Origin of the sequence: Vibrio fluvialis, assembly GCF_900460245.1 — a bacterium.
In the GTDB taxonomy this organism is placed as follows: domain Bacteria; phylum Pseudomonadota; class Gammaproteobacteria; order Enterobacterales; family Vibrionaceae; genus Vibrio; species Vibrio fluvialis.
Genome location: NZ_UHIP01000001.1, coordinates 2534648 through 2649990, shown reverse-complemented (window position 1 = coordinate 2649990; position 115343 = coordinate 2534648). Strand labels below are relative to the sequence as shown.

Annotated in this window: 104 protein-coding genes, 10 tRNA genes and 1 pseudogene (2 of these 115 running past the window's edge); 60 read left to right on the top strand and 55 right to left on the bottom strand. The window is 49.7% G+C overall.

From position 1 onward, the window contains the following. The 9 genes from mreC to DYA43_RS12400 all read left to right on the top strand — a co-directional run. Nucleotides 1-211: the final stretch of a rod shape-determining protein MreC gene (gene mreC, locus DYA43_RS12440; protein WP_020332233.1), read on the top strand. The gene continues 677 nt to the left of window position 1, outside the view; 211 of the gene's 888 nt are visible here — the last part of the coding sequence; the start codon falls outside the window, past its left edge; it ends in the stop codon at nucleotides 209-211. Further along, a complete protein-coding gene (gene mreD / locus DYA43_RS12435) occupies nucleotides 201-689 on the top strand; it encodes a rod shape-determining protein MreD (protein ID WP_020332234.1) in 489 nt (162 codons plus the stop codon). Before mreC ends, mreD begins: the two co-directional genes overlap by 11 nt. Before the next feature lie 9 nt (nucleotides 690-698). After that, on the top strand, nucleotides 699-1265 hold the full coding sequence (locus DYA43_RS12430) for a Maf family protein (protein WP_020332235.1): 567 nt from the start codon (nucleotides 699-701) through the stop codon (nucleotides 1263-1265). 23 nt (nucleotides 1266-1288) lie between these two features. Beyond that, complete coding sequence (gene rng, locus DYA43_RS12425; protein WP_020332236.1) at nucleotides 1289-2758, top strand: ribonuclease G; 1470 nt, start codon at nucleotides 1289-1291, stop codon at nucleotides 2756-2758. A gap of 11 nt (nucleotides 2759-2769) precedes the next feature. Next, complete coding sequence (locus DYA43_RS12420) at nucleotides 2770-6660, top strand: YhdP family protein (RefSeq protein ID WP_061056927.1); 3891 nt, start codon at nucleotides 2770-2772, stop codon at nucleotides 6658-6660. A gap of 10 nt (nucleotides 6661-6670) precedes the next feature. Continuing rightward, complete coding sequence (locus DYA43_RS12415) at nucleotides 6671-7498, top strand: carbon-nitrogen hydrolase family protein (RefSeq protein ID WP_061056926.1); 828 nt, start codon at nucleotides 6671-6673, stop codon at nucleotides 7496-7498. A 2-nt stretch (nucleotides 7499-7500) separates the two neighbouring features. Further along, nucleotides 7501-8946, top strand: coding sequence for a metalloprotease TldD (tldD, locus tag DYA43_RS12410; RefSeq protein WP_020332239.1), 1446 nt, complete (start codon nucleotides 7501-7503; stop codon nucleotides 8944-8946). A 217-nt stretch (nucleotides 8947-9163) separates the two neighbouring features. After that, nucleotides 9164-9583, top strand: coding sequence for a ribonuclease E inhibitor RraB (gene rraB, locus DYA43_RS12405; RefSeq protein WP_020433210.1), 420 nt, complete (start codon nucleotides 9164-9166; stop codon nucleotides 9581-9583). Nucleotides 9584-9703: 120 nt separating this feature from the next. Further along, on the top strand, nucleotides 9704-10510 hold the full coding sequence (locus DYA43_RS12400) for a glycosyl hydrolase 2 galactose-binding domain-containing protein (RefSeq protein WP_020332669.1): 807 nt from the start codon (nucleotides 9704-9706) through the stop codon (nucleotides 10508-10510). Nucleotides 10511-10559: 49 nt separating this feature from the next. Here DYA43_RS12400 and DYA43_RS12395 read toward each other — a convergent pair whose 3' ends face one another. From DYA43_RS12395 to argR, 5 genes are all read right to left on the bottom strand, one after another. Further along, on the bottom strand, nucleotides 10560-10949 hold the full coding sequence (locus DYA43_RS12395) for a DUF2061 domain-containing protein (protein ID WP_061056925.1): 390 nt from the start codon (nucleotides 10947-10949) through the stop codon (nucleotides 10560-10562). 145 nt (nucleotides 10950-11094) lie between these two features. Further along, the gene (locus tag DYA43_RS12390) at nucleotides 11095-11532 is read right to left on the bottom strand and encodes a universal stress protein (protein ID WP_020332671.1); all 438 of its coding nucleotides are present in this window, start codon (nucleotides 11530-11532) and stop codon (nucleotides 11095-11097) included. 107 nt (nucleotides 11533-11639) lie between these two features. Continuing rightward, entirely contained in the window at nucleotides 11640-14219 is a 2580-nt protein-coding gene (locus tag DYA43_RS12385; protein WP_020332673.1) for a TRAP transporter permease, read from the bottom strand. Nucleotides 14220-14389: 170 nt separating this feature from the next. Further along, nucleotides 14390-15358, bottom strand: coding sequence for a TAXI family TRAP transporter solute-binding subunit (locus DYA43_RS12380; RefSeq protein WP_024373457.1), 969 nt, complete (start codon nucleotides 15356-15358; stop codon nucleotides 14390-14392). A gap of 348 nt (nucleotides 15359-15706) precedes the next feature. After that, complete coding sequence (gene argR / locus DYA43_RS12375) at nucleotides 15707-16177, bottom strand: transcriptional regulator ArgR (protein ID WP_020332675.1); 471 nt, start codon at nucleotides 16175-16177, stop codon at nucleotides 15707-15709. 329 nt (nucleotides 16178-16506) lie between these two features. Here argR and mdh point away from each other — a divergent pair, with 329 nt between their 5' ends. Then, on the top strand, nucleotides 16507-17439 hold the full coding sequence (mdh, locus tag DYA43_RS12370; RefSeq protein WP_020332676.1) for a malate dehydrogenase: 933 nt from the start codon (nucleotides 16507-16509) through the stop codon (nucleotides 17437-17439). A gap of 353 nt (nucleotides 17440-17792) precedes the next feature. Beyond that, on the top strand, nucleotides 17793-19199 hold the full coding sequence (locus DYA43_RS12365) for a basic amino acid/polyamine antiporter (protein WP_061056924.1): 1407 nt from the start codon (nucleotides 17793-17795) through the stop codon (nucleotides 19197-19199). A 70-nt stretch (nucleotides 19200-19269) separates the two neighbouring features. On the opposite strand, the gene ispB is transcribed toward DYA43_RS12365, so the two are convergent. After that, a complete protein-coding gene (gene ispB / locus DYA43_RS12360) occupies nucleotides 19270-20241 on the bottom strand; it encodes an octaprenyl diphosphate synthase (protein ID WP_038130193.1) in 972 nt (323 codons plus the stop codon). Nucleotides 20242-20512: 271 nt separating this feature from the next. On the opposite strand from ispB, the gene rplU reads away from it, so the two are divergent. The 6 genes from rplU to folA all read left to right on the top strand — a co-directional run bounded on the left by rplU (nucleotide 20513) and on the right by folA (nucleotide 24437). Next, nucleotides 20513-20824, top strand: coding sequence for a 50S ribosomal protein L21 (gene rplU, locus DYA43_RS12355; protein WP_020332679.1), 312 nt, complete (start codon nucleotides 20513-20515; stop codon nucleotides 20822-20824). A 20-nt stretch (nucleotides 20825-20844) separates the two neighbouring features. Then, the gene (gene rpmA, locus DYA43_RS12350) at nucleotides 20845-21102 is read left to right on the top strand and encodes a 50S ribosomal protein L27 (RefSeq protein WP_014205843.1); all 258 of its coding nucleotides are present in this window, start codon (nucleotides 20845-20847) and stop codon (nucleotides 21100-21102) included. A 219-nt stretch (nucleotides 21103-21321) separates the two neighbouring features. Then, nucleotides 21322-22497, top strand: coding sequence for an Obg family GTPase CgtA (gene cgtA / locus DYA43_RS12345; protein WP_020332680.1), 1176 nt, complete (start codon nucleotides 21322-21324; stop codon nucleotides 22495-22497). Between the two features lie 169 nt (nucleotides 22498-22666). After that, complete coding sequence (locus DYA43_RS12340) at nucleotides 22667-23428, top strand: threonine/serine exporter family protein (RefSeq protein ID WP_020332683.1); 762 nt, start codon at nucleotides 22667-22669, stop codon at nucleotides 23426-23428. 1 nt (nucleotide 23429) lies between these two features. Beyond that, complete coding sequence (locus tag DYA43_RS12335) at nucleotides 23430-23903, top strand: threonine/serine exporter family protein (RefSeq protein ID WP_024373459.1); 474 nt, start codon at nucleotides 23430-23432, stop codon at nucleotides 23901-23903. A 39-nt stretch (nucleotides 23904-23942) separates the two neighbouring features. Beyond that, on the top strand, nucleotides 23943-24437 hold the full coding sequence (gene folA / locus DYA43_RS12330) for a type 3 dihydrofolate reductase (RefSeq protein WP_061056923.1): 495 nt from the start codon (nucleotides 23943-23945) through the stop codon (nucleotides 24435-24437). A 31-nt stretch (nucleotides 24438-24468) separates the two neighbouring features. On the opposite strand, the gene apaH is transcribed toward folA, so the two are convergent. From apaH to lptD, 6 genes are all read right to left on the bottom strand, one after another. Then, a complete protein-coding gene (apaH, locus tag DYA43_RS12325; RefSeq protein ID WP_061056922.1) occupies nucleotides 24469-25284 on the bottom strand; it encodes a bis(5'-nucleosyl)-tetraphosphatase (symmetrical) ApaH in 816 nt (271 codons plus the stop codon). An 11-nt stretch (nucleotides 25285-25295) separates the two neighbouring features. Further along, complete coding sequence (gene apaG / locus DYA43_RS12320) at nucleotides 25296-25676, bottom strand: Co2+/Mg2+ efflux facilitator ApaG/CorD (RefSeq protein ID WP_020332687.1); 381 nt, start codon at nucleotides 25674-25676, stop codon at nucleotides 25296-25298. Between the two features lie 68 nt (nucleotides 25677-25744). Then, a complete protein-coding gene (gene rsmA, locus DYA43_RS12315) occupies nucleotides 25745-26560 on the bottom strand; it encodes a 16S rRNA (adenine(1518)-N(6)/adenine(1519)-N(6))-dimethyltransferase RsmA (RefSeq protein ID WP_020332688.1) in 816 nt (271 codons plus the stop codon). A 20-nt stretch (nucleotides 26561-26580) separates the two neighbouring features. After that, nucleotides 26581-27582 carry a 4-hydroxythreonine-4-phosphate dehydrogenase PdxA gene (gene pdxA / locus DYA43_RS12310; protein WP_061056921.1) on the bottom strand — a complete coding sequence of 334 codons (1002 nt, stop codon included), beginning with the start codon at nucleotides 27580-27582 and terminating at the stop codon, nucleotides 26581-26583. Next, nucleotides 27572-28867 (bottom strand): peptidylprolyl isomerase SurA, encoded by a 1296-nt coding sequence (surA, locus tag DYA43_RS12305; protein ID WP_061056920.1) that lies wholly within the window; start codon nucleotides 28865-28867, stop codon nucleotides 27572-27574. Before surA ends, pdxA begins: the two co-directional genes overlap by 11 nt. A gap of 61 nt (nucleotides 28868-28928) precedes the next feature. Then, nucleotides 28929-31283 carry an LPS assembly protein LptD gene (gene lptD, locus DYA43_RS12300; RefSeq protein ID WP_061056919.1) on the bottom strand — a complete coding sequence of 785 codons (2355 nt, stop codon included), beginning with the start codon at nucleotides 31281-31283 and terminating at the stop codon, nucleotides 28929-28931. Nucleotides 31284-31432: 149 nt separating this feature from the next. Between lptD and djlA the strand changes: the two genes are divergently transcribed. Continuing rightward, nucleotides 31433-32293, top strand: coding sequence for a co-chaperone DjlA (gene djlA, locus DYA43_RS12295; RefSeq protein WP_061056918.1), 861 nt, complete (start codon nucleotides 31433-31435; stop codon nucleotides 32291-32293). A gap of 149 nt (nucleotides 32294-32442) precedes the next feature. Here djlA and DYA43_RS12290 read toward each other — a convergent pair. From DYA43_RS12290 to mutY, 13 genes are all read right to left on the bottom strand, one after another. Beyond that, nucleotides 32443-32518, bottom strand: a tRNA-Asn gene (locus DYA43_RS12290). A gap of 14 nt (nucleotides 32519-32532) precedes the next feature. Next, nucleotides 32533-32608, bottom strand: a tRNA-Thr gene (locus DYA43_RS12285). Between the two features lie 37 nt (nucleotides 32609-32645). After that, a tRNA-Asn gene (locus DYA43_RS12280) sits at nucleotides 32646-32721 on the bottom strand. Between the two features lie 17 nt (nucleotides 32722-32738). Beyond that, nucleotides 32739-32814: transfer RNA gene (locus tag DYA43_RS12275), tRNA-Thr, on the bottom strand. A 48-nt stretch (nucleotides 32815-32862) separates the two neighbouring features. After that, nucleotides 32863-32938, bottom strand: a tRNA-Phe gene (locus tag DYA43_RS12270). A 234-nt stretch (nucleotides 32939-33172) separates the two neighbouring features. After that, nucleotides 33173-34798, bottom strand: a complete 1626-nt coding sequence (locus tag DYA43_RS12265; protein ID WP_061056917.1) for a methyl-accepting chemotaxis protein — start codon at nucleotides 34796-34798, stop codon at nucleotides 33173-33175. Between the two features lie 346 nt (nucleotides 34799-35144). Next, a tRNA-Asn gene (locus DYA43_RS12260) sits at nucleotides 35145-35220 on the bottom strand. 36 nt (nucleotides 35221-35256) lie between these two features. Next, a tRNA-Phe gene (locus DYA43_RS12255) sits at nucleotides 35257-35332 on the bottom strand. 7 nt (nucleotides 35333-35339) lie between these two features. Next, nucleotides 35340-35415: transfer RNA gene (locus DYA43_RS12250), tRNA-Thr, on the bottom strand. A 55-nt stretch (nucleotides 35416-35470) separates the two neighbouring features. Beyond that, nucleotides 35471-35546, bottom strand: a tRNA-Phe gene (locus tag DYA43_RS12245). A gap of 109 nt (nucleotides 35547-35655) precedes the next feature. Beyond that, nucleotides 35656-36783, bottom strand: a complete 1128-nt coding sequence (gene mltC, locus DYA43_RS12240) for a membrane-bound lytic murein transglycosylase MltC (protein ID WP_061057241.1) — start codon at nucleotides 36781-36783, stop codon at nucleotides 35656-35658. Between the two features lie 104 nt (nucleotides 36784-36887). Then, nucleotides 36888-37160, bottom strand: a complete 273-nt coding sequence (locus DYA43_RS12235) for an oxidative damage protection protein (protein WP_032080478.1) — start codon at nucleotides 37158-37160, stop codon at nucleotides 36888-36890. 13 nt (nucleotides 37161-37173) lie between these two features. After that, nucleotides 37174-38238 (bottom strand): A/G-specific adenine glycosylase, encoded by a 1065-nt coding sequence (gene mutY / locus DYA43_RS12230; protein ID WP_061056916.1) that lies wholly within the window; start codon nucleotides 38236-38238, stop codon nucleotides 37174-37176. Nucleotides 38239-38525: 287 nt separating this feature from the next. Between mutY and trmB the strand changes: the two genes are divergently transcribed. The 3 genes from trmB (at nucleotide 38526) to DYA43_RS12215 (ending at nucleotide 41004) form a co-directional block, all read left to right on the top strand. Then, nucleotides 38526-39245, top strand: a complete 720-nt coding sequence (trmB, locus tag DYA43_RS12225) for a tRNA (guanosine(46)-N7)-methyltransferase TrmB (RefSeq protein WP_061056915.1) — start codon at nucleotides 38526-38528, stop codon at nucleotides 39243-39245. Nucleotides 39246-39417: 172 nt separating this feature from the next. Beyond that, nucleotides 39418-40338 (top strand): glutaminase B, encoded by a 921-nt coding sequence (glsB, locus tag DYA43_RS12220; protein WP_024374554.1) that lies wholly within the window; start codon nucleotides 39418-39420, stop codon nucleotides 40336-40338. A gap of 30 nt (nucleotides 40339-40368) precedes the next feature. Continuing rightward, a complete protein-coding gene (locus DYA43_RS12215) occupies nucleotides 40369-41004 on the top strand; it encodes a DNA-3-methyladenine glycosylase family protein (RefSeq protein WP_061056914.1) in 636 nt (211 codons plus the stop codon). On the opposite strand, the gene hemW is transcribed toward DYA43_RS12215, so the two are convergent. Genes hemW through DYA43_RS12180 form a run of 7 tightly spaced genes read right to left on the bottom strand, consistent with a single transcriptional unit; the run spans nucleotide 41001 to nucleotide 45748 of the window. After that, nucleotides 41001-42173 (bottom strand): radical SAM family heme chaperone HemW, encoded by a 1173-nt coding sequence (gene hemW / locus DYA43_RS12210; RefSeq protein WP_061056913.1) that lies wholly within the window; start codon nucleotides 42171-42173, stop codon nucleotides 41001-41003. The two genes, DYA43_RS12215 and hemW, sit on opposite strands and share 4 nt — an antisense overlap. Beyond that, nucleotides 42173-42772, bottom strand: coding sequence for an XTP/dITP diphosphatase (locus DYA43_RS12205; protein ID WP_024374557.1), 600 nt, complete (start codon nucleotides 42770-42772; stop codon nucleotides 42173-42175). The genes hemW and DYA43_RS12205 overlap by 1 nt, the downstream gene beginning before the upstream one ends. Nucleotides 42773-42795: 23 nt before the next feature. Continuing rightward, the gene (locus DYA43_RS12200; RefSeq protein WP_032080472.1) at nucleotides 42796-43227 is read right to left on the bottom strand and encodes a DUF4426 domain-containing protein; all 432 of its coding nucleotides are present in this window, start codon (nucleotides 43225-43227) and stop codon (nucleotides 42796-42798) included. Nucleotides 43228-43286: 59 nt separating this feature from the next. Then, the gene (yggU, locus tag DYA43_RS12195) at nucleotides 43287-43577 is read right to left on the bottom strand and encodes a DUF167 family protein YggU (protein ID WP_024374559.1); all 291 of its coding nucleotides are present in this window, start codon (nucleotides 43575-43577) and stop codon (nucleotides 43287-43289) included. Next, nucleotides 43577-44134 (bottom strand): YggT family protein, encoded by a 558-nt coding sequence (locus DYA43_RS12190; RefSeq protein WP_024374560.1) that lies wholly within the window; start codon nucleotides 44132-44134, stop codon nucleotides 43577-43579. The genes yggU and DYA43_RS12190 overlap by 1 nt, the downstream gene beginning before the upstream one ends. 51 nt (nucleotides 44135-44185) lie before the next feature. Next, nucleotides 44186-45004 (bottom strand): pyrroline-5-carboxylate reductase, encoded by an 819-nt coding sequence (gene proC, locus DYA43_RS12185; protein ID WP_061056912.1) that lies wholly within the window; start codon nucleotides 45002-45004, stop codon nucleotides 44186-44188. Nucleotides 45005-45040: 36 nt separating this feature from the next. Then, nucleotides 45041-45748, bottom strand: a complete 708-nt coding sequence (locus tag DYA43_RS12180; protein WP_061056911.1) for a YggS family pyridoxal phosphate-dependent enzyme — start codon at nucleotides 45746-45748, stop codon at nucleotides 45041-45043. A 25-nt stretch (nucleotides 45749-45773) separates the two neighbouring features. Here DYA43_RS12180 and DYA43_RS12175 point away from each other — a divergent pair, with 25 nt between their 5' ends. Together DYA43_RS12175 and DYA43_RS12170 are read left to right on the top strand one after the other, a co-directional pair. Then, nucleotides 45774-46811, top strand: coding sequence for a type IV pilus twitching motility protein PilT (locus tag DYA43_RS12175; RefSeq protein ID WP_024374563.1), 1038 nt, complete (start codon nucleotides 45774-45776; stop codon nucleotides 46809-46811). A gap of 11 nt (nucleotides 46812-46822) precedes the next feature. Beyond that, the gene (locus tag DYA43_RS12170) at nucleotides 46823-47929 is read left to right on the top strand and encodes a PilT/PilU family type 4a pilus ATPase (protein ID WP_061056910.1); all 1107 of its coding nucleotides are present in this window, start codon (nucleotides 46823-46825) and stop codon (nucleotides 47927-47929) included. 64 nt (nucleotides 47930-47993) lie between these two features. On the opposite strand, the gene ruvX is transcribed toward DYA43_RS12170, so the two are convergent. The 8 genes from ruvX to metK all read right to left on the bottom strand — a co-directional run bounded on the left by ruvX (nucleotide 47994) and on the right by metK (nucleotide 54497). Then, entirely contained in the window at nucleotides 47994-48419 is a 426-nt protein-coding gene (ruvX, locus tag DYA43_RS12165) for a Holliday junction resolvase RuvX (RefSeq protein WP_044366735.1), read from the bottom strand. A gap of 61 nt (nucleotides 48420-48480) precedes the next feature. Continuing rightward, entirely contained in the window at nucleotides 48481-49044 is a 564-nt protein-coding gene (locus DYA43_RS12160) for a YqgE/AlgH family protein (protein WP_032080468.1), read from the bottom strand. Nucleotides 49045-49083: 39 nt separating this feature from the next. After that, the gene (gshB, locus tag DYA43_RS12155) at nucleotides 49084-50040 is read right to left on the bottom strand and encodes a glutathione synthase (RefSeq protein ID WP_024374566.1); all 957 of its coding nucleotides are present in this window, start codon (nucleotides 50038-50040) and stop codon (nucleotides 49084-49086) included. 12 nt (nucleotides 50041-50052) lie between these two features. Then, nucleotides 50053-50784, bottom strand: a complete 732-nt coding sequence (gene rsmE, locus DYA43_RS12150; RefSeq protein ID WP_024374567.1) for a 16S rRNA (uracil(1498)-N(3))-methyltransferase — start codon at nucleotides 50782-50784, stop codon at nucleotides 50053-50055. Nucleotides 50785-50880: 96 nt separating this feature from the next. Continuing rightward, nucleotides 50881-51582 carry an endonuclease gene (locus DYA43_RS12145; RefSeq protein ID WP_061056909.1) on the bottom strand — a complete coding sequence of 234 codons (702 nt, stop codon included), beginning with the start codon at nucleotides 51580-51582 and terminating at the stop codon, nucleotides 50881-50883. A 118-nt stretch (nucleotides 51583-51700) separates the two neighbouring features. Next, a complete protein-coding gene (locus DYA43_RS12140) occupies nucleotides 51701-52201 on the bottom strand; it encodes a SprT family zinc-dependent metalloprotease (RefSeq protein WP_061056908.1) in 501 nt (166 codons plus the stop codon). Between the two features lie 79 nt (nucleotides 52202-52280). Continuing rightward, nucleotides 52281-53078: a DUF2189 domain-containing protein gene (locus tag DYA43_RS12135; RefSeq protein ID WP_047460058.1), complete on the bottom strand. Its 798-nt coding sequence runs from the start codon at nucleotides 53076-53078 to the stop codon at nucleotides 52281-52283. A 264-nt stretch (nucleotides 53079-53342) separates the two neighbouring features. Beyond that, nucleotides 53343-54497: a methionine adenosyltransferase gene (gene metK / locus DYA43_RS12130; RefSeq protein ID WP_044366730.1), complete on the bottom strand. Its 1155-nt coding sequence runs from the start codon at nucleotides 54495-54497 to the stop codon at nucleotides 53343-53345. Between the two features lie 323 nt (nucleotides 54498-54820). Between metK and tkt the strand changes: the two genes are divergently transcribed. Next, entirely contained in the window at nucleotides 54821-56815 is a 1995-nt protein-coding gene (gene tkt, locus DYA43_RS12125) for a transketolase (RefSeq protein WP_061056907.1), read from the top strand. Between the two features lie 74 nt (nucleotides 56816-56889). Here the strand turns inward: tkt and DYA43_RS12120 are convergent, their stop codons facing one another. Beyond that, nucleotides 56890-57786 carry a LysR family transcriptional regulator gene (locus DYA43_RS12120; protein ID WP_061056906.1) on the bottom strand — a complete coding sequence of 299 codons (897 nt, stop codon included), beginning with the start codon at nucleotides 57784-57786 and terminating at the stop codon, nucleotides 56890-56892. Nucleotides 57787-57930: 144 nt separating this feature from the next. Between DYA43_RS12120 and DYA43_RS12115 the strand changes: the two genes are divergently transcribed. From DYA43_RS12115 to mscS, 5 genes are all read left to right on the top strand, one after another. After that, nucleotides 57931-59868, top strand: coding sequence for a ligand-gated channel protein (locus tag DYA43_RS12115; protein WP_061056905.1), 1938 nt, complete (start codon nucleotides 57931-57933; stop codon nucleotides 59866-59868). Nucleotides 59869-60059: 191 nt separating this feature from the next. Continuing rightward, the gene (gene epd, locus DYA43_RS12110) at nucleotides 60060-61085 is read left to right on the top strand and encodes an erythrose-4-phosphate dehydrogenase (protein WP_061056904.1); all 1026 of its coding nucleotides are present in this window, start codon (nucleotides 60060-60062) and stop codon (nucleotides 61083-61085) included. 151 nt (nucleotides 61086-61236) lie between these two features. Beyond that, nucleotides 61237-62400 carry a phosphoglycerate kinase gene (locus tag DYA43_RS12105; protein WP_020332663.1) on the top strand — a complete coding sequence of 388 codons (1164 nt, stop codon included), beginning with the start codon at nucleotides 61237-61239 and terminating at the stop codon, nucleotides 62398-62400. Nucleotides 62401-62554: 154 nt separating this feature from the next. Next, nucleotides 62555-63631 (top strand): class II fructose-bisphosphate aldolase, encoded by a 1077-nt coding sequence (fbaA, locus tag DYA43_RS12100; protein ID WP_020332662.1) that lies wholly within the window; start codon nucleotides 62555-62557, stop codon nucleotides 63629-63631. Nucleotides 63632-63930: 299 nt separating this feature from the next. Beyond that, the gene (gene mscS / locus DYA43_RS12095; protein WP_020332661.1) at nucleotides 63931-64794 is read left to right on the top strand and encodes a small-conductance mechanosensitive channel MscS; all 864 of its coding nucleotides are present in this window, start codon (nucleotides 63931-63933) and stop codon (nucleotides 64792-64794) included. A 44-nt stretch (nucleotides 64795-64838) separates the two neighbouring features. On the opposite strand, the gene DYA43_RS12090 is transcribed toward mscS, so the two are convergent. Next, nucleotides 64839-65324: a YbaK/EbsC family protein gene (locus DYA43_RS12090; RefSeq protein ID WP_061056903.1), complete on the bottom strand. Its 486-nt coding sequence runs from the start codon at nucleotides 65322-65324 to the stop codon at nucleotides 64839-64841. Between the two features lie 9 nt (nucleotides 65325-65333). Next, nucleotides 65334-65960: a LysE/ArgO family amino acid transporter gene (locus tag DYA43_RS12085; protein WP_061056902.1), complete on the bottom strand. Its 627-nt coding sequence runs from the start codon at nucleotides 65958-65960 to the stop codon at nucleotides 65334-65336. A gap of 113 nt (nucleotides 65961-66073) precedes the next feature. Here DYA43_RS12085 and DYA43_RS12080 point away from each other — a divergent pair, with 113 nt between their 5' ends. From DYA43_RS12080 to DYA43_RS12070, 3 genes are all read left to right on the top strand, one after another. Further along, the gene (locus DYA43_RS12080) at nucleotides 66074-66973 is read left to right on the top strand and encodes a LysR family transcriptional regulator ArgP (RefSeq protein ID WP_061056901.1); all 900 of its coding nucleotides are present in this window, start codon (nucleotides 66074-66076) and stop codon (nucleotides 66971-66973) included. 175 nt (nucleotides 66974-67148) lie between these two features. After that, nucleotides 67149-67847 carry an oxidative stress defense protein gene (locus tag DYA43_RS12075; protein ID WP_020428519.1) on the top strand — a complete coding sequence of 233 codons (699 nt, stop codon included), beginning with the start codon at nucleotides 67149-67151 and terminating at the stop codon, nucleotides 67845-67847. 159 nt (nucleotides 67848-68006) lie between these two features. Next, nucleotides 68007-69881, top strand: a complete 1875-nt coding sequence (locus DYA43_RS12070) for a diguanylate cyclase (protein ID WP_061056900.1) — start codon at nucleotides 68007-68009, stop codon at nucleotides 69879-69881. Between the two features lie 378 nt (nucleotides 69882-70259). Here the strand turns inward: DYA43_RS12070 and pykF are convergent, their stop codons facing one another. Continuing rightward, the gene (gene pykF, locus DYA43_RS12060) at nucleotides 70260-71672 is read right to left on the bottom strand and encodes a pyruvate kinase PykF (RefSeq protein ID WP_020332653.1); all 1413 of its coding nucleotides are present in this window, start codon (nucleotides 71670-71672) and stop codon (nucleotides 70260-70262) included. A gap of 431 nt (nucleotides 71673-72103) precedes the next feature. Between pykF and DYA43_RS12055 the strand changes: the two genes are divergently transcribed. From DYA43_RS12055 to DYA43_RS12005, 11 genes are all read left to right on the top strand, one after another. Beyond that, nucleotides 72104-72865 (top strand): DeoR/GlpR family DNA-binding transcription regulator, encoded by a 762-nt coding sequence (locus DYA43_RS12055; RefSeq protein ID WP_020428521.1) that lies wholly within the window; start codon nucleotides 72104-72106, stop codon nucleotides 72863-72865. A 100-nt stretch (nucleotides 72866-72965) separates the two neighbouring features. Continuing rightward, nucleotides 72966-74798 (top strand): glutamine--fructose-6-phosphate transaminase (isomerizing), encoded by a 1833-nt coding sequence (gene glmS, locus DYA43_RS12050; protein ID WP_020428522.1) that lies wholly within the window; start codon nucleotides 72966-72968, stop codon nucleotides 74796-74798. A gap of 249 nt (nucleotides 74799-75047) precedes the next feature. Then, nucleotides 75048-75887, top strand: a complete 840-nt coding sequence (locus DYA43_RS12045) for a DUF5677 domain-containing protein (RefSeq protein ID WP_061056899.1) — start codon at nucleotides 75048-75050, stop codon at nucleotides 75885-75887. Nucleotides 75888-76083: 196 nt separating this feature from the next. Next, on the top strand, nucleotides 76084-76914 hold the full coding sequence (locus tag DYA43_RS12040) for a heteromeric transposase endonuclease subunit TnsA (protein WP_061056898.1): 831 nt from the start codon (nucleotides 76084-76086) through the stop codon (nucleotides 76912-76914). Next, on the top strand, nucleotides 76898-78979 hold the full coding sequence (locus tag DYA43_RS12035; RefSeq protein WP_061056897.1) for a TnsB C-terminal domain-containing protein: 2082 nt from the start codon (nucleotides 76898-76900) through the stop codon (nucleotides 78977-78979). The genes DYA43_RS12040 and DYA43_RS12035 overlap by 17 nt, the downstream gene beginning before the upstream one ends. Further along, nucleotides 78979-80634, top strand: a complete 1656-nt coding sequence (locus DYA43_RS12030; RefSeq protein WP_061056896.1) for an AAA family ATPase — start codon at nucleotides 78979-78981, stop codon at nucleotides 80632-80634. The genes DYA43_RS12035 and DYA43_RS12030 overlap by 1 nt, the downstream gene beginning before the upstream one ends. Nucleotide 80635: 1 nt before the next feature. Continuing rightward, the gene (locus DYA43_RS12025; RefSeq protein WP_061056895.1) at nucleotides 80636-82144 is read left to right on the top strand and encodes a TnsD family Tn7-like transposition protein; all 1509 of its coding nucleotides are present in this window, start codon (nucleotides 80636-80638) and stop codon (nucleotides 82142-82144) included. Next, nucleotides 82141-83748 carry a Tn7-like element transposition protein TnsE gene (locus tag DYA43_RS12020; protein ID WP_061056894.1) on the top strand — a complete coding sequence of 536 codons (1608 nt, stop codon included), beginning with the start codon at nucleotides 82141-82143 and terminating at the stop codon, nucleotides 83746-83748. The genes DYA43_RS12025 and DYA43_RS12020 overlap by 4 nt, the downstream gene beginning before the upstream one ends. Nucleotides 83749-83798: 50 nt before the next feature. After that, nucleotides 83799-84926 carry a sigma-70 family RNA polymerase sigma factor gene (locus tag DYA43_RS12015; RefSeq protein ID WP_061056893.1) on the top strand — a complete coding sequence of 376 codons (1128 nt, stop codon included), beginning with the start codon at nucleotides 83799-83801 and terminating at the stop codon, nucleotides 84924-84926. A 16-nt stretch (nucleotides 84927-84942) separates the two neighbouring features. Further along, entirely contained in the window at nucleotides 84943-88020 is a 3078-nt protein-coding gene (locus DYA43_RS12010; protein ID WP_061056892.1) for a C-terminal helicase domain-containing protein, read from the top strand. After that, complete coding sequence (locus tag DYA43_RS12005; protein ID WP_061056891.1) at nucleotides 88020-89720, top strand: DUF8724 domain-containing protein; 1701 nt, start codon at nucleotides 88020-88022, stop codon at nucleotides 89718-89720. The genes DYA43_RS12010 and DYA43_RS12005 overlap by 1 nt, the downstream gene beginning before the upstream one ends. A 9-nt stretch (nucleotides 89721-89729) precedes the next feature. Here the strand turns inward: DYA43_RS12005 and DYA43_RS12000 are convergent, their stop codons facing one another. Beyond that, nucleotides 89730-91334 carry a nuclease-related domain-containing DEAD/DEAH box helicase gene (locus DYA43_RS12000; protein ID WP_061056890.1) on the bottom strand — a complete coding sequence of 535 codons (1605 nt, stop codon included), beginning with the start codon at nucleotides 91332-91334 and terminating at the stop codon, nucleotides 89730-89732. A 19-nt stretch (nucleotides 91335-91353) separates the two neighbouring features. Then, a complete protein-coding gene (locus tag DYA43_RS11995) occupies nucleotides 91354-92403 on the bottom strand; it encodes a DNA cytosine methyltransferase (protein WP_061056889.1) in 1050 nt (349 codons plus the stop codon). Between the two features lie 433 nt (nucleotides 92404-92836). Between DYA43_RS11995 and DYA43_RS11990 the strand changes: the two genes are divergently transcribed. Further along, nucleotides 92837-93250 carry a DnaJ domain-containing protein gene (locus tag DYA43_RS11990; RefSeq protein WP_061056888.1) on the top strand — a complete coding sequence of 138 codons (414 nt, stop codon included), beginning with the start codon at nucleotides 92837-92839 and terminating at the stop codon, nucleotides 93248-93250. Between the two features lie 33 nt (nucleotides 93251-93283). Then, the gene (locus DYA43_RS11985; protein WP_123946167.1) at nucleotides 93284-94159 is read left to right on the top strand and encodes a hypothetical protein; all 876 of its coding nucleotides are present in this window, start codon (nucleotides 93284-93286) and stop codon (nucleotides 94157-94159) included. Between the two features lie 453 nt (nucleotides 94160-94612). Here DYA43_RS11985 and DYA43_RS11980 read toward each other — a convergent pair. Together DYA43_RS11980 and DYA43_RS11975 are read right to left on the bottom strand one after the other, a co-directional pair. Beyond that, nucleotides 94613-95599 (bottom strand): annotated as a pseudogene (locus DYA43_RS11980) (TRAP transporter substrate-binding protein); the annotation flags it as partial. A gap of 355 nt (nucleotides 95600-95954) precedes the next feature. Next, the gene (locus DYA43_RS11975) at nucleotides 95955-97709 is read right to left on the bottom strand and encodes a bifunctional lysophospholipid acyltransferase family protein/GNAT family N-acetyltransferase (RefSeq protein WP_061056885.1); all 1755 of its coding nucleotides are present in this window, start codon (nucleotides 97707-97709) and stop codon (nucleotides 95955-95957) included. A 668-nt stretch (nucleotides 97710-98377) separates the two neighbouring features. Between DYA43_RS11975 and DYA43_RS11965 the strand changes: the two genes are divergently transcribed. Both DYA43_RS11965 and mgtE read left to right on the top strand, forming a co-directional pair. Continuing rightward, nucleotides 98378-98884, top strand: a complete 507-nt coding sequence (locus DYA43_RS11965; RefSeq protein WP_061056883.1) for a CBS domain-containing protein — start codon at nucleotides 98378-98380, stop codon at nucleotides 98882-98884. Between the two features lie 17 nt (nucleotides 98885-98901). Next, a complete protein-coding gene (gene mgtE / locus DYA43_RS11960; RefSeq protein WP_225869422.1) occupies nucleotides 98902-100266 on the top strand; it encodes a magnesium transporter in 1365 nt (454 codons plus the stop codon). Nucleotides 100267-100302: 36 nt separating this feature from the next. Here the strand turns inward: mgtE and DYA43_RS11955 are convergent, their stop codons facing one another. Further along, nucleotides 100303-100875: a YceI family protein gene (locus DYA43_RS11955; protein WP_061056882.1), complete on the bottom strand. Its 573-nt coding sequence runs from the start codon at nucleotides 100873-100875 to the stop codon at nucleotides 100303-100305. Between the two features lie 348 nt (nucleotides 100876-101223). On the opposite strand from DYA43_RS11955, the gene DYA43_RS11950 reads away from it, so the two are divergent. Next, nucleotides 101224-101670: an acyloxyacyl hydrolase gene (locus DYA43_RS11950; protein WP_222732859.1), complete on the top strand. Its 447-nt coding sequence runs from the start codon at nucleotides 101224-101226 to the stop codon at nucleotides 101668-101670. Between the two features lie 69 nt (nucleotides 101671-101739). On the opposite strand, the gene DYA43_RS11945 is transcribed toward DYA43_RS11950, so the two are convergent. From DYA43_RS11945 to rpsU, 5 genes are all read right to left on the bottom strand, one after another. Continuing rightward, nucleotides 101740-101815 (bottom strand) — tRNA-Ile (locus DYA43_RS11945). Nucleotides 101816-101956: 141 nt separating this feature from the next. Then, on the bottom strand, nucleotides 101957-103834 hold the full coding sequence (gene rpoD / locus DYA43_RS11940; RefSeq protein WP_020330404.1) for an RNA polymerase sigma factor RpoD: 1878 nt from the start codon (nucleotides 103832-103834) through the stop codon (nucleotides 101957-101959). Nucleotides 103835-103931: 97 nt separating this feature from the next. Next, a complete protein-coding gene (gene dnaG / locus DYA43_RS11935) occupies nucleotides 103932-105677 on the bottom strand; it encodes a DNA primase (protein WP_024374192.1) in 1746 nt (581 codons plus the stop codon). Nucleotides 105678-105795: 118 nt separating this feature from the next. Further along, entirely contained in the window at nucleotides 105796-106239 is a 444-nt protein-coding gene (locus DYA43_RS11930; protein WP_020330407.1) for a GatB/YqeY domain-containing protein, read from the bottom strand. A gap of 28 nt (nucleotides 106240-106267) precedes the next feature. Next, nucleotides 106268-106483 carry a 30S ribosomal protein S21 gene (rpsU, locus tag DYA43_RS11925; RefSeq protein WP_001145625.1) on the bottom strand — a complete coding sequence of 72 codons (216 nt, stop codon included), beginning with the start codon at nucleotides 106481-106483 and terminating at the stop codon, nucleotides 106268-106270. Between the two features lie 231 nt (nucleotides 106484-106714). On the opposite strand from rpsU, the gene tsaD reads away from it, so the two are divergent. Continuing rightward, nucleotides 106715-107734 (top strand): tRNA (adenosine(37)-N6)-threonylcarbamoyltransferase complex transferase subunit TsaD, encoded by a 1020-nt coding sequence (gene tsaD / locus DYA43_RS11920; protein WP_020330418.1) that lies wholly within the window; start codon nucleotides 106715-106717, stop codon nucleotides 107732-107734. Between the two features lie 142 nt (nucleotides 107735-107876). Further along, nucleotides 107877-108692, top strand: a complete 816-nt coding sequence (locus tag DYA43_RS11915; protein WP_061056881.1) for an alpha/beta fold hydrolase — start codon at nucleotides 107877-107879, stop codon at nucleotides 108690-108692. Nucleotides 108693-108743: 51 nt separating this feature from the next. Here the strand turns inward: DYA43_RS11915 and plsY are convergent, their stop codons facing one another. Beyond that, a complete protein-coding gene (plsY, locus tag DYA43_RS11910) occupies nucleotides 108744-109349 on the bottom strand; it encodes a glycerol-3-phosphate 1-O-acyltransferase PlsY (protein ID WP_020330420.1) in 606 nt (201 codons plus the stop codon). A gap of 190 nt (nucleotides 109350-109539) precedes the next feature. Between plsY and folB the strand changes: the two genes are divergently transcribed. From folB to nlpD, 10 genes are all read left to right on the top strand, one after another. Beyond that, complete coding sequence (gene folB / locus DYA43_RS11905) at nucleotides 109540-109893, top strand: bifunctional dihydroneopterin aldolase/7,8-dihydroneopterin epimerase (protein ID WP_024374195.1); 354 nt, start codon at nucleotides 109540-109542, stop codon at nucleotides 109891-109893. Continuing rightward, the gene (folK, locus tag DYA43_RS11900) at nucleotides 109890-110381 is read left to right on the top strand and encodes a 2-amino-4-hydroxy-6-hydroxymethyldihydropteridine diphosphokinase (protein ID WP_038156628.1); all 492 of its coding nucleotides are present in this window, start codon (nucleotides 109890-109892) and stop codon (nucleotides 110379-110381) included. The genes folB and folK overlap by 4 nt, the downstream gene beginning before the upstream one ends. Before the next feature lie 14 nt (nucleotides 110382-110395). Further along, the gene (locus DYA43_RS11895; protein WP_044365890.1) at nucleotides 110396-111199 is read left to right on the top strand and encodes an undecaprenyl-diphosphate phosphatase; all 804 of its coding nucleotides are present in this window, start codon (nucleotides 110396-110398) and stop codon (nucleotides 111197-111199) included. A gap of 129 nt (nucleotides 111200-111328) precedes the next feature. Next, nucleotides 111329-111610, top strand: coding sequence for a cell division protein FtsB (ftsB, locus tag DYA43_RS11890; RefSeq protein ID WP_020330423.1), 282 nt, complete (start codon nucleotides 111329-111331; stop codon nucleotides 111608-111610). Further along, nucleotides 111607-112317, top strand: coding sequence for a 2-C-methyl-D-erythritol 4-phosphate cytidylyltransferase (gene ispD, locus DYA43_RS11885; RefSeq protein WP_061056880.1), 711 nt, complete (start codon nucleotides 111607-111609; stop codon nucleotides 112315-112317). The genes ftsB and ispD overlap by 4 nt, the downstream gene beginning before the upstream one ends. Before the next feature lie 2 nt (nucleotides 112318-112319). After that, nucleotides 112320-112796 carry a 2-C-methyl-D-erythritol 2,4-cyclodiphosphate synthase gene (ispF, locus tag DYA43_RS11880; protein ID WP_020330425.1) on the top strand — a complete coding sequence of 159 codons (477 nt, stop codon included), beginning with the start codon at nucleotides 112320-112322 and terminating at the stop codon, nucleotides 112794-112796. Nucleotides 112797-112827: 31 nt separating this feature from the next. Then, nucleotides 112828-113874 carry a tRNA pseudouridine(13) synthase TruD gene (gene truD, locus DYA43_RS11875; RefSeq protein ID WP_061056879.1) on the top strand — a complete coding sequence of 349 codons (1047 nt, stop codon included), beginning with the start codon at nucleotides 112828-112830 and terminating at the stop codon, nucleotides 113872-113874. Continuing rightward, nucleotides 113867-114634 carry a 5'/3'-nucleotidase SurE gene (surE, locus tag DYA43_RS11870; protein ID WP_020330427.1) on the top strand — a complete coding sequence of 256 codons (768 nt, stop codon included), beginning with the start codon at nucleotides 113867-113869 and terminating at the stop codon, nucleotides 114632-114634. Before truD ends, surE begins: the two co-directional genes overlap by 8 nt. Next, nucleotides 114627-115253, top strand: coding sequence for a protein-L-isoaspartate(D-aspartate) O-methyltransferase (locus DYA43_RS11865; protein ID WP_020429685.1), 627 nt, complete (start codon nucleotides 114627-114629; stop codon nucleotides 115251-115253). The genes surE and DYA43_RS11865 overlap by 8 nt, the downstream gene beginning before the upstream one ends. Beyond that, nucleotides 115253-115343, top strand: the 5' portion of a protein-coding gene (nlpD, locus tag DYA43_RS11860; RefSeq protein ID WP_061056878.1) for a murein hydrolase activator NlpD. The gene runs 845 nt beyond the window's last position; 91 of the gene's 936 nt are visible here — the first part of the coding sequence; it begins with the start codon at nucleotides 115253-115255; the stop codon falls past the right edge of the window. Before DYA43_RS11865 ends, nlpD begins: the two co-directional genes overlap by 1 nt.

Genomic DNA, 115343 nt, shown 5'->3' with positions numbered 1-115343 from the left:
GGGCGTTTACCCGGAAGGGTATCCGGTTGCTTACGTGTCGGAAGTGGATAAAGACACCCGCCGTGAGTTTGCCTCGATCAAAGCCAAGCCTGTGGTGGATTTTGATCGTCTGCGCTACCTGCTGCTGATTTGGCCGAACGAAGATCGTCAACAAAAAGCGATGAGTGCGGAAAATCAATCAATGACCGAGGGCTTAAGCAATGGCCAATAATGATTGGGCAGGCCGTTTGGTTATCTGGGCCTCATTCTTCTTTGCATTAGTCTTGCAGACTATTCCATGGCCGGGTTCGCTGGACTTGCTCAGACCGTCCTGGCTGCTGCTGGTGACCTGTTACTGGGTCTGTGCTTTGCCACATCGTGTCAACGTTGGAACGGCGCTGGTCATGGGCTTGCTGTGGGATTTGCTGCTCGGTTCCACGCTCGGTATTCGCGGCATGATGATGTCGATTGTGGTCTACATCGTCGCGATGAACTTCCTGGTGCTGCGTAACATGGCTCTGTGGCAACAGTCGATCGTGATTGGCCTGCTGTCGATGGCGCTGGAAGTGCTGATTTTCTTCGGCGAATATTTGATTCAGGATGTGACATTCAACCCTTTGTCACTCTGGAGTGGTTTAATTAGCTGTATACTTTGGCCGTGGTTGTTTTTATTGCTGCGCCGAGTGCGGCGTCACTGGCATGTGAAATAGTGGCCAACAATGATTAACAGAAAACTGATCCTGGCATCGGGTTCGCCGCGACGCCGGGAATTGCTGTCTCAACTGGGGTATCAGTTTGAGATTCTGGTTCCCAATGTTGAGGAATCCCAGCAAAGTGACGAAAACGCAGCGCAGTACGTAGAACGTTTATCACGTGATAAAGCGCTGGCTGGTTTGCAACTGGCGGCAGAAGACGTTGTGGTACTGGGTTCTGACACCATTGTCGTTCAGGATGGACTGGTGCTGGAAAAACCGCATGACTTTGCGGACGCACAACGGATGTTGCAACACTTATCAGGTAACCGTCATCAGGTGATGACGGCGGTAACGGTCGCTACACAACAGCAGGTTCGTTCTGTGGTAGTGACCACAGATGTATGGTTTAAAGTTTTGTCAGCAGAAGAAATCGAACAATATTGGCAAAGCGGTGAACCTCGCGATAAAGCTGGCAGTTATGGCATTCAGGGATTGGGTGGACGATTTGTAACAAGAATAGAAGGTAGCTATTACGCCGTCGTCGGGCTACCCCTCTACGAAACTGACCAGCTCTTGCACGAATTCTTATAATTTAAAACTATTGAGGTGCGCTCATGAGTGCAGAGTTGCTCTTAAACGTCACGCCGAGTGAAACTCGCGTGGCGATGATTGAAGGCGGTGTCCTTCAAGAAATCCATATCGAACGTGAAGCAAAACGGGGCATTGTCGGCAATATCTATAAAGGTAAAGTCAGTCGTGTCCTGCCGGGTATGCAAGCGGCGTTTGTCGACATCGGGCTCGACAAAGCGGCTTTTCTCCATGCCTCTGACATCGTACCGCACACCGAGTGTGTGGCCGAAACCGAGAAACAACAATTTCAGGTGCGTGACATTTCTGAGCTGGTTCGCCAGGGACAGGATATCGTGGTGCAAGTGGTCAAAGATCCGCTCGGCACCAAAGGCGCGCGTCTGACCACCGATATCACCTTACCTTCGCGTTATCTGGTTTATATGCCGGGTGCCAGCCATGTCGGCGTATCGCAGCGGATTGAAAGCGAAGCCGAGCGTGAACGTCTCAAAGAAGTCGTTGCCCACTACTGTGATGAGCACGGTGGCTTCATCATCCGCACCGCAGCTGAAGCGGCGAAAGAGAAAGAGCTGGCGCAAGATGCCGCGTTCCTCAAGCGCTTGTGGTGCAAAGTGATGGAGCGTCGCGAGAAATACAAAAACCGTTCAACTCTGTATGGGGAACTGGGCCTTGCTCAGCGTATTCTGCGTGATTTCGTTGGCACCGACCTGACCAAAATTCTGGTCGACTCCCGTCTGGAATATGAAAACCTGCTGGAGTTCACGTCCGAGTTTGTGCCGGAGCTGACCGACAAGCTGGAGCTGTACGAAGGCGATAAACCTATTTTCGATATGTACGACACCGAAAATGAGATTCAGCGTTCTCTGGAGCGCAAAGTGGAACTCAAATCGGGCGGCTACCTGATCATCGATCAGACGGAAGCCATGACCACCATCGATATCAATACTGGTGCCTTTGTGGGTCGTCGTAATCTGGAAGAGACTATCTTCAACACCAACATCGAAGCGACTCAGGCGATTGCGCGCCAGCTGCGTCTGCGCAATCTGGGTGGCATCATCATTATCGACTTCATCGATATGATTTCAGAAGAGCATCGTAAGCGAGTACTAACTTCACTCGACGCGGCACTGAGCAAAGATCGTGTGAAAACCAACATCAACGGTTTCACTCAACTCGGCTTGGTGGAAATGACCCGTAAACGTACGCGCGAAAGTATTGAACATGTGCTGTGTTCTACCTGTCCAACTTGTGAAGGCCGCGGTACGGTGAAAACGGTGGAAACGGTGTGCTTTGAAATTCTGCGTGAAATTACTCGTGTGAACCGCGCCTACGACGCCGACAAGTTTGTGGTGTATGCCTCACCTGCGGTCGCTGAGACCCTGCAAGGTGATGAATCACATTCACTGGCGGAACTGGAAGTGTTCATCGGTAAGGAAGTACGTATTCAGGCCGAACCTTTGTATGTGCAAGAGCAATTTGATGTCGTGATGATGTAATAGGACTACGGGTGATCTCAACCTTAACTCGCCTTGGGCGAATTGTATTGTGGCTGCTGGTCAGCCTGTTAGTTTTGTTGGCCATCGCCATCACGGCTCTGCGCGTGCTGTTACCGGAAATGAACCGCTTTAAAGGCGAAATTCAGGACTGGGTCAGCGAGCAGAGCCATATACAATTTGTGATCACGGATGTGCGTGGTTTCTGGCGAAACACGCACCCCTCCCTGGCTCTGCAAGGTGTGCAGGCCAATCTGCCGGATGGCAGCAAAATTCAGTTCAACACCGGACGGATTGACGTCGAATTCGACTTGGTACAAACCGTCCTGCAACGTGAACCAGTTATCGCGAATCTGGTTATTCATCAGCTCAAGCTGGATATTCGTTCCATTGACTGGACGCGTCTCAACCAAGCGGATGATTCGGCCAATGACTCAAGCGAATCGAATGCGCAGAGCAAAATTCTGCAGCGTCTCGATGACCTGTTTTTGCGTCAGCTCGACGATTTCACCGTGCAAGATTCCACCGTGCTTTACCAGACTCTGGCGGGCGATATGCGCCAACTGGACATCGATAAGCTGCACTGGAAGAACAAAGGTAAACGCCACTTTGCGGATGGTGAAATCAGCATCGCTGATACTGAAATTAACTCATTGCAAGTGAGTGCTAACTTCGAAGACCACGGTTCGCTCGGCGATATCTCCGGTGATTTCTACGTTAGTGCTGACAAGCTACGGGTACGCCCTTGGTTGAGTCGCTATTTGAAAGATGAAACGGGCATTGAGCGTGGCGTAGTCAGCTTTAATGCCTGGATGACGCTGAAAAACAGCCAGCCTGTCGACGGGTATGTGGAACTCAAACCGTCTGAGTTGGTGTGGCAGGAAAATGAGCGTCATGAACTGCTGCTGGAATCAGGCATCGTGCAACTGTCGCCGACAGCAAAGGGCTGGCAGGTAAATGCTCACTCACTTCAACTGCGCACGGACGATACGCCTTGGCCGGAAGTGGACGCTGCGCTTGACTGGCAACCCCAGCAATGGCGCCTGAATGTGTCGCAACTCGACATCAAAGCCCTGCTGCCATTGATCAAACTGGTGCCAGAATCCAAACAGACAAATCAACTGCTGGAGCAACTGAAACCCAGCGGCCTGGTGGAAGACTTACGGATCGCGCAAGGAGCTGATGAGGCGCCGCTGCGTTACTCGGCCACGCTAACGGATGGCGCGATGGCGCAGTGGGAACTGTTGCCAGAAGTGCATCATCTGCAGGCTCAAATTTCCGGCACGCCGACCAAAGCGGTGATCAAAGCCTCACTGGTTGATGATGAGTTGCCGTATGGTGAAGTGTTCCAGGCGCCACTCAATATTCGTCAGGGACAAGTGGATCTGGTGTGGCAAAGTGATGACGCCGGCTGGTCGTTGTGGGCCGATAAAGTGACGGCGGCAACGCCGGATCTGCAGGTGCTTGGTGCGTTTCGTCTCGATTTCCCCAAAGAGAAGAGCCCGTTCCTGTCGTTTTATGCTGAAGCGGACGCTTACAACGCAGGCGAAACCTGGCGCTATCTGCCAACGCTGGCGCTTGGTCATGACCTGACCGACTACCTTTCTACTGCGATTCAGGGCGGTAAAGTCAAAACCGCCAAGCTGGTGTGGTACGGAGAGTTGGGAGATTTCCCTTATCGCCATCACAACGGTATTTTTCAGGCTTGGGTCGGACTGCAAGACGGTAAATTCAGTTTTGATACCGCCTGGCCGGCGATCACCGACATGCAGCTTGACCTGTTGTTTGAAAATGACGCCATGTACCTCGACTCGCATTCAGCCACTCTGATGGATGTGAAGGCCAAGCGCATTACCGGCCGCATTCCTGAACTGGCGCCAGATGGGCATATTGAAATTGAAGCGACCGCGGTTGCTCAGGGCAATGCGGTACGCGATTACATGACCGCGACTCCGCTGGTGGACTCGGTGGGCGCCGCACTGACCGCGATTCAGGTCAGCGGTGAGGTCAACTCCGAGTTTCAGCTCAACATTCCGTTTACCACGGACAAAGAGCCGCGCGCCTGGGGCTGGGCGGATCTCAAACGCAATCACGTTGAAATCGATTCACCGCCCATGACGCTCGAAGCGGTCTCGGGCCGAATCAAGTTTGACAATGATGTGGTGACGGCTGCCGGGCTGTCGGCCAAACTGCTGGATCAACCCATCTCGTTTGATTTCAAAGGCGAGAGTGCCCAACAAGGCTATGCGGTGAATATCGATTTGGTGGGTGACTGGGACATTAAGCCGTTAACACCTTATGTCGGCAGTCGCTGGCTAAGCAGGTTGCAGGGTGACGCTCCTTGGCAGATGGGGGTGGATATTCAGCTCAATGATGTGGGTTTCACCTATCAGATTGATGCACAAGCGAACCTCAAGCGCGTGGCCAGTCGTTATCCGTACCCGCTGAGTAAAGCCATCAATACACCGGGCAGTGCACGTTTGCAGGCTTCGGGTAATCAGGAAGCGATTTCCGCGCGGCTGCAGCTGCCCAATGCTAAATATCAGGCTGAGATCGACATTACCAAAAAGACACCGGTACTGACCGCTACCAATTTAGTGTTGGGTCAGGGCAGTTTCAAAATCAGTCCGGTTGTCGGCCATCACGCGCAGGTGCGTACGGATAAATTCAATCTGGATGACTGGATCTCCGTAGCAAGTGACGAACCTCAGACGAAATCCACTAAGCTCGCAGCACTGGATTCCCTTAATACGCCGGAGATTCCGTTGCCGCAGCGGGTTGATTTGAAGGTGAAAGAGCTGACTCTGGCCGGCATTGAGTGGCATGACGTCAATTTCACTGCGCGGGAAAAAGATCTCGGCTGGCTGATGAACATTGATAGCCAGGAAGTGAATGGTCAGGCCAACTATATTGAACCTTATGACCTGTCGGTATCGCTGAAGCGTTTGCACGTTTATCTGCCGCAGTTGGACAACAGCGCCGGCAAAGCGCCGCTGGTGGATGTTGATAAACAAAATACCCCACTGATTTCAGACTTTGATCGCCAGTTCCATGCGCTGATGCCGAATCTGACTCTGGTGATCGACGATTTCTGGCTGCAGGGTTATAAAGTCGGCAAGCTCAACATGGATTTCGAGCGTCATGGCAACACCTTGATGTGGAAACGCATCGACGTTGCCAGCGGAACCAACCAGGTGCATATCAACGGCAGTTGGACACTCACCGATACCACCAGTCGAACCGAAATGAATCTGGACATGAAAGGTGACAACAACAGCGACCTGATGGAGCGGTTTGGTATCAGTTCAGGGATTCAGAAAGCACCGTTTGAGATGTCGAGCCGTACCCAATGGGATGGCGCGCCGTGGTCGATGAAAGTGAATACGCTGCAGGGCAATCTCGAGACTAAACTGGGTAAAGGGGTGATCTCCAATGTCAGCGGTGCCGCGCGTCTGCTTGGCCTGTTCAGCCTTGATTCGATCATCCGCAAGATGCAGCTCGACTTTAGCGACGTGTTTGATAAAGGGATGGCGTTTAACTCGATTACGGGCAGCGGTGAGTTGTCGCAGGGCGTGTTTGTCACCAATAACATCAAGATGGATGCGGTGGCCGGTGAAATGACCATCAAAGGCCTGGCCGACCTCAATACGCGCATGGTCGACGCTGAAGTAAATTTTGTGCCGGATATTACTTCCGGCATTCCGGTACTCACCGCTTTTGCGGTAACCCCGGCCACAGCGCTGTATGTGCTGGCGGTGACCACGGTGATTTCACCCGTAGTCGAGATCTTCACTCAGGTTAACTACGAAGTGAAAGGCCCGCTCGACTCTCCGACGGTGAAAGAGCTGTCGCGCAGCAGAGGCGAATTCAAGTTACCGAAAAAACTCAGAAAGCTGGTTGAATAAGGATAAACACATGGAACGTGTCGGCATCATTCAAATGACCTCAGGCCCGGTCGTCGCAGACAATCTGGCCTACATCGCGACGCAAGCCAAAGCGCTGGCGGCTCAGGGAGCGACTTGGCTGGTGACGCCAGAAAATGCAGTGGTGTTTGGCACTCGCAGCGATTATCACCAACACGCTGAACCGATGGGCGAGGGCCCGATTCAACGAGAACTGGCCGAGATTGCGCGCAAGAATCAGGTTTGGCTGCTGGTGGGCAGTATGCCTGTCGCACGTGCCAGTGGCGTGACTACCACATCGATTTTATTTAATCCACAAGGCGAAGCGGTAGCACATTATGATAAGCTGCACATGTTTGATGTGGATGTCGCCGACAGTCACCAACGTTACCGCGAATCGGAAACCTTTACGCCGGGCGATGGATTGACGGTGGTTTCGACGCCGTTTGGTCAGTTGGGACTGTCGATTTGTTATGATGTGCGTTTCCCGCATCTTTATTCGCAGCTGCGCCGTCAGGGAGCGCAAATTTTACTGGTGCCCGCGGCGTTTACCGCAGTCACCGGACGTGCGCACTGGGAAGTGCTGCTGCGCGCCCGAGCGATTGAAACCCAATGTTGGGTCGTCGCAGTCGGCCAGGGGGGGCATCATCCTTGTGGCCGTGAGACCTGGGGACATTCAATGGTGATTAACCCGTGGGGTGAAGTCGTGGCTTCGCTGGAGCAGGAGGCGGCCACGTTGGTTGCTGACATCGATTTGCATCAGGTGGATCAAGTCCGCCTGACCATGCCTATCATTGAGCACACGCGCTTTGATAATCAATTTAAAGAGAAAAAGAGTTAGCTATGAGTATTACCCGAATTGAAGAAGCACTATTAACCCCCGCAGGGCTGACAGAGCAAGATATCGCTGACACTCTGGCGACCATCGCCACTCGTGAAATTGATTATGCGGATATTTACTTTCAATCCAGCTGGCATGAGTCACTGGTGCTGGAAGACAGCATTATTAAAGACGGCTCGTTCAATATCGACTGCGGTGTTGGTGTACGTGCCGTGACAGGCGAAAAAACCGGTTTTGCTTACTCTGATCAGATTCAGTTGGAAGGCTTAAAGCAGAGCGCGATTGCGGCTCGCGGTATCGCTCAGCAAGGCCAGAATGGCCGTGTGCAGGCGTTTAAGCGTTCTGACAATCAAAGCTACTACGCGGCAGACAACCCGCTGCAAAGCTGGGAAAAGCAGAAGAAAACCGAACTGTTGATGCAGTTGGATGCTTACATCCGGACCAAAGAGCCGCTGATCCAGGAAGTTTCCGTCAGCCTGAGCGGCGTCCATGAGCAGATGCTGGTGGCGGCAACTGATGGTACTTATGCAGGCGACATTCGTCCGCTGGTGCGCCTGTCAATCAGTGTGCTGGCACAGAAAGGCGATCGCCGTGAGCGCGGTAGCGCGGGTGGCGGTGGCCGCTTCAACTACGATTACTTCCTGACCGAAGAGAATGGTCAGAAAATGGCGTTTGCTTACGCGGATGAAGCGATTCGCCAGGCATTGGTGAACTTAGAAGCTGTTGCGGCTCCTGCGGGCACTATGCCTGTGGTTCTGGGGTCAGGTTGGCCGGGCGTGCTATTGCACGAAGCGGTTGGTCATGGCCTGGAAGGCGACTTTAACCGCAAAGGCTCGTCGGTGTTCTCGGGCAAAATGGGCAAGAAAGTGACCTCAGATCTGTGCACCATCGTCGATGACGGTACGCTGAAAGATCTGCGTGGCTCACTCAACGTCGACGATGAAGGTGTCAATGGCCAGTACAACGTGCTGATCGAAAACGGTGTGCTGAAAGGTTACATGCAAGACAAGCTCAACGCGCGCCTGATGGGAGTGGCGCCAACGGGTAACGGTCGCCGTGAATCATACGCACATCTGCCGATGCCTCGTATGACCAACACCTACATGCTGCCGGGTCAGCATACGCCGGAAGAGATCATCTCAACCGTGAAAAAAGGCGTCTACGCGCCCAACTTTGGTGGTGGCCAGGTGGACATCACCTCCGGCAAGTTCGTGTTCTCTGCATCGGAAGCGTACCTGATTGAAAACGGTAAGGTGACTCGCCCGATTAAAGGCGCCACATTGATCGGTTCGGGTATTGAAGCAATGCAGCAAGTATCGATGGTGGGCAACGACCTGAGCATTGACCGCGGCGTTGGTGTGTGTGGTAAAGCGGGGCAGAGCGTGCCGGTCGGGGTTGGACAACCCACACTCAAACTCGACGCGCTGACCGTTGGTGGCACCGAGTAACTCTTTTAAAAGCTGCGTTCAACGCAGCTTTTTTGTTCGCTATCGAAGTTGATGCCAAAGGGGGCGATCGCGCGCCGCAGCATTTGCGACTATTTTTGGCGCTGACAACCAGAAAGATCGCGCGGAGATCGTTTTGTGGGTAGCAATTCGTGACGATCCGTGCCATATTTCGTCGCACTGAAATTTGATCCAACTTAACCATTCTGGAGCCACATTTATGTCTCACGAAGATGAATATCTGTCCGTTGAAGATTTTATTGAGATTCAAAAAGAAGAGACTCGCGACATCATTCAAGCGTTGCTCGAGGACGGCAGTGATCCAGAAGCTTTGTATGAGATCGAACACCACTTCTTTGCTGAAGATTTCGACAAGCTGGAAAAAGCTGCGGTTGAAGCATTCAAACTAGGTTTTGAAGTTCTGGAAGCCGAAGAAGCAGAAGATGAAGACGGCAGCAAACTGCTGTGCTTCGATGCCACGATGCAATCTGTGCTGAATCCGGAAGCGATCGATGCACAAGTTGAGAAACTGGTGAATCTGGCGGAAAAATACGACGTTATTTACGACGGTTGGGGCACTTACTATGAAGGTGAAGATGCACTGTATGCCGACGAAGACGAAGATGACGACGAAGAATAATTCGTAAAGCATCGTACGATACCAGCCCTCAGGCTGGTATTTTTTTATGCAACATGGGTTTGTAACCGCGAAATGAACTGTGTTTAAATGGCGCAAACCCGCACGACGTGATCATTGACTATGCAGCTTTCCCTCGCCGGACTCTGGCAACTTTCTCCGCTGACCGATTTATCCATTCCTCAGGACGACATTACCTTTCCTGCGCCACTCAGTGCAGTGCTGCCGGAAGCGTTGTCTGAAGAGACGATTGCCACGCAAGAGTGGCACCTGATGCACGATATCGAAGTGGATGATGTGCTGCTGGGTTTTGCGGCGATTGATCTGGTGCTTGAAGGGGTCGATTACCATGCCGAAGTACGCCTCAATGGCGTGGCGCTGTTTGATTGTGATGGTTCTCAGTCGGTGTACAAAAAAGATATCCGTCCGCTGCTCAATCCGGGACGCAACCGATTTGAGATTCTGTTTCTTGAACAGGAAGAAGAGTGGCTGATTGATGACGAGGACGATTCTGGGGAGTTGTGTTCACTGGCACAAACCCAAGTGGAACCTTACGATTCCCGCATCGGGATTTGGCGTGCGCCTTATCTGCAATGCATTCGTCATCTTCGCCTTGAGCATGTGGCGACGGAGCAAATCTGGCACCATGGCGGAGGGTGTGAGCTGTTGGTGAACCTGTTTTTCACCACGTATTCGCCTGGTCTGGTATCTGCGGCGGTGCGTTTTGATGGCATGACCTACCATTTACCCATTGATGTGCGTAGTGATCATGCCAGCGCTCTGTTTCAGGTCGAAGCTCCGAAATATTACGATGCGGAGCACCCGAACCCCGGCGATCTTTACGATGTCAGTGTGGAACTCGATGGTCAGCGTCAGGCCTTTAAGTTGGGCCTCAGCCACGATCTGTGTGTCACCCATTTCCCGGTGTGAATTCTGAATAACACAAAGCCCCGTTTAAGCGGGGCTTTGTGTTTCTATCTCAGTGGGCACATTGCCAAGGCGTAGAACCCGCGTGTTTGCTTTGCCATACTTTTTCATGGAAGTAGTAAGCACAAGTGTTAAAGCTTGGTTCAATCAGCGCCATTACACCACCCACCAGGAAGCTACCGGTCAGAAGGTAGGCGACGTTGAACGCAACGGTAAAGTGAATTGCAGCAAAACTGGCAGTTTTGAGGCGAGGATTCGAGGCGTAACGTTGCAGCGGTGCATATTGGTTCCACGCTTTTTCGTGGAAGTAGAAGGCAACCGTATTCACCATTGGTTCGAGCATCGCGATCAGGCTACCGATGATGATGTCACCGGTTAGGGCGTACGCGACGGTAAAAGCAATGCTAAAGTGGATAGCGGCAAAACTCAGCGTCTTTTTCATGGTAATCGTCCAATCTCGTTTCTCTTTGATGGGGTTATTATTGATAATTATTCTCATAAAAGAAAATGGAAATGAACGATTAGTTTGATAGTTAAAAACTAATAAAAAAGGCGCATTGAGCGCCTTAATCTATTAATTCTTAGTTTCAGCCTTGCGGCTTGACCACCAGAACGTTGATTGGGGAGTGTTCCACCACTTTACTGGCGACGGAACCGAGCATCACTTTGTCGATTCGCGAGCGTTTATGGCTTGGCATCACGATCAGGTCAGCCCCCAGTTTTTCCGCGTAGTCGAGAATGGTGGTGTAAGGTTTACCTTCGGCGACGTGCAGTTTATACACTACGTCTTCCATTATGTGCTTTTCCGCGAACGCTTTAAGTTGCGCGCGCACATCGTCTTTCATCTTGGCGGCAGCATCTTTCGGAAAGTATGTCGCGACCATAGACATATGAATACCTGGCAGCACGTTAAGCAGGTGTAGTTCCGCATTGGAATGTTTCGCATGCCATACAGCAAGCTGAACGGCTTTGTCGGAAAAGCCTTTTTCATTCAAATCAACAGGAACAAGGATGTGTTTATACATTATTCGTTATCTCTGTTTAGGTTGAGCCTGACGGCAACAGTTCGTTGGCTTAAGTATATGCCCTGCTGACGCAGGGCATTTTGATTAAGCGCGGATTTTGTTAAACATTAACTACGAATAGCTTCTTTGGCGGCCCGTCGTTTCTGGTTCCAGCCTAAAAGCAGAGTCAGCAGCAGCGCAGGCACGAACACCCACTCTTTCATCGGGCGATCGCTATCCACTACGATAGAACGGATTTCCCAACCGAAATCGATCCCAGCAGATTCAGCCGGACTGCCGAATTCCACCATGTCGATCATCATACGGTTCTTCTCGTGATTGAGCATCAGACCCATAGACGCGATACGATCCTGCGCGGTCGTTGCTCGGTCATCAAACGGCAGTAGTACGGTTTTCGACACATAGTCTCCATCCAGCGTTTCGCCCGCGACCAGCATTGCGATCGATTGGCCAACCGGAGTTTGCTCAACGATGTGTTCCAATTCCGTTCCCGGATAGAGGGTTTGCGCCGGGTAAATCATGTCCCACCAGAAACCCGGGCGGAAGAAGGTAAACGTCAGCAGCAGCAGCGCCAAAATTTCCCACCATTTGGTCTTGGTAAACCACCAGGCTTGCGTTGCTGCCGAAAAGAGCAGCATCGCTATGATGGAGGATCCGACCGTCAACGCGAGATGCCACCAAGTGTCGATACCCATCAGGAGCAATTGAGTATTGAACACGAACATAAACGGCAGAATGGCCGTTCGAATATCGTAGGCAAAGCCCTGAATACCAGTGCGGATCGGGTCCGACTTAGCGATCGCCGCTGCGGCAAACGCGGCCAAGCCCACCGGTGGCGTGTCATCCGCGAGAATACCGAAGTAGAACACGAATAAATGCACGGCGATGAGCGGAATGATCAAGCCATGTTGCGCGCCCAACGTCACGATAACCGGAGCCATCAGAGTCGATACTACGATGTAGTTGGCGGTGGTTGGCAGGCCCATTCCCAGGATCAGACTGATGACTGCAGTAAAGATCAACATCATGATCACGCTGCCGCCGGAGATGAACTCAACGAAGTCGGTCATCACCAGACCAATCCCCGTCAGGGTGACCACACCGACAACTGTACCCGCCGCCGCGGTGGCAACACCGATACCAATCATGTTGCGCCCGCCTGAAACCAGACTTTCAAGCAGGTCGGTGACCCCTTCCTTCGCTTGCGAAGCCAGATCACCTGACTGGTTAAAGATAGCCATCAACGGGCGCTGCGTGAGCAGAATAAAGATCATGAACACCGTGGCCCAGAATGCAGACAGACCCGGTGAGAAACGCTCAACGGTCAGGCACCAGACCAGAACCACGATCGGCAGCAGGAAATGCAGCCCTGATTTAACGGTCGGGCCGGTATCAGGAATTTCCTGAATATCTTCATCGATGTCCATTCCGCCTTCAGAAGCGTATTTGGACGAGATGCGCACCAACAGGACATAAACCAGCAACAATGCCACCGTGACGATCGGTGTTGCAGCAGCGCCAAATACATCTTTGGTCCAGCCAACGCCGTAGTACACCACGGCACTGATGACGCACAGACCGAGAATGGTGCCAGTAAACGACAATAAGCTTTGCAGCAGAGTCGGGTTGTGACGACGCGGAAGGCCTTTCATTCCTGCCTTACATGCTTCCAGGTGTACGATGTAAATCAGAGCGATGTAAGAGATCAACGCAGGCAGCAGTGCCGCACGAATCACTTCCACATAAGAAATCCCGACATATTCAACCATCAGGAATGCTGCGGCACCCATGATAGGCGGCGTAAGCTGACCGTTGGTTGAGGCGGCGACTTCTACCGCACCTGCTTTGGTGCCCGGAAAGCCGACACGTTTCATCAGCGGAATGGTAAAGGTACCAGTGGTCACTACGTTCGCGATGGAGGAACCAGAGACCAAACCCGACAGACCCGATGCCACTACGGCGGCTTTCGCCGGGCCGCCACGCATATGGCCGAGCATTGAGAATGCGACTTTGATGAAGTAAGCCCCGGCACCCGCCCGCTCCAGCATGGCGCCAAACAGCACGAACAGGAATACGAAAGAAGTGGATACGCCCAGTGCGACACCGAATACGCCTTCGGTGGTCAGCCACAGATGAGACATCGCTTTATTCAGGCTCGCACCTTTGTGAGCGATAACTTCTGGCATATACGGGCCTGCGAAAGTGTACAGCAGGAACACGGCTGCAACCGCCATCAACGGTGGACCGAGTGCCCGACGGGTAGCTTCCAGCAGCAGCAACATCCCCATAACCGACACCACGACATCGAGAGTCGTCGGTGCGCCAGAGCGGCTTGCCAGCTGCTCATAGAAGATATAGATGTAGGCGGCGGAAAAGCTCCCTGCCAGCGCTAAAATCCAGTCTGCCAGCGGAATGTGATTGCGTGAGGAGTTCTTCATTGCCGGATAGGCAGTGAAAGCGAGGAAAATAGCAAAGCTCAGGTGAACAGCTCGAGCTTGTGTATCGTTGAGTACGCCAAAATCGAAAATGAACGGCAGCGGAGAAGCGTACCACAACTGGAACAGCGACCAGCATAACGGCACCAGCCACAGAATGCGGCCCGGAATGCCCTCTGGATTCCTTGCGCCTGTATCAGCCTGTGCAACCATCTCTTGCACATCTTGCGACGGAGTATTTGTCTGCGTCATGTACGTTATCCTTATTATTTGATGGTCTTAAAAGAGAAAGGTGGCTTTCTTAAACGGTGTAAAAGCCAAGTTGAGCATGGTGTCTAAGTCCGATTTCGCATCAGACCCAGAACCAATATCAATAAGGAGGCACCAGGCCTCCTTATTTAATGGAGCGATATCTGACTTAATTACTTAAGCAGACCCACTTCTTTGTAGTATTTCACTGCACCTGGGTGTAGCGGAATTGAGATACCCGCTTTAACCATGTCTTCTTTTTTCAGGTTAGCAAAAGCCGGGTGAAGGCGAGTAAAGGTGTCGAAGTTTTCAAACACAGCTTTGGCTACGTTATAAGCTACTTCATCTGGCACGTCTGCACTGGTCACCAGTGTTGCTGCCACACCAAAACTTTTCACGTCAGTGTCTGTACCACGGTACATACCAGCCGGGACGGTGCTGTATGCGTAGTAAGGGTTTTGTGCCACGATTTTATCGATTTCTGGACCAGTTGCTGGTACCAGTTTGGCATCACAAGACGTTGTTGCTTCTTTGATTGAACCGTTCGGGTGGCCAACCATGTAGATGAATGCGTCGATCTTGTTGTCACACAGGGCTTGAGAACGCTCAGAGCCTTTCAGTTCCGATGCCAGTTTGAAGCTGTCGTTAGTCCAGCCAAAAGCATCCATCACAACCTGCATGGTCGCGCGGTCACCAGAACCCGGGTTACCGATGTTAACGCGCTTGCCAACCAGATCTTTTACGTTGTTAATGCCTGAATCTGAGCGAGCGATAATGTTAAAAGGTTCTGTGTGAAGAGAGAACATTGCGCGCAGTTTCTTGTATGGGCCTTGCTGCGCAAATTCACTGGTACCGTTGTAACCGTGATATTGCCAGTCAGACTGAACGATACCGAAGTCCAGTTCGCCAGAACGGATAGTGTTGACGTTGTAGATAGAACCACCGGTGGATTCTACAGAGCAGCGGATGTTGTGTTCCTTACGGTCTTTGTTAACCAGCTTACAAATTGCACCACCAGTCGGGTAGTAAACACCAGTTACCGAACCCGTACCAATTGTGATGAATTCCTGAGCGTTAACCGCGCCTGCACCCAATACTGCAGCAGCAATCGCACCGACCTTAATAATTTTATTCAAAACCATGAATTTCCCTTCCTTCTTTTCATTATTTGCCCCAAAACAAGTGTAGTTGCTTTGGACGTTTCTTCATCGAGAAACGGAAGCTTTTTCAATCCATATGTTGAAAAAGTGGCTGAATAATACCAAAAAATTGAAAGATAATTATAGGATTGTAAAAAAATGTAGCGAAACAGGCTGGTTTTCTAACCAGAATTCAGTGGGAAACTGATGGGCTAACTATCTAAGAATCAAAGGGTTAGAAGTGGTTGTCAGCAGGGAAGAAGAGTTAGTTAAGATGTGATTGGAGTCACGCGCAACGAGCACTGCGTGACTCCATCATTCTGTTTTCTCTACAATTTCTCAATTGTGAGATTAGCCGGCGTACTCAAAAAGTTCACATACGGACTTAAACAGCTGCTTGGTGGTGATACTCATGGTCGGCGTGATGAAGATAGTGTCATCGCCGGCGACAACACCTAAAATGCCTTCAGATTTACCCAGTGAATCCAGTAGACGGGCAATCAGCTGAGCAGCGCCTGGGCCAGTGTGGATCACGACCAGAGCACTGTTGTGGTCGATATCAAGTACCAGTTCACGCAGTGAGCTGGAAACGGTCGGTACACCAAGCTCAGCGGGCAGACAGTAAACCATCTCCATTTTCGCATTGCGGGTACGAACTGCGCCGAATTTGGTCAGCATGCGTGACACTTTCGACTGGTTAATATTATCAAACCCTTCGTTTTTCAGTGCGTCCACAATATCGCCCTGAGAGCCAAAGCGTTCCTCTTTAAGCAGAGCTTTAAAAGCTCGGACTAGATTGTCTTGTTTGTCTGTATGGCGCATCGTTCTTCTTACTATCGCTGATTCAATAACTGTCGCACATTTTCCCATAGGTGGGGGAGCTGTGCCAAATTATCGCTCAAAACTGTCTAAAGGGTCACTGTAAAAGTGACAATTATTCGCTTAGATAGCACTTTAAACCTTTGTCATCGAAGAAAAATAGACCCATAATCGCCCGCGGAGTTGTAGCACGCCAATGCGTGGTTGCGCAAAGTCGCAAAGCTGAGGTTAATTGATTGTAATCAACTTGTGATTGCTATAGCTTCTTGGGGTCGGATACTAGATACCCTACCAAAACATTAATAAGAGAATTACTCTCAAGGAGAACTACGATGAAAGTCGCTGTTATTGGTGCCGCTGGCGGCATCGGTCAAGCCCTAGCTCTATTATTGAAAAACCGTCTTCCTGCAGGTTCTGATCTTGCTCTGTACGATATTGCTCCGGTAACTCCGGGCGTTGCAGCGGACCTGAGCCACATCCCAACTCCTGTTTCTATTAAAGGTTACGCAGGCGAAGATCCAACTCCGGCACTGGATGGTGCAGATGTTGTTCTGATCTCTGCAGGTGTGGCTCGTAAACCAGGTATGGATCGTGCGGATCTTTTCAATGTCAATGCGGGTATTGTCAAAGCACTGGCTGAGCGCATCGCGGTAGTTTGTCCTAATGCATGTATTGGTATCATCACTAACCCTGTTAACACGACTGTGCCAATCGCGGCAGAAGTGCTGAAAAAAGCAGGCGTATACGACAAGCGCAAACTGTTCGGCGTGACGACTCTGGACGTGATCCGTTCTGAGACATTCGTTGCTGAGCTGAAAGACAAAGATCCAGGTCAGGTTCGTGTTCCGGTTATCGGTGGTCACTCAGGTGTGACTATCCTGCCTCTGCTGTCTCAGGTTGAAGGTGTTGAGTTCACGGCAGAAGAAGTAGAAGCGCTGACTAAGCGTATCCAAAACGCAGGTACTGAAGTGGTTGAAGCTAAGGCGGGTGGCGGTTCTGCAACTCTGTCTATGGGCCAGGCTGCATGCCGTTTCGGTCTGTCTCTGGTGAAAGCACTGCAAGGCGAGAGCGTGGTTGAATACGCTTACGTTGAAGGTGCAGGCGAGCACGCGCCATTCTTCGCACAACCAGTGAAACTGGGCAAAGACGGTGTTGAAGAAGTACTGAGCTACGGTGAGCTGAGCGCATACGAGCAAGCTGCACTGGAAGGTATGCTGGACACGCTGAATGGTGATATCCAGATCGGTATCGACTTCGTGAAATAATCACGTCGTATCCGAAGATTCAAGGGAGCCGCTTATCGCAGGATAAGCGGCTTTTTTACGTCTATGGTTGGGTGATTAGCAATAGAGCACACTCGTTAAGTTGCTGAATTAATAGTCATTAAGTTTATGTTGTTGCGTATTTTTGTTTAAACATGCTGTTTAAATTGTATTATCTGGAGTTTTTTACCAACTAAAGAGAATTTTGCGTGCAGAAGTGTAAGACTTTTTGATCATTGGCAATGAATGTGTCGTTAATGACACTTTCTCGGTGACATGGATCACGCCATGTCTGCAGACTTGTTCAATTTGTCATTAAAATAGCGCTCTTCTCGAATGCAGAATCGGAAATCACCATGGATAACAAACTGGGTTTAGGCTCTTTAACCGCGTTGGTCATTGGTTCAATGATTGGCGCTGGTGTCTTTAGTCTGCCGCAAAACATGGCCGCAGTCGCAAGCCCTCTGGCTGTCATGATCGGCTGGACCATTACCGGGGTGGGCATGATCTTTCTTGCACTCTCATTTCAGCAACTGGCTATGCACAAGCCACACATCAACAGCGGTGTGTTCGGTTATGCACGCGAAGGTTTTGGCGATTTCACCGGATTCTGCTCCGCCTGGGGTTACTGGTTCAGCGCCATGGTGGCGAATGTCTCGTATCTGGTTATTGTCTTCAGCACGCTCGGCATGTTGTTTGATACACCGGAGCGTACCCTATTTGGCAGCGGAAATACCTTGCTGTCGGTCGGCGGGGCATCAGTGCTGCTGTGGGCTGTCCATCTACTGGTTCTGCGCGGTGTTAAAACGGCTGCCCTGATAAATGTCGTTACCACCTGCGCGAAGATGGTGCCATTGCTGCTGTTTATCGTCTGCGCCGCATTGGCGTTTAAATGGCAGACATTCACGGTCGATTTCTCGGGGCTCCATTTTGGCGCGGATCATGATCTCTGGGCGCAGATCAAAGCAACCATGTTGATCACTGTGTGGGTATTCATCGGTGTCGAAGGGGCGGTCGTCGTTTCCAACCGTGCGCGTCATCGTAAAGATATCGGTCGGGCAACCATCCTTGGCCTGCTGACCGCGCTGTCCATTTACGTATTTGTGACGTTGCTTTCAATGGGGGTGATTCGTCCGGTTGAACTGGCGCACTACCAGAACCCGTCAATGGCAAAAGTACTTACAGAGATACTCGGCCCGTGGGGCCAATACATCATTGCGGGGGGGCTGCTCATTTCAGTGTGTGGTGCGTTCCTGAGCTGGACGGTATTGGCGTCAGAAGCACCTTATCTTGGCGCCAAGGACAAGATGTTTCCGTCACGTTACGCCAAGCCGAATGCGGCTGGCAGCCCATATCAAGCTCTGACGCTGACCAACATCTGTATTCAGATTTCACTGATCCTAGTGATGTTTGCCGGTAGTACTTACGACACGCTGCTGGTATTGGCGTCTGAAATGATCCTGGTGCCGTATTTTCTGGTGGGCGCTTATACCCTGAAACTGGCGCTGGAGCGCAAGGACAGAGGCCGCATGCTGGCGATTGGTGTCGGGGCAAGTCTGTATGGTATTTGGCTGTTATACGCATCCGGGCTCAATTACTTGATGCTGTCAGCGCTGCTATATCTGCCGGGGATGCTGTTTTACGTCAAAGCAAAGAAAGAGCAAGGCAGAAGCCCGTTTATGGGAAAAGAGCGCTTGGGCGCTTATTCTCTCACGGCCGTCGCGGTGGTGGCATGCGGTATGCTATGGCAGGGATGGCTGTAAGTCGCTTGAATGGCTAATAAAAAGCCTCGCAATGGCGAGGCTTTTTTTGCTCAAAGCAAAGTGCAGGAGATTATTTACTGCGATTGACAGCCATGTGCGCCAGTGCCACCAGAGCCTCTTTGTATTCACTCTCGGGCAGAATCGCCAGCTCTGTGATCGCTTTATCCGCTTCTTCGTTAGCTTTGGCAATGGTGTATTCCAGCGACCCCGTTTCTTGCATCGCCGCTAAAATTTCTTCCAAGCGTTCCATGCCGTTCGCTTTCTCAATCGCTTCGCGAATCATCGCTGCTTGCTGAGGGTTACCGTGGCGCATTGCGTACAGAAGCGGCAGAGTTGGTTTACCTTCAGCGAGATCATCGCCGACGTTTTTACCCATCTCTTTACCATCGGAGGTGTAGTCCATGACATCATCAATCAGCTGGAATGCGGTGCCCAAATATTTACCGTAGTTTTGCAACGCGGTTTCAATCTCGGGTGATGCATCGGCTAAGATGGCTCCAATTTGAGTGGCTGCTTCAAACAGACGGGCAGTTTTGGAGTAGATGACCTGCATGTAGCTTGCTTCAGTGGTGTCCGGATCGTTGCAGTTCATTAATTGCTGCACTTCACCTTCAGCAATGACGTTCACGGCTTCACTCATTAGTTGCAGGATCTTCATGGATCCCAGTTCAACCATCATCTGAAACGAGCGAGTGTAAATGTAATCGCCGACCAACACGCTGGCGGCATTGCCAAATGCAGCGTTTGCGGTGGCTTTACCACGGCGCATGTCCGATTCATCGACCACATCGTCGTGAAGCAGCGTGGCGGTGTGGGTAAACTCGATAAATGCGGCTGCGAGTGTATGACCTTCGCCTCGATAACCCAATGCTTTTGCTGATAACACAGCCAGTAGCGGGCGTAGACGTTTACCACCACCACTGACAATGTAGAAGCCAAGTTGGTTGATGAGAGAAACGTCAGAGTTGAGTTGGGCTTGAATAGTTTCATTCACTTTTGCCATGTCATTGGCAGTAAGCGTTTGGATAGCTTTAAAATCCATCGTAAATCCGGCTGAAGTTAGAGCGTGTAAGGCATTTTGTTCTTCGATAATCAGTGAATAATACACTAAAAAATATTGATTAATACATGGCTTAAAGGCATGATTGCGGCACTTTTGATTGGCGATTAGCTTTTCGCCAATTTTTTTCAAATATGGCTTGTCATAGGGACGCCATTCACGTAGAATCTGCGCCCTATTGATGATTAGTTTAGCGCACACCCTTATTGCTCAAAATATAAGCATTGGCTGTGCGGAAAGAGCGGAGTAAAATATGTACGCTGTTTTCCAATCTGGTGGTAAACAACACCGTGTAAGCGAAGGTCAAACTCTTCGTTTAGAGAAATTAGACGTTGAAACTGGCGCAACTGTAGAATTTGATAAAGTTCTGCTGGTTGCTAACGGTGAAGAAGTGAAAGTTGGCGCTCCTCTTGTAGAGGGCGGCAAAGTGACTGCAGAAGTTGTACAACACGGTCGTGGCGATAAAATTAAAATCGTTAAGTTCCGTCGTCGTAAGCACTCTCGCAAGCAACAAGGTCACCGTCAGTGGTTCACAGAAGTGAAAATCACTGGTATCAACGCTTAAGTTATTAGGAGAGTTTAACAATGGCACACAAAAAAGCTGGTGGTTCTACTCGTAACGGCCGCGATTCTGAAAGTAAACGTCTAGGTGTTAAACGTTTCGGCGGTGAATCTGTTCTTGCAGGTAACATCATCGTTCGTCAACGTGGCACTAAGTTCCACGCTGGTACTAACGTAGGTATCGGTAAAGACCACACTCTATTCGCTCTATCTGACGGTAAAGTGAAGTTCGAAGTGAAAGGTCCTAAAAACCGTAAATTCGTTAGCATCGAAGCTGAATAAGTTTAGTTTCTCGATGAATTTAAAAGCCCTGCCGTTAGGTGGGGTTTTTTATTTATCTGGACGTGAGAAGAGCCAATAACAAGAGGCCCTGCGCTGCAGAGCGGCTTGTTATCTGTTCCCAAGCAGAAGGTCTGGACCGTTCATTGCGGTGGCACTTCTGCTAAAATTTATATCATTGGTAAGTGATGATATTGCAACGCAAGTAATGCGGAGTAAGTAATGAAATTCGTTGATGAAGCGGTAATTAAAGTCGAAGCGGGCGATGGCGGTAACGGTGTTGTTAGCTTTTGGCGTGAAAAATTCGTAACGAAAGGTGGCCCTGACGGCGGCGACGGCGGCGATGGTGGTGATGTCTACATCCAAGCTGATGAGAACTTAAATACCCTTGTTGACTATCGTTTCCAGCGTTTTTACGCAGCAGAACGTGGTCAGAACGGTGGCGGTGGTAACTGTACTGGTAAGCGCGGTAAAGATATTACTCTGAAAGTGCCTGTAGGTACTCGCGCAGTGGATATTCACACCAATGAAATAGTGGGTGAAGTCGCTGAACACGGCAAGAAAGTGATGGTTGCAAAAGGCGGCTGGCACGGTCTGGGTAACACCCGTTTTAAATCGTCTGTAAACCGCGCTCCACGTCAAAAGACGATGGGTACGAAAGGTGAAGTTCGTGAACTTCGTCTTGAGCTTCTGCTGCTTGCTGACGTAGGTATGTTGGGTTTACCAAATGCAGGTAAATCAACCTTTATCCGCTCTGTATCAGCAGCGAAACCAAAGGTAGCGGATTATCCGTTTACGACCTTGATCCCAAGCTTGGGTGTGGTGAGTGTTGTACCTGAGAAAAGCTTTGTCGTTGCTGACATCCCAGGACTTATCGAAGGTGCCGCTGAAGGCGCAGGTCTGGGTATTCGCTTCTTGAAACACCTTGAGCGTTGTCGCGTGCTATTGCACATGATTGATATTCTGCCGATTGACGGCAGTGAACCGGCACAAAACGCTCTGACCATTATGGATGAGCTGGAGCAGTACAGTGAGAAGCTCGCGAAAAAACCGGTTTGGTTGGTGTTTAACAAAGCGGATCTGATGCTTGAAGAAGAGGCGGATGAGAAGATCCAAGAGATCTTAGAAGCGCTGGCGTGGGAAGGTCCACACTTCAAGATCTCAGCGGTCAACAAGCAAGGCACTGCTGAACTGTGTCGTGAACTGGCTGACTTCATGGAAACTCTACCTCGTGCAGAAGAAGAGTTAAGCGAAGAGCAAAAAGTGGAGTTTATGTGGGACGATTACCACAAAGACGCCATGGCTGGCCGCAATGTTATCACTGAAGAAGATGATGACGACTGGGATGACTGGGACGATGAAGAAGATGACGGCCACGTTATCTACGTCCGCGAATAGTTCATTTCTGATGAAATAATCAAGAGCCGCATAGTATTTGCGGCTTTTTTGTGTCTAAATCATGTTTCGTTGCGTTATTTTCATGCAGACTATTGGCTTGTGCCGTTTATTGGGCACACATTTTTATTGAGTCATTTTTTGTGGTAAGTCGGACGTTAGGAAAGGAATCATGGCATCCAAACAGAGAGCGGTTTCTCGTTTGATTGCTCAGGCCGGGCAAATGCTGCTGGCCCACGGAGCAGAAAGTACTTTAGTTGGTGACATCATGCGTCGCATCGGGCTGGCGAGCGGCATGAGCGAAGTCGAAGTGTCATTGTCAGCCAGTTCACTGGTCGTGACCACGGTCTATCAGGAACACTGCATCACGACCACTCGGCGCTGTCCGGATCGTGGTATCAACATGCGCGTGGTTACTCAGATCCAGCGTATCTGCATCATGATGGAGAAGGGCATTCTCGATCATTCACTGGCACAAAAAAAACTCAACGCGATCAGCCCTGAACGCTATAACCGTTGGTTGGTCGTGTTGATGATAGGACTGTCCTGCGCTGCTTTCAGTCGTCTGGCTGGCGGTGACTGGACCGTATTCGCGATTACTTTTGTTGCCTCTTCTGTCGGGATGATTGTGCGTCAGGAAATCGGCCACCGTCATTTCAACCCTCTGCTTAACTTTGCCGCAACCGCTTTTGTCACCTCGGTGATTTCCGCCCAAGCGGTGATTTATCATCTCGGCAATAAACCCACGATTGTGATGGCTTCATCGGTATTGATGCTGGTGCCCGGTTTTCCGTTGATAAACTCGGTGGCAGACATGCTCAAAGGTTACATCAATATGGGCATTGCCCGCTTTGTCATGGCGAGTTTACTCACATTAGCCACTTGTCTGGGAATTATCGCGGCGATGAGTGTGACCGGAATATGGGGATGGTAACATGTTGAGCTGGCAACTTTTGTTCGGACTGATTAACGATATGTTCTTTGCCGCCATTCCGGCGGTGGGGTTTGCGTTGGTGTTTAATGTGCCAGCTCCGGCACTGAAATACTGCGCGTTGGGCGGTGCCATTGGTCACGGCTCGCGCTACCTGATGATGCACTTTGGTGTTCCGATTGAGTGGGCTACCTTCTTTGCTGCCACCATTGTTGGCATGATCGGGGTGCAGTGGTCGCATAAATTCCTCGCTCACCCTAAAGTGTTTACGGTGGCCGCGCTCATCCCAATGGTGCCCGGCGTGTTCGCTTATAAAGCGATGATTGCGATGGTTGAGATCAACCATCTTGGCTTTACACCTGAGCTACTGGAAACCTTACTGGAAAACTTCCTCAAAGCGATGTTTATCATTGCGGGCTTGGCGGTTGGCCTTGCGGTTCCGGGGCTGCTATTCTATCGCCGTAAACCGATTGTATAGATCCCACCGACCTGGTGGCACGAGCTTAGGAAGAAATTGATGATCATCAGCATGATTGCCGCGATGGCAAGCGACCGAATTATCGGCAAGGATAATCAGATGCCGTGGCATCTTCCGGCAGACTTTGTCTGGTTTAAACGTTGTACGATGGGAAAACCTGTGGTGATGGGGCGTAAAACGTATCAATCTATAGGCCGTCCATTGCCGGGTCGTCAGAACATTGTGATTAGCCGGGATCCGAATCTGGTCATTGAGGGTGTCGATGTAGTGAACTCTATTGATGCTGCGCTGGACAAAGCGGGAGCGGCACAAGAAGTGATGATCATTGGTGGAGGAAGCATCTACGCAGAATGTCTGCCGCGCGCGGATAAGCTGTATGTAACGCTGATTGATGCTCATCTTGACGGTGATACTCAGTTCCCGGATTGGGGGACTGGATGGTTGGAAACTCATCGCGAACAATATCACTCGGATGAGAAAAACCAATACGACATGGATTTTGTGATTCTGGAACGTGAGTCAGTGCGCGAATGAAAAAGCCCGGAGAGACCGGGCTTTTTGCTGTTTAATCGTCGTAGCGTAGTGCGGGTTGTTCAAAGTACGTTTTGTCTTCCCAGCGCAGCAGGGTCAATGTGCCGCCCCATACACAGCCTGTATCCAGGCCGATGATGTCACTACTGCGATAGCCTTCCAAAGCTGCCCAGTGACCAAACACCACGGTTTTATCAAGTGCAATACGGTTTTGCAGTGCAAACCAAGGCACCAAGCTGCCATCGGTGACCTCATTCGGGGGCAGTTTGCATTTCATGTCCAACCGCCCGTCAGCAAAACAAAAACGCATCCGCGTGTAGCTGTTAATAATGTAGCGGTAGCGTTCGATACCACTGAATTCGTCATTCCAGTGATCCGGTTGATTGCTATACATATTCTCAATTAGCCAGCCCCAACGCTCACTCTGTAGCAGGGTTTCAATTTCTCTGGCTGTCGAGCGGGCAGTGGGTAAATCCCACAGTGGAGAGATACCAGCGTGGGCCAAGACAAATTCATCGTGCTCTTGCAGCAGTGACTGTTGGCGAATCCATTCCAATAGCGCAGGGCCATCCTCTGCCTCTAATATCGGCAGAGTTTTATCTTTCTTTTTGATCGGATGAATGCCACGAGCGACGGCCAGAAGATGCAGATCATGGTTACCGAGCACGACTTTAGCTGATGTGCCCAACTGGCGGATAAAACGCAGGGTTTCGAGCGATTTTGGCCCGCGGGCAACCAGATCGCCGGCAACCCATAGAGTATCTTGCTCGGGATTAAACGCTACCCGATTAAGCAACAGCTGCAATTCGTCGAAGCAGCCCTGAATGTCACCAACAATGTAATTCGACAATGCAGACTCCGTTAATTCAGTACATTGGGAACTGCAAGGCGGAACGGCTCGATATCGGCAATAAATTCCTCACCTGCCTGATTATGCATGATGTAGTGGCCTTGCATGACGCCAACCGGGGTTTCCAGCGCGGTACCGCTGCTGTAGGTGTATTCGTCATTGGCCGGAATCACGGGTTGTTCTCCGACCACGCCATCGCCTTCCACAGTCATCTGTTTGCCGTTGGAATCAGTGATGAGCCAGCGGCGGCTGATCAGTTGCACGTTTTCATTGCTGAGGTTTTTAATCGTGATCAGATAGGCAAACACATAGCGCTGGAATTCTGGGTTGGATTGCTCAGGGATGTATTTGGTGTGAACCTGGATCTTGATACAAGGATTGGAAATATCCATGAAAACTCCTTATCCGGATATCGAGGCGTGAAAATAGACAAAGGATGACACTCGGTCATCCTTTGTATTTATGCCTGTTGCACGTGGTTGGCGTCAAGCCAGTTGGCCATGGCCACGAACTGCTGCAGGGTCAGGTTTTCAGGGCGCATGCCAGCATTGACACCGAGCTCCTCCAACACCTCAAGCTCAAGTAAGCCTTTGTAGCAGTTGCGTACCGTTTTGCGACGCTGGTTAAAGCCTTCACGCACTACACGATCCAGCCATTTCAGGCTGGTGGTTGGGTGTGGCAACACTTCATAAGGCACCAGACGTACCACGGCAGAATCTACTTTTGGCGGCGGAACGAACGCTGTTGGTGGCACTTCCAGTACAGGCACCACTTTACAGTAATACTGCGCCATCACGGTCAGACGTCCGTACGCTTTGCTGCCTGGGCCTGCTGCCAGACGATTGACCACCTCTTTTTGCAGCATGAAATGCATGTCCTGAATATCTTTATGAAATTCGAACAGGTGGAACATCAGCGGTGTAGAGATGTTGTATGGCAGGTTGCCGAAGATGCGTAGTTTGTTGTTTGGCTTCACCAGCTGGGTGAAATCAAAACGCATCGCATCGCCTTCATGAATGGTCAGTTTATCGGCCAGTTCAGGGTGATTACGCAGACGCTCAGCCAGATCTCGGTCCAGCTCAATCACGGTAAACTTATCGACTTCGCGGCCAACAGGTTCGGTGATCGCGCCCAGACCAGGACCGATCTCAACCAGGTTTTGACCCGGTTTAGGGTTAATCGCTGATACGATTCCATCAATGATGTAAGGATCGTTCAGGAAGTTCTGACCAAAACGTTTACGCGCTTTGTGTCCTAAGTGGACATCGTTTCTCATAGTGTTCTCGACATTCTAGATCATCGACAAGAGGATGATTTCTTATCAACTAATTCAATAGCTTGAGCGAGTGCTGTTCTAAAACTTCCCACATCGGCCTGACCAGTACCCGCTAAATCGAGCGCGGTGCCGTGGTCGACGGATGTTCGAATAAAAGGCAGACCCAACGTGATATTCACGGAGCGGCCAAAGCCTTTATATTTCAGGACGGGAAGAACCTGATCGTGGTACATGCCCAGAACAGCATCGGCTTGCTGCAAATATTTGTCATTGAAGATGGTGTCGGCCGGTAACGGGCCAATCAGTTGCATGCCATCTTGCTGACGTAATTTTTCCAGGGTAGGGGTGATGGTGTCGATTTCTTCGTGACCCAAAACACCGTCTTCCCCGGCATGTGGATTGAGGCCGCATACATAAATGGTAGGCGTTTCAATCGCAAATTTCTCGACCAAATCCTTGTGGAGAATGTGAATGATCTTTTCCAGGCGTTCGCTGGTGACCGCTTTAGACACATAAGCCAATGGAATATGTGTTGTCACCAGTGCCACACGCAGTCCTTCGGTTGCCAGCATCATCACCACCAACGGGGTGTTGGATTGCTCGGCAAAGAACTCAGTATGACCACTGAATGCGACGCCTGCCCGGTTGATCACTCCCTTGTGAACGGGACCGGTGACAATAGCATCAAATTCATCATTCATACAGCCCGCAGCGGCTCTTTCTAGTGTTTTTAACACATAATGGCCGTTACTTTCGTCCAATTGTCCGGCAACAACCTGGGTGGTCACTGGAACATGATCGACGACCAGAGTGCCTGCCTGCTGTGGTTTGGGCTCGGCACTGGCATCGTAGTCTAATAGCGTAACCTGAATACCTAATGTTTCTGCACGCTGTGCCAACATTTGTTTGTCGGCACAAACCACCAGTTGGTGCGTCCAGTCTTCGGTGGACAGGGCCAGCACCAAATCCGGGCCAATGCCGGCAGGCTCGCCGGCAGTGACCACAATTCGTTTAATTGCCATCTTCATCATCCTTCAGGATTTCGACGAATGCACCTGCACGCAGTTCTTGCAACCAGGCACTGGCTTCTTCATTGAACTTGCGATTGAACAGAATTCGGTACGCCTTGTTTTTCAGCGCTGAGTCGGTGCGGTCAACTTCACGGCGGTCTAACACTTCAACGATGTGCCAACCATGCACGGTTTTAAATGGCTGGCTGATCTGGCCAACGGGCAGCGTCTCAACCTGATGTTTAAATTCCGGCACGTACAGATCCGGCGTCTGATAACCTAGTTCGCCGTTCTGGGCCGCTGAGCCAGGGTCTTGACTGTATTGCTGCGCCAGTTCGCCAAAGGTCGCTTCACCCGCTTTAATGCGGCGAATAAACTCGTTGAGCTGCTTCTGCGCGCCTTCATCGCTGAGAATGATGGTTGGCTTGATCAGAATATGACGGGCGTTTACTTCGGTGACTGCAACGGTTTCCAGACCTTTCACGTCATCAATTTTCAAAATGTGGAAACCTACACCGCTGCGGAATGGACCGATAATGGTACCTTTATTCTGCATTTTGATTTGATCAGCAAAAATGGTTGGCATCTCTTCTTTACGCATCCAGCCCCAGTCACCGCCTTCCAGCGCTTTTGGTCCTTTTGAGTAGGTGATGGCCATTTTGCTGAAGTCCGCGCCGTTGTTCAGTTCATCCACCAGTTTTTTCGCTTGGGCTTCCACTTCAGATTTATCCTGACCGTCGTTAAAACGAAGTTGAATGTGGCTGATTTTGTACTGCACTGTTGCGTTGGTCTCTTTGGCCAGGAGATCGGCCAGTGTATCGACTTCTGCTGGCAGAATATTGATACGGCGGCGAACCAGAGCGTTGCGGGCTTCGCTGGTTGCCATCTCTTTACGCACTTGTTCGCGGAATTCTGGGTATGTCAGTCCCTCTTCAGCCACTGAAGCTCGCAGTTGTTCCGGCGTTTGTTTATTGTCACGTGCAATATCATTAATGGCCTGATTGAGGCGATCGTCATCGATACGAACACCGATACGCTCAGCTTCTTGCTCTTGTAGCGTATCAATAATCAGTTTCTCAACGACCTGACCGCGCAGCACGCCCTCGTCCGGGAGCTCACGTCCATTCTTTTTGGCGTTGGCTTTGACGGTCAGGAGCGCGGCATCAATATCACTTTGTAAAATAACGCCGCTGTTCACGATGACCGCGACACGATCCATTTCAACCGGCTGTGCGTGCAGGGAACCGATGCTCAGCAGTCCGATTAGCGTTAGTAGAGTGTGTTTCCACAATTTCATTAGAAGTCCTATCAAAATCAACGGCCTGACTCTTCAGGCCGGATGGTCGTAATTAAGAAACTCAGTTATTCAGGAAGAATGGTCGGCCGTAACCCAGAGAGTTACTTGAACTGCTCAGCAGATCAGAACCCGCACCTACGCTGGTGCCGAAGCCGATGATGCCAAAGTTAACACTGAAGTTATTTTCGTAAATCGGATCTTCAAAGCTACTGTAGCCGCCGCTAAGAGTTTTATCCCAGTTTTTCAACTGATTACTGTAACTAAAGCCCATATACCAACAGTCAGAGGTATAACGAAGCCCCGCCAACCATTCAATCGCCTGATCGGTGGTTAAATCATAGAAGTACTGACCGCTAAACTGCCATTTGGCCGACAACTGGTAACTGGTCAGCAGGCCTGCCTGAGAAATACCATCTTCCGTCAGATTAGAAACATCAAAGTTAACCGTGTCCTCGATGTACTCTTTTGGAACGTAGCGGTAGTTCGCTTGTACAAAGCCGCCATCAAACCGGTATTCGAGCGTGCTGTTGGCCAGTTGGACGGCGCTGGTATCGATATCATACTGAATACCACCGTGATAGAAGAGGAAGTCATCGTAGTTGAAATCCATTTCTACCGCCCAGGCTGAATAGCTGGACTGGCTGTCATCATCAGAGCTGGAACTGGTCGCTTTGAAGTTCTTATCGATATAGAAAATCTGACCAAAGGCGATATTCAGGCGCTCTTTATACTGATCGTCGAAAAAGCGAGTGGATGCGCCGTAGCTGATTTGGTTTGCCGGAGCAATATAGTCCACACTGCTGTACTTACGGCTGCGGAACAAGCCGTAGTAATCGGTTTGCAGCAAGGTGGTGTCATAGCGGGCGATATTGCTCTGATCTTCTTTTGGCACGTACAGATATTGAATCTGTGGCTCCAGTGTCTGTGTGTAGTTATCAAACAGAACTGTATCACGCTCCAAAACAATACCAGCGTGAGAGCGGAACTCAGGAATGACACGGGTGACACTCTCTTCGAGGTCCTGATAGTCCTCGTCGGTCAGGTCAACGCCGTTGAGATCCTGTTGGTAGTAGGTGCCGAGTACGCGTGCTTCGGTTGTCCACGTGCCCCACGTGGTCGCCAGCGGAATTTTCATACCCGGCTCAACATGCAAACGTGTCGCTGATGGTTTGCCTGAGGAGTCAGTTTCAAAGCGTGACAGTTGGGATTTCAAATCGAGATCCAGATAGCGCATCACTTCCGGCGCGTAGTAGTTGAATGACAGTTGTGGCATCAAACGATACGGCTGACTGGTGCTGGTGGAATCAGATACCAGCAACTGGAACTGACGTACCAGAATGGACGTGTCCCAGTTGGCGCTGCGGTATGACACTTCACCTTCCTGAATCAGTTGACCGTCTTCGCGATTACCAATGGAGGAACTCAGGTCCGAGAAATAGTTAATGTCACTGACTTTCGAATAATCAACATCCAGCTTCCACGCCTGTTGGTAGATACCACTGTGTTCGTACTGAACCCCCCAACGCTTACCTTCTTCAGGGTTCAATGCGTCATCAGGCAGATATTCAGACTCAATACGACCTGAACCAAAGTCATTCAGATAACGGAATACGGAGTTCAGTTGAGTACCACGTTTGTCCATGTAGTGTAGCGTGGTTTCCAGATCGTAATTCGGTGCCAAGTTCCAGTAGAATGGCACTTCAACTTCAAAACCATCACGTGAGCCGTAAGAGAGAGTTGGGTAAAGAAAGCCTGTTTTGCGAGTGTTACCTATGGGTACCGTTAAGTACGGAACATAAAAAATAGGAACGTCTAAGATTTCAAGTCGCGGGTTGTAGAATGTGGCCTGTTCTTCGTCCTGGTTAATGTCAATGCTGGATGCTTTAAGGCGCCAGGAGCTGTCACCTTCAGGACAAGAGGTAATCGAACCATCTTCGATTTCGTACATTGCCTTGCCCGTTTTAGAAACGTAGGCTGCTTCACCACGTCCAGGCTCACACAAGAATTTATACTTGGTGTTCTCCAGTGTCATCTGGTCGGTAGTGAGGTTATTGGTGGCTTTATCGGAAGTGGTTTTAACCTGACCGTCACTGAAGTTTACGTTACCTTCTGCGACGACCACGTTATCTTTCTGGTGCAAAGTGACGTTGTCTGCCCGAATATGTTTTTTCCCCTGAACCACTACCACGTTGCCGGAATAGGTCGCGCGGTCGCCATTAATTGCTTCTAGCTTATCCGCTTCGACATTGATAGGCTGTTCATTCGGGTTCGTTGGGTCGGGCTGATTCACTAAACATTGATCGATAGTGGGCAGTTCCTGCACACTGTCATCCACCGTAGCGTCTGCTTGAGTCTGAGGCGCGAAGAGCGCGGCGCTAATCGAAGCGGCTAAAAACGTGCGGGAGAAACGTGACATCGAATTGTACTATCCTGTTGAAATTGTTTGAGTCCGATATTGGGAGATTTTTATCAAATAAAAAGCGTTCCCTATCATAAAGGAATTTACCTCTCCCGGCACTATCAGACCACCGCACACCTAAAAAATTCATAGATTGAGAGCACATAATGCATATTTTTGGCAAAATTCTTGGCGCTTTCTTCGGCTTCCTGTTTGGGGGCCCGTTTGGCGCAATCTTTGGCCTGTTTCTTGGGCATCAGTTCGATAAAGCTCGTCGTTTTAACCAGGCTGGATTCAGCACTGGCGGGTTTGGCAATGGTCCTAGCCAGGCTGAGCGTCAGGAAGAATTCTTCAAAGCAGCCTTTGCGGTCATGGGCCATGTCGCGAAAGCGAAAGGGCAGGTCACTAAAGAAGAAATTCAGCTTGCCAGCGTAATGATGGATCGCATGAATCTGCATGGTGATCAGCGTCTTGCTGCACAAGATGCCTTTCGCCAAGGTAAAGAGGCTGATTTTCCGTTGGAACAAGTGTTGGAGAAAGTCCGCATTTCAACTGGCGGTCGCTTTGACCTGTTGCAGTTCTTTCTGGAGCTGCAAATCTCCGCAGCGTTTGCCGATGGCGATATTCATCCTAGTGAGCGCAATGTACTGCACAAAATCGCACGTGGTCTGGGGTTCTCTGCTGACCAGCTGGAGCGCCGCCTGCGCATGCAGGAAGCCGCGTTTCGTTTTCAACAAGGTGGCGGATTTGGTGGTCAACAGGGACAACAAGGCTATGCTGGCGGTGGTCAGTGGCAACAGGCTTCGAGCAAAGATCGTCTCGCAGATGCTTATTCCGTGCTAGGTGTGGGTGAAGACGCCGACGCCAAAGAGATTAAGCGTGCGTACCGTAAACTGATGAACGAACACCATCCGGATAAATTGATGGCCAAAGGCCTACCTCCAGAAATGATGAATGTCGCTAAAGAGAAATCACAAGAGATTCAACATGCTTATGACCTGATCAAAAAGGAAAAGGGCATCAAGTAAGTTTCTATGCGGTGATAAGGCGGGCTCAGGCTCGCCTTTTTTCTGGCTGTTTAAATAGAGTGGCGTGGATTCAATCGTGTGTAACAGGGTGCGGATTTAGGACCGACAGATAAAAGAAAAGCTCAGTCTTTCGACTGAGCTTTCTAATGTGGCTCCCCCTGCAAGACTTGAACTTGCGACATACGGATTAACAGTCCGCCGTTCTACCGACTGAACTAAGGGGGAATAATTTTTTGTAATGGTGCCGACTACCGGAATCGAACTGGTGACCTACTGATTACAAGTCAGTTGCTCTACCTACTGAGCTAAGTCGGCCTTTCAACAAGCTTAATCATAAGCTCACTGATAAAATTGGCTCCCCCTGCAAGACTTGAACTTGCGACATACGGATTAACAGTCCGCCGTTCTACCGACTGAACTAAGGGGGAATTGTTTTTTAGATAAATGGTGCCGACTACCGGAATCGAACTGGTGACCTACTGATTACAAGTCAGTTGCTCTACCTACTGAGCTAAGTCGGCACACTTAATCTTGTTGCATGCTCGTGCGTTACACCAACATCTAAAATATGGTGCCTCGAGGCGGAATCGAACCACCGACACGGGGATTTTCAATCCCCTGCTCTACCGACTGAGCTATCGAGGCAACGGGGTGTATTAAACGAGTTTTCGTTGTGGGCGTCAACAGCAAAATGCAAAAAAAATATCGTTTGTTGCTTTTCTATACTTAGTGGCCTGTTTTTATCCATTTTTGTTAGAAAATATCGTGTAAACAGGCGACAAAAAGGTTTGAAACCCGCGTTGATAGTAAGTCACGCCCCAAATAACACCGCATAAAGCACGTGAAAAAACGGGCTTTATGCGAAGTGGCAGGGTAGGGTTAGGACTTCACTGAGAACTTCGTCACCCATTTCTCGAGATCATGACTCAGATCGCTCAGGGTGCGAGTGCTGTTATGGCTGTCAGACACCACCGTGCTTAACTGCGCGCCGCTCTCTTCGATCATGTTGATACGTAGCGAGATATCATCGCTAACTTGAGTCTGCTCCGCCGCTGCCGTGGCAATTTGATGACTCATGGCAGAAATACTTTCCAGAGCTGACACAATCACCGACAGCGCTTCAGAGGCACTTTGTGATTCCGCTACCGTACTCTGACTGGTTTGCGCGCAGACACTCATGGTGGTGATCGCGTTACGTGAACCCGCCTGAAGGTTTTGGATCATCTGCTGAATTTCTTTGGTACTGGTTTGCGTGCGACCCGCCAGATTACGTACTTCGTCGGCAACCACCGCAAAACCACGGCCTTGTTCGCCAGCTCGCGCTGCTTCAATGGCGGCATTCAGCGCCAGCAGATTTGTTTGTTCGGCGATGTCGCCAATCACATCCAGAACTTTGACGATGTTATTCACATCGTTATCAAGCGCTGCCACCGCTTGGCTGGCGGTATCGAGTTCATTGGCCAGCCCTTGAATATTGGTGGCCGTGTTGGTAATTAATTGCTGCGTATGCTGGCTCTGCTTATCCGCTTCGTCAGTATTTCGCGCCGTATCACGCGCCGAGTTCGCCACTTCAGTTGCGGATGACGCCATTTCTGTCATCGCAGTGGCAATCATTGCCGTCGATTGCTGCTGATTTTCAGTCAGGGTGCTCAGCGAACGGGATCGAGATTCCACCGCAGACAATTCATGACGTAGTGCCTGCATCGATTGATCGAGATTCTGTACCAGTTGTGCCAATGACAGGCTCATCATCTGCACCGCGCCATAAATACTCTCTTTCGGAGCGGAATGGGTAAAGTGTGTCTGGATTTCACCTCGGGCGACAGCCTGAACCGCGTCGCGGACATCATTGGGCTCGCCGCCAAGCAGGGTCAGCATACGGCGAATCGCCACGATCAACGTCGACAAAATGCCTGCTGCAATGCCCAGGCAGAGCAGCAACTGCCACTGAGCGGTAGACCAGAAGCGCGCGTTGGCTTCGTTAAAACCGATACCCGTGCCGACAACCCAGCCCCAGTAAGGAGTCTTTTGAGCGATAGACAGTTTCTCTTCGATCGAACCATCGGCTTGTTTTTGAGTCCAGGTGTATTCAACGATTTGATCACGCTTGTTGCGCAGCACATTCTGGATCAGCTGACCGACACTGTTGCCCTGACCATCTTTGAAATCGTTGAAGCTGGTGCCGTGCAGTTGGGGATCGAGGGGCGTCGCGACGAAATTCATCTTTTCATCCGCCACATACACATACTCATTGTCTTTGTAGATGTTATTACGCATCAGGCGGGTGGCGAGCTGTTTAGCATCACTGTCGCTCAGTTTTCCTTCCTGAGCCATCTTCTCCACTTCAGTCAGAATACTGTATGCGCTCTTAAAATGTTCGGTAACACGGGCTTTGTTGTCCATGTTGCTGGCTACGCGCAGTGTCGAAAGGCCGCTAATGCTAAGCGCCAGAAGGGCTGTCAGGATAATTCCTGATAATAAATAAGCTTGTTTTTTTAGTTTCATGAGCAACCTTTTGGCGTCGGCTAAATGAAGTGACGCGAAGTTAGATGACATTTAAATGACAAAATGCATCTTATTGATTGCTGGTAGCGCTGGATATGAGCAAATGGTGAAACTATGATGTCGATTAAATTTTTGTTGCGAAAAAAGTGTTCGGATTACAAATCTTGTGAGTCATTGATGCAGCGGAATGAGAAAGAATGGCTGGCTAGGGGGTGGGGGAGGAATGTGTTTTTGAATAAGAGAGGAGGGCAGTGATTTTGCGAGGAGCACGGCGATGGACTTAAGGACACCTTTGCAACGCGCAGATAAAAGAAAAGCCCAGTCTTTCGACTGAGCTTTCTAAAAGTGGCTCCCCCTGCAAGACTTGAACTTGCGACATACGGATTAACAGTCCGCCGTTCTACCGACTGAACTAAGGGGGAATTATTTGTGCGTTGTAAAACAACTGCACCAAATAATGGTGCCTCGAGGCGGAATCGAACCACCGACACGGGGATTTTCAATCCCCTGCTCTACCGACTGAGCTATCGAAGCAAAAGAATGGTGCCGACTACCGGAATCGAACTGGTGACCTACTGATTACAAGTCAGTTGCTCTACCTACTGAGCTAAGTCGGCACACTATATTCTTTGCTAAAACTGTTCGTGCTATGCACCAACAATTATCAAATTGTGGTGCCCGGAGGCGGAATCGAACCACCGACACGGGGATTTTCAATCCCCTGCTCTACCGACTGAGCTATCCGGGCAACGGAGCGCTATTAAACGAATTTTCCCTTCTGCCGTCAACCAGTTTTTCTAAAAAAATTCAAAAAACGGTTTGTTTGGCGCTATTTTAAGCAAACTGATTGTTTTTTCTCAACCTGCGTTAAATTCTTTCTTAAATTGGGTCACTTTTTCCAGATAACGGCGTGATTCGGCATTCGGATGTTTTTTGGTTAATGCCCAATAAACTTGGTTCGGTTGCAGCGCATTTAAGTCTCTCATTGCTCGCTGACGGTCACGACTGAACGTATTTAACACGCCGCCCGTCCCGCCGTTGTAGGCCGAAATCATGCTGTATTCGAGCGAAGTGGGGTTTTGTACATCGCGCAGATAGCGATTTTTCAGAATGTAGAAATACGCGGTGCCGGTATCAATGTTGTTTTCCGGGTTAAACAGATATTCCGGTGTCGGCTCTCCGGAACGGTTTTTGACCAGCTTAAAGACATCGCGCCCGGCAGTTTTCGGCACAACCTGCATCAGACCATACGCGTTGGCCCAGCTTACCGCATATGGGTTAAAGCTGCTTTCAGTTTTGATGATCGCATAGATCAAATCCTCCGGAATGCCGTATTTACGCGAAGCACGCTGCACGATATCGGCGTACTGATAGCTGCGAATCTGAATCTGATCTGCCACCATCGGAATTTCGACGTAGTAGGCTTTTTTGAAATCGACCTGCTTCACTTTGAGCTGATTGGCGATCAGATAATCGGCAAAGCGGTTGGCACGCCAGCTCCACTGAATAGGCTGATTTTCCTGATCCACCACCTGACGATAAAGGAACGGCTGGCCTTTGAGTTCGATGTTTTTGGACGAGAACAGATCAACGTGCGCCGGATCGTCGGGCGTTAGCAGGGTAGTGATGATCGCCTCTTTCAAATGGCCTTTAGGATCGGTCGGCGAGACGGTTTCAATGATGATTTTACCGTCGCTGAAGTTGACTTCCGCGCGGCTGAGGTAGTTATCGATGTATTTGACGTAATTGCTTTTGCCAGCAATTTTTACTTCGCGGCTTCCCCAACGTTTTTCGATGTTGCCAGAGAAACTGTTGATCAGTGCATCAAGTGCGGCGGTGTCTTTTTCGAACTGACCAGGCAACTGAGCCAAATTTTTCGCAAAACGGTTGGTCGGCTCATAGTTGACGTCATAAATACTTTCGACGAATTCACGACTGCAACCCACTAGCAGTATGGTGGCAAAGCAATAGACTAACTTTCTCATGCGCTCCCCGGCGATGGTTGGGTGAGGGGTCAGATACAAAAAAGACATCATACCAGAAGGTGATGATGTCTTTCGTAATAACCTTAGCAATAACAGGTGTTCTATTATTGGCTTGGTGGCGTGTAGCCTTCGATATGAACGTCTTTCCCCTCAAACAAGAAGTTCACCATCTCTTGCTCAAGCAGTTTACGGTGCTCAGGATCCATCATGTTGAGCTTCTTCTCGTTGATCAACATGGTTTGCTTGGTTTGCCATTGCGCCCAGGCTTCTTTCGAGATGTTGTCGAAAATACGCTTGCCCAACTCGCCCGGATAGAGTTGAAAATCCAGGCCATCCGCTTCTTTTTGTAATCGAACACAAAATACAGTGCGGCTCATAATGACTTCCTCTTTAATTTTTTTTCGTGTGAATTTCGTACGGAAGACTTTGCAATAGCTGCTTCACCGGAGCAGCTAAGCCGATCTCTTCAGGTTGGCTTAAGTTATACCAAAGACCTTTGTTGGCTTCCATGATGATGTCGGGTTTGCCGGACAATTCCAGCAAAATCGGTGTAATGTCGAGATGATAGTGACTGAATGTATGGCGAAATGCGATCAGTGGTTTCTGCGACAACACCTGTTTTTCGCCAATGCCACGCTTATCGAGCGCATATTCAATCGCCGCATCGCTGTGTTCCGGAAAACAGAACAGGCCGCCCCAGATCCCGCTTTGCGGGCGTTGTTCAAGCCACACATCTTCGCCGTGATGCAGCATCACAAACCAGGTCTCTTTGACCGGTTTTTCGCTTTTAGGCTTTTTGCCCGGATAATCGAGCGGGTTGCCTTGCTTATTGGCTACGCACATCTCTGCGATTGGGCACAGGGTGCATTTGGGCTTAGCTCGGGTACAGATCATCGCGCCCATGTCCATCATCGCTTGGTTGTATTTATCGACATCCGATTGCGGCGTGTTAGCTTCTGCGTGTTGCCATAGCTGATTTTCGACTTTCTTTTGTCCCGGCCAGCCTTCAACTGCAAAGCTGCGCGCCAGAGTACGTTTCACATTCCCATCCAAAATCGCGTGAGGCTGTTTATGCACCGAAGAGAGTACGGCTGCTGCCGTTGAACGGCCAACGCCGGGCAGGGCATTCATCTGCTCAATATCGGTTGGAAACTCTCCCTGATACTGCTCAGCAACGATTTTGGCCGCTTTGTGCAGATTGCGCGCTCGGGCGTAATAACCTAAGCCTGTCCAATAGTGCAGCACTTCATCCTGCTCGGCGCTGGCGAGATCGGTTACGGTAGGGAAACGCTGCATAAATCGTTGGTAGTAAGGGATTACGGTCGCTACCTGAGTCTGTTGCAGCATGATTTCTGACAGCCAGACACTGTATGCGGTTTTGTTCTGCTGCCACGGCAGGTTTTTGCGCCCGTATGCGTCATACCAGGTAAGAATTGCCTTAGCGAAAGGAGTCACAACTTGCTCTATATTGATTGGAATTATGGGGCAAAATTGCACCATAGAATGGCGAGGATGTAAAACATATGATCAAAATCGCCACGCGATTAACATCCTCGTTGAGCAAGGTTCAGAGCGTGGTGAGCGCAGGCAATGAAGTGTGTTTGTTGATGGGATAAGCACTTAGCGCCAACTCACGTTGCTCGGGAGTGGCGTTCGACGACAATAACACTTGCGCCCAAAGCAATTCTTTGGATAATCACAAGCCCTTTGAGTCGAGACTAAAAATTGAACAGGCAATACCAATGACTGAAGTAACCAAAAACGAGTTCACCGAAGACGGCAAAATTGTGCGTAAAATCCGCAGTTTCGTGCGTCGTGAAGGCCGCCTGACGAAAGGTCAGGAAGCAGCGATGAAAGAGTGCTGGCCAACGATGGGAATTGATTATCAGGATGGTCTGCTTGACTGGCAGCAGGTGTTTGGCAACAACAATCCTGTGGTACTGGAAATCGGCTTTGGTATGGGCGCCTCACTGGTTGAAATGGCGAAAAACGCACCCGAGAAAAATTTCTTCGGTATCGAAGTGCACAGCCCGGGCGTGGGTGCTTGTCTGGCGTCTGCCCGTGAAGCAGGTATCACTAACCTGCGCGTAATGTGTCACGATGCAGTGGAAGTGTTTGCCAACATGATTCCAGACAGCAGTCTGGCCACGTTACAACTGTTTTTCCCTGACCCATGGCATAAGAAACGTCACCATAAGCGTCGCATCGTTCAACTTGAGTTTGCTGAAATGGTACGCCAGAAGCTTATGCTGGGTGAAGGCGTATTCCACATGGCGACCGACTGGGAAAACTACGCAGAACACATGATCGAAGTGATGAATCAAGCGCCGGGTTTCAAGAACATTGCGCAAGAGGGTGACTTCGTGCCACGCCCTGAAGAGCGTCCGCTGACTAAGTTTGAACAGCGTGGCCATCGTCTGGGACACGGCGTTTGGGACATCAAATACAAACGCATCAGTTAATACTGGACAAGCCGCGGCCGGGCGGCAGATACTAGCCCGGCACGTAACGTGAACGAAAGCCAACATTGCTGCAATGTTGGCTTTTTTGACTGTATTCCTCAGGAAATCGCCGCGGATATGGCGTGCTCTGCTGGAATAGGGACGATAACAATAAGAAAGTAAAGCCGACACAATGAAACCGACACCAGAATTACTGGCGAGCATATTGGATGAAGTTCGCCCACTGATCGGACAAGGAAAAGTCGCGGATTACATACCGGCACTGGCAGAAGTGCCGAATTATAAACTGGGGATTGCGGTCTACACCAATCAGGGTGAAGTGATCACAGCCGGAGATGCTGAGGAAGGATTTTCCATTCAGTCGATCTCTAAAGCGCTGAGCCTGACGCTCGCCATGGGCTTGTATCAACCGGAAGAACTGTGGAGCCGGGTGGGCAAAGAGCCATCCGGACAAGCGTTCAACTCCTTGATTCAGCTTGAAATGGAGCAGGGCATTCCTCGCAATCCCTTCATCAATGCAGGCGCGATTGTGGTGGCAGATATGCTGCACAGCCGATTATCGGCACCGCGTCAGCGTTTGCTGGAATTTGTGCGCCAACTGTGCGGCGAAGAGCAGATCATCTACGATAAAGTGGTGGCGAACTCGGAAATGCAGCACAGCGACCGCAATGCGGCGATTGCCTATCTGATGCGCTCATTTGGCAACTTTGATAACGAAGTGCTGCCGGTTCTGGCCAACTATTTTCACGCCTGTGCGCTGAAAATGAGTTGTGTCGAGCTGGCGAAAACCTTCAGCTATCTGGCCAACAAAGGTGTGTCTGTGCTGACGCAAGAGCCGGTGATCACGGCCACGCAAAGCAAACAGATTAATGCGCTGCTTGCCACCTGCGGTCTGTATGACGGTGCTGGTGAGTTTGCTTATCGGGTCGGTATGCCGGGCAAATCCGGCGTGGGCGGTGGCATTATCGCCATCGTGCCGGGCGAAATGACCATCGCGGTCTGGTCGCCAGAGCTGGATCCGTCCGGCAACTCGCTGGCAGGCACCAAAGCTCTCGAGCTACTCGCGCAGCGGATCGGTCGCTCTATTTTCTAAGCTCACGACAGGTTGTCAGGGACGGGGATTATGACGAAGGACATGTCACACCAGATTCATCAGACTCTGCTCAACGCGACGCAGCCCTATACGTTGCTCAATCAAGCGATTGCTACCAATGGTGTGCAATCGCTGAACCTGCAACCTGAAGCGCTGTTCTTTCCTTATCTGGCTCGTTCCGTTGCGGGCCAGCAACTCTCCAATCAGGCGGCAAAAACCATCTGGCAACGTGTTGAAGCGCTGCTCAGCGATGATGTGACGCTGTTTGACCTGTTTACCGAACCCAACAGCACGTTACTGCGCCGCTGCGGATTGTCGAATGCTAAAGTGCGTACCATTTGCGGTGTGCGCAGCGCGTTGGAAGACAAGCAGATTGAAATTCATCAACTGGCCATGATGACGGATGAAGAGCTGATTCGCAGTTTGACCCAGTTGTGGGGCATCGGGCCGTGGACGGCCGAAATGACTGCCATTTTTTTCTTTGGCCGCCCCAATGTATGGTCACAAGGTGATGCCTCGTTAAAGCGCGGGCTGGCTTTGTTTGCGGAAAAAGAAAACGCGACCCCAACAGAGCTTCTTGCTGTGGCTGCGCCTTATCATTCCTATTTCGCTCTGCATGTGTGGCAGAGTCTGGATACTGATTTTTTCACGCAAATGGCGGATTAATCTTCTTCCGCCATAAACGCTGCCAACAGATCGTTCAGAAACAGTTTGCCCTTCTCGGTGATCTGCCAGTGGGTATCATTGTCACTCAGATAACCCTGTTCGATAGCCCAGTCCAACGTGGGTTGAATCACACTGATTGGCAGGCCGGTAGTGGCGCTGAAATCGGCCTTCGGGCACGGTTCAATCAGGCGGAAGCGGTTCATGAAGAACTCAAACGGACGATCCACATCCTCCACCAGTTGTTCGCTGTCGAGGTAAGGCTTCGCCAGGTTCTGATACGCCGCCAGATAACCGCGCGGGTGTTTGACCTTGGTGGTGCGCACAATGCGTCCGTCAGCAAAACTCAGCTTACCGTGCGAACCACAACCGATCCCCAGGTAGTCACCAAAACGCCAGTAGTTGAGATTGTGCTGACACTGATAGCCCGGTTTGCTGTACCCCGAAATCTCATACTGCACATAACCTGCCTCGGTCAGTTTCTGATGACCGAGATCGAAGATGTCCCACAGCGCATCGTCGTCCGGTAAGGTCGGTGGCTTGAAGTAGAACATGGTGTTCGGTTCAATGGTGAGCTGATACCAAGACAGGTGCGGCGGCGCGAGTTCGATGGCGCGATCGAGATCCGCCAGCGCTTGATCCAACGCCTGATCCGGCAGGCCGTGCATCAGATCGAGGTTAAAGCTGTTTAAGCCAATCTGATGCGCCAGCTTGGCGGCATTGACGGCTTCGTCCCGACCGTGAATACGCCCCAGACGAGAGAGTTTCTCCGGTTCAAAGCTCTGCACCCCAATCGAAATACGCGTCACACCCACGTGGCGATAACCAGCAAAGCGCTCGGCTTCGATGGTGCCCGGGTTGGCTTCCATGGTGATCTCGATATCGGGTTTAAACGCGATACGCGCTTCAATTCCGCGCAGTAAGCGGCCGATGCCGTCGGCCGAGATCAGGCTTGGCGTGCCGCCGCCGATGAAGATCGAGTGCAGCAGACGCGGATCGCCCGCCAGCTGGTAGCGCTCGATATCGGTATCGAGATCTTCCAACAGCGCATCAATGTATTCCTCTTCCGGAATGTCGGCTTTGAGAGCATGCGAGTTAAAATCGCAATACGGGCATTTCTGCACGCACCACGGTATGTGTACGTATAGGCTGAGTGCCGGAGGAGTCAACATCACTGCTTTTGCTCTTCAATCGCCTGAAACAGTTTTTTCAGCGCCTGACCGCGGTGCGACAGCTGCTTTTTACGCATCGGTTCAAGCTGAGCCGATGCGCAGTTTTCTTCCGGAACGAAGAAGATCGGATCGTAACCAAAACCGTTGCTGCCGTGCGCTTGTGTCAGGATACGACCTTCCCATTTGCCGTGGCAAACCAGCGGCGTCGGATCGTTCTCATGGCGCATCAGAACCAATACACAGTGAAAACGTGCGCTGCGCTGCGCTTCTGGCACGTCTTTCATCGCATCGAGCAGCTTTTCCAGGTTTTGTTGATCGGATGCATCCTCACCCGCGTAGCGCGCAGAGTAAACGCCTGGTGCGCCGCCAAGGTAATCGACTTCCAGACCGGAGTCATCGGCAATGGCCGGTAAACCCGTTTCTTTGGCCGCGTGGCGCGCTTTGATGATGGCATTTTCGATAAAGGTAGTGCCGGTTTCGGCCACCTCAGAGACATTGAATTCGCTTTGTGCGACCACATCAAAACCAAAATCAGCCAACAGGTCGGCCATTTCACGTACTTTGCCCTGGTTTCCGGTGGCTAATACAATCTTCTTCATCGCACTCTCTTTTCGGTTAAAGGTTACTTCTCAACGTAAAACTTCTGAGTGAATCTCAGCTTTCCAGCGCCTTTGAGGCCTGCGTTGACATCAATATCAAAGCTGAGATCCTCTTCATTGCTGATCGGGAATTCTGCCAGATAGTAAATCGCATTACCTTCTTTGACTTCGCTGAACTCCAGTTCGCGCATGTTGCCGATCAGATTCTTCACCTGACCCGACAGCTTCGCTTCTACCGCGGGCTTACCCGCAGTGCTGGTATCAAGCACGCTGATGTTGAGCACCGCTGAATAACCATTACGGGTCAGCTTGTAACTTTTCGCCACCTGCGGCGTCAGAAACGTTGAGTTAAAAGCGGAGTAGTGTACCTCAACATCCTTAATGTTGATCAATTGCTCTGCACTGGCAGGTAACGCGGCACAAGCGAGCAATAGGGCGAGTATCCATTGACGCATGGGTTTTCTCCTTCTTGAAAAAAATATTCCCCACCATATGAGGGCGGGGAACTGGCTATTTAGTCGAGTATGGCTTGAACTTCGGGCGGAATCTGTGCCGGAGTATGGATGCGTATCTGTTTATGACGCCCCAGTTCTCCTTTCTCTATATCGATCAGGCCCTTGGCAACTTTACACTGTTTGGCCAGGTATTTACTGAGATGAGCGTTGGCTTTTCCGTCCACTGGTGGTGCGGTGATCGCCACCTTTAGTTCATCTCCGTGCAACCCCACAATGCTGTCGCGACTGGCTTTGGGTTGAATATAGAGTCGCAGCAGCAGATCGTCCCCTTCAAACCATGCTGCTTTCATTATAGCTGATACCAGATTGGGCCGATGATATCGCCCATCAGGAAGTTGGCAAACTGTAGCGCGATAAACAGCACCAGCACGCTCAGATCAAAGCCACCCATCACCGGAATAATGCGGCGAATTGGTGCCAGCATCGGTTCTGTCAGTTGGTGGAATACGTATTCTACCGGGCTACGACCCTGACTTACCCAGCTTAGAATCGCACGCAGCAGCAGTACCCAGAACAGCAGGCCACCCGCCGCTTTAACAAGCGACAACAGGCCCAGCAGCAGGAAGTCTGCGCTGAACACAACGCCGCCGCGAGAGGCAATCAGGATCAGCGCGACGTATTTGAGAATACACAGCACGTAACCAAACAGCACGGTGGCCAAATCCAGACTGCCGATAGACGGAATCACACGACGTAGTGGGCCAACCACGGGTTGCGTCGCTTTGACCACAAACTGAGAAAATGGGTTGTAGAAATCTGCACGCGCTGCCTGTAGCCAGATTCGCAGAATCACGACCATGATATAAATATCAAACAGGGTGGAGATTAGAAAACTCATTGCATTCATAAGAAGCCCTTACTACATATGGTGGTCACTCAACACTGGGTGACCGTCAGTTTAAAATAATTTTTCCATCTCTTCAGCGCGGCTGACTGCCGCGCGCATCGCTTTGGCCACGATGTCCGTTAACTGATGTTCGTTAAAGGTACGGATGGCTTCAGCGGTGGTGCCGCCTTTCGATGTCACCTGTTCGCGTAGCGTTGACAGTTCGATGTCAGGATTGGCTTGCACCATTTCAGCGGCGCCCAGCGCTGATTGTTGCACCAGCAGGCGCGCGGTCTCTTTATCAAACCCTTGCGCCATCGCTTCGGCTTGCATTGCTTCCATAAACAGGAAGAAGTACGCCGGAGCGCTGCCCGCTGCCGCAATCACGCTGTTGATGCCGGATTCCTGTTCTACCCAGCACACTTTGCCTACCGCAGCCATCAGTTCGGCGGTGAACGCTTTATCGGCTTCAGACACGGACGCGGACGCATACAGCCCGGCCATGCCGCGATTCACCAATGATGGTGTGTTTGGCATCACGCGCACCAGATTCAGTGTACTGCCGAGCATGGCGTTGAGACGTTCCACCGATACACCTGCGGCGATGGAAATCACCAGCTTATTAGAAAAATCGATCACTTGCAGCGGCTTACATACGTCTGCCATCAACTGAGGTTTGACCGCCAGTACCACCACGTCAGCTTCGCTTGCCGCAGCTAGGTTGTCGCCGGTGGTACGAATGCCATAGTTGTCTTCCAACGGCTTGCGACGCGTCTCTGACGGTGCGGTGGCGATTATGTGTTGCGCCGGGTAGCCGCTGCCCACTAAGCCTGCAATGATGGCGTGCGCCATGTTTCCTGCGCCAATAAAGGCGATGGTTCTCTGTTCCATGATCTCATCCAAATCAAAAATAGGGTTGATGCATTCTTACGAGCGACTGTAGTCACGCTGACCAAAAATCGCCGTACCAATCCGCACAATCGTGCTGCCTGCTTCAATTGCGGCTTCCATGTCGCCACTCATGCCCATCGACAGAGTGTCGATGCCGTCATATTTTTCGGCCAGCCGGTCTTTCAATGTCGCCAGTTGGCGAAATGCCGCAAGTTGCGACGGGTAGTCAGGCACGTTTTCCGGAATGGACATCAATCCTCTTAAAGTGAGGTTTGGCAGGCCGGAAATCAATTCTGCAAGTGTAAATAAATCATTCTCGCTGATGCCGGATTTCGAGGCTTCGCCACTGGTGTTGACCTGAATCAGCACCTGCAGTGGCGGCAAATGAGCGGGGCGCTGCTCACTCAGGCGCTGTGCAATCTTGGCGCGGTCAATGGTGTGCATCCAGTCGAAATGCTCGGCGAGCAGCCGGGTTTTATTCGACTGAAGCGGACCGATGAAGTGCCATTCGAGATCGAGTTCCGGGTGATACTCGGCAAAAAACTGCACTTTATCGCAGCCTTCCTGCACGTAGTTTTCGCCAAAGGCACGCTGACCTGCCTGTGCCGCTTCGAGAATGGCCTCGACCGGTTTGGTTTTGCTGACAGCCAGAAGTTGCACAGAGCTTCGAGGACGGCCACACTTTTGTTGTGCGTTTTCGATCTGTGAAGTGATATGTTCAAGATTTTGTTGAATACTACTCATAGCCAGACTTTACTAAGGAAAATAGATGGATATCTCTGAGTTACTGGAATTTAGTGTAAAGCATAATGCGTCAGATCTACATCTTTCTGCGGGTGTTCCTCCTATGGTACGCATCGATGGTGAAGTGAGAAAGCTTGGCGTACCTGCGTTTACACACGCTGATGTGCATCGATTAATTTTTGAAATTATGAATGATGCCCAGCGCAGTGAGTACGAAGAAAAGCTGGAAGTGGACTTTTCCTTTGCGTTACCGGACATCGGCCGATTTCGTGTCAACGCTTTCCATCAGTCGCGCGGCGCTTCTGCGGTATTTCGTACCATTCCGACCGTGATCCCGACTCTGGACCAGCTTGAGGCTCCGGAAATTTTCCACAAAATCGCCAATTACGAAAAAGGTTTGGTGCTGGTGACCGGACCGACCGGCTCGGGTAAATCAACCACGCTGGCGGCGATGGTCGATTACATCAACGCAACCCATAACAAGCATGTGCTGACTATCGAAGATCCGATTGAGTTTGTGCACAGTAACAACAAATGCTTGATCAACCAGCGTGAAGTACACCGCGATACCCACAGTTTTAAAAACGCGCTGCGCAGCGCATTGCGTGAAGATCCGGATGTGATTCTGGTCGGTGAGTTGCGCGATCAGGAAACCATCAGCTTAGCGCTGACGGCGGCGGAAACCGGCCACTTGGTGTTCGGCACGCTGCACACCAGTTCGGCGGCGAAAACGATTGACCGCATCATCGATGTGTTCCCGGGCAGCGACAAGGACATGGTACGTTCAATGTTGTCAGAATCGCTGCGTGCGGTGATTGCGCAAAAACTGCTCAAACGTCTGGGTGGCGGGCGAGTGGCGTGTCATGAAATCATGTTGGCGACGCCTGCTATCCGTAACCTGATTCGCGAAGATAAAGTCGCGCAGATGTATTCGATCATTCAGACTGGCGCCTCCCATGGAATGCAGACTATGGAGCAGCATGCCAAACAGTTGATCGCGCAAGGGCTGGTGGATCCGGCAGAAGTGCAGAAGAAAATTGAACTGGAAATGTCCGCGTTTTAAGAGAGAACACGATGCAACTCGAGGAGTGCCTGCAAGGCATGATGACGCATAAAGCGTCAGATCTATATATTACTGTGGGCGCCCCCGTGCTGTACCGGGTCGATGGTGAACTGCGCGCGCAGGGTGAGAAGCTGGATGAAGCGCAGGTCAGCGCGCTGCTGGCTGCGATGATGGATGAGGCGCGCCATGCGGAGTATCTGACGACGCGTGAAGCTAACTTTGCCATCGTGCGTGATTTGGGGCGTTTTCGCGTCAGCGCTTTTTTTCAGCGCGAGCTGCCCGGTGCGGTGATTCGCCGCATAGAAACGCAGATTCCGACCTTTGATGAACTCAAACTGCCAGCGGTGCTGAAAGATCTCTCGATTGCCAAACGCGGTTTAGTACTGGTGGTTGGGGCGACAGGATCGGGCAAATCGACCACCATGGCCGCGATGACTGGCTATCGCAACACGCACCGCAGCGGGCATATTCTCACCGTCGAAGATCCGATTGAATTTGTCCATGAGCACCAGCGCTGCATCGTGACGCAGCGCGAAGTGGGATTGGACACCGAAAGCTATGAATTGGCGCTGAAGAACTCGCTACGCCAGGCGCCGGATATGATTTTGATCGGAGAGATCCGCAGCCGTGAAACCATGGAATACGCAATGACCTTCGCCGAAACCGGTCACTTGTGCATGGCCACTCTGCACGCCAACAACGCCAACCAAGCGCTCGAACGTATTTTGCATCTGGTGCCAAAGGAGCTGCGTGAACAATTTCTGTTTGACCTGTCGATGAACCTCAAAGGCGTCGTAGGTCAGCAATTGATCCGCGATAAAAACGGGCAAGGGCGTCACGGCGTGTTTGAAGTGTTGCTCAACAGTCCACGGGTGTCGGACATCATCCGACGCGGCGATTTGCATGAGCTGAAAAGCACCATGGCGAAATCGAAAGAGGTTGGCATGCAGACTTTTGATCAGGCGTTGTATCAGTTGGTGGTCGAGAACAAGATCAGCGAACAGGATGCGCTGCACTGTGCCGATTCGGCCAACGATCTGCGCTTGATGCTCAAGACTCAGCGGGGTGATGTGAGCAGCAGCGGTTCACTGGATCATGTGCAAATCGACATGGAATAAAAAACAGCCACGACAGTGGCTGTTTTTCTTTGTGTTCGCAGAGGACGTTGCTGGGGGAACAGGGTTACTCGTTCCACAAGCTCTCAAACCAGCTTTCTAGAATGATGACCGCCGACTGGCAATCGACATTGCCTTTGCTCAATGCCCTATAGCCACCCATCGAGAACAGTTCGGAGCGCGCTTCAGTGGTTGAGAGGCGCTCATCGTGCAGTTCAACTGGCAAACCAAAACGGCCATGCAGGCGCTGGGCAAATTTCTTCGCCCGCGGCGTGATGGTCTCCAGCGCTTTGCCGTGCAGATCGGTTGGCAGGCCAACCACCAACAGATCCGGTTGCCACTCTTTGATTTGTTTTTCAATATCATCCCAATTCGGAATGCCGTCATTGGCTTTGAACGCTTTCAGCGGTGACGCGGTGCCAGTGATCTCCTGACCGATTGCGCTGCCGATACTTTTGGTGCCGAAATCAAACGCCATAATGGTACGTGACATAGGGTGTTTCTCGTGGGTCTAAACGTAAAAATAAACAGCGCTTCGAGAAGCGCTGCTGCAATTAAGCGTGGCCGGACTGAGTCGACAACTGGTGAGGATTAATGCCGAGCTTTTGAATCGCCTTGTTCCATTTTTCGTGGATTGGCGTGTTAAAGATCAGCTCCGGATCGGCTTCAATCGTCAGCCAGGAGTTCTCAGCCAGTTCATCTTCCAGCTGGCCCGGAGACCAGCCAGAGTAGCCAAGGGCGACGATGTATCCGCTTGGTTCTGCTTCGGTGCCGAGCACGGTCAGAATGTCTTTGGACGTGGTGACGGCAATGTCGTCGGTCATACGAATGCTGGATTCGTAATGATCTTTGGGGCGATGCAGAATAAATCCGCGATCTTCCGATACCGGCCCGCCGTTGAATACCGGACGTTTCAGGCTGTCTTCGTGTGATTGCGGATAAGCGGGTTCGACTTCCACCTGCTGCAACATGCCGCCGACCGTAATATCGATCGGCGCGTTGATCATCAGCCCCATCGCGCCTTCTTCGTTATGCTCGCAGATGTAGATGACACTGTGCTTGAAGTACGGATCCTTCATGCTGGGCATCGCTACGAGAAAATGGTTCGTCAGATTCATCTTGTCTCCAACCTTCTAGCGTTCAGGAGCTAATGCTCCTTACAGTGACAATGCTTTAATGCGACGCTCGATCGCATCCATGAGTTTGCCAGTGATTGAGATATCGAACGCCGCCTCAATTTCGCGAATACAGGTTGGGCTGGTTACGTTAATCTCAGTCAGTTTATCGCCAATAACGTCGAGGCCAACAAAGATCAAGCCTTTCTCTTTTAGTATCGGAGCGACGGTTTCTGCAATCTTGCGATCCGTCTCGCTCAGTGGACGTGGTTCGCCGCGTCCACCGGCCGCCAGGTTACCACGGGTTTCGCCTTGTGCCGGAATACGCGCCAGGCAGTAAGGCATCGGTTCGCCGTCAACCACCAGAATACGCTTGTCACCGTTGCTGATGTCTGGGACGAACGTTTGCGCCATGCAGTAATTCTGGCCGTGGTTAGTCAGGGTTTCGATGATCACAGAAACGTTTGGATCGCCTTGTTTGACGCGGAAAATGGATGCGCCACCCATGCCGTCCAGCGGTTTCAGGATCACATCACCATGTTGTTCGCGAAACGCTTTAATTTTCTCTGCTTTGCGGGTCACAATGGTGGTTGGAGTCAGTTCCGGGAACCAAGCGGTGAACAGTTTTTCGTTACAGTCACGCAGGCTCTGCGGTTTGTTTACGATCAGCGCGCCATCATCTTCCGCACGTTCCAGGATATAGGTGGCGTAGATGTATTCGGTATCAAACGGAGGATCTTTACGCATCAGTACAGCATCAAGTTCAGACAGCACGATGGTTTGTTCAGATTTGAATTCGTACCAGCCGTTTGGATCTTCTTTCAGTTCGACGACTTTGGTGTCAGCCATGGCGACGCCTTGATCTAAGTGTAGATCATTCATCTCCATGTAATGAATCTCATAACCGCGACGCTGCGCTTCTAGCATCATGGCGAAGCTGGAATCTTTCTTGATGTTAATGGACGAAATCGGGTCCATAACGATACCGAGTTTAATCATTGCTCATCTCCGTTAGCCAAGATCGCCGAAACGAACTTGCAAGGCTGTAATTGCGGTAAGAGCTGCGGTTTCGGTGCGTAGCACGCGAGGGCCTAGCAGCGTCTCTTCAAAGTGGTATTGCTGGGTCATGTCGATCTCTTCTGCCGACAGACCGCCTTCAGGACCAATCAGCAGACGCACTTTGGTCACTGGCTCCGGAAGGGTGTTGATCGAATATTTGGCGCGTGGGTGCAGGTTGAGTTTCAGTGCGTCGGTTTGTTCGGCGCACCACTCTTCCAGCGTCATGATGGGGCGAATTTCAGGCACCACGTTGCGGCCGCATTGCTCGCAGGCACTGATGGCTATCTTCTGCCACTGTTGCAGTTTCTTCTCGAAACGTTTGGCATCAAGCTTCACGCCGCAGCGTTCAGACAGCAGAGGCGTAATGATATTGACGCCAAGCTCGACGGATTTCTGGATGGTGAATTCCATCTTATCGCCGCGCGAAATTACCTGACCCAAATGCAGATGAAGTGGGGATTCAAGGTTAGTTTCGATGCGCTCGGCCAGATCAACCACGACCTGCTTTTTCCCCGCTTCACTGATGATGGCCGGAAACTCCGCGCCGCTGCCGTCAAACACCAGCACTTCCTGACCTTCCTGCATACGCAGAACGCGAGCGATGTGGCCAGCTGCGTCTTCGCTTAAAACCAACGGGCCAAGGTGAGTGATAGGTTGCGGATGATAGATACGGGGAACTCGCATGCTGTTTTTCCTGAAATTGCGCTGTTTACTGGCATCTAACATGGATGCTCAAAGTGAAAAAAACAAGGGCGATGTCATGATTGCCCTTAGATTGGTTTAACTGCGGCACTGCTGGCGCACAAACGGGTTGTGGTTGCCCTGAATCTTGAAAATGCGCTGATCGCGTTCGCATTCCCATTTATCGACCGGATATTGACGATTCCACACCTGCATCAGTTGGGTCTGGGACTTGGACAAACGAAAACCATATTCCTCGCTCATGTAGAGGTAAGTGCGTGCAATCGCGCCGCGCGCCCGTTCCGGCGGCATCACTTTACGCTGCTGGAAATTGACCTGCATTTCGCATTGACCGTAAGTGGCGCCGTCCGTGCCGTTCCACTGGCTGAAATTGAGATTGGAACGATCGCCGTTCACTTCGCCGATGGCCGGCGTCAGGTTATGCAGGTCCGCTTCCATGCGCTTGAACGCCGTATCGTTGCGGCTGCACTCTTTGCGCCCGCCCTTTTGCCAGCACTGTAACTGGTGGCCGAACTGCCAGGCAGGAACTACGTGTTCCCATTCAATCCGGCTGGCACGCGTTTTCTGCTTGCGGACTTGATAGCCGCAGCCTTGCAAATCGGGCGTGCCTTTTTTACCTTGCCACTGAATATCACAGCCGCAATAGAAGGAGACCGGATGATCCTGATAAATTTTCACGGCCTCTTTTTTGGCCTGGGAAAACGAAGCGGGCGCGGACGCCCACGCAAAAGAGGCGGCCAATAACAGGCTACCAGTGAGCAACAAGCGAAAATGAAACATAAGTAAAGACTGGTTTTAGTATGATTTTTATCAGTCTATCACTCAAAAATCTGAAATCTAGCATGGGGTTGCATTCATGCAGCAACATAAGTGCGGTGCGACAGATTAGGGAGTGCTCTCAGGACAGTTGATTGCCAGTGAAGGTCAGCGTTTGGTGACACTGCTGGCAGCGATATACGGCCTGATTACGCAGAACTTTGTTATGACGGCGAATTGACAGCGGGTAGCGATTGCAGGCGCACAGATATTCAAAAGTTTTCCCTTGTACCGACTCCACGGAAAAGCGATGCGTGGTGTTGGCAGCAATGGCGAATACTTGCGTCATCACTTGCTGCCATTCGGCACCGTGGGGTTTGACTCGGCCATAGACGGCATAAGTGATCAAGTGGGCGATTTCGTGTGGAATCACTTCATCCAGAAAGGCCTGACGGTTTTCCGCAAACAGGACCGGATTGAGACGAATTTCCCATAACTGCAGATAGGCTTTGCCTGCGACTTTGCCGCGCAAACGAAAGCTGAGTTTGGGCTGAGCAAAGGCACGGCCAAAGTGGCGGGATGCGATGTCGATACAGCGTTGAATTTGCGTTTGAGCGCGGTACTGCAGTTCAAAATCGACCAAGAAAAATCTCCCCAAAAAAAAAGCCTCAACGTACTGTTGAGGCAATCATAACACTATTTGCAAAGTAAGGTTGGAGACCTTAGGAGTTGTGTTTTTTCTTAATAATAGCGTGGTAGGCATGCCAGGTGCTGTAACCCAGAATTGGCATAGTGAATAACATACCGATACCGTAGGTGGCAAAGCCAATCAGGAGGCCGCCGCAGATGATTCCTGCCCAGACGATCATGGCCGGAATGTTCGATTTCACGGCGTTAAAACTACTAAAGACCGCGGTCATGACGTCCACGCGGCGTTCCATCATTAACGGAATGGAAAACGCAGAGATGCTGAAGATGACACAGGCGAACACAAAGCCCACCAAAGAACCGATAACCAAGAAGGGTAAGAAGTCGGTGATTGGTGCGCCCTGAACGGATGGATAGAGTGCGTGCAGCAGTGCGGCGATGCGCATCCAGAATATCATGGCGACGGCCAGCATGACGGCAAAAGCCCATTGTGAGCTGGAGTTACGCGTAATCGCTTTGATGGAGTGCAGCAGACCTGCGGAATGGCCTTTTTCCCGTTCCCAACTGGCGGCGTACAAACCGAGAGCCAAAAACGGCCCAATCAGCATGTAGACCACAAGGCTTGGCAGGATCACCAGATGGGTTCCTTGCCATTGCACCAGCAGCACAATACCAATTGCGGCGGCCATAAAGCATAAACCATAAAAAGCACTGATTAACGGCATGCGGATGAAATCATGGAGTCCAAGCGCAAGCCAGTGAAACGGAGTCGACACGCTGATCTTGTTGCATGGCAGCGTGTGGGCATACTCCGGAGGGCTGACTTCTTTTTGCTTCTGGTCGAAGTCAGATGGGTTAACCGTACGAGGCATACATCCTCCTTGATCGAGGTGGCAGAGACAGAATGATGCGATGCTCGCTGTATCAACCTGCTACGCAGCAACGCACTGTGATTACGTTGTGGGTTAATGAGCTTGGTTTTGAATTTATACTCATTAACACTTTATTAACTATTGCCGAGCGGCAATGAAAATACAAACTTGTTGAATAAAATTTGTTCAGCAAGAGTGTTTGAGAAGATGAAAATAAAAAAAGCCCCTGTCTCGCGACAAGGGCTTTTTCAGGATTCGGTCGGCTTATTTCAGGCCAGCGAATTCACGCAGTTCAGCTGCTTTGTCAGTCGCTTCCCAAGGGAACTCTTCGCGACCGAAGTGACCGTATGCTGCTGTCTTCTTATAGATAGGTTGCAGCAGGTTCAGCATCTCTTGCAGACCGTAAGGACGCAGGTCGAAGAACTGACGTACGGCTTCGATAATGATGTCGTGAGACACTTTCTCAGTACCGAAAGTTTCTACCATGATAGACGTTGGATCTGCCACGCCGATCGCGTAAGACAGTTGGATTTCACAACGATCTGCCATGCCAGCTGCTACGATGTTTTTCGCTACGTAACGTGCTGCGTATGCGGCTGAACGGTCTACTTTTGATGGATCTTTACCAGAGAATGCTCCGCCACCGTGACGAGCTGCGCCGCCGTAGGTATCAACGATGATCTTACGACCAGTCAGACCACAGTCACCCATTGGACCACCGATAACGAAACGGCCGGTTGGGTTGATGAAGTATTTGGTTTCTTTGGTCAGCCACTCTGCTGGCAGAACAGGTTTGATGATTTCTTCCATCACCGCTTCGCGCAGATCTGGAGTAGAGATCGAATCACAGTGTTGAGTTGACAGAACAACCGCATCGATACCGACGATTTTGCCTTGCTCGTACTGGAAAGTTACCTGTGATTTTGCATCCGGGCGCAACCATGGCAGAGTGCCGTTTTTACGCACTTTCGCCTGACGCTCTACCAGACGGTGAGAGTAAGTGATTGGCGCTGGCATCAGCACTTCGGTTTCGTTACATGCGTAACCGAACATGATGCCCTGGTCGCCGGCACCTTGTTCTTTAGGATCGGTTTTATCAACACCTTGGTTGATGTCTGGAGACTGCTTACCGATGGTGTTCAGTACTGCACATGAGTTAGCGTCAAAGCCCATATCTGAGTGGACGTAACCAATTTCACGCACAGTTTCACGAGTCAGTTCTTCGATATCAACCCACGCTGATGTTGTGATCTCACCGCCGACCATTACCATGCCGGTTTTTACGTAAGTTTCACAAGCAACACGTGCTTTTGGATCTTGTTCCAAAATGGCATCTAGAACCGCATCAGAGATTTGGTCTGCGATTTTATCTGGATGACCTTCTGATACCGATTCAGAAGTAAACAAGTGCTTAGCCATGATAGCTCCAATTCTATAATCAAAAGAGTAGCGAAAAGGGTCCGCTACTCTGCAAAATCGTTCATTATGTAGGCGTTTCTACATCTAGACGTCTATTCTAGTTTTGAATGCTCAAATTACAAGCTCTTTTTTCTTCTATCTCATAGCCAAACGTTTGCCCAATTCAGGGGTTTTTCAGCCATTGTTCAGCGATATGTTGTAAAGCATTGCAAAAATAGAACAAATCGCCAGCAAAAGGTTTGCAGTGCCGAAAGGGCTTTGCGACAATATTGGCCACTCAATTTTCGGATACTTTTACTTCGCTTATCGCTTTAGGAGCTGACATGTCTTCTCGCAAACAACTGGCTAACGCAATCCGTGCACTGAGCATGGACGGTGTACAAAAAGCTAACTCTGGCCACCCGGGCGCACCAATGGGTATGGCTGACATCGCTGAAGTGCTTTGGCGCAGTCACTTGAACCACAACCCACAAAACCCGAACTGGGCAGACCGCGACCGTTTCGTGCTGTCCAACGGCCACGGCTCAATGCTGATTTACTCTCTGCTGCACCTGAGCGGTTACGAGCTGTCGATTGACGATCTGAAAAACTTCCGTCAACTGCACTCAAAAACGCCGGGCCACCCTGAGTACGGTTACGCACCTGGCATCGAGACCACAACTGGTCCTCTGGGCCAAGGTGTCACCAACGCAGTAGGTATTGCGATTGCAGAAAAAGCACTGGCAGCGCAGTTCAATAAACCTGGCCACGATATTGTTGACCACTTCACGTACGTGTTCCTGGGCGACGGCTGTCTGATGGAAGGCATCTCGCACGAAGCGTGTTCACTGGCTGGCACTCTGGGCCTCGGCAAACTGATCGCTTTCTGGGATGACAACGGCATCTCGATCGACGGTCACGTGGAAGGCTGGTTCTCAGACGACACTCCAAAACGCTTTGAAGCTTACGGTTGGCATGTGATTCCAGCGGTTGACGGTCACGATTCAGACGCGATCAACGCAGCGATTGAAGCGGCAAAAGCCGATCCTCGTCCAACACTGATCTGCACCAAAACCATCATCGGTTTCGGCTCGCCAAACAAAGCCGGCTCACACGATTGTCACGGTGCTCCTCTGGGCGCTGACGAAATCAAAGCTGCGCGTGAATTCCTGGGTTGGGAATACGCACCATTTGAAATCCCGGCAGACATCTACGCTGAGTGGGATGCCAAAGAAGCAGGCGCAGCCAAAGAAGCCGCATGGGATGAGAAATTTGCCGCATACGCAGCCGCTTACCCAGCAGAAGCTGCAGAATACAAACGCCGCGTAGCCGGTGAACTGCCAGCCAACTGGGAAGAAGCCACCAGCGCCATCATCGCAGAACTGCAAGCGAACCCAGCGAACATTGCGTCACGTAAAGCATCGCAAAACGCGCTGGAAGCATTTGGTAAACTGCTGCCAGAATTCATGGGCGGCTCAGCGGACCTGGCACCTTCTAACCTGACCATGTGGTCTGGCTCGAAGTCTCTGGAAGCGAGCGATTTCTCAGGCAACTACATCCACTACGGTGTACGTGAATTTGGTATGACTGCCATCATGAACGGTATCGCGCTACACGGTGGTTTCGTGCCTTACGGCGCGACCTTCCTGATGTTCATGGAATACGCGCGTAACGCGATGCGCATGGCGGCTCTGATGAAGATTCAGAACATCCAGGTCTACACGCACGACTCGATTGGTCTGGGTGAAGATGGTCCGACTCACCAACCGGTTGAGCAAATGGCTTCTTTGCGCCTGACACCAAACATGAACACTTGGCGTCCATGTGACCAGGTAGAATCGGCGGTGGCTTGGAAACTGGCTATCGAGCGTAAAGACGCGCCAACCGCGCTGATCTTCTCGCGTCAGAATCTGGCTCAACAACCGCGTGATGCAGAGCAACTGGCCAACATCGCTAAAGGCGGTTACATCCTGAAAGATTGTGCAGGCAAACCTGAGCTTATCCTGATTGCCACCGGCTCTGAAGTTGAGCTGGCAGTCGAAGCTGCTGCGCAACTGACTGCCGAAGGCAAGCAAGTGCGCGTAGTGTCGATGCCATCTACCGATGCATTCGACAAACAAGACGCCGCATACCGTGAATCCGTATTGCCAGCAGACGTGACCGCTCGTATCGCTATCGAAGCCGGCATTGCAGACTTCTGGTACAAGTACGTTGGCTTTGGCGGTCGCATCATCGGCATGACCACCTTCGGTGAATCCGCACCAGCCGGCGAGCTGTTCAAACTGTTCGGCTTCACCACTGAAAACGTGGTGAACACAGCCAAAGAACTGCTGGCATAAGCACGTTTCTTAAGCTGAACGCCAAGTAAAAAGCCCCGCTCAATGAGCGGGGCTTTTTTATCGTTATAGCTTCACTATTTCCATTCGTTCGGACAGGCGGCGCGCAGAGCATCAATAAACAGCCGTAAACGCAACGGGTGACGGCCTATCGGATAGAAACAGTGAATGCTGGCTGGTTCGGAATACCATTCTTCCAAACAGGGTTCGAGGCTACCAGGATGGTTTTTCTCAAACCCCTTGGCAACCCAAGTCGGCAACAGGCCAATCCCACGCCCTTTGGCGATCGCATCGGCTTGCATCGCCAGATTGTCACTCTGCAAGCGGCTCTCTAAGGCTGGCAGGACATAACGGCCATGCTCGGTATGGTGAAGCGTTAAGGCTTCCTGACGAAAAGCAATGAAGTCGATCCAGGGATGATCGCTCAGCTCACTGGGGTGAGCCGGACGCGGACGCTCACTCAGATATTGTGGCGACGCGTAGGCTGCATAGCGCCACAAGCCAAGTTGTTCTCGGCGGTAACCCGCTGGCGCAATATCGCCAATCCAGATAATCAGATCCGGATCGAGTGAACCATCTCCGTGTTGGAATTGACTGTGCAGCCGCACTTTCAGCTGCGGGTGCTCCTGCATAAAGCTGTCTAACACCCGACTCATCCAGCCGCGGGTCAGGTTGGGGTGCACGACCAGAGTCATCTCGCCGTTGACCTGAGTATTGAGCTCGTGCAGTGCTTCCTGACTGCGATTAGCCAGTTCAATCAACTGTTCTGAATAGGCCGCAAACACTTCACCGGCTTTGGTTAATGACAGGCGATTTCCTTGCCGGGCAACCAGCGCCTGACCAAGATCTTCTTCCAGTTGAGCCAGACGGCGGCTTAGGGTCGATTTGGGTTGCTCCAGCGATTTCGCTGCTGCGGTCAGGCTTTTATGTTGGCAGAGTGCATAAAACGCACGTACAGCGCTGAGATCCTGCATTGATGACACACCTCTGTGGAAAAATGCGACGTCTTGTTCCAAAACTGGTCCCAACTATTCCATTTGTGAACCTTTTCTACGTCAGTAATTTATGAATAATGCCTTCCTGAAATTAATAATTATTATCATTTAAAGGAGTGGTTCATGTCCAGACTGAATCCATCTAAAGTAGCGTTGGCAGTGACTTTAGGTTTGGTGGTTTCTGCCCAGGTTAATGCAGAGGAAAGTGTCAAAGCGGATGAAACCGTTGTGGTTACAGCGGCCGGTTATGAGCAGGTGGTGACCAATGCTCCGGCGAGTGTCACCGTGCTGACTCAGGAAGATCTAGCCTCACGCTATTACCGTGATGTCACCGATGCGCTGACCAATGTGCCGGGCGTGGTGGTGACTGGCGGTGGCGATACCAAGGACATCAGTATTCGTGGCATGGGCTCAAAATATACGCTGATCCTGGTCGATGGTAAGCGCCTGTCTTCACGTCAAACCCGTCCGAACAGCGATGGTCCGGGTATTGAAGCGGCTTGGCTTCCGCCTCTGGAAGCGATTGAACGTATTGAAATTATCCGTGGACCAATGTCGACGCTGTACGGCTCAGAAGCGATGGGTGGCGTGATCAACATTATCACCAAAAAAGCAGGTCAGAACTGGTCGGGTAAAGTGCAGCTCAGCACTGTGCTGCAGGAAAACCGCGATTCCGGCGACGAGCAGAATGTGAACTTCTTTGCGTCAGGTCCGCTGACCGACTCTCTTTCTCTGCAAGTGTATGGCCAGAATCAACACCGCGATGAAGACAACATCGAATACGGCTTTGAAGACAAAACGCTGCGCAGCATCGGCTCTAAACTGATTTATCAGTTGAGTGAGAATCAGGAACTGGCGTTCAGTGCTGACATCACCCAGCAGAAGCGTGAAGGTACGCCGGGCAAATCGGTCACAACTGGTGATGACGAAAGTCTGGGTGAGTACAACCGTACCTCATTTGCTCTGAGCCACAAAGGTGACTGGGGCAGCATTGGCCGCTCTGACAGCTACATTCAGCGTGAGCAAAGCGACAACGAATCACGTGAAATGACGCTGACCAACACCATCGCAAAATCCGTGTTGGTCACCCCATTTGAAACCAATACTCTCAGCATCGGTATTCAGGGCGAAAAAGCCGAGTTGGAAGACCTGACCGGCAACACCGGCGGCAGCGTAACGGAACTTGATAATGCGCAAATGGCGCTGTTTATGGAAGACGAGTGGCGGGTGCTTGATTCGGTAGCTCTGACATTCGGCGGCCGTTACGATTACAATCAGGATTACGGTTCTCACTTTAGCCCGCGTGTATACTCGGTGTGGAACGTCAACGATGTATGGACACTTAAAGGCGGTGTTTCTACCGGCTTTAAAGCGCCGGATCTGCGTCAGGCCAGTGATGACTGGGTTTCTGTCAGCCGCGGCGGCAATATTCACGGTAACTCGGATCTGGATCCAGAAACTTCAGTCAGTGAAGAGATCAACCTGATCTATAACGGCCAGCAAGGTCTGCAAGCGTCGCTTGGCTTGTTCAACAATGATTTCAAAAACAAGATTTCCAGTGTCAGCTGCCCGGACAGCATCTGCAGTGAAGGCAATAACCAGTGGGGCAGTGCGCCGCGCTATTACACCAACGTTGACAAAGCGGTGACCCGCGGGGTTGAAGCGTCTCTGGACTTGCCGCTCGGCGACAACTGGGATTGGACGAGTAGCTACACTTACACCTATTCCAAACAAAAAACCGGCGATTACGCGGGCATGCCGCTCGAACAGTTGCCAAAACACCTGTTCACGACTCAGTTGAACTGGCAAACCACTGAGCTGATGAGCAGTTGGGCGAAAGTTACTTACCATGGCAAAGAGTCTGATCCTGCGAGCACGCGAGATACGCTGACTGCACCGTCTTACACGTTTGTGGATGCGGGGATTACCTATGCCTTGACCAGCAATACCAGCGTCAAAGCGGCGATCTACAACCTGTTTGATGAAGACGTGACGTACGAAGAGTACGGCTACGTTGAAGATGGCCGTCGTTACTGGGTAGGTCTGGACGTGGCGTTCTAATCTGCGCCGACGGCACTGTTGCTGGCCTTATCGGCTGACTCGAAGCCCTTACCGTTTGGTGAGGGCTTTTTTATTGCGCCGATATGTTGGCACAAAGGTACGACGAGTGTGAAATAGTTGGGGATTTTACGTGAATCACAGGTCGTTTCTCGTTAACATCGGCAGGATAAACCATAAGGAAAAATGAACCCATGTTAAAAGTGGCGATCAACGGATTCGGGCGCATTGGTCGGAATGTTCTTCGGGCCGTTTACGAGAGTGGCAAGAACCAACACATCAAAGTGGTGGCAGTGAATGAACTGGCCAAGCCAGAAGCGATGGCGCATCTGCTGCAGTACGATTCCAGCCATGGCCGATTTGGTAAAAAGATCACCCATGATCAGGAGCACATCTATGTGCATCACGACAATGGCGATTTTGATCGAATCCGCATTCTGCATTTGTCTGATATCCCGCTGCTGCCATGGCGTGACCTTGATGTCGACATCGTACTCGATTGTACGGGGGTATTCGGCTCGCAGGCTGATGGTTTGCAACATCTGGATGCTGGTGCGCGTAAAGTGCTGTTTTCCCATCCGGGGGCTGCCGATTTGGATAACACCATCATCTACGGCGTCAATAATGAAACGCTTACGGCCGATCACCATATTGTGTCGAACGGATCCTGCACCACCAACTGTATCGTGCCGATCATTAAAGTGCTCGATGATGCGTTTGGTATTGATTCGGGAACCATCACCACCATTCATTCTTCCATGAATGATCAGCAGGTCATTGACGCTTACCACACCGATTTACGCCGCACGCGAGCGGCCAGTCAGTCGATCATCCCTGTAGACACAAAGTTGCATAAAGGGATTGAAAGAATCTTTCCGAAATTTTCTAACAAATTTGAAGCCATTTCCGTGCGTGTTCCAACGGTAAACGTCACTGCGATGGATTTAAGTGTCACGATTAATACAAATGTGAAAGTTAATGACGTAAATCAAACCATAGTGAACGCATCTCAGTGTACATTACGTGGCATTGTTGACTATACTGAAGCACCGCTCGTCTCCATCGATTTTAATCACGATCCGCACAGCGCGATTGTGGATGGAAGCCAGACTCGAGTGAGTAACGGGCAACTGGTAAAAATGCTCGTCTGGTGTGATAACGAGTGGGGATTTGCTAACCGCATGCTTGATACCGCGTTAGCAATGCAGGCAGCTAAGTAGTCGCCACCTGCTGGGGGAAAATATTTATTTTTTGCATTGAAATAAATATTCGAATCCCCATATCTAAAGCAGTTTAAGAATTGACAGGCTCGGCAGGATCGCCGAGTTGACGAAAACTTCTATTTTCTTTGAATATTTGAGAGGACAAACCATGTCTGTAATCAAGATGACTGACCTGGACCTGGCTGGTAAACGCGTATTTATCCGTGCAGACCTTAACGTGCCAGTAAAAGATGGCAAAGTGACTTCAGATGCTCGTATCATCGCATCACTGCCAACAATCAAGCACTGTCTGGAAGCGGGCGCTAAAGTAATGGTGACTTCTCACCTGGGTCGCCCAACTGAAGGTGAATACGCAGAAGAGTTCTCTCTACAGCCTGTTGTGAACTACCTGAACGACGCGCTGGATTGCGAAGTGAAACTGGCGAAAGACTACCTGGATGGTCTGGAACTGAACACTGGTGAACTGGTTGTTCTGGAAAACGTTCGCTTCAACAAAGGCGAAAAGAAAAACGAAGAAGAGCTTTCTAAGAAATACGCAGCACTGTGTGACGTATTTGTAATGGATGCATTCGGTACCGCTCACCGTGCTCAAGCATCAACTCACGGTGTGGGTATGTTTGCTCCTATCGCATGTGCAGGCCCTCTGCTGGCGAACGAACTTGAAGCGCTGGGCAAAGCTATGGATAACCCAGCTCGCCCAATGGTCGCTATCGTGGGTGGTTCTAAAGTTTCAACCAAACTGACTGTGCTTGAGTCACTGTCTAAAATCGCTGACCAACTGGTTGTTGGCGGTGGTATCGCAAACACGTTCATCGCGGCTGCTGGCCACAACGTAGGTAAGTCTCTGTACGAAGCTGACCTGCTTGATACAGCGAAGAAACTGATGGAAGAGTGTGCCATTCCAGTAGCCACTGACGTTGCGTGTGCAAAAGCATTCGACGAAAACGCAGAAGCAGAAATCAAACACGTTTCTGAAGTTCAAGACGATGACATGATCTTCGACCTTGGCCCAGAATCAACGGCTGCTCTGGCTGAAATTCTGAAAGGCGCGAAAACTATCCTGTGGAACGGTCCGGTAGGCGTATTCGAGTTCAAGAACTTCGAAGCGGGTACTAAAGGTATCTCTGAAGCCATCGCTGCTTCTGATGGCTTCTCTGTTGCAGGTGGTGGTGACACTCTGGCTGCGATCGACAAGTTCGGTATCAAAGCTGACGTATCTTACATCTCTACTGGTGGCGGCGCGTTCCTTGAGTTTGTAGAAGGTAAAGTACTTCCAGCAGTAGAAATGCTAGAAGCACGCGCTAAAGCTTAATCAATGTGTCGAGGGCGGGAGAAATCTCCCGCTTTCTTGTTTGCTGCATGCGCCGGTTTCTTCTGCTAGAATGACGCCCGTTGTGAGCAAACGTTTGCAAGAATTTAAACTTACCGTTTTTATTTTTAAAACGACAGAAAATAGGATTACATCCATGTCTAAGATCTTCGATTTCGTAAAACCTGGTGTTATCTCTGGTGATGACGTACAAAAAGTATTTCAAGTAGCTAAAGAGAACAACTTCGCTCTACCAGCAGTAAACTGTGTGAACACAGATTCTGTTAACGCCGTACTAGAAGCGGCTGCGAAAGTTAAAGCTCCAGTTATCGTTCAGTTCTCTAACGGTGGCGCAGCTTTTTTCGCAGGTAAAGGCGTTAAACTGGAAGGTCAAGGTGCACAAATTCTTGGTGCAGTAGCGGGCGCGAAATATGTACACGCTGTTGCTGAAGCATACGGTGTGCCAGTGATTCTGCACACTGACCACGCGGCTAAGAAACTACTACCATGGATCGACGGTCTGCTGGACGCGGGTGAAGAGTTCTTCGCTCAGACTGGTAAGCCTCTGTTCTCTTCTCACATGCTAGACCTGTCTGAAGAGTCTCTAGAAGAGAACGTTGAAACATGTGCTAAGTACCTAGAGCGCATGGCTAAAATGAACATGACTATCGAGATCGAACTGGGTTGTACTGGTGGCGAAGAAGATGGCGTTGATAACTCAGATATGGATTCTTCTGAGCTGTACACTTCTCCTGAAGATGTTGCATACGCTTACGAGAAACTGAACGCAGTTAGCCACCGTTTCACTATCGCGGCTTCTTTCGGTAACGTACACGGCGTTTACAAGCCAGGCAACGTTGTTCTGACTCCAACTATCCTACGTGATTCTCAAGCGTACGTTTCTGAGAAGTTTGGCCTTCCAGTTAACTCTCTGAACTTCGTATTCCACGGTGGTTCTGGTTCTACTGAAGCAGAAATCAAAGAGTCTATCTCTTACGGTGTTATCAAAATGAACATCGATACTGATACTCAGTGGGCAACTTGGGATGGTATCCGTAAGTACGAAGCAGAAAACCACGATTACCTACAAGGTCAAATCGGTAACCCAACTGGTCAAGACGCTCCGAACAAGAAATACTACGATCCACGCGTATGGCTACGTGCTGGTCAAGCTTCTATGGTTGCTCGTCTTGAGAAAGCCTTTGCTGACCTGAACGCAGTAGACGTACTGTAAGTCGTCTTCTCATAATTAAGAAAACCCGCTCATTGAGCGGGTTTTTTCGTTTCTGGTTGTCATTAAATTTTAGTCAAGCACTGGCAGAGTAACTATTTATTGCTTAATCTGATACAGGCTTATCAAAATCGAGATAACCTTTTGTTTTGCCAGTCTTTGCAAAAAGCTGACTTTGCAAGCTACCAAGATTACGATAAATTGCCAAAAATCTGATGTCAGGACGTTGCGCGATAATGTGTTTGATGGTCAGTGGGTTACATAAAAATATTGAATAACGAAAATTCTAGAGGATATACACTATGGCTAGTGAATCGAACGGCGTTGAAATGCCGATTGTTGACAGTCTGAGTCACGTAAATACCTGGCTGTCAGACAATTCAGATTTGTTGATTCAATACGGTGTAAACATTATCTCCGCACTACTGATTCTTTTTATCGGTAACATTATAGTTAAAGCAGTGGCGGGCAGTGTCTCTAAAGTACTGAAGAAAAAAGACATGGATCCAGCGGTGGTCTCGTTTGTTCATGGTCTGGTTCGCTACTTACTGTTTGTGATTGTATTGATTGCGGCTCTGGGCCGTATTGGCGTACAAACAGCATCAGTTGTTGCGGTGATTGGTGCTGCCGGTCTGGCGATTGGTCTGGCACTGCAAGGTTCTCTGTCTAACTTTGCAGCTGGCGTTCTGATTGTTGCTTTCCGTCCGTTCAAATCTGGTGATTATGTTGAAGTGGCCGGTGTTGCAGGTTCAGTGGACTCTATTCAGATTTTCCAGACGATACTGAAAACACCAGACAACAAAATGGTTGTAGTGCCTAACGCAGGTGTGATTGGTGGTGCGATCACCAACTATTCACGCCATGAGACTCGCCGTGTGGACATGGTGATTGGTGTGTCGTACAAATCGGATCTGAAACTGACGAAGAAAGTGATTCGTGAGACGCTGGAAAAAGATCCACGCATTCTTAAAGATCCTGACATCACGATCGGTGTACTGGCGCTGGCGGATTCTTCCGTCAACTTTGTGGTGCGCCCATGGTGTAAAACTTCCGATTATTGGGGAGTGTACTTTGATGCTATGCAAGGCATCAAAGAAGCGCTGGATGCAAACGGCATCGAGATTCCATTCCCACAAATGGATGTGCATCTCAACAAGCTCGACTAAGCTTGAACAGATTACTAAAAACGGAGGCCTTGGCCTCCGTTTTTTTATGTCAGCATCAGAATGGGGTTGTGAAGCCTGGCAAGTAATTTATCGAGATCGATACCAGCAAACCCAAGTGTGAGGTGCGGATGTCCGGGTGTGTAGAGCAGCTCAGTTTTCTGAAATAGCGCTGGGTCGACAATCACCGGAATGTTTTTGGGCAAGACAAACGGGCCGACCGCGCCGGGCACACAGGTGGTAACAGCCGTCATCTCATCGTCCTCGCAAATCGACGGACGTTGGCCGATAAGGGCTTTGATGGCCTTGGCATTCAAACGGGCATCTTTTTCCGTAAACAGCAGCGCGTAACCGCCGCCTTTGAGTTTCAGAAACAGACTTTTGGTGTGAGTGCCTGTCCAACCGAGCTCTTGAGCTACTTTCTCATCGGTGGCGAAATCCAAAATCGGTTCATGCTGCCACTGTTGGAAGGGCACGCCCGCTTCATGCAACAAAGCAATATTGGCTTGATACAACTCTTCTAACGTTGACATCGTTGCTCCTTAATTCCACAACTGATACAAGTTCTTGGTCAGCGCAATGGCGATACCAAACATCATCAACGCGACACCAATATCAATCGCTTGCTTCACTCTGGGTCTGGATAGTGTCGGTGCCAGTTTCGCTGCGCCAATGGAGAGCGAATAGAACCACACGAACGACGCCATAATGGTGCCGACAGCAAACGAGAGTCGATCGTTGCCCTCAAACTGGCCGCCAATTGAGCCTAGAATCACCACGGTATCCAGATATAGATGAGGATTGAGCACAGTGACAGCCAAAGTGCCCAGAATCACCGCCCGGTGTCCTCTCGCTGTGGTTGTCGTGGCATTTTCCTCACTCTGTGCCGTAAAGGCGCTCTTCCAAGACTGGAGGCCATAGAAGGTCAGAAAGGCAATGCCGCCCACAGTCACGAAAGTTAACAGCAACTCACTCTGTGACAAAATAGCGCCGCCGCCGAAGATCCCCAGAGAGATGAAGAAAATATCGAGGAAGCTGCAAATCGTTGCGGTCGTCAGGTGATGGTTGCGCTTGATGCCTTGATTGAGTACGTAAGCATTCTGAGCGCCGATCGGAATGATCATGGTTGCACCAAATCCAAAGCCCTGGAGCAAAATCCAAAAATTCATAGTTATATTCCAAAAGTGAGTAAATAGTTATCTGAAGGCAAAAATAAGGGATAGTTGAAAATAAATAAAACTAATAATATTAATAAGTCATTAGACTAACTTATGGTGATGAAATGCGTGGATTGGATTACCGCTGGATAGAAGCATTGGATGAAATTATCGCACAAGGTAGCTTTGAAAAAGCGGCGGAAACGCTGTGCATCTCTCAGTCGGCGGTGTCTCAGCGAATCAAACAACTGGAGAAATGGTTAGCGCAACCTGTGCTCGTGCGTCAGACACCACCCAAAGTGACACCTGCGGGACAGAAGTTACTTGGGCTCTATCGGCAGGTTTGTGTGCTGGAGCAGGACATTCTGCCGCAATTGAATAATGATGGTGTAGAGAAACCCGTGGCCGTGTCAATCGCCACCAACGCTGACAGTCTGGCGACTTGGCTGTTGCCTGCACTCGCCCCACTGATTGCCCCCAGAAAAGTAGAAATCAACCTGCTGGTGGACGATGAGCACCGCACGATAGAGAAACTCAAGAATGGTGAAGTCGTGGGCGCCATCAGCCAATCGTCGAAAACCATCCCCGGTTGTCAGGCGGTGCTATTGGGAAATATGCCGTATCTCTGTGTCTGCTCACCGGAGTTCCATCAGCGCTATTTCGCCGAAGGGGTTACGGGTGAGAGGTTTCAGGTTGCACCTTCGGTCGCTTTTGACCAGCAGGACTTCATCAATGAACGTTTCGTACAGGCGTTTGTCGGCCATGAAGTGCACTTCGATGTAAAACATTCGGTAGGCAGTTCCGAAGCGTGCGTAAAAGCGGCGTTGCACGGGTTTGGCTTTGCACTCATCCCGGAGATTCAGATTTGTCACGAACTCAAACAAGGCAAACTGGTCGATGTCCTGCCGGGGCACTTTATCGATCAACAGCTGTACTGGCATCACTGGCAGCTCGAAAGTGGCATGTTGAAAACCATTTCGCAATCGATCGTGGCGTACGCGCGCAAAGTGCTGCCACAAGATTGACGAAATCTGACGCAAACAAGGCACGTCAAAGTTGTGTCATTTTCACGCGAAGCCGCTGAGTATGTGCACTATTTCACCTATGATAGAGCCAATGATTTCTGCAGGTTCGCATTGGCGAATTCTGCGACTGGGCCTCAATAATTCCGCCCAGCCATTAACATGAAGGATAAATGGAATGAAATTGATCTCTCAGCTCGCCGTTGTGATTGTTAGCTTGGGTGCGGTTACCGCTCAGGCACAGGAACCGAATTTCCCTCATCTGGTAACCTCTGGTTATGGTGAAGTGGTGGCTAAACCGGACATGGCGCAGTTTTCGGTCAAAGTAACGGAAACCACCATGAACGCCGAGCAGGCCAAAGCGGCGGTGGATAAAGTGGTAGCGGCGTTTACGACTCAATTGAAATCATCCGGTGTTAGCGCGCAGCAAATTTCCAGCTCCAATCTCTATCTGGCGCCGCAATACCATTATCCTAAATCAGGTCAGCCAGAACTGGTCGGTTATCGTGCGTCGCGCAGTGTGACCGTGGAGGTGGATGACGTCGCTAATCTGAATCAGTATCTTGACATTGCATTGGCGAACGGCATTAATCAGGTCGACAACGTGCAACTGAAAGTGCGTGATGAAGCGAAATATCAGCAACAAGCGCGTATGGCGGCGATTGAGGATGCCAAACTGAAAGCTCGTTCGATTGCGAAAGGCTTTAAACGTAATCTGGGCGGCGTGTGGCGCGTGGATTACAACACCATGAATCCTCAACCCGTCATGATGCGCGCGATGAGCATGAATGAAAAAATGGATGCCAGCGATACCTATCAGGATGCCACCCTGGTCATTCGCGACCGTGTGGATGTTATCTATAAACTTGTCGATTAACTGAACAACCCGCTAGTGAAATCATCCAGAGCCAACTAAAGCTCTGGATGCAATACCAATCGTAGTAAATGGTACGGAATCGCTAGCTTTTTATTCAGTCTGGGCGTGAAGGTGATATAATGCGCGCCTTCATTGAGTGGTCGGATAGTTGCGTAGGTTATGAGATTTTCCAGAGTCGTCATATTTCTTCTCATCACCTGTACGTTGATCACGACCGTCATTGTCGCCTATTACGTTCAGCGTTATCAGCAGCTCAAACAAAGCAACATCAGCCAGACGGCGCGCGAAGCACTCAATCAACTCGCGTACAGTGAACGCGAATTTACCAGTATTCAAGAACAGCTATTTTCTGTGGCTGACCTGCTTGGCCACGGTCAGAGCACCTGCGATTTTGCCCTTTCTCCTAACGAAACCAACCGGTCTCAGTTGGAAAACGTGTTTATTTCCGTGGCTAAAAGCCAGAAATGGTACAACCATATTCGCTTTATTGATCCGCAAGGCCTGGAGCTGATTCGGGTTGATTACTCATCGGCAACGCATCAGGCAAATTCGGTCAAGACGCTGCAGAGTTATCAGGATAGCGAGCTTTTTCGCTATGCACAGACGCTTTCTGACGACCAAGTTGGTTCTTGGAGCGCCAATCGGATCGTTAAAATCGGGGAGAGCATTCAAACCGTTCCGTCCGTAAGGATCGTCACTCCGGTTGGTATCTTAGGAGAGCGCTATGGCTACATCATGATTGATGTGGATATCTGGAACCTCTCCAATCGCCTTAACTATGCGTTGGAAAAAGATCTTCGTCCTAAGCTGGTGTCTGATGCCGGCGTTTACCTCACGGATAAATACGCCGATACGCATCTCACTTTCGCCCATGAAGAGTTTCACAGCGATAACCTTGCCCAGCATTATCCCCTGAGCTGGGATCGCATCAAGCGCGAAGGGAGTGGCTACCTGCTGGAGAAAAAGCATCTTTTGGTGTTTACCACGGTTTCGATCTCGGACAAACAGCAACTCCATCTGGTGATCAATCTGACACCTGAGCAACTGACCAAGCGTGTTGAGCGCGACCTCAATGATTTGGTCAAAGAAGGGGTGTTTGTGTTTCTCATCGTGCTGATTTTTGCATTACCGACCGTTTCGATTGCGCTGCATTATCATCGCCGCAACATAGAAAGTAAGCTGGCGCGAGCCGCGCTGAATGGCATGTCGGCGGTGATGATTTCCGATAAGTCACATCAAGTGATCATGGTCAATCAGGAGTTTGAAAAGATCACTGGTCTCAGCAGTCATTGGGTGTTGGGGCGCAATGCACTGAAAGTGCTGCTGTGTCACGATGGTATGGATCACGTCCTCAATGTGTTGGAAAAGGTGGCGGAGAATCATTTCTGGGAAGGTGAAATCGAACTGGTGACCGCCGAGCATCAGACACTCACTACCATCATGCGCATTCAGGCAATCTTTGAAGCCGGGCGAGTCAGTTATTACATCACGTCACTGGTGGATATCAGCGAACGTAAAGCATTGGAAAACAAACTGCGTGAGCTGAGCGAAAAAGATTCACTGACCCATCTCTGGAATCGCCGTAAGTTCGAACAGGAGCTGCAAGCTCAAACGCAGCTGGTGCAACGTTATCCGGATAGTCACGACGCGTGTCTGGTGTTGATCGACATCGACTTTTTCAAACGCATCAATGATGAGCTTGGTCATGATGAGGGGGATCGCGTGATTGCGAAAGTTGCCCATATTCTGGCGCAGCAACTGCGAGCGACCGACTTTATTGCCCGTATCGGTGGGGAAGAGTTTGCGGTTCTGATGCCGCATACCGACATTGAAGAAGCAGAGGCTGTCGTGGAGCGCCTTCGTGTCGCTGTGGATATAGACCAAAGTCTAACGGTTACAATCAGTGCAGGGATTACGGACCTGACGCAAGACAGTACTCGTTCGTATAAGTGTGCGGATATCGCCCTGTATGAATCGAAAACATTGGGCCGAAACCAGGTCTCGCTTTGCCGCAGCAGTGATGAGATTGCTTAGTGTCACACTTTTCTGACAATTCGACTAAAGTCGAATTTTAAATTTCTCTTGAGCTAAACTGATTAATAAGTACACTGTTGGTATTTTCATCAGTGGTCGCCCAAATTTTGAATGGAGCAGTCACTTTCTCCGCAGTGGGGCGGTGAAAGGGAACGGAAATCGCACACTCTGGGCAAGACGGGGCAGAGTATGGTTAATCATTTTCTAGTAAGGCTCACAATTGGCTTTTTGGTGGTATTAGGATTTAAGCTCAGTGCGCTTTACTTCCTACCTATGGTGTTATTGCTTAACACTCACCACAAAGAGTTTTTTGGTTGGTAAGAGACAGAAACAAAAAATCGGGGCCATGCCCCGATTTTTTTATGCGTTAAACGCGGATTACAGTACGTGTACTGAAGTCGTGTTTGTAGTGCCTGAAGCGACCAGAGCACCAGAAACCATCACGACGATGTCGCCTTTTTTACCCAGACCAGATTCCAGAGCGATCTCTTTACCCAGACGGTAGAAATCGTCAGTGCTGTCGATTGAGTCAACAACAACTGGCGCTACGCCTTTGCTCAGAACCAGCTGCGCAGCCGTTTTCTTGTTAGTCGTTACGGCAATGATGTTTGCAGTTGGGAAGTACTTACGTACTGAACGTGCAGATTTACCTGCTTCAGTTGCAACAACGATCAGTGGAGCAGCCAGTTTCTCAGCTGTATCTACCGCGCCTTTACATACTGCTTCAGTAATGCGTAGACGTGGGCTGTCCAGACGAGACCCCAGTTCTGCTTTCAGTGCAGAATCCGTACGGTTAGCGATTTGCGCCATGATAGTAACTGCTTCAACAGGGTATTTACCTTTCGCTGTTTCACCAGACAACATCACTGCATCAGTACCGTCCATGATCGCGTTCGCTACGTCGCCCGCTTCTGCGCGAGTTGGACGTGGGTTCTTGATCATTGAATCCAGCATTTGAGTTGCAGTGATAACCACTTTACGGGCACGGTTACATTTTTCGATCATCATCTTCTGCGCGAAGATAACTTCTTCCGCTGGGATTTCTACGCCCAGGTCGCCACGTGCAACCATGATGCCGTCAGACAATTCAAGGATTTCGTCGAAGTTGTCTACGCCTTCTTGGTTCTCAATTTTAGAGATGATTTGAATGTTCTCGCCGCCGTTTGCAGCCAGTACTTCACGAATTTCTTTCACGTCAGATGCTTTACGGATGAAAGAAGCAGCAACGAAATCAACGCCTTGTTCACAACCAAATTTCAGGTCGTTTTTGTCTTTTTCAGACAGGGCTGGCAGGTTCACAGATACGCCTGGTAGGTTTACACCTTTGTTTTCGCCCAGTGCGCCGTTGTTCAGCACTTTACATTTTACTTCTGAGTCAGTTTTAGCAATCACTTCCATTTCGATCAGACCGTCGTCAACCAGAATGGTGTTACCTACGTTCAGGTCTTGTGCGAAGCCTGCGTAAGTCACGGCAACGATGTCTTTGTTACCCACAACAGAGGTATCTGTAGTGAAAGTGAATTCTTGACCAGCAACCAGATCAACGTCATCACCGTTTTCCAGTTTAATGGTACGGATTTCAGGACCTTTAGTATCCAGCAGGATAGCCAGTTGCTTACCAGTGTTTTCCATGACCTGGCGGAAGTTCGCAATACGAGTACCGTGTTCAACGTAGTCACCGTGAGAGAAGTTCAGGCGCATTACGTTCATGCCTGCGTTGACCAGTTCAGTCAGTTTCTCTACAGATTCAGTTTTAGGGCCAATCGTACAAACGATTTTGGTCTTTTTCATGGAAGGGTCTCTCCGGTAATAAATATTAAGAAATAGAAGTTTGGTGCGTAGCCCCAAAGTGATCTCGGTGGTGGCAACATTTCGTCTTCAATTGCCAAGTGTAGTTCACGAGTTTCTTTCACTCCAAAGCTGAAAGTCTTTCAACAAATTTAGTCATTTTATGACCATTTGTTTGGGATGAAATTTCAGAAATCTGTGACTTAGTCACTTTAAACGGCGAAAGTTACAAAAATATCACGCCGCATTCTGTAATTTTTTTTCTTTTCGGGTGTGAATTCTACCACTGAATGGCGGCAATATCACTGTCTAAGATTTGTCTTAGGACAAGGTTTTAGCGCGAAATATTAATTTTTTGGATCAAAATAAATAGACACGAATGTTTCGGTTTGATTATAATTTGTTTCGATTCGAAACTTGATAAAAAATAAACCATGTCGAAACGAAATACACAGCTGAGACGCCATGCGATTGCCAATCTGGTGAATGAACAGGGTGAGGTCAGTGTCGAGGCTTTGTCTAGTCAGTTTGAAACCTCCGAAGTCACTATTCGAAAGGATCTGGCCTCTTTAGAAGCCAATGGGCTACTGTTAAGACGCTACGGCGGTGCGATCGCTTTGCCGAAAGAAGTGGTCGCTGACGAAATGAGTTCAAAAGTTTCGGTTCGAAAGATATCACTCGCCAAAGCCGCCGCAAAATTAATTCGTGACCACAATCGAATTGTGATCGACAGCGGCAGTACGACTGGTGCTTTGATTGAGCAGTTGAACGACAAACGTGGGCTGGTGGTGATGACCAACTCCTTGCATGTGGCGAACGCGCTCAACGAACTGGAAAGTGAACCGACGCTGCTGATGACTGGCGGAACCTGGGATACGCATTCCGAATCGTTTCAGGGCAAAGTCGCGGAATCAGTACTGCGCTCTTACGATTTTGACCAGCTGTTTATTGGTGCTGATGGCATTGACCTTGAACGTGGCACGACTACGTTTAATGAGTTGGTGGGATTAAGCAAAGTCATGGCAGAAGTCTCGCGTGAAGTGATCGTCATGGTTGAATCGGACAAAGTTGGCCGCAGAATCCCGAACTTAGAACTGGCGTGGGACAATATCGATGTGCTGGTCACTGATAAAGAGTTACCCGACGAGTACGCGGCGCAAATTGAATCTCATCAGGTCCGAGTGATTCGGGCCTGAGCATAACAAATACCCTCCTTCTCTGACGGGCCTTTTGCTTGCTGCCCCGGCTGGAATGCCGCAGAGAAGCTGAAACAAAAATAGTTACGGAGTAATAAACATGTGTGGAATTGTTGGTGCAGTAGCACAACGTGATGTCGCTGAAATTCTGGTGGAAGGCCTACGCCGTCTGGAATACCGCGGTTACGACTCTGCTGGTGTGGCAGTGGTAGACAGTGAATGTCAGCTGACGCGCGTTCGTCGCCTGGGTAAAGTGCAAGAGCTGGCGGATGCCGTTGAAGCGGAGCACGTTGCGGGCGGTACGGGTATTGCGCACACACGCTGGGCAACTCACGGTGAGCCATCTGAAATCAACGCACACCCGCACATGTCTGGTGATATCGCTGTGGTACACAACGGCATCATTGAAAACTACGAAGTACTACGTGAACAGTTGCGTGAGCGCGGTTACGTGTTTGAGTCACAAACCGATACCGAAGTGATTGCCCATCTAGTGGAGTGGGAACTGCGCACTGCAGGTTCGCTGCTGGAAGCGGTGCAGAAAACGGTAAAACAGCTGGAAGGCGCGTACGGTACGGTTGTGGTTGATCGTAAAGATCCATCCCGCTTAGTGGTAGCGCGTTCTGGCAGCCCGATCGTGATTGGTTTCGGTGTGGGTGAGAACTTCCTGGCATCAGACCAATTGGCGCTGCTGAGCGTGACTCGCCGCTTTATGTATCTGGAAGAAGGTGACGTGGCAGAAGTGACTCGCCGTGAAGTGAAAGTGTTCAACACGTTCGGTGAAGCGGTTGAACGTGAAATCGTGGAATCAAATGCTGAACACGATGCGGGTGACAAAGGGCACTACCGTCACTTCATGCAAAAAGAAATTTTCGAACAGCCAAAAGCGCTGATCAACACCATGGAAGGTCGCCTGACCAAAGATTCTGTGGTTACCGAAAGCATTGGTGTGCACGCGGCGGACATTCTGAACAAAGTTGAACACGTACAAATCGTCGCTTGCGGTACCTCTTACAATGCAGGTATGACAGCACGTTACTGGTTTGAAGCTCTGGCTGGTGTCAGCTGTGACGTGGAAATCGCGTCTGAATTCCGCTACCGCAAATTTGTAACGCGTCCAAACAGCCTGCTGATCACGTTGTCGCAGTCGGGTGAAACTGCGGATACGCTGGCTGCTCTGCGTCTGGCGAAAGAAAAAGGTTACATGGCGGCAATGACCATCTGTAACGTGGCTGGCTCGTCACTGGTGCGTGAATCAGATTTCGCGTTCATGACTCGCGCTGGCACTGAGATTGGTGTGGCATCAACCAAAGCCTTCACTACTCAACTGTCCGCACTGTTGATGCTGGTAACCGCTCTGGGCAAACAGAAGCAAGTGATCGACAAAGCGCAGGAAAAAGAGATTGTTGAAGCGCTACACGCTCTGCCACAACAGATTGAAACCGCTCTGGCGTGTGAAAAAGAGATCGAAGCGATCGCCGAAGACTTTGCCGAGAAGCACCACACACTGTTCCTGGGCCGCGGCGAATACTTCCCGATTGCTCTGGAAGCGGCGCTGAAACTGAAAGAGATTTCTTACATTCACGCCGAAGCATACGCTGCCGGCGAATTGAAACACGGCCCGCTAGCGCTGATCGATGCTGACATGCCAGTGGTTGTGGTGGCTCCAAGCAACGATCTACTGGAAAAACTCAAATCCAACATTGAAGAAGTGCGCGCACGTGGCGGTCTGCTGTATGTGTTTGCTGATCAAGCGGCTGGCTTTGAAGGGGATGACACTATGAAGATTGTGACCATGCCGCACGTGAGTGAAATCACGGCGCCAATCTACTACACCATTCCAATGCAGCTGTTGTCTTACCACGTTGCACTGATCAAAGGCACTGACGTAGACCAGCCACGTAACCTGGCAAAAGCGGTGACCGTAGAGTAACAGGCTAATTAGTTGAATCAAAAAGGTGTCGGAGAGGAATAAAGTTTCATACTAAGTATTAAAGTGTCATACTTAGTAATATAGTTTCATACCGATATTGAGCTTGAGGCCGACATTTTTGTCGGCTTCTGTCTTTGGGCTATAGTGAGTTCGGAAAACTTCATTTCCCCCTAATTGCCATAAAAACTGGGCAGCAACTTATTTTCTGGTTATTTTGGTTCAATATTTTCTTTGATTACCATTTTAACAATGGAAGACATTCTGAAGTCATGGGCCGCATTGGCTAGCCATTTCATTGGTGAACACTTTGACCATTGCAAGCCTTACATGGACGTCGCATATGATGGTATGCATCCGTTAACACGTTTTGTTTCCGCTCAGTTATATATTTCCTGCCAGTTAAGCAGTACAAGTGCTTTGGTTTTAATAAAGGAGGGGCTTGAGTGGGACGCCGAGATCATAAATCGCTCTATCATTGAAGGAGTGACGAAATATGTGTATCTGTTAACAGGTTCCACAGAAGAAAGGTTAGAAAAAGCGAAAGAATATTGGGAAATTTTGCCGGATTATACCGCTGCAAAAAGAAGCTCAAAAGTGAAAAAATTCTTTGAAGAAATTTCAGAAGCAAAGCATAACAGGCCTCTCAATGATTTACTTTTGAGTGATCGTGAAGTAGATGAACTAAGAAATGGGACAAATAAGAATGAACGCTTCAATCTCGAACAAAAGTGGTCGTTTAGCCATATTATCAATGAGTTTTCAAAAAGTGATAGTCCTGGATTAAGAGCCTTTATATCTTTGGCTCACGGTTATGGCATGAGTAGTCACCTTATACATAAAGATGGTGATGGTGTCGGAATGATTTGGGAGAGGTGCTTACGGTCAGAGGAGCGCCAGAGTGCAGTTAAATTGGGTCATTGTGCTCGGACTGTGTTAGATGTATGTTCATTTGCGGAGCTTAGAACCATATACCTTCTCAAAGCGTGTAATGAAAATCCCACTTTTACGGACTCCTTAAGAAAGCGTTACTCTGCTTTGTTTGATGAACTTGAAAATGCGTACCGATCTTTTGAATCCATTGAGTATTAAACTGGGGAAATAGTTCCAGTTTAATATCGCCGAAGGTTTGGCTGTAACGCTATTAGGACTTAAGGTTATTGGAAAGCGAGAAACTGCTTCTAGTTGATAAGAAATTAAGTACCTGTGTTATTTGAATAAGTAATAAAGTTGCATACCGAATCCGCTCTGACTATGATGAAAATTCAATCGGTTAGGGCGGTTTTTTATGGCTTCAAAGAAGAAGGGATTTACCGAGGCCCAGTTTGCCAAATGGATTAAAGAGGGACGCGGCAGCGGCGAGCATGCCGATTACAAGCCCTGGCTGACTGTGCGTGATCTTCCCTCGCTCGGGCGCGTCCACCGTGTTTTCGGCCACAAATCGAGACGCACCCATCATCTGCTGTCGGATCTTGAACTGGCCGCCTTCCTGCTGCTGGAATGGCATAGTGAAGTCACTCAGATACGCGAACAGTTTCCTTTGGAACGGGATACCACCCGTCGGCTGGCGGTCGAGGCCGGTATCAAGCATTCCAATATGGGCGGCATCGACCAGTATATGTCGTCGGATTTTCTGGTCGACAGCACCGACGAACATGAGCCCGTATTCGTGTTGCAGGCCAAGTATGCTTCGGCACTTGGCGATGCCCGTACGGTCGAAAAGCTGGAAGTCGAGCGAAGATACTGGGCGGAGAAAGAGTATCCCTGGTATTTGGTTACCGAACGGGAAATACCCCCTGTCGTTTTCAAGAACATTCAGTGGTTCTACCCGGCGCAGCGCGACGACGAAGAGGGCATGGAACTGGCGCTGCAGCAGATCGAGTTCTACGCCCACCACTTCGAAAAGAATCCGAACAAAACGATAATCGCCATCTGCAAGGAGCTGGACGCGGCCTACGACCTGCTGCTCGGCGAATCCCTCTACGAGGTCAGGAAGCTGTTGGCCAAACGCTACTTTACCTTCGATATTTTCATTCCCATCACCAAGCTCAAGGCGAAGGACTTGCGGGTCGGAGATCTGGGCTTTATCCGGGAGGTGTATCTTGTTTCGAATCAATGAGGTTTTGAAATATGGCGAGAGCCGCTACCGGGTGCTGCAGCGGATAGGTGACTGCTTGGTGTGGATCGATATCGACGACGATTCGGCTTTTCCTGAGCTTGCATCGACGAGCGAACTTGTTGACGCGATCGACCAGGAAACCCTGAATCGCATAGACGATCCCTTTAGGGAGCTCGCTTTCGAATCGCCGGAGGAAGGAACAACCGCCAGAACCAAGCGGGATACCAACTTCGCCTTGATCAAACCCTTGCTCGAACTACCCGACTTCTACGAGCCGAAAAGCCGAGGTGCGGCCATCAATCGGATTCTCGTCGAACAGGGTTCCACCAAGCAGACCCTGTATCGGCTGGCCCGGCGCTACTGGCAGCGCGGACAAACCGCCAACGCCCTGCTGCCGGACTACAAGAACTCCGGCGGCAAGGGTAAAAAACGGATTGCGAAGGACAAGAAACTCGGCCGCCCTCGCAAGTACACCCCGGGCGTCGGAGCTCTTATTGATGAATCCATAGAACGCCTGTTCCGAATCGCCATCGACCGCTATCTGCTGAAGGACAAGGGACACTCGTTTCCCTATGCCCATCGCCGTTTCGTCACCCTGTATCGAAACTACTTTCCGGATACGCCGGAAGAGGAGCTGCCCAGCAACTGGCAGATGATGCACTTCTACAAGCGCGAGTACGGCCAAGTCGAGGTATTGAAAAAGCGGGTATCGGTCAACGAATACAATAAGGGCATCAGGCCGCTTCACAGCACCGCCAATACCCAGGTACTTGGTCCCGGCTCCCGCTATGAGATAGATGCCACCATTGCCGATATCTATCTGGTGTCGGACAGCGAACGCGGCAATATAGTCGGCAGGCCCGTGGTATACATGGTGATAGACGTGTTCAGCCGTATGGTCGTCGGTTTCTACATAGGTTTTGAAAATCCCTCCTATGCGGCGGCAATGCAGGCCCTGCATATGGCCGTGACCGACAAGACGGATTATTGCCGGGAGCTGGGTTTCGATATCGAACCTGAAGACTGGCCTAGCGTGGGCCTGCCCGACGCCATTCTGGCAGACAGGGGCGAACTGCTGGGCCACCAGATAGAAAATCTGGAACGCAATTTCGCGGTCCGGATCGAAAATGCCGCGCCCTACCGTGGCGACGCCAAAGGCATAGTCGAGCGCAATTTCAAAACCATTCAGGCGACCTTTACGCCTTTTGCTCCCGGGTTCGTTACCGGCAACAGGGTGAAAAAGCGCGGCGGCAAGGACTATCGCCTGGATGCCAGACTCACGGTGAAAGAGTTCGCCCAGATCATCTTGTCATCTGTGCTGTACCACAACCAGCATGCCGTGCTCGAGAAGTACGACAGGGATGCGGATATGCCCACCGATCTGCCGATGACGCCGATCCATTTGTGGAACTGGGGTCTGCAGCACAGAACCGGGCGTTTGCATCAGCAGGATCCGGATGCGGTTCACATTGCCCTGTTGCCGAGGCTAAAGGCTACTTTGTCGGAACTCGGTGTTTGCCTGTTCGGACTCTATTACACCTCGTTGGAGATCCTGCAGCAGGGCTGGACGCATCGCGGCAGAGATGTGAAGCGCCCGACAAGCCTGGAAGCGGCTTACGATCCGCTGGTTGCAGACCGAATCTATCTCTTTCCCGAAAAGGGCAGCAACAGGTACTGGGTGTGCAATCTGGCCGACCGTTCGAGAGAATTCTGTGGCGCTTCGTTCTGGGATGTTTGGCAGCTGCGTGACGAACAGAAGAAAACCACGGGCAAAGCCCGAATAGCGGCGGGATCCAAAAAGCGCGAGCACGAGGAGTTTGTTATCGAAAAGATTGCCCAGGCGGAAAAGAAAGCGCCGGATACTTCCTGGTTTACGGAAGCCGAACGGATCCGAGCCATCAACGACAACAAGCGTGCTGAAAAGGCCAAGGAAAGGGCTGATAAGGCGCGGCGTCCCGAGCCGGACGACACGAGCAAACCGGCAGATGTTGTTCACCTGTCGGAACAGGATCCCGACCTCGACTATCCGGATTATATCGACGAACTGTTCGGGGAGGACGACTGATGCCGTTGCCTGAAAACTTCGTTGATGCGATATATACGGATCCTGGCGTTGCCCGCTACCGGGGCAACCCGCTTATCGAAGCTCTGCCGCCCATTATGGACCTGCAGGACCTCAAGGTTAAGTTGAGCGGTAAGGTCGACTTCGACCCTAAGGATTGTTTCGAAAAGGGTCATTTGCGCACCCATCAGATAAGCGCATTGCTCGACGACTTTTTCCAGCCGCTGTCCATTCATAAACAGCTTGAAGAGAAAATATCCATCATGATCCGAGGCGGGTATGTGGGCCGCAATATCGCGGACGGCTCATTGAATACGAAAATGCAGGAAGGTTACCGGAGGATTCAGGAGGGCGTGGCCAGCGATTTCCGTTTTTCTCAATCCAACTCCACCGCAAGAAGCCTTTCATTGATCGGCTGCTCCGGCAGCGGGAAAAGCACTACCCTTAATCGGATTCTGGCAACCTACCCGGAAGTGATCTTTCACCCGAAGTACAATTTCATTCAATTGCCCTATCTGAGGATAGAGTGCCCGTCCAACGGCTCGCTGAAGAGCCTGTGCCTCAACTTTTTCCGCGAGGTTGACCGCACGATAGAATCTAACTACGAACAAAGGTATGCGCAAAAGCGTTTGGGCACAGAGGTGCTACTTTCAATGATGGGTCAGGTTGCGACGCAGCGGGCCATAGGCGTACTGGTGATCGACGAGATACAGCGCCTGACGCTGAAGCGAAATGTAACCAAGGAGCAGATGCTGGAGTTTTTCGTCGCTCTGGTGAACGTGGTCGGCGTTCCCGTGGTGATAGCAGGCACACCCAAGGCCAGGCCCATGTTCGAAATGGAATTGCAGGCAGGACGCCGAAGCGCCGGGTTCGGTTCCCTGTTCTGGGAGCCGATGAAACCCGGACCGCACGTAATCGATGTCAAAACGGGTAAGCCGAAAAGAACCGAATGGCGGGCCTTTACCGATAAGCTGTGGCAATACCAGTGGCTGACCAAGCGGGACGAGATACTGAACGAGGAGATCCGCGATTGCTGGTTCGATCTTTCTCAGGGCGTGCTGGATATCGTGGTCAAGCTGTTCGTGCTTGCGCAAATGCGGGCCATATCGACCGGGCTAGAGCGGATCACAGTCAAGCTTTTGCGTACCGTGTACGAGCAGGAACTCAAGCCGGTGCATCCCATGCTGGATGCGTTGCGCAGTGGCAATCCCAAGCTTATCGTCAAATATTCGGACCTGCGCATGCCCACTTTGGATAAACGCCTTCTTGAGCTGCAGAAGTTGATTGAAGAACGTCAGGCGGAAAAGCAGGACGAATCTGCGTTCGGCAGCAACGAAAAGGCGCGCAAGCTTTACATGATGCTGCAGGCGATGGGTTGCGAGTCCGATTTGCTGAAGCCGCTGATAGAAAACGTCTTCAAACAGTTTCCCAATCTTTCCATGCCCGAGCTGAGCAAGATTGTATTGGAGTGGTATTCTGAGCCGCCGGAACCGAAGAAGACCAAGGCTGAGACGGTGAAACCAAGCGACTGGCATACCTTGTCGTCCGACGATTGGAGGTTCAAATTCTCCCAGGCGGAAAAGGATTGCCTCTACGATGATTTGAAGCCGGGACGCGAGCTGTTCGACGTGCTCGGCTGGCTGAAGAAAGTGGGCTGATATGCTGGGCTTTCCCCTGCCGTATCGTGACGAGCTGCTCTACAGCACGATAGCGAGGCACGGGATTCATAGCGGCACTGTGTCGCCGAAGGAACTGCTTTCGGAGGTGTTCGGCGACAGAAAGATTTTGGCCACATCCGATCTGCCGTCCCACCTTAAGCGCATCGCCGCGCTTTACCCGGAAGAAGTCGGGATCACGCCGGAGAGCCTACTCTATAGAAACACCCTCTTCCCCTTGTATGCGCCTTTTGTGGGTGAAGCGCGTCGTTTTGCACTTATCCGAGAGCTTACCGCCAACGGCAAAAGCTTTGTGCACCTCACGACCGGTGCCGCGGCTTCGCGCATTAAGCAGCCCATGTATCTCAGGTATTGCCACGAGTGCATTCGCGAGCAGTTGAGCAAACATGGCGAATGCTATTGGCGGCGCGACTGGCAGGTTGCCGGGGCAGAAAGCTGTTCGGTGCACGGCAGCCTGGTCGATTCGAAAATACGCCGTCACGATGCGCACAGGCACCGGTTTCAAGCTGCGGACTTGGACGTGTGCCCTTTGGTCGAACAGCAGCCTGATGAGTGGCAGAGCGACCTGTTGGCGCAAAGCATCGGTGAGCTGTTGAACCTGGAGCAGAGAGTTACGCCCGAGTTTTCCCAATGGAGCCGGTGGTATGCCAATCTGGCGGCCGATCATAGCTTTAATCGCGGTTCTCTGGTTCGTCATGAGCTTGTCCGAGAAAAAGTCGTAGGGTTTTGGGGAGCTGGTTGGCTTTCTCGATACGGACTCCTGTCCGACAACACTGAAACCAACTGGCTCAGAAACATATTCCGCAAACACCGCAAGGCATTCAGCTATCTTGAGCACCTGGTAGTTCTTCATGCCTTTATGGAACCGGGGTGGAAGGTAGCCGAGGTTATTGATGTTGTTGCGCGACTCGAACCGAACGAGAAAACTCCGGCCAAGGAGCTGACAGGAACGGGCGAAAGCGAGTTGAGCAAATATCGCAACAGGTGGCTGGCTGCCGTGAAAGAGCATGGTACCAAACGGGCTCGTCTTAGCGGATTCGGGGATATATACGCCTGGCTGTATCGCCGAGACAGACAATGGCTGCTGGAAGTAAACCGAAGCCATAAGGTGCCGGAGCCGAAACACCAGACCAAGGTCGACTGGCATAGGCGAGACGTGGAAACGCTCAAAATTCTGATCTCGCTGCGCAATGAGAGCGAATTGCGCCTGGATGATCCTCGGCGCTCAAGGAACTGGTATTTGAACCGATTGGAGCACAAAGCCGGGATAGAAAAGCATCTGGATCTACTACCTTTGTGCAGTTTGTTTTTTGATCGCCATTGTGAAAATATATTTGAATATCAAATAAGAAGAATGACCCGCACCGCCATACGGATAACGCGGAACGGCGAACCGTTGAAGCGCTGGCAGATGCTTAGGTGGTCCGGGTTGAGCGAAGAGCGCCTCACCGAGCAGGCCTGCCGTTTTCTCAAGGAGGTTCTAGGGATTTGAACGGAAGTATCCAACTCAAAGGATTTAAAGACGATACCTGGATCAACGGTATCGGAAACCTATATCGCAAAAAGGGCGCTATCCAGTGGGGCATCAATCTTAGTATTCATCCCAAAGGGGATAATGGAAAAGATTCAACCACCCTGTCGAATGCACCTGTCCTGGTGCGAAAACGGAAAATAAACCCGACTTACGACTACTACTTCAAGGAGTCTTCGGAAAAGAGCTTTGTCATATCTACGACTCGCGAATGGTCTGTTGAGCGGATTTGTGATTGCCCTGCCCGCGACCGGCTTGCAAAAAGCGAGGCTGGAGAATATTGCTTTGTGTTTTCTCTGGCCGACGGCACCACGGTTTACCTTCCCCAGTTCGAGCTGGCGAGAATGCTCTTCTTTAAAAATGGCTACCTGGCTAGAACGGCCCTGGAGCACGACCTGCTGAATATCGAATACAGCCCAGAGTACGACGAAGAAAGCGATAGAACCATCATCAACGTATTGGACAGCTTCTCAGGCAATAAAGAGCTTTTTAGCGACTATGGCTTTCGAAGACTGTTCGCCTGGATATTGATGGATCCCGAGGCCAGACGCTCCTACGACAGCATAGGCGCCTACCAGCTGAATCACGGATACGATGTGGGACAGTACAGGCGCTGGAGCTTTCGATTCGACCCTCCTGCATTGGAGGATGCAAGAATGAGAGTGAAGGGGTATATCGATGCAGACAGCCAAACCATGCTCGTTCACGAAATCATAGGATTAAGATATATACCTATGAATGTTCCCGAACGCGTCGTCTTCTACCATCCCAGTTTCTATACCAAGGTAAGCGGCAACGGCCTGGGTAACGGCTCGGGCGCAAACCGGCCGCCCGGACACAAGGTGGACGACGCTGCAGAGGGAAGCCGCGAAAACAAGCCGGTTGCGCTGGAAGGGTATGCGACGGAATTCGAATTCGACCGCGCGATAGAAACGTCCAAGATCTGCGAAAAGAAAAAGCTGACGGGCCGGGGCCGCAAGGACGATGACGAACCGGGCGAAGCCTCAAGCGACGTCAGTACCGAAGAACAGGGGCCTGGCGGCGACCTGCCTAGTGCCGATTGGGACAACATGAACGACCAAACCGACGACGCCCACCTGTATCTGAACAAATTCGCCAGCTACTTCAAAATGCTCGAACTGCTTGAGGAGACGCATGGCTGCCGGATTGTCATATACAAACTCAGAAAGCTGCCGGTTATCGGTAAATGCAAAAAGCATGTGGTGGAACCGGATGGTGAACCCAGATGCATGTCCGTCGCCCATGTTACTGCCGACACTACCGGGTACTACCTGTTGGAAGTCGATACCTCGGATGCTGCCAAGGCCTTGTCGACCAGAGTGATTCGTGCCTGCGCAATCAGAGATATCGAGCCTCACCTATACGAGATCGAAAAACAGCTGCTAAAGGCGTCCCTTTCTTGGCCGAAAGAGCATTTGGACAAACTAGTCGGCGCGGATAACCACTTTTGGGTGCCGCATCAGAAGTCGAAACAAGGCGGGGCGTTGACAGGAGAGGATATTGATAAATGGACTCAAAGAATGAGTGAACGGCTAAAATCGTAATTTAAGTGGATTTGTTTTACTCAGCGAATCGGTTGGTAATAGGGAAATTAATGAAAAATGAAATAGTTGAGAAAACCATACGAGATTTAGTTGGTGACTATGAGCGAACAGGAGAAAAGCTATCTCAAGAAGCTCTAACAAAAATATTTGTAAAGCGGGAATTGTCAGTCGATGAAAGCAGCAATGTTATCGAAGAGCTTATGTCACAAGGAATTCCTGTCGAATGGGGGGAATTGAATGACGATGATATTGAGCTCATTGATGAGACGGTTGAAGCGGGATCATCTTCAAATTTTAGCTTTATAAATAGATATAACTTATTAACAAAAGAAGATGAGGTGAAGTTAGGCCGTACAATAAAGTTGGCTATGCAAGTTCAAGATAGTCATTCTTGTGATGATATAATTACACATAAGCACTTAAACATAATTGTTGAAAATGGACGAAAGGCTAAGGAAGCTATGGTCTTAGCTAACTTAAGGCTGGTTAGAAAAGTCGTATCATACTTCAGTGTTAGTGCAGATCTTACGGTAGAGGACTTATTCCAAGAAGGGATCATAGGATTAAGTCGAGCTGTTGAAAAATTTGATCCAGATTTGGGGTTTAAGTTTTCTACATATGCGGTGTGGTGGATAAAACAAGCAATTGAAAGAGCAATTGTTGATAAAGGACTAACAATTCGCGTGCCGGTTCATATGCACAATAAGGTGCAGTTATTTAAAAAAGCCGTCTCTGCACTTTCAGCTATAAAAAACGGCAAATCACCAAAACCTTATGAAGTTGCAGAAGAATTAAATTGGAGCGTTGAAGAGGTGCACTTTTGTTGGGCTATTTCTGCTATACAACCGAGTTCCTTAGACGAATTAAAGCATGATGGGGAATATTCACTGAAGGATTTTTTAGTTGCGGATATACCGTCCCCTGAAGACGAGATTAATTCACAGGAATTAACAGCCGGAATAAAAGAGCACTTAGCGATTTTGAAAGATAGAGAAATAGAGGTGCTTGCGCATAGGTTTGGGTTGTCCGACAACCAAGAAGAAAGGACATTGGAATATATAGGAGAAATGTTCGGAGTAACTAGGGAGCGGATACGGCAAATTGAAGCTGAGGCATTGAAAAAGCTAAGACGGCCAAGTAGTGCTTCTGTCTTACAAGAAAACTTTTTAGACGATTAATACAAACGGAAATTAAATGAATATACAGGATGCTCAAGAAAAGTTTGTAACTTGGCTGGGTCAGCGAATGACACAGGTTGGTCGAGGTGATTGCGATAGTTCAATAGCTGTTAAACCATCAGGAAAATATTGGTTGGGGAGGATACAGTCTGAGCAGGCAGTCAAAGAAAGCGACTGGGGGGAAAAAGGTGAACGGCTAGAGCCTTGTGCTTTTGGTATAAAGTTGAAACCTGGAGGCCCTAACGAAGAAAAATGGAAACTAGAATTAAATGTTGGGTTTCATGTTTGGTTAAAAATGAAAGGTAGTTCTCACTGGATTAAATCTGAACAGGTAAAAGTTTCCCGCGAAATATCAATTAAGAGTGAACTTGGCAAAAGTAGACTGTTAGAGGATGAGCTCTCCAGTGAAATTACTAGAGTTATTGGGACAAAGGGCTTATCCGCTGCAATAGAAGTTGAAATTGGACAAGATCAGTACTCAGATTTTGAGCTGTTTATTACGCTGGTTAACACCTCACCAAAAGAATGCTCAGAATTATCGGATACTCGTTTTTATCAATGTGAAATGTCTATTAAGGGCCTCGTTACTAAACCTTACCTCTTGTCCGCTTTAGAGGATTCCTTTCGCTATGATCGGAAGGTACCAGCATACGGTATAAATTGTGGGATTGTCTTGGGGAGTGATGGGGCTTTTCAAACTGAAGATGCTATTTCGGTAGACAGGTTCCGACCTAAGTACTGGAATGTCAGTGGGTCTCCCCCCTCATTCGATTTCATGCTTCTGTCTGAAGATCCAATTAAGTCATCCAATCTTTTACTAGAATATCTAATTAGTTGGGGTAATGAAAATTGGTCAGAGCATGCCTTAAGGGCGAGGTCTAAAGAAGAGCAATGGTCAGAAGAGGCGTTAAATAGCGCTCTAGATTCTTCGCGACAATTTGACGAAGAGTGTGACAGGATTAAAAACGGCATTAAGCTCCTTGAAACAAACAGCGAGTTATTTACAGCTTTTACCTGCATGAATGAAGCGATGAGTTTAAGTTCTAATGGCAAGTATACCTCATGGAGAAGCTTCCAGTTTGGCTTCTTGCTCGCAAATTTAGGTTCAATTGTTGATCAAAAAGATGAGGCGGACATTGCAGATGTGGTGTGGTTTGCTACAGGGGGAGGGAAAACAGAAACTTACCTCGGGCTTTTGATAACTGCTTCAATTTACGATCGCCTTACTGGTAAAAGCTCAGGAATCACGGCATGGAGCCGATTTCCTTTGAGAATGCTTTCTCTACAACAAACTCAGCGTTTTGCTAATGCAATAGCTGCTGCTGATATAGTCAGAAAAAAACATAATATCCAAGGAGCTAGATTTTCTCTAGGGTTCTTTGTTGGTAATGGAGCTACTCCTAATTCGATCCCTGTAGATGCGGAGCCAGGGCAGCCGGATATAGATGATCCAGGGATGCCTTCAAAGTATCAAGTGCTAGATTCCTGCCCGTATTGTCATGACAAAACAATTGAAATGGACTTCGATAGAGCAAGTTGGCGTTTATACCACAAGTGCACAAGCGCATCTTGTATAACCCAAGGAGAGCCCCTGCCGATATATGTTGTTGACGATGAAATATATAGATTTCTTCCAACAGTTGTCGTTGGCACACTTGATAAAGCAGCATCCGTATCTATGCAGACTGCAATGAGGGGACTGTTGGGGGCTCCCAAAGGAAAATGCTCCAAAGGTCATGGCTATACATATTCCCGAAGAAGTCAAAAGCCTAATGGATGTTTGGTTCCTGGCTGTAAAGGTGAGGTGTGTGACCTGGGAATGGATGTAAAGCGGTTTGGGCCCTCGTTCAGGTTACAAGACGAGCTTCACTTGCTTCGAGATAGTCTTGGGGCTGTTGATGCTCATTATGAGGCTATTTTCGATTCCCTTGAGGAAGAGCTTTGCGATAGAAAACCGAAAATCCTTGCTTCATCGGCAACATTGACTGGTTATGAAAAACAGGTTGATGTTTTGTATCGCAGAAAAGGAAGGGTTTTTCCTGTACCCCCTCCAAAGGAAGGTGCCGGTTTTTGGACTGCTGATTCCACAGATAAAATGAGAGAGTTTATAGCTATAGCGCCTAAAGGAGTCACTATTGAGTATACGGTAGATAGGTTATTAGCTGAGTTGCAAAAGTCGATTAGGCGGTTGCAGGAACATCCTCAGGAAACATGTAGTGAAATAGGTATTCCTATACACTTCTCAGAAGAGCTAGTGTCTCTGTATGGAACTAATGTCGTTTATGGAAATACTATAAGAGACCTTGAAGCTGTCACTCGTTCAGCAGAGACCCAGCTTTCCGAAGTGCATGGAAAAATTAACATTGCATCATTAACGGGAAAGACGGAGTTTAAGGAAGTAAGTAATATCTTAAATCGGTTGGATAACCCTGAAAGCGAGTTCGATGAACGGTTACACATAATCGCTGCTTCTTCCATGATGTCACACGGTGTTGATATTGATAGATTGAATATTATGGTAATGCTGGGAATTCCCCTGTCTACAGCTGAGTTTATACAAGCTACAGCTCGGGTGGGGCGTAGATATCCTAGTTTGGTTTTTGTTGTGCACAAAATCGGTCGGGAAAGAGATGCGGGTATTTACCGCTCTTTTAGCCAATTTGTCTCACAAGGCGATCGATTCGTGGATCCTGTTCCAATAAGCAAACGTAGTCGACAAGTATTGAATAGGACTATCTCAGGCTTACTTCTAGCAAGGTTGATCATGATTCATGAATATGACTCAGAGATCCCATTAACTACTGTAAAGGCATTGAGGGAATACTATAACAATGGCAATTTCGATAGTGGTAAAGAGGCTAGAAAACTAATTCAGGCTCTGGAGTTAGAGGGAGATTTAGATAGCCACATTCGAGCTGATATTGAAGAGTGGATAGAGGGATTCGAGTCCAATATAAAAGAACCCCCAAATAGTGCAATTTTCCCTTCTGAGCTTTCTCCTACGGAAAGACCTCCTATGAGATCTTTACGTGATGTTGAAAAACAAGTACCTATTAGAGCATTTGTTATGAAGAATTCAGGGAGGAAAAAATAATGGTTGAATATAGAAGTGTTTCACAAGTGTTGTTTGGTTTTTTGCCTGAGCAAACTGTCGATTTAAAAGGCCGAGTATGGAAGGTCAAAGATTGGGTTTATTTTTCAAGGAATGATATAGATGTCGCCTCAATAAAGCGGGCGATAATTAGACACGCTGGCGCTTGGGAAGCATCGGGAAAGGACGGGGATTTTGTGGCAAACTTGAGGAAGGGGTTTCCAATACAAGTTGTGACGATTGACGAAGATAATGGAGTGAAAATTGAACCATTCCCCAATAAGTCTTGGGTGTGCAGAAGCTGCTTTCGAGTTCATAGTGAACCCGGTGCTCAATGCCCATGCGGCAAAGATATAGGTAAAAGTAACCTTTATTTTGTTGGGTATCACGATGAATGTGGTGCTCTTCGTGAGCCGTACATCCCCAAGTGCAAAGAGCATAAACAAGTCCGAGTAAATTTTCCTGGTACAGCGTCTGCTGCTGAAATCGTGTTCGATTGTCCAGTTTGTAACTCGCCATTGCGGAAAGGGTTCGGTAACGTGAGTTGCGAGTGCGGAAAAGGTAATTTGAAGTTTCTTCCGCATCGAGCATCCTCTGTATATACACCTCATAGTGTTGTGATTGTAAACCCGCCAGATAAAGAAAAGATTAGAGTTTTAACTGAAGCAGGGGGGCCTCCTCGAGCACTTTCATGGGTGCTAAGTGGTATGGAGGAAGATAATATTGAACAAGTGAAGTCTAGTTCAGAGTCCTTGCGCAGAACCCTGCAAAGTCAAGGGTTGCCTGACGATGTTATTGATAAAATGCTCCAAGCTGCTGGTACTTCAGATGAGTTTGATTCAGTTCCTAATTTGAGACTTGTTCGAGAACACCAAGAGGAAGCTGAAGCTCAGGCTGTTATTTTAGCGCTTGCAACATTGGATTCTAGGGTACAGATAAAAGATCTTATTGCATCGGTACAAGGAGATTCTCGCTTTACTAAAGTTTATCAAAGTGACTATTTGTCTAGCCTGTCAAAAGCGGGCCTGAAGAGTGTTGAGCTGATAGATAAGTTCCCCGTATTGACAGCACAGTACGGGTATACACGAGGAGGGCATAAGCCAGGTGAGGATAAATTAACCCCTTTCAAGTCTAAGGGTTCGAAAGGTTATACTATCTACTCAGACTTAGCTCAAACAGAAGCTTTATATGTTCAGTTGGAGCCGAATCGGGTCATCGCTTGGCTACAAGGCGAAGGTTTTAATATCATCCAAGGGCAGGATGAAAAATCTAGTCGTCAAAATATATTAGAAGCCATTAATAAGTACGATGGTACCGGAGGTGAACAGAGTCTCGTTGATGTCCTTCAAAAGCTTATTCATTCGTATGCCCATCGATTTATTCGGGTAGCTTCGGTTTTTTCAGGTATTGATAGAAATGGGCTATCTGAGCTTTTATTACCTTATCACTTAGGCTTTTTTATATACGGCGCTGCCAAAGGAGACTTTGTTCTAGGGGGGCTGCAAGCCGTGTTTGAAACAGAGCTGCATAAACTGTTAGATGCTGTCTTATATGAAGATCATCGGTGTGCAATGGATCCTGCGTGTCACGATTCAGGAGGCGCCTGTATGGGATGTTTACACCTCGGGGAGCCTTCGTGCAGGCACTTCAATATGAACTTAAGTCGCAAAACCCTTTTTGGTCGAAAAGGTTACTTACGATAGCCGGGGAGTTTATTGCCAATTGAGTTTGTCTTTTACTCTTTTGGATGAAACTAGGTATAGAGCCGACTTTGCGCGGCTCATGCCTACGTAACATAGTGATTGTATTGAATCATCAGTTTCATTAGTTTCATTGTCGTCAATTACAACAATAACTACGTGGTTTTCTAACCCTTTGAATCGACGAATAGTCTCCGCACAAATGCCAAATTTATCATAGCTAGAAAAGACGTACTCTCCAACGCACTGGGTTTTGAGGTCTTTTATAAATTGACTTGTGTTGCTTAGAACACTTATGTGTTCTCGATCGACTTTTTCCGAAATTAGGTGCTCAACAATTGTTGAAACAAAATCTAAAGACTCACCTATTGTATTAGATTCAACAAACTGCGGAGTAGGTCCTTGCAACCCGCTTACAATCACTTTTTCTTGGTAGATGGCGGCTACTGTGGTGGCTATTGGGGTTGTATTTCTGCAGTTTTGGAGTAATTCGTACGGGCTTACCCCTTCTGGTTCTTGCCAGTCTCTCTTATATAAATCTTGGTGAGAATCCGCGAATATGTAGAAAGTACCGTGCTGTGACAGGCGTTCTCGTAATGATATTATCCATTCATAAGAAAAGTCCTGTGCTTCATCAATAATAATCACATCATAGTTTGTTTTATTAATATTCGCGGCGTGTTTGAATAATTGCCCAGCTTGAGATTCATACCATTCAGAATCCAAATGATTTGGTATATCCAGGTTAGCTTTCTGCGCCTCTTTCAAGGTAAGGGAATGATATGTTTCTACAGTTATCGTCGAGCTGGCTAATAAACTACTTACTTTCTCTTTCAATAGCTTGTTGTAACAAATTAATAAAGTCTTAAACTTTAATTTATCTAGTTGTCTTGCTTTTTCAATCGCTAACACCGTCTTTCCAGTGCCAGCACCTCCATAAATGATAGCTTGTTTCGCTCGTTTCAAGGATTCCAAAACTTTCATTTGTTCGCGGGTTAATTCGATGATGCCTCTTTCTGTTTCGTCTATATCGTCTGAAATTAGCCTCTGGACGTATCGTGTAGGGGCTAATAGGACGCAAACGTCGTTTAAATAGCTGTCTGGAAATTTGTGATTATATCCCCAATGCCCAGTAACCCTTTCTATAACGTTTTCAATATTGTTTAAATCTTCTCTATCTATGATTAACTCTTTTGGTGAGTTCATCGACAGCGATTGACTGACAGAAATATCTGGAAATACAACTGCATGCATTATAGGGATTGCTTTTAACTTTTTGTCTTCATGGGTCAGGTAGTTAAGTAAGGCATACTTTGAGTCTTTAACTTGAACAAAGGGATCTTTGATTCTGTGTTTTGATTGAAATCTATCAGTTGAATACCAAGTCCCGTTTTCAATTTCAATATCACCCCCCTTAACTTCAAGTATTAGAATACCTTCTTTCGGAATTAGGACAATGAAGTCAGCTTCTCCATCTCCTTGACGGTTGTTCCTTTTTGATTGCCAGCAAACTGAATGAAGGATCGTAATGCCATCAACATTCGTAAGTGAAGCTCTTACCTTTTCTTCTGAGGAAGGGCATTTTTCGGGTAAAAAAGGGGGGTAAATAACAGCCATGTTCTAATTCCCTGTGGTTTTAAAGTTTCAGTTCTTCAATATGCTTTTTGAATGATTCACCTATCACTTGTCCCAGCCTGGGAGGAACGGCATTACCGATCATTTTTCCTACGACGCTGGTTTGAATTGGCTTAGTATCTTCAGTAAATTTGTACCAGTCAGGGAACGTTTGGAAAATTGCACCCTCTCGCAGCGATATTGCTCTGTTTTCTTTTGGATGTCCAAATCTGCCATTACCAAATCCGAAAAATTGGGTGGTCATTGTTGGGGCGGGTTCATCCCAACTCATTCTGGAATAAACGCTGGAGTATGTTTGACCGCTTGGTTTTCTATGGCATTCTGCTATGAGGTGTTTCGGCCAATCTTTCCAGGAGCCTCCAGGTCTAGAGGCTTTCATACGCTTCATGTTGAGTTCTGATAGGCCCGCAGCTTTGTGAAGGCGATCAAGTTTGGAGGCTGAGCCTGCCTTTATTTTTGGCAGCTGTTGTTCTGAGAGAGCCTGTCTCACTGTGATATATTCATCAGGGTTGTGAGTCTTGGGAATTAATGAAATAGAGCCGAGCTTAGACGCTAGTAAAACATGGCGACTTCGAGTTTGAGGAACCCCATAATCCGGGCAATATACAGTATCAGCCCAAATATTATAGCCCTGCTTTTTCAAAGTCTTAACAAAGTCATGGTATACCTTGTGTTTGGTCACATCAGGAACATTCTCCATTGTAACGAGATCTGGTTGGGTGTCTTTGATTAGTCTTGAAAATGCATAGAGCAAAGGCCATTTCTTATCTTTTTTCACATCTCGTCCTTGAGAATATGTGGAGAAAGGTTGGCACGGAGCACACCCAGCTAATAGCTTGATATCACCTTCAGGATACATACCTGATAGTTCTTTCGCTTTCAAAGATGTTACATCTTTACAGTGGAAAGTCGTTCCGTTGTTTGACTCATATGCATATTTGCAACTGCTTTCTATATCTAGTCCAGCAGATACCTGAATTCCAGAGTCAAGTAGCCCTCGAGTTAATCCTCCCGCACCGCAAAATAGATCTACACTAACTATGTTTTTCATATAGTTATAACCAATAAATTATATCCTCTTCGTAGTTTACCTCATAATGCTCGCTAAATCGAGGTGGATTTCAATTTTTCTCTTCAAAAAGAAAGGGATACATAAAATTTCTTATTATTTATATACTTACTTTATGATAGCTGAAATCTGTAGTGGCAAACTAAATCCAGGCACTGGTTTATGTAGATTTTTCGCTTTCGCAGGCGGTAAGTTATCAATTGTACTGACGTGGTCTTTTCCATTCGCAATCGTTCATCAGGTAATAACCGTCACCCTGATTCGCATTGAGCGATACTCTAAGCTCGGTATTCATTCTGATTTCAGACTTTGAACAACGCTCAAATTATCAGTGGTAGAGCCTTTATTACTTGGATTATGTATAATTTCAGCGACGTACATATTGTACAGATTATTTGCAACTGAAAGGTATCTCATGAACACTATCTTGATTATCACGACCCTAAGCTTTGCGGTCCTCAATGCTCTTTTGTTTCTTAAGCTAAAGAAAGAGCACGCAGAGCACAATTCGTTGTCCGAGAAGTTATCTTTAGTTCAGTCTCAATTGGAAGAGCTCCAAGCCAAAGGAATCGCCGACATCTCATTGGCTGAAGTTGATTACTTTAAATCACAGAAAGACAAGCTGATGTTCTTGTTGCTTGAGGTTGATGGCAAACGCCGTAATCAGCTTTTGGGCATTACTCCTGATATGTACGACGACAGCCAAGCAGCTAAAAAATGGTACAAGTCGTTGTCTGTGCAAGTGCACCCAGACAAAAACCCAGGTTACAAGGATGCTGCGAAAGCATTTGATAAACTCAATGAGCTTTATAATATGATGACGCTTTAATGGTGCTGACATGAGAAATCAACTCAAGTGCCTTTGTCTGAACTTGTCACCTCTCAAGCCAGTAATGTTGCTCTAGATCTCAATGATACCATCGACCAAAATAACCAAGCTCTGTTAGAAACCTCTTTTACAGTGCTTGATCATGCTAACGAAACCCACACGCCGTTTTACAACATCCCTTCTTTAGCGCAGTCCATTGGCACAGACGCAAGAGGTCTGAGGAAAGCGCTGGCTGAAGCTGACGAGGGTGAGGTGAAGTGGAAAAATAAAGTGCCTTATATGGCGCAAGGCTGCACGTTGGAATTCTTATATGAACGACTTGAGCAGCCTAGGGACAGCAGTCAGCAAGCCCTCATCGAAAGTACGATTGACACGGTAAACTTAGCAAACGATTTAAGTTATACGGGCATTATTGAGCAGATAGAAAATGCACTTGATGCATCATTGATGCAAGAGAATGAATTTATGGATGAATCAAGTAAAATAGCATTAATAGCAGGCTCTCAAACTGTCGTCAGTCATGATGGGGATGGTGAGAACCCCATAACGGCTTTACAGGTGCAGACAGACACCCAAGTGGTCAATTACCGCCTATATATGGATGCTAGCATACTCCATGAAGTGACGGGCTTATCAAAATCCGAGGTGCGAGAGCATCTGGCTAGTGCCCCTCAAGACAAAATAGCTACTTTAAATAATCAAACGTTCGTTAGATTACCTACTGTTATAAAATGGAATCAAACCAGTTTACAAAATAGAGATCCCGATGTTAGGGCGCGAGGGCAAGTCTTTCAATCATCAGCACACAGCCTGATCACCGAACCTGTTGCCATGAAAGCCCGTGCAATCTCGGCCGCATCGGTGACAAAAAATCCAACAAAGCTAAGGAAAAGAAACGTAGAGAACTGAAAGTGGTCGGTCAAGATAGGCAGTGCCAGCTTTCACTGCAGCCCATCAACGGCCAAAGTACGCAGATTCATCACCTAGAGCGCGTTGCGGATAAACCTGAGTTAGCTGCTGAATAGGATAACCTCGCACTTACCTTAGTTCCCCCGCATCAAGAAGAGCACAAAAACGACAAGTCTCTTCCCGAGCCGCCGAATCTAGAAAAATAAATGATAGTGCCAGAATTACTAAGTTAGCAAACGTTGTAACTCAACTATGTCCAAAAGTGATCATGGGTCTAGTATGATACTTTAATACTCATGTGTGGTTTGATTTATAGTGTGACGACACAAAGTTGTATGATACTTTATTTTTCGACACTGTTTTTACCTGCCAAAAATCAGCATCTACAAAATGGGTCAGTATGAAACTTTATTACTGGCCCACAAAAGGGCTGCCATTGGCAGCCCTTTTTCGTTATGGGTTAGAGTTGAGATAGGCTTGTGTCGAAATCTTAGTCCAGTCACGCACTTTCTTCAGATAACTGTGTTGAGATTCGATGATCTCTTTGGCGAGAGGATCGTTGGCTGCGAGTTCTTGTAACAGCTCATCATTGGCTTTACGCATGGCGTCTAACACGGCTGGCGGGAAATCGCGGACTTTGATGTCCGGATGTTCAGTCGTCATCTGTGCCCAGGCCGTTGCATTGGCGTCAATCGCCTGAGCGTACATATCAAATGCCGCGACGCGGAACGCCGTTTTCAGGATCACCTGCAGATCATTCGGCAGCGAATCCCAGACTTTTTTGTTCACCAGGAACTGTGTCTCTGACCCTGGTTCATGCCAGGCTGTGTAGTAATAAGGTGCAATTTTCTGAAAACCCATGCGCAGATCGAACGCTGGTCCCACCCATTCCAGCGCATCAATCGTGCCGCGCTCAAGTGAGGTATACAGTTCCCCCGGTGCAATATTCGTAGGCTTAGCGCCGACTTTTGCAAATATTTCTCCGGCAAAACCCGGAATGCGCATCTTCAGCCCTTGCAGATCATCAATGGAGTTGATCTCTTTTTTAAACCAGCCGCCCATCTGAATGTCGGAGTTGCCGCCGGGAAATGAGAGCAGACCAAAAGGTTCATAAACTCTCTGCATCAGCTCCATGCCGCCGCCGTAGAAGAACCAGGCGTACTGTTCCATAGTGATCATGCCAAACGGCATAGAAGAGAAAAACAGCGTATTCGGTACCTTGCCTTTCCAGTAATAAGAGCTGGAATGACCCAGATCGTACTGACCGGATTTGACCATATCAAACACGCCCAGTGGCGCTTTGTGCTTATTGGCCGAATCGATACGAATCTGTAGTCGCCCGTTCGACATCTCTTCCGCCAGTTTGGCCATATTGCGTGAGGCATCACCGAGAATTGGAGTGTTCGCCCCCCACGTTTCGGCCAGCTTGAGACGATAGACTTTTTCCGCTGCTGCACTGAAGCCACTGAATAGGGTCAGAGACAAGAGTAAGGCGGTGGTCATTCCTTTGTGTATGGCAGACTTAGTCAACATAACTTCCTCATTTTTATTGTTATTGACCGGATAATCTTCTGGTTAGAACAAAAAAACGTCAATTGGCTGTGGAGAAAAGAAGGCGAGTGATGCTGAAGGAGTCTGCTGTATGTCGGATTATTTTAGGATTTTAATGTTAGTTTATATTTCAGTATTAGCGATATGTTTGGTTTGAAGGCGAGTTTTTGACCGTTCGTTATGATTTCAAAACTGTCTGTAAGGTCACGGCGATGATCCAGTGACCATCGCCGTGTTGAGCGGTTTAACGGCCGTGATAGCCCAGATATTGCTGCGCTTCCTGACTGCCCATGTAGCGAGAGAGGGTACGCTGTGGCACATTACGCAAATCGACCACAATCAAACCATCGAGCGCATCGTTAAAATCCGGGTCGATGTTGAAGCTGACCAGTTTGCCATTGAGGCCAAGGTATTGGCGCAGCAACACCGGAATACCTTTGCCTTCGTCAATGCGGGCAATCACACGCGACAGCAATTGCAGGTCGGCGAGCGACGTCAGCAGACTGGCATTCCACAGGTTTTGACCCGTCGGTAGCGGATTGGTCGCTTCCACCAGTTCGGCCTGTGCTTTGTCGTAGTAATGTAGCGTCATGGTGTCGGCCAGCAGGCGACGTGCCTGATCGCTGTAGTCGCTGCTGATGCTCACCGGACCAAACAGGTGCGTGTAGTCCGGATGGCGTTGCACGTAAGTGGCGATACCTTTCCACAGCAGTAACAGAGGCGCCATGCTTTTTTGGTAGGCTTCATCAATCACCGAGCGGCCCATTTCAATCGCTTTGCCCATGTTGTGCAGAAAGCGCGGGTCGTATTGAAACAGTGTGCTGGAGTACAGCCCATCAATGCCGCGACTTGCCAGCAGTTCATCGACCAACCCTAAGCGATACGCGCCGACCAGTACCTCATGTTCGCGATCCCAGATAAACAGGTGCAGATAGTCGCGGTCGAACTCGTCAATATCCAATGATAAACCAGTGCCTTCACCGACTTGGCGAAAGTTGAGTTCTCGCACACGGCCAATTTCATGCAGGATGGCGGGGATGTTCTCTGCTCGCGTGCAGTACACATCAAATTCGTTGTGGCGCAGCAGATGCTCCGAAAATGACAGACGCGCGATGTCTTGGCGTAGATCATCCAGCGGCAAGCGGGCATCTATCGGTGCCAGCGAGCTATCTTGCGCGGTTTTGTTGCGCGTAATGGTGGCAGGGTTGTGCAACAAATAGGTGTTCAAGCGCAGGTAGTTGACCAATTGCTGATCGCACAGATCGTTCACTTCTTTGTAGTGAATGGTTTCGCCGATCGCGATGTCGATGCAGCTCTGCTTTTTATTCAGCAGTTCGCGCCCGAGCATCAGGGTGCGCAGCAGTGGGTGGATTTTCCCCGCCATATAAAAACGTTTGGAGTTCTGGCCATCGATGTACACCGGCACCGATTTGGCTTTGTGTTTTTTGATCAGGCGGCTGACCGACTGGCTCCACTCTTTGTCTTCCAAACGACGTTGTTTGTTGTCGACCAGTTGCGACACTTCGCCGGCAGGGAACATCAGCAATAAGCCGCCTTGTTCCAGATGTTTATGCGCCTGACGCAGAGCCAGCAAATTGGCTTTGTGCGCTTGGCGGGTTTCAAACACATCCACGCCGATAAACAGTTCATCGAGCTCGGGGACGGTTTTGAGGTAGTGATTGGCGAGGATCTCGATGTCTGAGCGGCGAGTCAGTAGCAGTTCAGCCAGAATCACCCCTTCCACGCAGCCAAGCGGATGGTTCGCCACGACCACGGTCGCACCCGTTTGCGGCACTTGGCCCAGTGAGCCTTTCACCACTTGGTAATCAATGCCCAACACTTCGAGCGTGAAACGCAGAAACTGCGCCGTATCGCACCCAGCCGGGCGCTGGGCGTAAAATTTATCAAGTTGGTTTAAACCTGTCGCCCATTCGGCGAATTGTTCACCCAGGCCAAAGGGGGTTTTGCGCGGCAATTTAAAAGGGCTGGTGGAAAGCATAACGTCCTCACGATCCGTGTTTTATCGTCATGCTAGAGCGCGATTGTGTCAGAACCGCTGCGATTGGATGAGGCTTTGATGGCGTTTCGATTGCAGTTTGGTGACGAACGGAAATGAAAGCACAACGCTCTCTGGCTTATTACTTTCCTGAATGGAAATATTAAAACTTGTGTCAGGTTTCGGTCTGGTTGTCAGCGCTGGGTTAAAAATGCTCTTGGTAGTTGTGCAATCGTTGACAAGATTTTACGCCAGATTTAGCATCCCGCTCGCTTATTAATCACAGCGCGTTTTGCGCTGACTATCGTTTAATTTTTCGAGGAACAACAGAAACCTATGGACTCATCGAGTAGTCGAATATCACAGTATGGTCTTTTCGGTTTAACGAAAATGCCACGCGGTTTCTAGTTCACCAGCTTTCTGCTTTTCGCATTTGCTTGGTGATCATCATCGCTGGCAGATGCAGATTCTCTCATCCGTTTTCGAACATTCCAGTTTCCCGACCAGACCTTCTCGGGTATGGCAACGTTGTTTGCGTACGTGTTAACGGGCGCGGCCGCTTGTATGACGTGAAAGCCGTCGGGATCACGCAGCAAACTTGCGCTATTCCACGCGTGGGTGCTGCGGTGCATTAAGGTTTCTTTGTCCTGAGCTAATCTCAGGAGAGAGCTATGACTGTTACACCCATCTTTGAGCGTCAGCCCAGCTTGGTGCTGCGCATCTCCGGTTTTAACCGGGTTCGTGATCATCTCACCCAAGACTGTTTTTGCGTGGGGGACGATCTGAAAGTGCATCATGTTATTCACATGCTGCGCAGCCTGCACGTCGTCGGCCAATTGATCGATGCAGTGATCGTCACCTCGGACGAAGGCACCTATTTGGGGCTGGTTCCGCTGTCGGCGTTGGCAGTTGCGGAACCGACATTACCCATTCTTACGTTGGCTCAAGGCTCCCAGTTTTTTGTTTCACCCGTTGCTCCGGCTTATCAAGCGGCGTTGCGTCTGCGCCAAAGTCCATGGGCGTTGTTGCCGGTGTTGGATGAAGAGCACCGCGTTGTCGGAGTGCTGGAAAGCCGCACGGCCATCGGCATCATTCGTCAGCGTTTACAACTATCCCCCAATGAGCTGGCAGGCAAAGTTCGTTCCAGCTGGTTTCGTTTGACTCATTTTTGGCGCTAAGGCCGGGAGAACTCAGCATGACTACCATGATCCATGAAATGATGGCGCTGCTGCGCCATTCCGACAGAGCGCAATTGAATCAATTCATGGCGCGCAATCCCAAGGCCGACTGTGCAGAAACATTGGTTCATCTGTTGGATACTCAGCGTGTCTCGCTGAGCGAACTGAAAGACATTTTGCATTTGCTGACGCCGGATTCCCGTGCCGAATTGTTTAGCTATTTGCCGCTCACGCTTCAGGTGGATATCGCGCAAAGTATGGCGATGGCAGAACTGGCGGCTATGGCGCATCAAATGGCACCCGATGAGCGGGTCGATCTGTTGGCGCTGTTGCCACAGGATATTCAGCAACAGGCGCTGCGCTTGATGAACGCGGCGGACCGAGAAAACATCGAAATTTTGTCCGCCTATCCACAGGGCACAATCGGCGCGATAATGACCACCGATTTTGCCACGTTAACACGCGATCTAACCGTGGAAGAGGCGTTGGCTCACCTTAAATTGTGCGCCCATGAAAGCGAAACCATTTATCAGGCGTACGTGCTGGATGATGAGCAAGGACTTCTCGGCATTGTCTCTTTACGAGAACTGGTGCTGGCCGAACCGAGCATCAAAGTAGCATCGATCATGACCAAGGTGATGATCTTTGTGCGGGCGAATGACGAAGAAGCGCTCGCGGCGCAGGCGATCAGTAAATACGATCTGTTGGCGTTGCCAGTACTCGGCAGCCGTAACCAGTTGATTGGCATCGTGACGTATGACGACGCGATGGATGTGGCGGAAGAACAGGCGGATCGTAGTTTTCACAAAACGGCGGCGGTGAATTTTACCGGCAGCCTCAAAGACGCAAGCATTGGTTTGATGTATCGCAAACGGGTGTTCTGGTTGGTGCTGCTGGTGTTCGGGAACCTATTTTCTGGGGCGGGGATTGCGTATTTCGAAGATACGATCCAAACCTACGTCGCGCTGGTGTTCTTTCTGCCGCTGTTGATCGACAGTGGCGGTAACGCGGGATCGCAATCGGCAACATTGATGGTGCGAGCATTGGCGACGGGTGAAGTGGTCGCCACAGACTGGGCAAAAATGGTCGGCAAGGAACTGGCGATATCGGCGTTGCTCGGCGCAACCATGGCGGCAGCGGTCTCCTTGCTTGGTTTTTGGCGCAGTGGCGGCGACATTGCATTAGTCGTGGCGCTGACGATGCAAATCGTGGTGATCATTGGGTCGGTGGTCGGGATGTTGTTACCGTTCGTGCTCAATAAAATGAACCTCGATCCGGCATCGGCCAGTGCGCCGCTGATCACCACCATTGCCGACTCCATTGGCGTCATTGTTTACTTCAGTGTCGCAACCATGGTGTTGGAGTTCCCACCAGTGGTTTAATGTTCATGCCCGCAGTGATGCGGGCATTGTTTCAAACTATTTACGAAACATCAGTGTCAGTGTCACTGGCACACGATCCGAAATGCTGATGTCGCCCACCGTGGTTGACAACGCATTTAAATTGCCAGCAGGAATACCAAAATCACTGCCCCCGATCACAACGGGGGCGTATGAGCTGACCATGATGTGATCGCCGGCGGGCATCACTACAACCGGAAAAGTTACACTTTGAGTTTGGCCGTGCATGGTCACCTTGACGGGCAAGGCGACTTGTTTGGCTTCGCCGCTTAACAAACTAGCATCGACGCTACCGGTGATCGACACCGTTGGGTAGGTCATGCTGTCAAAGAAGATCTCGTTGAGGCGAGTATCGCGAATAGGCACGCCGGTGCTGATGCCCTTTAAATCGACACTGATTTGAAATTGACCATTCTCTTTCAGTTGCCCGGAAAGGGTGTTGATGCTGGCAGGTTCGACCACAAACTGCTTCTTAATCGTAGCAAAACTGATCGACGATAAGCTGGAGTCCAAAACATAGTCGCTGGCAAAAGCGCTGTGAGCCGTGAATGCGCTGAGCGCCATAGCGAGTAAAGCCGTTACATTTCTCATAGTGGAACCTTTTCATCACAGATAGTAGCTCTAAGCGTAGTCTCTGAACGTGGAACAGAGTAGTTGGACTCGGGGCATTGTGCTGTCTTTTATCACTCAGTGTCTGTTTCGTGGCATGGGTTCAAACATCTGCTTTCGTTATTAAAGATTATGTTATCCGGATTACAGCCAGTTTTAGTGGATAGAACAAAAGCGTTTAGCTACCAAAATAGGTATTGCGAACTAAAATTATATCTATCAGTAATAATGAAGATATACATGATGAATGTCTGTTTATGTAGGTCATTGATTGTGGGTGTATCGTTTTGCTTTTCGTCTGCCGTTTATTGCCAATCTTGGTTCGACAGTGTGAGTGTTGGCGCTGGAACTTCATTTGATCACGAGTTTCTCGCGCATATCGGTATTCAGCACAATTTTGATAAACAATGGTGGGAGAGTGACTCTGGAAGCCTTTCGGCCTATCTAGATTTGTCTTTGAACAATTGGTCATTACCTGGAAAAGATGACTTGCGCATTGTTGCGATCTCCCCGGTGTTTACGTACCAATTTTCTACGCGATTGTTCGGTGCCAAACCCAATCTAGAATGCGGTATCGGGGGAAGCTACATTAGCGAATATGTATTCAACGATCGAGATATGGGCGGTAAATTCCAGTTCGAGGATCGGATCGCGTTTGGTTTACGCTATGACTTCGGTACGTTGATGCTAACTTACCTGCACTATTCTAATGGCGGCATATATTCACAAAATGCAGGCATGAATTCGGTGCTGCTCAAATTCCGCTATTTTTGGTAGTGGCAATTTTCGCCTCAATTTCCAAATGCAAAAAAGCCTGATGGGTTTCCTCATCAGGCTTTTGCAATTTGGTGGCCCCTATGTGACTTGAACACATGACCAATCGATTATGAGTCGACTGCTCTAACCACTGAGCTAAGGGGCCGATTAGGGAAACGATTATAGGGGATGGGCTTTGGAGTGTCTAGCCGCAAAGTAGGGTAATAGCGCTTAGTTTTTATTCACTTAGCATCCCGAATAATAAAAAAGGTGAGTCGTGGCTCACCTTTGTCTTTGCAATGATTGCTTACTCGTCGAGGAAGCTGCGCAGAGTCTCTGAGCGGCTTGGATGACGCAGTTTGCGCAGTGCTTTTGCTTCGATCTGACGGATACGTTCACGAGTTACGTCGAACTGTTTGCCCACTTCTTCGAGCGTGTGGTCGGTATTCATGTCGATACCAAAGCGCATACGCAGTACTTTCGCTTCACGAGGCGTCAGGCCAGCCAGAACATCACGAGTTGCTGCTTTCAGGCTTGTTGCTGTTGCAGAATCCAGTGGTAGTTCCAGAGTGGTATCCTCGATGAAATCACCCAGATGCGAATCTTCGTCGTCACCGATTGGTGTCTCCATTGAGATAGGCTCTTTGGCAATTTTCAGGACTTTACGGATCTTGTCTTCCGGCATTTGCATGCGTTCAGCCAACTCTTCCGGCAGTGGCTCACGACCCATTTCCTGTAGCATCTGACGAGAGATGCGGTTCAGTTTGTTGATCGTTTCGATCATGTGAACCGGAATACGGATAGTGCGTGCCTGGTCTGCGATTGAGCGAGTGATCGCCTGACGAATCCACCAAGTTGCGTACGTCGAGAACTTGTAGCCACGACGATATTCAAACTTATCAACCGCTTTCATCAGACCGATGTTACCTTCCTGAATCAGATCCAGGAATTGTAGGCCACGGTTGGTGTATTTCTTCGCGATAGAAATAACCAGACGCAAGTTCGCTTCAACCATCTCTTTCTTCGCACGGCGAGCTTTCGCTTCACCGATAGACATGCGACGGCTGATGTCTTTGATACGATCAACAGTCAGAGAAGTCTCTTGTTCGATGATCTTCAGTTTCTGGATAGAACGGCGAATATCATCTTCGTACTGGCGAACTTTTTCCACGTACGGCTTATCTGATGCCAGAACCTGATCCAACCATGCTTCGCTTGATTCGTTACCCGTGAAGATAGCGATGAACGATTTCTTCGGCATTTTTGCCACTTCGACCACGGCTTTCATGATCAGACGTTCTTGAGTACGAACGCGATCCATTGACGTGCGAAGGGTATCAACCAAATGATCGAACTGTTTTGGTGTCAGACGGAATTCACGGAAGACATCCAGTACCAGATCCGTTGCCTGCTGCGCTTTTGAGCTTTCGTTACCGTGCTCGTTGATCGCGAGTTGCAGGTTTTGGAACTTGTTACGCAGCTCGGTGAATTTTTCCAGTGCCAGCTCAGGGTCGATACCGACTTCTTCATCGCTGTCGCTGCTGTCGTCATCACCGTCTTCATCTTCGTCTTCATCTTCGTCGTCGATGTCTTCTTCATCTTCGTCGTCGAGATCTGCACCACTTAGCTCAGAACCGATGTGGGTTGCTGTTGGTGCGGTGGTCTCTTCTTCGTTTGGATCGACAAAACCAGAAATCAGATCGGTCAGGCGCAGTTCTTCGGCCTGAACTTTGTCAAACTGTTCAAGAATGTAAGGGATGGTGCCCGGGTATTCAGCTACGGCGCTTTGAACTTGGTTGATACCTTCTTCAATACGCTTAGCAATATCGATTTCACCTTCACGAGTCAGTAGTTCTACTGTACCCATTTCACGCATGTACATGCGGACTGGATCGGTCGTTCGACCAATCTCGCTTTCTACACTTGACAGCGCAGCTGCAGCGGCTTCTGCTGCATCTTCATCAGTGATCGTGTTGTCGTCGCTAAGGGCGAGGTCATCGGCATCAGGAGCAGTTTCTACTACTTTGATACCCATGTCGTTGATCATCTGAATAATATCTTCTACCTGTTCAGAATCGACGATCTCAGCAGGTAGGTGGTCATTTACTTCGGCGTAGGTCAGATAGCCTTGTTCCTTGCCTTTAATGACAAGTAGTTTAAGCTGTGACTGCGGATTTTGATCCATAGACGGTATCCAACTTCGTATCTGGTGAAGGAATAGTATGCGAAATGCAAACCACGTATATTAACAAATTTATTCGTTGCTGACTATTTAAACTGGGTTACGCTTTTAATTCTAGCATTAACGCTACTAGCTCCCGCTTTTCCTCGGCTGATAAACCGACGCTTCTCTCTTTAGCCTGCAAGTTTTCAATTTGTTTCTCTACGCACTGGGCAAGAATTTTGTCCAATGAGTCTAAAAATAGTTCTTCTTGGTTGTCTTCGACAAGGGGGATTTCCCAGCTTGCCAGACGAGACAGAAGTGCCTCATTTTTACTGTTGCGCCAATGTTCAAGTAATTGGCCCGTTGAGATATGGGGGTATTGTCGGCAATTTTCAAGGACTTCTACCAACAAACTCAGCCCCGGAATAGCCAGACCTCTAACGCTGGAAAGGTCAGGTACCATATCAGCATAGCTCGGATTTTGCAGAAGCAAAGCGATAACTTCCCGCATCGGCGTGCGTTTAATTTCTTTGTGCGGCTGCGGTCGACTATTGGCTTCACTCGGTAAATTCGGCTTTTTATAAATACCGGTTTTCTGCTCAAGTATTTTCAGCAACTGATCCTGTAGAGATTCATCTGGGATCTTATTGATCAGTGGCAGAGCCATGGCTTCAAGCGCCGCTTTACCCTCATTGTTGCCGACATTGACTTGTGACAACAGATTAGAAAACAGATATTTCGACAGAGGTTCTGCCTGGTTCATCTGTTCTTCAAAGGCATCTTTACCAAACTTGCGTACGTAGCTGTCCGGATCCTCACCATCAGGTAAGAACAAGAACTTCAGAATGTTGCCGCTTTTTAAGTAGCCCAGTGCATTCTCCAGTGCACGCCACGCGGCTTCACGGCCTGCGCGGTCACCGTCGTAACAGCAAACCACAGTATTGGTTTGACGAAATAGCAGCTGTAAGTGATCGCCGGTGGTTGACGTACCCAGTGAGGCGACAGAGTAGTCGATACCATATTGCGCCAGCGCCACCACATCCATATAGCCTTCGACCACCAGAATCTGTGGTGGTTCACGATAGGCCTGCAGTACTTCGTAAAGGCCATACAGTTCCTTACCTTTATGGAAGATAGGTGTCTCTGGCGAGTTGAGATATTTCGGTGTGCCATCGCCGATCACGCGGCCACCAAAGCCGATCACGCGGCCACGACGATCACGAATCGGGAACATCACTCGACCGCGAAAACGGTCGTAGCGGTTGCCATTGTCGTTCTCGATCAACATACCGCCCGATACCAGCATGTCCTGATTGTGGCGGCTTTGACCAAAGTTCTTACGAACCAAATCCCATTCGTCTGCTACAAAACCAATACCGAATTTCTGGACGATTTCGCCAGATAAACCGCGGTTTTTCAGGTATTCAATCGCGTGACGGTTGGATGCGACTTTGAGTTGCTGACGATAAAACTGAGCGATGCTGCCCATCAAATCGTACAGGTTGCGTTTTTCTTCGCTGTTGGCTCGAGGGGCATTTTTGTTAAACGACCCGTTACTGCGCTCTTCCCGAGGTACTTCAAGTCCGAGAAAAGAGGCCAGCTCTTCAATGGCTTCCGGGAACTCCAGACGCTCATATTCCATCATAAAGTCGATGGCATTACCGTGCACACCACACCCGAAACAGTGATAAAACTGTTTTTCCTGGCTGACGCTGAAGGAGGGGGTTTTCTCGTTGTGGAATGGGCAGCAGGCGCTGTAGTTTTTACCCTTTTTTTTAAGTTTTACACGTGCGTCGATGATGTCGACAATATCAAGCCGAGCCAGGAGGTCATCAATGAAACTACGAGGGATTTGTCCTGCCATAAAACCTAAAAGAAAGAACTGAAATTCAAAGAAACGTACCCGCGTTCAGGCAGAGTACAGATACAAACAAGCCGTGCGTTCCAGAGGATAGCACGGCTTGATGCAATTGGGTGTCAGGTTAAGCGAGTTTAGCGCGAACTAAGCCGCTAACTTTACCCATATCTGCACGCCCTTGAATCTGCGGTTTCAATAGCGCCATCACTTTACCCATGTCTTGCATGCCCGCTGGTTCAGATTCAGCAATTGCACTGTCAATCAGTGCGACCACTTCTTCTTCGCTCAGTGGTTGAGGCATAAATTCCTCAAGAACTGTGATTTCTGCTTTTTCCGCATCAGCAAGATCCTGACGGTTTGCTGCTTCAAATTGCGTAACAGAATCGCGACGTTGTTTAACCATTTTGGTCAGCACAGCAAGAATGTCGTCATCGCTCAGAGTAATCTGCTCGTCAACTTCACGTTGCTTAATGGCTGAAAGGGCTAAACGAATAGTGCCAAGGCGCGCTTTGTCCTTGGCTTTCATCGCTAATTTTTGCTCATCTTTGAGAGTGTCAATCAGAGCCATAACGAATTCCTTAGTTAGGAATCAGTTATTAGTACAGGCGAACGCGACGAGCGTTTTCGCGAGCAAGCTTCTTAGCGTGACGCTTTTGAGCTGCTGCTTTAGCGCGTTTGCGAACTGTAGTTGGTTTTTCGTAGTGCTCACGACGACGCACTTCAGAAAGGATACCTGCTTTTTCGCAAGAGCGCTTAAAACGACGTAGTGCAACGTCGAACGGTTCGTTTTCACGTACTTTAACTACTGGCATATGCCTTTCACCTCAGGGGTTAATTCGTTAACGCTGGCGTTGTGTGACCAAAACAACAATTAGTTTGATCGAAACCAGCTTGATCAAAAATGGTGCGGAATTTTAATCCGATAGCCACGGCTTTGTAAAGCACTTTGTCGCTTACAGTCTGTACAAAATTTGTTTGTGAAGCCAAGCCGAGGTAACATGGCGCCAATTTCGAATTATAGATGACAGCGTGCTGAGAAAACTATGCGCATTATTGGTATTGAAACCTCTTGTGACGAAACGGGTGTAGCGATTTACGACGATGAGAAAGGATTGCTGTCGCATAAACTCTACAGTCAGGTCAAACTTCATGCAGACTACGGTGGCGTAGTGCCGGAACTGGCATCACGCGATCACGTTAAGAAAACCATTCCTTTGATCAAAGCGGCGATGGCCGAAGCTAACTTAACCCCGGCAGACATTGATGGCGTCGCGTACACCGCAGGCCCGGGCCTCGTTGGTGCTTTATTGGTGGGTGCAACGATTGGCCGCAGCTTGGCTTATGCCTGGAATGTGCCAGCGGTGCCTGTGCATCACATGGAAGGTCACTTGCTGGCGCCAATGTTGGAAGACAACCCGCCGCCATTCCCGTTTGTTGCGGTATTGGTTTCAGGTGGACACTCAATGATGGTGGAAGTGAACGGCATTGGTGAATATCAGATTTTGGGTGAATCGATTGATGATGCTGCCGGTGAAGCGTTCGACAAAACCGCGAAACTGATGGGGCTGGATTATCCTGGTGGTCCGCTGCTGGCGCGTTTGGCTGAAAAAGGCACACCGGGTCGCTTTAAGTTCCCGCGTCCGATGACGGATCGCCCAGGGCTGGATATGAGTTTCTCTGGCCTGAAAACTTTTACTGCCAATACGATTGCGGCTAACGGCGATGATGAGCAGACCCGAGCGGATATCGCCTATGCGTTTCAGGAAGCAGTGTGTGACACCTTAGTTATCAAGTGCCGCCGTGCTCTGGAACAGACGGGCATGAAGCGCATTGTGATTGCGGGGGGTGTGAGTGCTAATAAACAGCTGCGTGAAGACTTAGGCAAACTGGCGAAGAAAGTCGGCGGTGAAGTTTACTATCCGCGTACTGAATTTTGCACCGATAACGGCGCCATGATCGCGTACGCTGGCATGCAGCGTCTGAAAAACGGTGATGTGACGGATTTGACTCTGGAAGCGCGCCCGCGCTGGCCGATAGATCAACTGACGCCAATCAACGATTAATCACTGTCAAACGGTCGCTGAAGCGGCCGTTTTTGTTTCTATGAATCAAGCGATTAGTACAGTTTTGACGTGTCTGCTCAGAGCTGACGGTAGTGTTTTTAATGCTATAGTCGCTGCAACATTGATAACAGGAAAAATAAGAATGAGCATGTTTAACGTTGATGGCCAGCAGATGCATTATCTGGATGTGGGGCAGGGCGAAGTCATTGTGCTGGGTCACAGTTACTTGTGGGATAGCCAAATGTGGGCTCCGCAGGTGGAAGTGCTCAGTCAGCACTATCGTTGTATTGTGCCTGATTTGTGGGCGCACGGGGCGTCCGATTCAGCTCCAGCGGCAATGCGCAATCTGGCTGACTACGCGCAGCATATATTGGCGCTAATGGATCATCTGGCGATCGAAACGTTTTCTGTACTGGGACTCTCGGTGGGAGGCATGTGGGGCGCCGAGTTGGTTGCCCTTGCGCCGCAACGAGTAAAATCTTTGGTGATGATGGACACTTTTGTCGGATTGGAACCGGAAGTCACGCATGCGAAATACTTTCATATGCTGGATACCATCAGCCAACTTCAAGCGGTCCCTGCGCCGATTGTCGATGTGGTCACGCCAATGTTTTTTGCACAAAACGCCGCAGAGAACTCGCCACAGCTGGTGCAATCATTCCGCAGCTGTTTGGCGGCGCTGAGTGGCGAGCAGGCTGTTGAAGTTGCGCGAATTGGTCGTATGGTGTTTGGTCGCCGCGACTTGATGGAAGAGGTTGAGAAGTTTGCGCTTCCTGTACTGATTGCGGTCGGTGCAGAAGATGCGCCGCGCCCGGCGCTCGAATCTTATTTAATGAATGACAGTATTACCGGCAGTGAGTTGGTGGTGATTCCACAAGCTGGCCACATCAGTAATCTGGAGCAACCGCAGTTTGTCACCGATATGCTGATGCGCTTCTTCGCTAAGGTGTACGCATAACGCAAACATAAAAAAGGCCGTTTGGCCTTTTTTATTGCCGATGATATTGAGTCAGTCGAGGCTGCTCGGTTTTTTTTCACCGACTTTGGGTTCCGTGCCTGCAAACAACCGCTTAATGTTTTGATGATGACGCAGCACAATCAGGCAGCACAACATCGCCACTGGCAAGGTGTATTGTGGTTTGATCATCCAGGTATAAAACGGTGCCAATAATACTGTGACCAGAGCGGCCAGCGAGGAATAACGAAAGATCACGGCAACCACCAGCCAGGTGAGCATGATCATCAGCGTGAGGTCTAGCCCGATCGGCGCGATGGCACCAAGAGCTGTGGCGACGCCTTTTCCGCCTTTAAAGTGGAAAAACAGCGGGTACATATGGCCAAGGCAGGCCGCAATCGCGATGATACCCAGCATCAGCGAATCGATACCAAGAAAATAGGCGCTCCACACCGGAATGGTACCTTTGAGCATGTCACACAACAGCACTGCAGCGGCCGTTTTCTTGCCGCCGATACGCAATACGTTCGTCGCGCCAGGATTGTGTGAGCCCACGGCGCGTGGATCCGGCAACCCCAACAGACGGCAGATCAGCACCGCGCTGGATACTGAGCCCAGCAGGTAAGCGGAAATGATCATAATGAGTGCCAGTGGAGTCATAATTGCCTCAGAGTGGTGTTTTACCTAAGCGACGGCTCACAAGTCTTTGTAAACCAAGCTCAAAAGTAAAAATTCTGTTTGGATTTCGCATCTTGAGGTGGTTTGGGTATATGATATCGCGATTAGCAAAAATAGTACGTTTTTTTACTCAATTTGGGTATCCGACCTGTAAAAAGGATGCAATAGAAGTATGGATAAAGTTTTTATCGAACAGCTGGAAGTGATCACGACAATCGGTGTTTACGACTGGGAGCAGGAAATCAAGCAGAAGCTGGTGCTGGATCTGGAAATGGCACACGATAATCAGCCTGCCGGTAAAAGTGATGATGTTGCAGATGCACTGGATTATGCTCAAGTGAGTCAGGCCGTGATTGAACATATTGAAACGGGTCGTTTTCTGTTGGTTGAACGAGTGGCAGAAGAGGTCGCAGAACTGATCATGACACGTTTTTCTGTGCCTTGGATTCGCATTCGCCTGACGAAGCCAGGCGCGGTCGCGCAAGCAAAAGGTGTCGGCGTGATCATTGAGCGCGGTCAGGCATGATCACCACGTATGTGGGAATCGGTTCAAACCTGCAGCGTCACAAGCATATCGAAGCGGCAATTGATGAATTGAGTCGGCTTGGTTGCGATCTACGTTTGTCGACTATTTATGAGTGTGAATCGGTGGGGTTTGACAGCCATGCGTTTTACAACCTGGTGGTTGAGATGAAAACGGAACTTAGTCTGGCTGATTTTGCTCTAACCCTGCGCGAGATTGAATTGCGCTGGGGGCGTGACAGTCAGGCGAAGAAGTTCCAGGATCGTACGCTGGATCTGGATATCATTCTGTTCGGCGATACCGTTTCGGCCGTGGCACCCGTTCTGCCTCGCCCGGATATCTACCAATACCCTTTTGTGATTCAGCCCCTGCACGAACTGTGTCCGATGCTGACGGTTCCCGGCACGCAAGACACTATTGAACATGTGTGGCAACAAGCCCAGGGATTAACGGCTCTGAAGCCGGTTGAACTGTGGTTTACTCTTAACTAATCAACGAGAAAACAATGAGTTATTTTGAATCGTTCATTCTGGCTTTAATTCAGGGCTTAACCGAATTCCTTCCTATTTCCAGCTCTGCGCATTTAATTCTGCCGTCAGCTGTATTTGGCTGGGCGGATCAGGGACTCGCGTTTGACGTTGCGGTTCACGTCGGTACGCTGGCGGCCGTCGTCATTTATTTCCGCCGTGAAGTGGTGTCGTTGCTGCGGGCATTTTTCGGCTCAATCTTTAAAGGTGATCGCAGCAAAGAAGCCAAACTGGCATGGCTTATTGTGCTGGCGACGATTCCGGCCTGTGTATTTGGCCTACTGATGAAAGACATTGTGGAAGTGTACTTGCGCAGCGCATGGGTGATTGCGACTACTACAATCGTGTTTGGTTTGCTGTTGTGGTACGTCGATAAGAATGCATCGCTGCTTGAAGATGAGTATCAGGCGGGCTGGAAAAAAGCGCTGTTTATTGGTTTGGCTCAGGCTGTGGCGATCATCCCGGGCACTTCTCGTTCCGGTGCGACCATCACTGCTGCACTTTACCTGGGGTTTACCCGTGAAGCGGCAGCCCGCTTTTCGTTCCTGATGTCAATTCCGATCATCATGCTGGCGGGTGGCTATCTGGGGCTGAAACTGGTGACCAGCGGTGAGCCTGTGCATACCGGTTTTCTACTGACGGGTATCGCGACATCATTTGTCAGCGCTTATATCTGTATTTTCTTCTTCCTGAAGCTGATTTCCCGTATGGGTATGACTCCGTTTGTGATTTACCGCCTGCTGCTGGGCGCGGGTTTGTTCGCGTTTCTGCTCAGCCAGTAAGCGCGTTGCCCTTGTGCTGACTCGCCTGAGGTTCGGGCTTGTGGTATAAGTGGTGAACTTTTCTTAACAATGAATCTCATCTTATGCCGCCATTGTGCGGCATAGTTTCAATCAACGAGAGAGACGGTTATGCGAGTATTTGCGGTGGCACTGACTCTGCTGTTTGCCTTACTACAATACGACTTGTGGATGGGGAAAAACGGCATTGCCGATTACCGGGCTGTGTCGAGCGAAATTCAGGTACAACAGCAGGTAAACGGTAACCTGCATCTGCGTAATCAGGAGATGTTTGCGGAGATTGACGATTTGCGTCAGGGGCTGGATGCCATTGAAGAGCGTGCCCGACATGAACTGGGTATGGTGAAAGAGGGGGAAACCTTCTATCGCATCATCGGTGAGGACCGTCCATGACCGCTAAGATTACTGCAATTGTGCCCGCCGCTGGCGTCGGCAGTCGTATGCAGGCTGATCGCCCCAAGCAATATTTAATCCTGCATGGACATACTGTGCTTGAACACACCGTCGAAGCCTTGCTGCGTCATCCCGATGTCGGACAAGTGGTGGTGGCTGTCAGCGACAATGACCCCTATTTCGGCTCGCTGACACTGGCTAATCATCCGCGTGTGGTTCGCGTTTCCGGTGGCAAAGAGCGTGCCGATTCGGTGCTGTCCGCGCTGGACTATGTGTGTCAGCATCAGTTGAGTGAGTGGGTGTTGGTGCACGATGCTGCCCGCCCGTGCGTTGAACATGCCGATATCAGCCAACTGATCGCCACAGCGCAAACCCATACTGTGGGCGCGATTCTCGCCGCGCCAGTGCGTGACACCATGAAACGCGCCGACGGTGGACAGAATATCGACCATACCGTGGATCGCGTCGCGCTATGGCACGCACTGACTCCACAAATGTTTCGTGCGCAGCCGCTGATGCAGGCTTTGACGCACGCGCTCGCTGCCCAGGCGGTGATTACCGACGAAGCGTCTGCCTTTGAATGGCTGGGACAGAAACCGGCGTTGGTGGCAGGGCGCGCCGATAATATTAAAATTACCCAACCTGAAGATCTCGCACTCGCCGAGTTCTATTTAAGCCGCAATTATCTAAGCAACAGCAAGGACTGAACATGATTCGAATTGGCCACGGTTTTGATGTACACAAATTTGGTGGAGAAGGTCCGGTTATCATTGGTGGTGTTGCCGTTCCTTACGAACAAGGGTTGATCGCCCATTCAGACGGTGATGTGGCGCTGCATGCATTGAGCGATGCTCTGCTGGGTGCGATTGCCGCAGGCGATATCGGTCGTCATTTCCCGGATACTGATGATAAGTGGAAAGGGGCAGACAGCCGTGAGTTGTTGAAAGACGTCTATCGCCGTGTCAAAGAGCAGGGGTACCGTTTAGGCAACGCTGACGTCACCATCATGGCGCAGGCTCCGAAAATGGCCCCGCATATTGAAGCGATGTGTGCCGCGATTGCTGAAGATCTTGAAACGGATCTGGGCAACGTGAATGTGAAAGCGACCACAACAGAGCGCCTTGGTTTCACCGGCCGCAAAGAAGGCATCGCATGTGAAGCCGTCGTATTACTCGTGAAGGCATGATTGTCACTGCCTTCACATATCGGAATAAAAAATGACAGATCTTTTATCTTCGTTGGCTTATTTATGTGGTAAACCAACAGCTAAGGCCAAAATTAAGGCTAAACCGGAACATTTTAAAGTCGTTGAAGATCTGGGGTATGACTTCAGCGGTAGTGGCGAGCAAGTGATGATACGTATCCGTAAAACTGGTGAGAACACCAGTTTTGTGGCGAATGAACTGGCCAAAGCGTGTGGCGTGAAATCGAAAGATGTCAGCTGGGCAGGCCTCAAGGATCGCCATGCCGTGACCGAGCAATGGCTGAGCGTGCACATGCCACAAGGCAAGTTCCCGAACCTGAGTCTGTTTCTGGCGCAATACCCAAGCATCGAAGTTCTGGCAATGCAGCGTCACAATAAAAAGCTGCGCCCGGGCGACCTGCGCGGCAATCGATTTGAAGTCGTCCTGTCAGAAGTGACTGACGTGGATGATGTGCTGCGCCGTCTGGCCGTTGTTGCTCAGCAGGGCGTGCCGAACTACTTTGGTAACCAGCGTTTTGGCCGAGACGGTAACAACGTCACTGAGGCACGCCGTTGGGGGCGTGAGAATGTTCGCAGTCGCAATCAGAATCAGCGCAGCCTGTATCTGTCGAGCGCCCGTTCGTGGATCTTTAACCACATTGTGTCAGCGCGCATTGAGGCCGATTGTTTCTACCGTTTTGTCGACGGCGATGTGGCGCTGGTGGGCAGAGAGCAAATGCTGGTAGAAGCGGGCCAGTTAAACGAGTGGAACGCCAAGTTGCAACGTGGTGAAGCGGTGATTTCAGCGGCTCTGGCAGGGGACAATGCACTGCCGACCCAAAACGAGGCGTTGGCGTTGGAGCAGCCACAATTAGATGCGGAACCGGATTTGATGGCGCTCATCTGCGGTAACCGCATGCGTCATGATCGCCGCGCAGTCTCGTTAATGCCGCAAGATCTGAGCTGGGAAGTGGATGGCGACCAGATTACATTACGATTTGCGTTGGACGCGGGCAGTTTTGCAACCTCGATTGTGCGTGAGTTGATCGAAGAAATTCCTGTAGAGCGTGTATATGAGTGAAAAAAAGCTGAAAATTTTGCTGAGCAATGATGACGGTGTGTATGCTGAGGGCATTCGTGCTCTGGCGTATGCACTGGCCGACCTGGCGGAAATCATCATCGTTGCACCTGATCGTAACCGTTCAGGCGCTTCGAATTCATTAACACTCGAGCAGCCTTTACGTGTCACCCGCATCGAGCCGAATACCTACTCTGTGCAGGGAACTCCGACTGATTGTGTTCATTTTGCCCTCAATGAGCTGCTTAAAGATGAGTTGCCGGATTTGGTGCTGAGTGGCATCAACCATGGCGCCAACCTGGGTGATGACGTGCTGTATTCGGGCACCGTTGCCGCAGCTATGGAAGGTCATTTCCTTGGCGTTCAGTCCATTGCATTTTCTTTGGTCGGAAAACATCATTTTGCCACCGCGGGTAAAATTGCTCGTCAGCTGGTGCTGCAACATCTTTCTTCTCCGATTCCGACCAATCGTCTGATCAATGTGAATATCCCGGATCTGCCTTTTGACAAACTCAAAGGCCATCAGGTAACCCGCCTTGGTGCGCGCCATCACGCTGAGAGTATGATCAAGCAGAAAGATCCTCGTGGTCACGATATCTATTGGCTTGGCCCTCCGGGTAAAGAACAAGACGCGGGCGAAGGGACCGACTTTCATGCGGTTGAGCATGGTTACGTCTCTATTACGCCAATGCAGGTGGATCTGACGGCGCACGAATCACTGGGAGCAATGAACCACTGGCTTAAGGAAAGTGCCGATGGCTAACCCGAAAGCGGACAGATTGATTCAATTGCTCGCTGGTCACGGTATCAGTGATCAGAGTGTGCTGGCCGCGATTCATGCGTTACCACGAGAAGCGTTTGTTTCCCAAGCCATGATGCACCAGGCATACGACAATAATGCGTTGCCGATTGGTCAGGGGCAGACCATCTCCCAACCTTATATTGTGGCCAAAATGACCCAAATGCTGGAGCTTAAACGCGGCAGTCGGGTGTTGGAAATCGGCACTGGCTCAGGGTATCAGACCGCAGTGCTCGCTCAGTTGGTTGATCATGTTTTCTCGATTGAGCGCATCAAGTCTTTGCAGTGGGAGGCCAAGCGTCGTCTTAAGCAACTGGATATCTATAATGTCTCGACCAAACATGGTGATGGCTGGCAGGGATGGCCTGCGAAAGGCCCGTTTGATGCCATCATTGTGACTGCAGCTGCGCCTGTGGTTCCTCAGGCTTTGCTGGATCAGTTGGCCGAAGGTGGCCGCTTGGTGATTCCGGTTGGCGAAGAAGATCAACAACTGCTGAAAATCGTACGTCAAGGTGATGAAGTTACCACCCAAGTGGTTGAAATGGTGCGTTTTGTACCGTTAGTGGCAGGTGATCTCGCGTAATGAGCTTTTTTCAGCGTCGAAACTGTATTGTGATTGGACTGTGCTGCCTGATGTTGGGCTGCGTGGCGCATTCTCCTGCACCAGTATCGG

Coding starts and splice junctions, on each gene's coding strand:
- mreD (WP_020332234.1), top strand. CDS start 201: ATGGCCAATAATGATTGGGCAGGCCGTTTGGTTATCTGGGCCTCATTC.
- DYA43_RS12430 (WP_020332235.1), top strand. CDS start 699: ATGATTAACAGAAAACTGATCCTGGCATCGGGTTCGCCGCGACGCCGG.
- rng (WP_020332236.1), top strand. CDS start 1,289: ATGAGTGCAGAGTTGCTCTTAAACGTCACGCCGAGTGAAACTCGCGTG.
- DYA43_RS12415 (WP_061056926.1), top strand. CDS start 6,671: ATGGAACGTGTCGGCATCATTCAAATGACCTCAGGCCCGGTCGTCGCA.
- tldD (WP_020332239.1), top strand. CDS start 7,501: ATGAGTATTACCCGAATTGAAGAAGCACTATTAACCCCCGCAGGGCTG.
- rraB (WP_020433210.1), top strand. CDS start 9,164: ATGTCTCACGAAGATGAATATCTGTCCGTTGAAGATTTTATTGAGATT.
- DYA43_RS12400 (WP_020332669.1), top strand. CDS start 9,704: ATGCAGCTTTCCCTCGCCGGACTCTGGCAACTTTCTCCGCTGACCGAT.
- DYA43_RS12395 (WP_061056925.1), bottom strand. CDS start 10,949: ATGAAAAAGACGCTGAGTTTTGCCGCTATCCACTTTAGCATTGCTTTT.
- DYA43_RS12390 (WP_020332671.1), bottom strand. CDS start 11,532: ATGTATAAACACATCCTTGTTCCTGTTGATTTGAATGAAAAAGGCTTT.
- DYA43_RS12385 (WP_020332673.1), bottom strand. CDS start 14,219: ATGACGCAGACAAATACTCCGTCGCAAGATGTGCAAGAGATGGTTGCA.
- DYA43_RS12380 (WP_024373457.1), bottom strand. CDS start 15,358: ATGGTTTTGAATAAAATTATTAAGGTCGGTGCGATTGCTGCTGCAGTA.
- argR (WP_020332675.1), bottom strand. CDS start 16,177: ATGCGCCATACAGACAAACAAGACAATCTAGTCCGAGCTTTTAAAGCT.
- mdh (WP_020332676.1), top strand. CDS start 16,507: ATGAAAGTCGCTGTTATTGGTGCCGCTGGCGGCATCGGTCAAGCCCTA.
- DYA43_RS12365 (WP_061056924.1), top strand. CDS start 17,793: ATGGATAACAAACTGGGTTTAGGCTCTTTAACCGCGTTGGTCATTGGT.
- ispB (WP_038130193.1), bottom strand. CDS start 20,241: ATGGATTTTAAAGCTATCCAAACGCTTACTGCCAATGACATGGCAAAA.
- rplU (WP_020332679.1), top strand. CDS start 20,513: ATGTACGCTGTTTTCCAATCTGGTGGTAAACAACACCGTGTAAGCGAA.
- rpmA (WP_014205843.1), top strand. CDS start 20,845: ATGGCACACAAAAAAGCTGGTGGTTCTACTCGTAACGGCCGCGATTCT.
- cgtA (WP_020332680.1), top strand. CDS start 21,322: ATGAAATTCGTTGATGAAGCGGTAATTAAAGTCGAAGCGGGCGATGGC.
- DYA43_RS12340 (WP_020332683.1), top strand. CDS start 22,667: ATGGCATCCAAACAGAGAGCGGTTTCTCGTTTGATTGCTCAGGCCGGG.
- DYA43_RS12335 (WP_024373459.1), top strand. CDS start 23,430: ATGTTGAGCTGGCAACTTTTGTTCGGACTGATTAACGATATGTTCTTT.
- folA (WP_061056923.1), top strand. CDS start 23,943: ATGATCATCAGCATGATTGCCGCGATGGCAAGCGACCGAATTATCGGC.
- apaG (WP_020332687.1), bottom strand. CDS start 25,676: ATGGATATTTCCAATCCTTGTATCAAGATCCAGGTTCACACCAAATAC.
- rsmA (WP_020332688.1), bottom strand. CDS start 26,560: ATGAGAAACGATGTCCACTTAGGACACAAAGCGCGTAAACGTTTTGGT.
- pdxA (WP_061056921.1), bottom strand. CDS start 27,582: ATGGCAATTAAACGAATTGTGGTCACTGCCGGCGAGCCTGCCGGCATT.
- surA (WP_061056920.1), bottom strand. CDS start 28,867: ATGAAATTGTGGAAACACACTCTACTAACGCTAATCGGACTGCTGAGC.
- lptD (WP_061056919.1), bottom strand. CDS start 31,283: ATGTCACGTTTCTCCCGCACGTTTTTAGCCGCTTCGATTAGCGCCGCG.
- djlA (WP_061056918.1), top strand. CDS start 31,433: ATGCATATTTTTGGCAAAATTCTTGGCGCTTTCTTCGGCTTCCTGTTT.
- DYA43_RS12265 (WP_061056917.1), bottom strand. CDS start 34,798: ATGAAACTAAAAAAACAAGCTTATTTATTATCAGGAATTATCCTGACA.
- mltC (WP_061057241.1), bottom strand. CDS start 36,783: ATGAGAAAGTTAGTCTATTGCTTTGCCACCATACTGCTAGTGGGTTGC.
- DYA43_RS12235 (WP_032080478.1), bottom strand. CDS start 37,160: ATGAGCCGCACTGTATTTTGTGTTCGATTACAAAAAGAAGCGGATGGC.
- trmB (WP_061056915.1), top strand. CDS start 38,526: ATGACTGAAGTAACCAAAAACGAGTTCACCGAAGACGGCAAAATTGTG.
- glsB (WP_024374554.1), top strand. CDS start 39,418: ATGAAACCGACACCAGAATTACTGGCGAGCATATTGGATGAAGTTCGC.
- DYA43_RS12215 (WP_061056914.1), top strand. CDS start 40,369: ATGACGAAGGACATGTCACACCAGATTCATCAGACTCTGCTCAACGCG.
- hemW (WP_061056913.1), bottom strand. CDS start 42,173: ATGTTGACTCCTCCGGCACTCAGCCTATACGTACACATACCGTGGTGC.
- DYA43_RS12205 (WP_024374557.1), bottom strand. CDS start 42,772: ATGAAGAAGATTGTATTAGCCACCGGAAACCAGGGCAAAGTACGTGAA.
- DYA43_RS12200 (WP_032080472.1), bottom strand. CDS start 43,227: ATGCGTCAATGGATACTCGCCCTATTGCTCGCTTGTGCCGCGTTACCT.
- yggU (WP_024374559.1), bottom strand. CDS start 43,577: ATGAAAGCAGCATGGTTTGAAGGGGACGATCTGCTGCTGCGACTCTAT.
- DYA43_RS12190 (WP_024374560.1), bottom strand. CDS start 44,134: ATGAATGCAATGAGTTTTCTAATCTCCACCCTGTTTGATATTTATATC.
- proC (WP_061056912.1), bottom strand. CDS start 45,004: ATGGAACAGAGAACCATCGCCTTTATTGGCGCAGGAAACATGGCGCAC.
- DYA43_RS12180 (WP_061056911.1), bottom strand. CDS start 45,748: ATGAGTAGTATTCAACAAAATCTTGAACATATCACTTCACAGATCGAA.
- DYA43_RS12175 (WP_024374563.1), top strand. CDS start 45,774: ATGGATATCTCTGAGTTACTGGAATTTAGTGTAAAGCATAATGCGTCA.
- DYA43_RS12170 (WP_061056910.1), top strand. CDS start 46,823: ATGCAACTCGAGGAGTGCCTGCAAGGCATGATGACGCATAAAGCGTCA.
- ruvX (WP_044366735.1), bottom strand. CDS start 48,419: ATGTCACGTACCATTATGGCGTTTGATTTCGGCACCAAAAGTATCGGC.
- DYA43_RS12160 (WP_032080468.1), bottom strand. CDS start 49,044: ATGAATCTGACGAACCATTTTCTCGTAGCGATGCCCAGCATGAAGGAT.
- gshB (WP_024374566.1), bottom strand. CDS start 50,040: ATGATTAAACTCGGTATCGTTATGGACCCGATTTCGTCCATTAACATC.
- rsmE (WP_024374567.1), bottom strand. CDS start 50,784: ATGCGAGTTCCCCGTATCTATCATCCGCAACCTATCACTCACCTTGGC.
- DYA43_RS12145 (WP_061056909.1), bottom strand. CDS start 51,582: ATGTTTCATTTTCGCTTGTTGCTCACTGGTAGCCTGTTATTGGCCGCC.
- DYA43_RS12135 (WP_047460058.1), bottom strand. CDS start 53,078: ATGCCTCGTACGGTTAACCCATCTGACTTCGACCAGAAGCAAAAAGAA.
- metK (WP_044366730.1), bottom strand. CDS start 54,497: ATGGCTAAGCACTTGTTTACTTCTGAATCGGTATCAGAAGGTCATCCA.
- tkt (WP_061056907.1), top strand. CDS start 54,821: ATGTCTTCTCGCAAACAACTGGCTAACGCAATCCGTGCACTGAGCATG.
- DYA43_RS12120 (WP_061056906.1), bottom strand. CDS start 57,786: ATGCAGGATCTCAGCGCTGTACGTGCGTTTTATGCACTCTGCCAACAT.
- DYA43_RS12115 (WP_061056905.1), top strand. CDS start 57,931: ATGTCCAGACTGAATCCATCTAAAGTAGCGTTGGCAGTGACTTTAGGT.
- epd (WP_061056904.1), top strand. CDS start 60,060: ATGTTAAAAGTGGCGATCAACGGATTCGGGCGCATTGGTCGGAATGTT.
- DYA43_RS12105 (WP_020332663.1), top strand. CDS start 61,237: ATGTCTGTAATCAAGATGACTGACCTGGACCTGGCTGGTAAACGCGTA.
- fbaA (WP_020332662.1), top strand. CDS start 62,555: ATGTCTAAGATCTTCGATTTCGTAAAACCTGGTGTTATCTCTGGTGAT.
- mscS (WP_020332661.1), top strand. CDS start 63,931: ATGGCTAGTGAATCGAACGGCGTTGAAATGCCGATTGTTGACAGTCTG.
- DYA43_RS12090 (WP_061056903.1), bottom strand. CDS start 65,324: ATGTCAACGTTAGAAGAGTTGTATCAAGCCAATATTGCTTTGTTGCAT.
- DYA43_RS12085 (WP_061056902.1), bottom strand. CDS start 65,960: ATGAATTTTTGGATTTTGCTCCAGGGCTTTGGATTTGGTGCAACCATG.
- DYA43_RS12080 (WP_061056901.1), top strand. CDS start 66,074: ATGCGTGGATTGGATTACCGCTGGATAGAAGCATTGGATGAAATTATC.
- DYA43_RS12075 (WP_020428519.1), top strand. CDS start 67,149: ATGAAATTGATCTCTCAGCTCGCCGTTGTGATTGTTAGCTTGGGTGCG.
- DYA43_RS12070 (WP_061056900.1), top strand. CDS start 68,007: ATGAGATTTTCCAGAGTCGTCATATTTCTTCTCATCACCTGTACGTTG.
- pykF (WP_020332653.1), bottom strand. CDS start 71,672: ATGAAAAAGACCAAAATCGTTTGTACGATTGGCCCTAAAACTGAATCT.
- DYA43_RS12055 (WP_020428521.1), top strand. CDS start 72,104: ATGTCGAAACGAAATACACAGCTGAGACGCCATGCGATTGCCAATCTG.
- glmS (WP_020428522.1), top strand. CDS start 72,966: ATGTGTGGAATTGTTGGTGCAGTAGCACAACGTGATGTCGCTGAAATT.
- DYA43_RS12045 (WP_061056899.1), top strand. CDS start 75,048: ATGGAAGACATTCTGAAGTCATGGGCCGCATTGGCTAGCCATTTCATT.
- DYA43_RS12040 (WP_061056898.1), top strand. CDS start 76,084: ATGGCTTCAAAGAAGAAGGGATTTACCGAGGCCCAGTTTGCCAAATGG.
- DYA43_RS12030 (WP_061056896.1), top strand. CDS start 78,979: ATGCCGTTGCCTGAAAACTTCGTTGATGCGATATATACGGATCCTGGC.
- DYA43_RS12025 (WP_061056895.1), top strand. CDS start 80,636: ATGCTGGGCTTTCCCCTGCCGTATCGTGACGAGCTGCTCTACAGCACG.
- DYA43_RS12015 (WP_061056893.1), top strand. CDS start 83,799: ATGAAAAATGAAATAGTTGAGAAAACCATACGAGATTTAGTTGGTGAC.
- DYA43_RS12010 (WP_061056892.1), top strand. CDS start 84,943: ATGAATATACAGGATGCTCAAGAAAAGTTTGTAACTTGGCTGGGTCAG.
- DYA43_RS12005 (WP_061056891.1), top strand. CDS start 88,020: ATGGTTGAATATAGAAGTGTTTCACAAGTGTTGTTTGGTTTTTTGCCT.
- DYA43_RS12000 (WP_061056890.1), bottom strand. CDS start 91,334: ATGGCTGTTATTTACCCCCCTTTTTTACCCGAAAAATGCCCTTCCTCA.
- DYA43_RS11995 (WP_061056889.1), bottom strand. CDS start 92,403: ATGAAAAACATAGTTAGTGTAGATCTATTTTGCGGTGCGGGAGGATTA.
- DYA43_RS11990 (WP_061056888.1), top strand. CDS start 92,837: ATGAACACTATCTTGATTATCACGACCCTAAGCTTTGCGGTCCTCAAT.
- DYA43_RS11975 (WP_061056885.1), bottom strand. CDS start 97,709: ATGCTTTCCACCAGCCCTTTTAAATTGCCGCGCAAAACCCCCTTTGGC.
- DYA43_RS11965 (WP_061056883.1), top strand. CDS start 98,378: ATGACTGTTACACCCATCTTTGAGCGTCAGCCCAGCTTGGTGCTGCGC.
- mgtE (WP_225869422.1), top strand. CDS start 98,902: ATGACTACCATGATCCATGAAATGATGGCGCTGCTGCGCCATTCCGAC.
- DYA43_RS11955 (WP_061056882.1), bottom strand. CDS start 100,875: ATGAGAAATGTAACGGCTTTACTCGCTATGGCGCTCAGCGCATTCACG.
- rpoD (WP_020330404.1), bottom strand. CDS start 103,834: ATGGATCAAAATCCGCAGTCACAGCTTAAACTACTTGTCATTAAAGGC.
- dnaG (WP_024374192.1), bottom strand. CDS start 105,677: ATGGCAGGACAAATCCCTCGTAGTTTCATTGATGACCTCCTGGCTCGG.
- DYA43_RS11930 (WP_020330407.1), bottom strand. CDS start 106,239: ATGGCTCTGATTGACACTCTCAAAGATGAGCAAAAATTAGCGATGAAA.
- rpsU (WP_001145625.1), bottom strand. CDS start 106,483: ATGCCAGTAGTTAAAGTACGTGAAAACGAACCGTTCGACGTTGCACTA.
- tsaD (WP_020330418.1), top strand. CDS start 106,715: ATGCGCATTATTGGTATTGAAACCTCTTGTGACGAAACGGGTGTAGCG.
- DYA43_RS11915 (WP_061056881.1), top strand. CDS start 107,877: ATGAGCATGTTTAACGTTGATGGCCAGCAGATGCATTATCTGGATGTG.
- plsY (WP_020330420.1), bottom strand. CDS start 109,349: ATGACTCCACTGGCACTCATTATGATCATTTCCGCTTACCTGCTGGGC.
- folB (WP_024374195.1), top strand. CDS start 109,540: ATGGATAAAGTTTTTATCGAACAGCTGGAAGTGATCACGACAATCGGT.
- folK (WP_038156628.1), top strand. CDS start 109,890: ATGATCACCACGTATGTGGGAATCGGTTCAAACCTGCAGCGTCACAAG.
- DYA43_RS11895 (WP_044365890.1), top strand. CDS start 110,396: ATGAGTTATTTTGAATCGTTCATTCTGGCTTTAATTCAGGGCTTAACC.
- ftsB (WP_020330423.1), top strand. CDS start 111,329: ATGCGAGTATTTGCGGTGGCACTGACTCTGCTGTTTGCCTTACTACAA.
- ispD (WP_061056880.1), top strand. CDS start 111,607: ATGACCGCTAAGATTACTGCAATTGTGCCCGCCGCTGGCGTCGGCAGT.
- ispF (WP_020330425.1), top strand. CDS start 112,320: ATGATTCGAATTGGCCACGGTTTTGATGTACACAAATTTGGTGGAGAA.
- truD (WP_061056879.1), top strand. CDS start 112,828: ATGACAGATCTTTTATCTTCGTTGGCTTATTTATGTGGTAAACCAACA.
- surE (WP_020330427.1), top strand. CDS start 113,867: ATGAGTGAAAAAAAGCTGAAAATTTTGCTGAGCAATGATGACGGTGTG.
- DYA43_RS11865 (WP_020429685.1), top strand. CDS start 114,627: ATGGCTAACCCGAAAGCGGACAGATTGATTCAATTGCTCGCTGGTCAC.